At 67.9% G+C, this 86,755-nt stretch carries 86 protein-coding genes and 1 tRNA gene (1 of these 87 running past the window's edge); 32 read left to right on the plus strand and 55 right to left on the minus strand.

Going from position 1 to position 86,755, the window contains the following annotated elements; translation table 11 throughout:
* From B7438_RS10955 to B7438_RS11015, 14 genes are all read right to left on the minus strand, one after another.
* Positions 1–2,484, minus strand: the 5' portion of a protein-coding gene (locus B7438_RS10955; protein ID WP_143465805.1) for an ATP-binding protein. 1,080 nt of this gene lie to the left of the window's left edge; the window shows 2,484 of its 3,564 coding nt (coding positions 1–2,484); the start codon lies at positions 2,482–2,484; its stop codon lies off the left edge, out of view.
* A gap of 148 nt (positions 2,485–2,632) precedes the next feature.
* Positions 2,633–3,067: a single-stranded DNA-binding protein gene (locus B7438_RS10960; protein WP_085369592.1), complete on the minus strand. Its 435-nt coding sequence runs from the start codon at positions 3,065–3,067 to the stop codon at positions 2,633–2,635.
* A 110-nt stretch (positions 3,068–3,177) separates the two neighbouring features.
* Positions 3,178–3,648 carry a hypothetical protein gene (locus B7438_RS10965; RefSeq protein ID WP_143465807.1) on the minus strand — a complete coding sequence of 157 codons (471 nt, stop codon included), beginning with the start codon at positions 3,646–3,648 and terminating at the stop codon, positions 3,178–3,180.
* The gene (locus B7438_RS10970; protein ID WP_143465809.1) at positions 3,645–4,046 is read right to left on the minus strand and encodes a hypothetical protein; all 402 of its coding nucleotides are present in this window, start codon (positions 4,044–4,046) and stop codon (positions 3,645–3,647) included. Before B7438_RS10970 ends, B7438_RS10965 begins: the two co-directional genes overlap by 4 nt.
* Positions 4,046–5,851 carry a type IV secretory system conjugative DNA transfer family protein gene (locus B7438_RS10975; protein WP_256921984.1) on the minus strand — a complete coding sequence of 602 codons (1,806 nt, stop codon included), beginning with the start codon at positions 5,849–5,851 and terminating at the stop codon, positions 4,046–4,048. Before B7438_RS10975 ends, B7438_RS10970 begins: the two co-directional genes overlap by 1 nt.
* On the minus strand, positions 5,848–7,296 hold the full coding sequence (locus B7438_RS10980) for a hypothetical protein (RefSeq protein ID WP_085369596.1): 1,449 nt from the start codon (positions 7,294–7,296) through the stop codon (positions 5,848–5,850). Before B7438_RS10980 ends, B7438_RS10975 begins: the two co-directional genes overlap by 4 nt.
* A 1-nt stretch (position 7,297) precedes the next feature.
* Complete coding sequence (locus B7438_RS10985; RefSeq protein WP_085369598.1) at positions 7,298–8,833, minus strand: SCO6880 family protein; 1,536 nt, start codon at positions 8,831–8,833, stop codon at positions 7,298–7,300.
* Between the two features lie 3 nt (positions 8,834–8,836).
* Positions 8,837–9,883, minus strand: coding sequence for a hypothetical protein (locus B7438_RS10990; protein ID WP_085369599.1), 1,047 nt, complete (start codon positions 9,881–9,883; stop codon positions 8,837–8,839).
* Complete coding sequence (locus B7438_RS10995) at positions 9,880–10,203, minus strand: hypothetical protein (RefSeq protein WP_085369601.1); 324 nt, start codon at positions 10,201–10,203, stop codon at positions 9,880–9,882. Before B7438_RS10995 ends, B7438_RS10990 begins: the two co-directional genes overlap by 4 nt.
* Positions 10,200–10,346, minus strand: a complete 147-nt coding sequence (locus B7438_RS20545; protein WP_179150790.1) for a hypothetical protein — start codon at positions 10,344–10,346, stop codon at positions 10,200–10,202. The genes B7438_RS10995 and B7438_RS20545 overlap by 4 nt, the downstream gene beginning before the upstream one ends.
* A gap of 15 nt (positions 10,347–10,361) precedes the next feature.
* Complete coding sequence (locus tag B7438_RS11000) at positions 10,362–11,006, minus strand: hypothetical protein (protein ID WP_085369602.1); 645 nt, start codon at positions 11,004–11,006, stop codon at positions 10,362–10,364.
* Between the two features lie 87 nt (positions 11,007–11,093).
* On the minus strand, positions 11,094–12,194 hold the full coding sequence (locus tag B7438_RS11005; protein ID WP_085369603.1) for a hypothetical protein: 1,101 nt from the start codon (positions 12,192–12,194) through the stop codon (positions 11,094–11,096).
* Positions 12,191–12,904, minus strand: a complete 714-nt coding sequence (locus tag B7438_RS11010) for a sigma factor (protein ID WP_143465811.1) — start codon at positions 12,902–12,904, stop codon at positions 12,191–12,193. Before B7438_RS11010 ends, B7438_RS11005 begins: the two co-directional genes overlap by 4 nt.
* Before the next feature lie 504 nt (positions 12,905–13,408).
* Entirely contained in the window at positions 13,409–13,576 is a 168-nt protein-coding gene (locus B7438_RS11015; RefSeq protein ID WP_256921985.1) for an AlpA family transcriptional regulator, read from the minus strand.
* A 132-nt stretch (positions 13,577–13,708) separates the two neighbouring features.
* On the opposite strand from B7438_RS11015, the gene B7438_RS11020 reads away from it, so the two are divergent.
* From B7438_RS11020 to B7438_RS11060, 9 genes are all read left to right on the plus strand, one after another.
* Positions 13,709–14,290 carry a helix-turn-helix domain-containing protein gene (locus B7438_RS11020; RefSeq protein WP_085369609.1) on the plus strand — a complete coding sequence of 194 codons (582 nt, stop codon included), beginning with the start codon at positions 13,709–13,711 and terminating at the stop codon, positions 14,288–14,290.
* A 12-nt stretch (positions 14,291–14,302) separates the two neighbouring features.
* Positions 14,303–15,454 (plus strand): tyrosine-type recombinase/integrase, encoded by a 1,152-nt coding sequence (locus tag B7438_RS11025; protein WP_085369610.1) that lies wholly within the window; start codon positions 14,303–14,305, stop codon positions 15,452–15,454.
* A 391-nt stretch (positions 15,455–15,845) separates the two neighbouring features.
* Positions 15,846–16,214, plus strand: a complete 369-nt coding sequence (locus B7438_RS11030) for a metalloregulator ArsR/SmtB family transcription factor (RefSeq protein ID WP_085369612.1) — start codon at positions 15,846–15,848, stop codon at positions 16,212–16,214.
* Positions 16,211–17,269 (plus strand): DMT family transporter, encoded by a 1,059-nt coding sequence (locus B7438_RS11035; protein ID WP_143465813.1) that lies wholly within the window; start codon positions 16,211–16,213, stop codon positions 17,267–17,269. Before B7438_RS11030 ends, B7438_RS11035 begins: the two co-directional genes overlap by 4 nt.
* A 108-nt stretch (positions 17,270–17,377) precedes the next feature.
* Positions 17,378–17,722 (plus strand): helix-turn-helix transcriptional regulator, encoded by a 345-nt coding sequence (locus B7438_RS11040; RefSeq protein WP_085369614.1) that lies wholly within the window; start codon positions 17,378–17,380, stop codon positions 17,720–17,722.
* Entirely contained in the window at positions 17,719–18,381 is a 663-nt protein-coding gene (locus tag B7438_RS11045) for a cation transporter (RefSeq protein WP_085369616.1), read from the plus strand. The genes B7438_RS11040 and B7438_RS11045 overlap by 4 nt, the downstream gene beginning before the upstream one ends.
* Before the next feature lie 27 nt (positions 18,382–18,408).
* Entirely contained in the window at positions 18,409–18,720 is a 312-nt protein-coding gene (locus B7438_RS11050) for a hypothetical protein (RefSeq protein WP_085369618.1), read from the plus strand.
* Between the two features lie 43 nt (positions 18,721–18,763).
* Positions 18,764–19,732, plus strand: a complete 969-nt coding sequence (locus B7438_RS11055) for an arsenic resistance protein (RefSeq protein ID WP_085369620.1) — start codon at positions 18,764–18,766, stop codon at positions 19,730–19,732.
* 70 nt (positions 19,733–19,802) lie between these two features.
* Complete coding sequence (locus B7438_RS11060) at positions 19,803–20,111, plus strand: thioredoxin family protein (RefSeq protein ID WP_085369621.1); 309 nt, start codon at positions 19,803–19,805, stop codon at positions 20,109–20,111.
* A gap of 488 nt (positions 20,112–20,599) precedes the next feature.
* On the opposite strand, the gene B7438_RS11065 is transcribed toward B7438_RS11060, so the two are convergent.
* From B7438_RS11065 to serS, 4 genes are all read right to left on the minus strand, one after another.
* Positions 20,600–20,684, minus strand: a tRNA-Ser gene (locus B7438_RS11065).
* Positions 20,685–20,737: 53 nt separating this feature from the next.
* The gene (locus B7438_RS11070; protein ID WP_085369622.1) at positions 20,738–22,024 is read right to left on the minus strand and encodes an LCP family protein; all 1,287 of its coding nucleotides are present in this window, start codon (positions 22,022–22,024) and stop codon (positions 20,738–20,740) included.
* A 113-nt stretch (positions 22,025–22,137) separates the two neighbouring features.
* The gene (locus B7438_RS11075) at positions 22,138–22,968 is read right to left on the minus strand and encodes an HAD family hydrolase (protein WP_085369624.1); all 831 of its coding nucleotides are present in this window, start codon (positions 22,966–22,968) and stop codon (positions 22,138–22,140) included.
* Complete coding sequence (gene serS / locus B7438_RS11080; protein WP_085369626.1) at positions 22,965–24,230, minus strand: serine--tRNA ligase; 1,266 nt, start codon at positions 24,228–24,230, stop codon at positions 22,965–22,967. Before serS ends, B7438_RS11075 begins: the two co-directional genes overlap by 4 nt.
* Positions 24,231–24,299: 69 nt before the next feature.
* Between serS and B7438_RS11085 the strand changes: the two genes are divergently transcribed.
* On the plus strand, positions 24,300–25,304 hold the full coding sequence (locus B7438_RS11085; protein ID WP_085369712.1) for a diacylglycerol kinase family protein: 1,005 nt from the start codon (positions 24,300–24,302) through the stop codon (positions 25,302–25,304).
* A 34-nt stretch (positions 25,305–25,338) separates the two neighbouring features.
* Here the strand turns inward: B7438_RS11085 and B7438_RS11090 are convergent, their stop codons facing one another.
* The 7 genes from B7438_RS11090 to pheA all read right to left on the minus strand — a co-directional run bounded on the left by B7438_RS11090 (position 25,339) and on the right by pheA (position 30,580).
* Complete coding sequence (locus B7438_RS11090; protein WP_085369627.1) at positions 25,339–26,784, minus strand: hypothetical protein; 1,446 nt, start codon at positions 26,782–26,784, stop codon at positions 25,339–25,341.
* Positions 26,781–27,560, minus strand: coding sequence for an ABC transporter ATP-binding protein (locus tag B7438_RS11095; protein ID WP_085369628.1), 780 nt, complete (start codon positions 27,558–27,560; stop codon positions 26,781–26,783). Before B7438_RS11095 ends, B7438_RS11090 begins: the two co-directional genes overlap by 4 nt.
* Positions 27,557–28,081: a hypothetical protein gene (locus B7438_RS11100; protein ID WP_085369630.1), complete on the minus strand. Its 525-nt coding sequence runs from the start codon at positions 28,079–28,081 to the stop codon at positions 27,557–27,559. Before B7438_RS11100 ends, B7438_RS11095 begins: the two co-directional genes overlap by 4 nt.
* 13 nt (positions 28,082–28,094) lie before the next feature.
* On the minus strand, positions 28,095–28,409 hold the full coding sequence (locus B7438_RS11105) for a hypothetical protein (RefSeq protein WP_085369632.1): 315 nt from the start codon (positions 28,407–28,409) through the stop codon (positions 28,095–28,097).
* A complete protein-coding gene (locus B7438_RS11110; protein ID WP_085369634.1) occupies positions 28,406–28,726 on the minus strand; it encodes a hypothetical protein in 321 nt (106 codons plus the stop codon). Before B7438_RS11110 ends, B7438_RS11105 begins: the two co-directional genes overlap by 4 nt.
* Before the next feature lie 154 nt (positions 28,727–28,880).
* Positions 28,881–29,540: a hypothetical protein gene (locus tag B7438_RS11115; protein ID WP_085369635.1), complete on the minus strand. Its 660-nt coding sequence runs from the start codon at positions 29,538–29,540 to the stop codon at positions 28,881–28,883.
* Between the two features lie 44 nt (positions 29,541–29,584).
* Complete coding sequence (gene pheA / locus B7438_RS11120) at positions 29,585–30,580, minus strand: prephenate dehydratase (RefSeq protein ID WP_179150791.1); 996 nt, start codon at positions 30,578–30,580, stop codon at positions 29,585–29,587.
* Positions 30,581–30,678: 98 nt separating this feature from the next.
* On the opposite strand from pheA, the gene pgm reads away from it, so the two are divergent.
* Both pgm and B7438_RS20265 read left to right on the plus strand, forming a co-directional pair.
* The gene (pgm, locus tag B7438_RS11125; RefSeq protein ID WP_085369637.1) at positions 30,679–32,301 is read left to right on the plus strand and encodes a phosphoglucomutase (alpha-D-glucose-1,6-bisphosphate-dependent); all 1,623 of its coding nucleotides are present in this window, start codon (positions 30,679–30,681) and stop codon (positions 32,299–32,301) included.
* 139 nt (positions 32,302–32,440) lie between these two features.
* On the plus strand, positions 32,441–34,024 hold the full coding sequence (locus B7438_RS20265; protein ID WP_143465815.1) for a DUF5979 domain-containing protein: 1,584 nt from the start codon (positions 32,441–32,443) through the stop codon (positions 34,022–34,024).
* 104 nt (positions 34,025–34,128) lie between these two features.
* On the opposite strand, the gene B7438_RS11135 is transcribed toward B7438_RS20265, so the two are convergent.
* From B7438_RS11135 to B7438_RS11155, 5 genes are all read right to left on the minus strand, one after another.
* Positions 34,129–36,219, minus strand: a complete 2,091-nt coding sequence (locus B7438_RS11135) for a sigma-70 family RNA polymerase sigma factor (RefSeq protein WP_179150792.1) — start codon at positions 36,217–36,219, stop codon at positions 34,129–34,131.
* Between the two features lie 147 nt (positions 36,220–36,366).
* Positions 36,367–36,738 (minus strand): hypothetical protein, encoded by a 372-nt coding sequence (locus B7438_RS11140; RefSeq protein ID WP_143465817.1) that lies wholly within the window; start codon positions 36,736–36,738, stop codon positions 36,367–36,369.
* Between the two features lie 2 nt (positions 36,739–36,740).
* Positions 36,741–36,956: a hypothetical protein gene (locus B7438_RS11145; protein ID WP_085369643.1), complete on the minus strand. Its 216-nt coding sequence runs from the start codon at positions 36,954–36,956 to the stop codon at positions 36,741–36,743.
* 160 nt (positions 36,957–37,116) lie between these two features.
* Positions 37,117–37,953 carry a M15 family metallopeptidase gene (locus B7438_RS11150; protein ID WP_085369645.1) on the minus strand — a complete coding sequence of 279 codons (837 nt, stop codon included), beginning with the start codon at positions 37,951–37,953 and terminating at the stop codon, positions 37,117–37,119.
* A 74-nt stretch (positions 37,954–38,027) separates the two neighbouring features.
* A complete protein-coding gene (locus B7438_RS11155; RefSeq protein WP_085369646.1) occupies positions 38,028–38,930 on the minus strand; it encodes a DUF1287 domain-containing protein in 903 nt (300 codons plus the stop codon).
* Between the two features lie 358 nt (positions 38,931–39,288).
* On the opposite strand from B7438_RS11155, the gene B7438_RS11160 reads away from it, so the two are divergent.
* From B7438_RS11160 to B7438_RS11185, 6 genes are all read left to right on the plus strand, one after another.
* Positions 39,289–41,289, plus strand: a complete 2,001-nt coding sequence (locus B7438_RS11160) for an MDR family MFS transporter (RefSeq protein ID WP_256921986.1) — start codon at positions 39,289–39,291, stop codon at positions 41,287–41,289.
* Between the two features lie 385 nt (positions 41,290–41,674).
* Entirely contained in the window at positions 41,675–43,000 is a 1,326-nt protein-coding gene (locus tag B7438_RS11165) for an ABC transporter substrate-binding protein (protein ID WP_085369650.1), read from the plus strand.
* Positions 43,001–43,067: 67 nt separating this feature from the next.
* Positions 43,068–44,243: a carbohydrate ABC transporter permease gene (locus B7438_RS11170; RefSeq protein ID WP_085369651.1), complete on the plus strand. Its 1,176-nt coding sequence runs from the start codon at positions 43,068–43,070 to the stop codon at positions 44,241–44,243.
* Positions 44,240–45,166, plus strand: a complete 927-nt coding sequence (locus B7438_RS11175) for a carbohydrate ABC transporter permease (protein WP_085369653.1) — start codon at positions 44,240–44,242, stop codon at positions 45,164–45,166. The genes B7438_RS11170 and B7438_RS11175 overlap by 4 nt, the downstream gene beginning before the upstream one ends.
* A 2-nt stretch (positions 45,167–45,168) precedes the next feature.
* Positions 45,169–46,677, plus strand: coding sequence for a GH1 family beta-glucosidase (locus B7438_RS11180; protein WP_085369654.1), 1,509 nt, complete (start codon positions 45,169–45,171; stop codon positions 46,675–46,677).
* A 4-nt stretch (positions 46,678–46,681) separates the two neighbouring features.
* Complete coding sequence (locus B7438_RS11185) at positions 46,682–47,704, plus strand: LacI family DNA-binding transcriptional regulator (RefSeq protein WP_085369656.1); 1,023 nt, start codon at positions 46,682–46,684, stop codon at positions 47,702–47,704.
* Between the two features lie 34 nt (positions 47,705–47,738).
* Here B7438_RS11185 and B7438_RS11190 read toward each other — a convergent pair whose 3' ends face one another.
* From B7438_RS11190 to B7438_RS11205, 4 genes are all read right to left on the minus strand, one after another.
* A complete protein-coding gene (locus tag B7438_RS11190; RefSeq protein WP_085369658.1) occupies positions 47,739–49,049 on the minus strand; it encodes a type II toxin-antitoxin system HipA family toxin in 1,311 nt (436 codons plus the stop codon).
* 3 nt (positions 49,050–49,052) lie between these two features.
* A complete protein-coding gene (locus B7438_RS11195; protein ID WP_085369714.1) occupies positions 49,053–49,364 on the minus strand; it encodes a helix-turn-helix transcriptional regulator in 312 nt (103 codons plus the stop codon).
* A gap of 109 nt (positions 49,365–49,473) precedes the next feature.
* A complete protein-coding gene (locus tag B7438_RS11200) occupies positions 49,474–50,301 on the minus strand; it encodes a phosphatase PAP2 family protein (protein ID WP_085369660.1) in 828 nt (275 codons plus the stop codon).
* Between the two features lie 115 nt (positions 50,302–50,416).
* Positions 50,417–51,319, minus strand: coding sequence for a site-specific DNA-methyltransferase (locus tag B7438_RS11205; RefSeq protein WP_085369662.1), 903 nt, complete (start codon positions 51,317–51,319; stop codon positions 50,417–50,419).
* Positions 51,320–51,385: 66 nt separating this feature from the next.
* Between B7438_RS11205 and B7438_RS11210 the strand changes: the two genes are divergently transcribed.
* Positions 51,386–51,670 (plus strand): GNAT family N-acetyltransferase, encoded by a 285-nt coding sequence (locus tag B7438_RS11210; RefSeq protein WP_085369663.1) that lies wholly within the window; start codon positions 51,386–51,388, stop codon positions 51,668–51,670.
* Here the strand turns inward: B7438_RS11210 and B7438_RS11215 are convergent.
* The 7 genes from B7438_RS11215 to B7438_RS11245 form a co-directional block, all read right to left on the minus strand.
* A complete protein-coding gene (locus B7438_RS11215; RefSeq protein ID WP_143465819.1) occupies positions 51,630–51,944 on the minus strand; it encodes a hypothetical protein in 315 nt (104 codons plus the stop codon). The genes B7438_RS11210 and B7438_RS11215 overlap by 41 nt on opposite strands.
* A 10-nt stretch (positions 51,945–51,954) precedes the next feature.
* Positions 51,955–52,779, minus strand: a complete 825-nt coding sequence (locus B7438_RS11220; RefSeq protein WP_085369667.1) for a heme ABC transporter ATP-binding protein — start codon at positions 52,777–52,779, stop codon at positions 51,955–51,957.
* The gene (locus B7438_RS11225) at positions 52,776–53,891 is read right to left on the minus strand and encodes an iron ABC transporter permease (protein WP_085369669.1); all 1,116 of its coding nucleotides are present in this window, start codon (positions 53,889–53,891) and stop codon (positions 52,776–52,778) included. The genes B7438_RS11220 and B7438_RS11225 overlap by 4 nt, the downstream gene beginning before the upstream one ends.
* Positions 53,888–55,045, minus strand: a complete 1,158-nt coding sequence (locus B7438_RS11230) for a hemin ABC transporter substrate-binding protein (RefSeq protein WP_256921987.1) — start codon at positions 55,043–55,045, stop codon at positions 53,888–53,890. Before B7438_RS11230 ends, B7438_RS11225 begins: the two co-directional genes overlap by 4 nt.
* Complete coding sequence (locus tag B7438_RS11235; RefSeq protein WP_085369670.1) at positions 55,042–57,264, minus strand: HtaA domain-containing protein; 2,223 nt, start codon at positions 57,262–57,264, stop codon at positions 55,042–55,044. Before B7438_RS11235 ends, B7438_RS11230 begins: the two co-directional genes overlap by 4 nt.
* Positions 57,265–57,458: 194 nt before the next feature.
* Complete coding sequence (locus B7438_RS11240) at positions 57,459–58,508, minus strand: biotin/lipoate A/B protein ligase family protein (protein WP_085369671.1); 1,050 nt, start codon at positions 58,506–58,508, stop codon at positions 57,459–57,461.
* 37 nt (positions 58,509–58,545) lie between these two features.
* Positions 58,546–59,391 carry an alpha/beta fold hydrolase gene (locus B7438_RS11245; RefSeq protein ID WP_085369673.1) on the minus strand — a complete coding sequence of 282 codons (846 nt, stop codon included), beginning with the start codon at positions 59,389–59,391 and terminating at the stop codon, positions 58,546–58,548.
* A gap of 72 nt (positions 59,392–59,463) precedes the next feature.
* Between B7438_RS11245 and B7438_RS11250 the strand changes: the two genes are divergently transcribed.
* Together B7438_RS11250 and B7438_RS11255 are read left to right on the plus strand one after the other, a co-directional pair.
* On the plus strand, positions 59,464–59,895 hold the full coding sequence (locus B7438_RS11250; protein WP_085369675.1) for a MarR family winged helix-turn-helix transcriptional regulator: 432 nt from the start codon (positions 59,464–59,466) through the stop codon (positions 59,893–59,895).
* Between the two features lie 5 nt (positions 59,896–59,900).
* The gene (locus tag B7438_RS11255) at positions 59,901–61,199 is read left to right on the plus strand and encodes an MFS transporter (RefSeq protein ID WP_085369676.1); all 1,299 of its coding nucleotides are present in this window, start codon (positions 59,901–59,903) and stop codon (positions 61,197–61,199) included.
* A 60-nt stretch (positions 61,200–61,259) separates the two neighbouring features.
* Here the strand turns inward: B7438_RS11255 and B7438_RS11260 are convergent, their stop codons facing one another.
* The 7 genes from B7438_RS11260 to B7438_RS11290 all read right to left on the minus strand — a co-directional run bounded on the left by B7438_RS11260 (position 61,260) and on the right by B7438_RS11290 (position 71,485).
* Positions 61,260–62,741, minus strand: coding sequence for a rhamnulokinase family protein (locus B7438_RS11260; protein WP_085369678.1), 1,482 nt, complete (start codon positions 62,739–62,741; stop codon positions 61,260–61,262).
* Positions 62,738–64,774 (minus strand): bifunctional aldolase/short-chain dehydrogenase, encoded by a 2,037-nt coding sequence (locus tag B7438_RS11265; protein ID WP_256921988.1) that lies wholly within the window; start codon positions 64,772–64,774, stop codon positions 62,738–62,740. The genes B7438_RS11260 and B7438_RS11265 overlap by 4 nt, the downstream gene beginning before the upstream one ends.
* Positions 64,774–65,937 carry an L-rhamnose isomerase gene (gene rhaI, locus B7438_RS11270; protein WP_085369681.1) on the minus strand — a complete coding sequence of 388 codons (1,164 nt, stop codon included), beginning with the start codon at positions 65,935–65,937 and terminating at the stop codon, positions 64,774–64,776. Before rhaI ends, B7438_RS11265 begins: the two co-directional genes overlap by 1 nt.
* A 9-nt stretch (positions 65,938–65,946) precedes the next feature.
* Positions 65,947–68,265, minus strand: coding sequence for an alpha-L-rhamnosidase (locus B7438_RS11275; RefSeq protein WP_306293894.1), 2,319 nt, complete (start codon positions 68,263–68,265; stop codon positions 65,947–65,949).
* A 40-nt stretch (positions 68,266–68,305) separates the two neighbouring features.
* Positions 68,306–69,139 (minus strand): carbohydrate ABC transporter permease, encoded by an 834-nt coding sequence (locus tag B7438_RS11280; protein WP_085369685.1) that lies wholly within the window; start codon positions 69,137–69,139, stop codon positions 68,306–68,308.
* Positions 69,136–70,074, minus strand: a complete 939-nt coding sequence (locus B7438_RS11285) for a carbohydrate ABC transporter permease (protein WP_085369686.1) — start codon at positions 70,072–70,074, stop codon at positions 69,136–69,138. The genes B7438_RS11280 and B7438_RS11285 overlap by 4 nt, the downstream gene beginning before the upstream one ends.
* A gap of 106 nt (positions 70,075–70,180) precedes the next feature.
* Positions 70,181–71,485, minus strand: coding sequence for an ABC transporter substrate-binding protein (locus tag B7438_RS11290; protein WP_085369688.1), 1,305 nt, complete (start codon positions 71,483–71,485; stop codon positions 70,181–70,183).
* 278 nt (positions 71,486–71,763) lie between these two features.
* Here B7438_RS11290 and B7438_RS11295 point away from each other — a divergent pair, with 278 nt between their 5' ends.
* The 4 genes from B7438_RS11295 (at position 71,764) to B7438_RS11310 (ending at position 74,620) form a co-directional block, all read left to right on the plus strand.
* Positions 71,764–72,771 carry a LacI family DNA-binding transcriptional regulator gene (locus tag B7438_RS11295; RefSeq protein WP_085369689.1) on the plus strand — a complete coding sequence of 336 codons (1,008 nt, stop codon included), beginning with the start codon at positions 71,764–71,766 and terminating at the stop codon, positions 72,769–72,771.
* Positions 72,772–72,848: 77 nt separating this feature from the next.
* Positions 72,849–73,640, plus strand: a complete 792-nt coding sequence (locus B7438_RS11300) for a nucleotidyltransferase domain-containing protein (RefSeq protein WP_085369690.1) — start codon at positions 72,849–72,851, stop codon at positions 73,638–73,640.
* 66 nt (positions 73,641–73,706) lie between these two features.
* Complete coding sequence (locus B7438_RS11305; RefSeq protein ID WP_085369691.1) at positions 73,707–74,369, plus strand: nucleoside/nucleotide kinase family protein; 663 nt, start codon at positions 73,707–73,709, stop codon at positions 74,367–74,369.
* A complete protein-coding gene (locus B7438_RS11310) occupies positions 74,366–74,620 on the plus strand; it encodes a glutaredoxin family protein (protein ID WP_085369692.1) in 255 nt (84 codons plus the stop codon). The genes B7438_RS11305 and B7438_RS11310 overlap by 4 nt, the downstream gene beginning before the upstream one ends.
* Here B7438_RS11310 and B7438_RS11315 read toward each other — a convergent pair.
* Entirely contained in the window at positions 74,617–75,243 is a 627-nt protein-coding gene (locus B7438_RS11315; protein WP_085369693.1) for an MBL fold metallo-hydrolase, read from the minus strand. The two genes, B7438_RS11310 and B7438_RS11315, sit on opposite strands and share 4 nt — an antisense overlap.
* Positions 75,244–75,356: 113 nt before the next feature.
* On the opposite strand from B7438_RS11315, the gene B7438_RS11320 reads away from it, so the two are divergent.
* Together B7438_RS11320 and B7438_RS11325 are read left to right on the plus strand one after the other, a co-directional pair.
* Positions 75,357–76,328, plus strand: coding sequence for an aldo/keto reductase (locus tag B7438_RS11320; protein ID WP_085369694.1), 972 nt, complete (start codon positions 75,357–75,359; stop codon positions 76,326–76,328).
* On the plus strand, positions 76,325–77,185 hold the full coding sequence (locus tag B7438_RS11325; RefSeq protein WP_085369695.1) for an aldo/keto reductase: 861 nt from the start codon (positions 76,325–76,327) through the stop codon (positions 77,183–77,185). The genes B7438_RS11320 and B7438_RS11325 overlap by 4 nt, the downstream gene beginning before the upstream one ends.
* A gap of 95 nt (positions 77,186–77,280) precedes the next feature.
* Here the strand turns inward: B7438_RS11325 and B7438_RS11330 are convergent, their stop codons facing one another.
* A complete protein-coding gene (locus tag B7438_RS11330) occupies positions 77,281–78,162 on the minus strand; it encodes a LysR family transcriptional regulator (RefSeq protein ID WP_085369696.1) in 882 nt (293 codons plus the stop codon).
* 87 nt (positions 78,163–78,249) lie between these two features.
* On the opposite strand from B7438_RS11330, the gene B7438_RS11335 reads away from it, so the two are divergent.
* Positions 78,250–78,786, plus strand: a complete 537-nt coding sequence (locus B7438_RS11335; protein ID WP_085369697.1) for a GNAT family N-acetyltransferase — start codon at positions 78,250–78,252, stop codon at positions 78,784–78,786.
* A 20-nt stretch (positions 78,787–78,806) separates the two neighbouring features.
* On the opposite strand, the gene B7438_RS11340 is transcribed toward B7438_RS11335, so the two are convergent.
* The 5 genes from B7438_RS11340 to ddaH form a co-directional block, all read right to left on the minus strand.
* Positions 78,807–79,127: a hypothetical protein gene (locus tag B7438_RS11340; protein ID WP_085369698.1), complete on the minus strand. Its 321-nt coding sequence runs from the start codon at positions 79,125–79,127 to the stop codon at positions 78,807–78,809.
* Positions 79,124–79,771, minus strand: a complete 648-nt coding sequence (locus B7438_RS11345; RefSeq protein WP_085369699.1) for an MOSC domain-containing protein — start codon at positions 79,769–79,771, stop codon at positions 79,124–79,126. The genes B7438_RS11340 and B7438_RS11345 overlap by 4 nt, the downstream gene beginning before the upstream one ends.
* A 17-nt stretch (positions 79,772–79,788) precedes the next feature.
* Complete coding sequence (locus B7438_RS11350; RefSeq protein WP_143465825.1) at positions 79,789–81,267, minus strand: peptide MFS transporter; 1,479 nt, start codon at positions 81,265–81,267, stop codon at positions 79,789–79,791.
* Between the two features lie 86 nt (positions 81,268–81,353).
* Positions 81,354–82,673 carry an ornithine--oxo-acid transaminase gene (gene rocD / locus B7438_RS11355; protein ID WP_085369701.1) on the minus strand — a complete coding sequence of 440 codons (1,320 nt, stop codon included), beginning with the start codon at positions 82,671–82,673 and terminating at the stop codon, positions 81,354–81,356.
* An 11-nt stretch (positions 82,674–82,684) separates the two neighbouring features.
* Positions 82,685–83,545 carry a dimethylargininase gene (gene ddaH / locus B7438_RS11360; RefSeq protein WP_085369702.1) on the minus strand — a complete coding sequence of 287 codons (861 nt, stop codon included), beginning with the start codon at positions 83,543–83,545 and terminating at the stop codon, positions 82,685–82,687.
* 186 nt (positions 83,546–83,731) lie between these two features.
* Here ddaH and B7438_RS11365 point away from each other — a divergent pair, with 186 nt between their 5' ends.
* From B7438_RS11365 to B7438_RS11380, 4 genes are all read left to right on the plus strand, one after another.
* A complete protein-coding gene (locus B7438_RS11365; RefSeq protein ID WP_055891313.1) occupies positions 83,732–84,169 on the plus strand; it encodes an Lrp/AsnC family transcriptional regulator in 438 nt (145 codons plus the stop codon).
* A 57-nt stretch (positions 84,170–84,226) separates the two neighbouring features.
* Positions 84,227–84,649, plus strand: coding sequence for an SRPBCC family protein (locus B7438_RS11370; protein ID WP_085369703.1), 423 nt, complete (start codon positions 84,227–84,229; stop codon positions 84,647–84,649).
* Between the two features lie 106 nt (positions 84,650–84,755).
* Entirely contained in the window at positions 84,756–85,448 is a 693-nt protein-coding gene (locus tag B7438_RS11375) for a response regulator transcription factor (RefSeq protein WP_085369704.1), read from the plus strand.
* A gap of 72 nt (positions 85,449–85,520) precedes the next feature.
* On the plus strand, positions 85,521–86,755 hold a 1,235-nt coding region (locus B7438_RS11380), incomplete at its 3' end, for a HAMP domain-containing sensor histidine kinase (RefSeq protein WP_085369705.1).

Consider the following 86,755-nt stretch of genomic DNA (forward strand, 5'->3'; position numbering starts at 1 on the left):
TGCGTAGGAGTCTTCCAAACCCCACGATCCAATCACCCGCGCAGCGGCGGCGAAATTGGCAGCGCTCGGCCGATACAGGCCTTCGCGAACGAGATGCTCATGCCAGCCTTGCGCGAAGTCAGCGAGCGAGGATGCTCGCAGCCGCGCTCGTCCCAGTAGTCGAAGAATTAGCGCGCGATTTTCGGACGAGGGTTCAGTTTGGAACGCTGACAATTCGGTTGCCCGCTCGTCCACGAAGGTCGCGAAACTCCCCGGGACAATCTGATCAACCTCCTTGCTCAGGTTGAGGAGAACGGTGTCCACCAAGCTGGCCGCGAGGTCGACGTGGTTCGGCATCGGTGAGAGCGCAATTTGAAGCGCATTTGCCGAGCGGGGAGCCAACTTTTCGAGAAGGAGCGGCTTGTGTCTGCCATCGATTAGGTAGGCGTCAAGGAACGAATCGACGTCATCGCCGCCCGCCGTGAGTTGCCGGAGGATGGGGTCAAATCGTTGGTCAGTGATCAGGGCGTTGACGATGTCGACGTTGAGCGCACTTCGTGTATCCAACATGCGGCTGCCTGCTTCGAGGAGTACCCCCTCGACATCGTGATCTTCCCCTACCGGAGCGTGAATGTCGAGCACACCGGGCTGGACAACATGCAACACGTAGTTCATTGCGCTCGCAGTGACGATCCCGCCATAGAACCGACTCACGTAAAGGCTGAAGTTCCGATCGACCAGCCGGTTCTCTACGAGTTCGCGGGCAAGCGGGCTTGCGTCGTCTAGATGTAACGCGCCCCTAAGGGTCTCGAAAGACGGCGGGAGCTCCACGTCACTCATTGTCAGTAGATCGCTGGCCTCCGCCGTGAGGATGTCGGCTCGACGCTCCTTTAGCAGAACTTCTGAAGCCTTCGAGTCGACCGCGGTCGGGGACCATTCGAGAAGCATCAAGTCACCGAGGAATGCTTCAACATCAGCAGAGTTTAGTGAAGCGGAATAGGAGCCTGTCGCAAATTGAAGATCGAAGTCTGCGGCTTCGAGTGCCTGCCAAAAGTCGAGGTCAAGCGCTCCTTCCTGGGTAAAGGAAGCTCCACCAACTGTAAAGGTCAGCCTGGTGATCGCACGCCCGGCCACCCGCATCGACAGAGCCAGGCCTTCGCGCAGGGCCTCCCCAGCAGACTGCGCCTGATTTTCCAGCTCAGCTCGAGAGAGCTCGCCCCCTATTGCCGACAAGAGCGCAGCATCGAAACGACGCGCATTGAGAGAGATAAGGTCACGACGGCCGCGCTCGATTAGATCAAACTGGCTTTGTCCTCCACGGATTTGCTCGTAGTCCTCAAGGTGAACCGCCTTGTACAGCATCAGAGCAAAGAGGCTGTCCGGCCTGAGGTGCTCCAGCTTGTTCGTTTTGATCCGATTCAGGAAAACGTCGTATTCATTGACGACTGTCTTGATCACCCGCATGTCCTGAACGTGCGTCGCCGCGATAGATAGCGCCTCCTGCGAGATTCCCCGATCACCAACTTCGGTGTCCCAGAGATCGATCGCTGTTCGTCGTGTAGCGAAAGGCACGATCGGGATGACAAGGTCGAAGAACTTCGCTCGTGCAGATGCCGCGTCTAGCCCCGACGTCCGTGAGTCACGTCCGTCGAGAACACCGATATCCTCGAACACGCTGTCCCTGAGGGCGTATACAAACCGAATCGGTCGCCCGATCTGCCGCGAAGAGTTGAGTAAAACGTTGAGCTCGCGAAGCTCTTCGAAAATGGTCAGTGTTTCGAACCGATCAAGGTCTTCGAAGATCGCGACTGAACACCGTGTCGCGCTAAAGAAATAGACGATCTCGTCGAGGTACTGGTCAAAGTAACTCTGATCGCTCTTGTCGGCGACAATGTGGGCCGGGCCGGTACTGAGTGCCGCAACGTGAAACCGGCCGAGAACGAAGCTTTGCCCAAGCGCGATCAAGACAGTAAGAAGTACAAATGCCGACAACCAAAGGATGGTCACGGCTACCGCCGAGCGATCAGTGAGCTGTTCAAATCGATCGCCCGCATGCGTCGCGAATGCGATCAGCAGAATTATGAAGCTGACTGACGCGGCGACGGCCATTGTTGAGCCGAGTCCACGTCGCTGTACTCGTCGAAACCTGGACTCAGACAGCTTGCTCGGCTTCTCGCGGTAGAGGAGCTGTTTGACGATCTCCTTTTGAATCTCATCTGTTTGGCTCGAGTTCGTCACCTTGGTGTCTTGCCTACGGAATGCGGGCAACGATACGGTTACCACTTCCTGATCGCCAAGGTCTTGCGAGAGTTCGCGAAGGACGCTGCTTTTACCAGATCCATATGTGCCTGTAAGCGCAATGTTGAGCGGGGCAGAGCCTGACGTGTCGCTCAGCGCCGACCGAAGATACCCGAGATAGATGCCGTGCTCATCTTCATTGAAGACGGGAGTTAGCGGGCGAAGCGGCTCACTGGGCAATTCGGTCGTCACTGTGGGTTTCGGCACATTTGAATGTCTACAGGGTTAAAGGTGCTAGGCCGGCGATTTACGATCTCCGATTTCGGGGCGCCGTGGAGCGCGCCGATACCCGATGGCTCTGAAACAAAGAGGTAGCGAGGCGGACTAGGTTCGCCCCGCTACCCAGGGTGCGTCGTTAAGAGATGGTCGCGGCAGAGGCAAGGTCGACGCTTTGGTTGGGCCCTGCCACGGCTGGGCCGTCAGCTTTTGGGGCGCGACGAGTCACCTCCGCGGTGGCGTAGCGGAGGGAGGGCCCGACGCTGTCGGCGACGACTTCGGTGGCGGCTCGGGGTTCGCCGGTGGCCTGGTCGGTCCAGTGGCGGAACTCGAGGTTGCCGTTGACGATGACGGTGTCTCCTTTGGCGAGGCTGGCGCGGACGTTTTCGGCGGTGCGGCCGAAGACGGTGGTGCGGTGGTACTGGGTGTCGCCGTCAACCCATTTGCCGTCCTCAAGTTTTCGGTCGGTGACGGCGACGGTGAACTTGGCGAACTTGGTGCCGTTCTGTGATTCGCCGTAGTCGGGGTCGGCGACGAGGTTGCCTTCGATGCTGATCGGGACTCGTGTGCTCATCGTACTTTCCTTTCGATTTGGCGGCCCTTTGTCGGGTCGCTTTCAACTACACGTTCCGATTCGACGGAGGAATATGCGCGCTGGAGGCGCGCAAACCCGGTGTTCTACGGCTACGGTCGCGCATGACTCTGGCTGATCCAATCGGCCCAGTCCGAGAGCACCGCATCGTCGCCGTTCTGCGGGAGTTCGGTGTGGCCGTTGTGGCATTCGCCGTTGTACCAACCCGCGAGCCTCGGGATGGCGACGGCGAGGCGTTCGTGCCAACCGATGGGTCCGTAGCCGGCGTCGAGGCTGTCGTAGGAAACCAGCCAGGCGGTGTGGAGGGCTGAGAGCTCTTCGACGAGCGCGCCGTGCTTGTACCAGCAGGGTGGGATCTTCCGGATCGCGAGGTTGTAGCGGTGGGTGAACCAGGTGACCCAGTCCCGCAGTTCGGTCCAGACCTGTGGGGCGTCGGCGTCTTCGAGGGTGCGCCAGTTGATCACGGTGATGCCGAGCATCCCCGGGGTTCGTCGGGGTGCCTGGTCGTCCCACGTATCGGGGAGTGAGGCCACGAGTTCATCGAGTGGGATGTCGTCTGTCACTGCTGGTCCAGGGCTTCGATGTAGCGGCCGATCTTTGCGCGGAGGCGCGTGATGGCTTGGAGGGATGCGGTGCGGCGGGAGACGAATCCAGAGAGGGCGCGGTCGCGTTCGATGAGTTGGTGAACGTATTCGTGGCAGCGCGGGTGGAGGGCGGTGAGGTCTTCGTGGCGCTCGTGGGCGATCCAGCCGTGCGGGGTATGGGTGACGCCGCGGTAGTCGAGGTGGTGCAGTTCGAGGGTTCGAGCGCTGCCGGCGCCGAGGCACATAGCGCAGCGGATTGTGCTGGCGCGGCGTGCTTCCTCGATGAACCAACGGTCTCGGCGGCCGAACCAGACTGGCGAATGGAGGTAGCGGGTGCGGTAGTTATTGTCCCTGGCGGGACGGCGACGGTTGGACATCAGTGTTCCTCCCGGGCGGATCCTCGGCGGTCCAGAGCAGCTTGATATTGTTCGGCGAACACGACCTGCTGGTCGAGCTCGGTGAGCTGCTTGCCCGTTCTGACCTGGCGGGCGTCGTCTCGGTCTGTCCAACCGCGCAGGTCCAGAAGGATCCCGCGACGCGTCCTGTATGCGAGGAGCCCGACGGTTTCGGGCATTCGCCGAATCTCGTCGATTGTCATGACGGGCACCTTCTCGTTGTTGACGTTTGTGGAGGATCCGGTGTCGTTGTAGGAGTGGCCGGTGTTGCGGATCCGTCGGAGGCCGAGGAGCGATTCGATGTCGCGGAGGTGGTCGACGTCGGACGCGCCGCCGAGGAGGAGCTTGGCGGTTGCAGCGGACCAGATTGTGTCAGCTTCCGATCGTGACCAGGCAGTCTCTGCCTGCGAGAGTGCTTGGAGCACGACGACGGTGGAGATGCCGACACCGCCACCGTCGGCCATGATCCGTGGCAGTGCGGGCCAGGAGAACATGTTCGCGATCTCGTCCAGGACTAGTGCGAGCGGCAGGTCGAGGCGAGAGCCGGGTGAGGCGAGTGCCTTGCGGCGGGCGGTCTCGACGATGTCGTCCAGGATCGCTCCGAGGAAGCCGCCGACGGACCCTGCCCCGGCACCGGTGCCGACGAGATACAGACTGTTGGATCCGGCGAGGAACCGGTCGAGGTCGAACTGCTCTCCTGGTCCGGGCGTCATCGCGTTCCGGATCGCGGGAATCGACAGGGGTCGGAGGGCGCCGAAGACGCCGAACCAGGAGTTGGCGAGGAGTTTCTCGTCGCCGTTGATGATCGCGTCCAGGTCCTCGGACCAGCCCGGCGATCCTTGGTTCGCGAGCACGCCGACTGCTTCCAGTGCGAGGCGTGGATTGGATCCCCACCGAGCCAATGCATCGGTGCCGCGACCGGAAACGGCAGCGGCATGCAGGAGCCGGGAGAGCACGGAGGAGGAAACCTGCGCCCATTCCTGGTTGGACTTCGATGCGCCGAGTGCGGTTCCGGCGACGATCGCCTGGGCTCGCTGATCGGCGACGAGCGGGTCCTCGCATCCGGTGACGGGTGAGATACGCAAGGCGGAGCGGACACCAGAGAGTTCCTGCGGGTCGAACACGGTCACTTCGCCGACGCGGGCGCGTTCCCGCATCGTGGCGGAGAGATTGTCGTTTCGGGTGGAGGTGGTGATCAGTGGGCCGTCCCAGTCGAGGATGGCGTTGATGATGAATCGGTAGCCTTTGCCGGAGCGGGGTGCGCCCTCGACGACGATGGAGTCCTCGATGGACACGTAGACGTCCTGGCCGTGGGCTTGACCGACTTTCCATCCGACTGCCGACGGTGTCGGATTGGTCAGGGACGGGCGGAGGGTCTTGGCGCGGCGGAGGGCGGTTCGGGCGGAGGTGTGCTTGCGGACTTCGCCGGGCTTGGCCAGCCCATCGCGGCCGCGGAGTTCGTGGATGAAGTGTCGGTCGGACTGGCGGTAGCGGAGCCACCAGATGGCCGCGGCGGCGACCGTTCCGAGAATAAGCAGGAGGGCCAGCGCGTCGAGCACGCGAATCAGGTCGACGGGTGCCACGCACGTTGACGGGTACGTGAAACCGGCAAGGCTTCCATTGAGCGCGAGTTGGAGGCCTGCAAAGACGCTCGACGGTTGACCGCCGGTGCCGCAGACCGCGGAGATCGTCCCCGCTGCAATCCCCGTCGCAAGTGCACCGGCGACGACCAGCCCGAAGAGCGAATACAGGGCGATGTGTGTCCAGGACGAGCCGTGAGTTCTCATGCTCGTTCGCCTCCGAGGGCGTCGGTGCGGAAGATGCCGAGTTCGTAGTCGGTGCAGATATTGCGGACCTTCGCCACCCGGTCCTGGCCGATCTGCCAGAGGCCTTCACCTTTGTGGAGTTTGCGGACAAGGTCGGCCTGGGTGTCGTTCCAGCCCAGGATCTCTCGGGACCGGGCGATCTCGCCTGAGTGCTGCGCGTAGGAGATGCGGGTCTCGCAGTCGGCGAGGAGGCCGAGTGCCCGCGAGTGGAGTGCGCTATTGCGATCGCCGAGCGCGTCGAGGTCGGCGACCCGGTGCAGCAGGTACCAGTTGCTGGTGCCGAGGTGGCGCGCCACCTTCTCGTCTTCCACCCGGTCGGCGAGCCCGTCGCCGCCGGAGACATCGTTGAGAAGTTCGACGGCGGCCTCCTCGTGGATGATGACCCGAGCCTGCCGGTTGGCGCCGAGCGAGGAGCGGCGGATCCAGTTCGCTGTCGCGAGGCGGGCGAGAGCCTGCGCTTCCGGGGATGCGCCCTTCAGCGCGGACGTGTCGACGACCATCATCGGGGCGTCTGCGTCGAAGCGAACCGTGGATGGTCCATCGAAGAAGCCGGTGAGGTCGCCGGATACCATCCGTCGGAGTGAGTGTGCGAGCCGATGTCCGGCGTCGGCTACCTCAGCGGGCTGGTCTGGGTCGGGGTCGACGAGGCGGTTGTAGACGTGGGTGATGGTGACCGTCGACTGCCCGCGGAGTGCGTCGAGCGCGACGTCGAGCGCGGTGTGTTCGACCGGTTCTAGGTTTCCGCCTTCGCGGAGGCGGCGGATGATCGTCTTGACCGTGCCGCGGCGATATTGGAGTACGTTCTGGTTCCAGTCCTCATCTGAAAACGTCGCATCTCGCGGACCCTCGTCGAGCAGGTTGATGCGGGCGGCTTTGCCCGGGCCGACACTGATCGAGGTGCCGCCGACGTACTCGGCGACGCGCGCCCATTCGCCGTTGGGGTCGTGCGGGACGGCAACCTTGCGACCCAACCGTGCCAGGCGGGAGGACCAGGACTTGGCGAGCATCGACTTGCCGGTGCCTTTGACGCCGAGGATGGCGACGGAGTGGGAGCGGACGGCCTCGGCTGAGTAGGCGTCCCAGGGGTCGAAGCAGAACGGGGCTCGGGAGAGCTCGTTCTCGCCGATGTACGCACCGGTCAGGATGTCACCCGTCTCCGCCAGGAACGGATACGCACCACCAAGGACCTTGGACGAGCAGTGGTGTGCGGGTGGGTTGGCGCGCAGTGGGCCGCGCAGATTGCGCGGCTGCTTCCACCCCCAGGCTGGCATCTTTGACGCCGGCAACTCCGTCGATTGCAGTTTCCAGCTCGAACCCTTGTCGGCAGATTTCGGCTGGCGGTTGCGCCCGTTGGCTCCAGGTTTCTCGCCAGTTGGGATGCGGCCGATGACGGTGTTGGGCTTCATCTCACTCCCCTTCCATCGGCACTGGGAGGGCTCCGGTGACGAACCCGGCCGCCTGCTGCCCTGACATTGACGCCAGCACCAGCCGAGCCGGGTGTGAGGCCTGCTCGATATCTGTGCGGGCCTTGGACAGGGCATCCTTCGACTCGGCGGAGACGGTCACGAACCCGCGGTACTGCACATCACCGAACCCATCGACCAGATCGTGCTCGCGCACCGCAAGGTCCTCCTCCTCGCGCAGGTGCGTGAGCGGGATCCGGGAGGAGAGTTTCATCCGAATGGTGGCCGAGGTCTCCATGTCGGATTGCGCGCGGTTCAGCTGGGCCAGCGCCTTGTGCGTCGCCACCGGGCGAACCTGCAGCGTGATCACTCGGGTCGCGTCCCCGGCGTAGAGCAGCGGTTCCAGAAATCCGGTGCGGACGTCGGTGCGGGGCCACTCGGCGACCCAAAAGGTCTGATGCCACGACTCGTCTACCCGCATCGTGTCCCAACCCTCGTCGATCCCCATCACCGGGGGTGCAGTCCGCGTGTCGGTCGCGGCGGCTTGCTCGCGTCGGGTCGCCGCCGACACGGGGTCGGCGGAGAGCGCCAGGAGTTCGTCGAGGTCGTCCGAGGTAAGCCACCCGGCTGGCGTCAATCGGGCGTGCTCCATCGAGGTCTCGATGCCGGCGACCCGCTCCTTCAGTACAGCGGCGAGACCGGTCAGGCCCCTACCTGCGTCGCGGATCGCCGCGTTCAGGGTGCCGGTGTCGAAGGTGAGAGTGACGAAATTCGTGAACCCCATCGACCGCTTGGACGCGGTCTGGGTCAGATCCCAATACTGCTGACGCAGTTCGGGGCTGACCTGGGGAGCATGTTCGGTCTCCCGAGCTAGCAGGTAGTCGCGCAATTCGTTCGACGACGCGCGATCAACACGGACACGGATGGTGGTTTCGCGGACGCCAGGCAGACTTTCGAGCGAGCTGAGCCATTCGACGAATCCGTCATAGGCGGCTTCCTGGGTGCCTTTGTCGCGCAGCGCCCACGCTCGGGATCCGACGCGGACGGTGACGGAGGCGAGGCGGCCGCGGGCGTTGTAGATGAACGCGCCGGCACCAGGGATCTGTACGATCTGCACGTCGCCGAGCGCACCCGGCAGGAGGAATTTCGAGGTCACGATCGGCGCGGCGGCGGCGACCTGCGCGTGCCCGACGCTCAGGGACGCCATAGTGACCCGCAGCCAGACGTCGCGGCGGAACACCGTCTGGCCGGCGACGCTGCGGTACGCGTACCGTGCGGCCTGCGCTGCGATCACGAGGACCGGTTCCCGCCGGTAGGTGGCGAGGGCGAAGAAGGCCACGAGGGCGACGATTGGCAGCATCACCCAAATTGCGTTGGCGTTGATGAGCAGCGTCGCAAGCAGAATGGCGATGGCCCCGCCCACGACGACGAGTTGCAGGAACGTCAGCCCGAGGAAGATCCCGCGGCGCTCGCGGGCGGCGAACCGGACACGTGGTGCGCCCTCGTCGCTGATCAATTGGTCGGCGGTGATGGTGGTCATCCGCTATCTCCCAACCTTGATGACTCGTGCGGCAGACCGGACCGGTGCTGCCGCAGTGTTGACGCGCGAGAACTGGTCACGCATCGAGAACCGGTGATGAAGCGCTGTGCCGACCTCGGCTCCCGCGAACGAGACGAGCTTGGTGGCCCAGAGCGGGCTGAACGAGGCGGCGATCACCGCGCCGGCGGCGATCAGGATGACGCTGATGCTCAGGCTGGCCTTGGTCAGCTCCACCGCGAGCAAGACGACGCCTGCAGCGAGCGGTTTGGCGATCAGCAGCCCAACGGTGAGGTTCATCCACCGTTGCGCCCACGCGGTGAGCTTGGGCTGGCCGATCATCATCAACCCGACCGGCGCCATTGCAGCCAGCGCCAACAGACCGAACTCGCGGATGGACATGGCGATGAACAGGAACAGCGACGCGATCATCATGAGTCCGACGACGAGAAGCGCCATCACATATTCGCCCACCGAGGCCGGTCCCTGCGCTCCTTGCGACACCATGGTGAAGATGACGCCACCCTGGGTGAACTGGGAGTTATGCATGACGGCGTTGGGGGCCTGCTTGGAGACATCGAGGATGCCGATCACGCGCAGCAGTCCCTTGCTCAGGTCGCCGCCCTGGACGGTGGTGGTGAGACTGGTCGTTATGGCGTCGGTGACACCGGACGCCTTCTGCATACCCCACACGCAGATCGCGGAGAACGGGATGGCGAGCGCAGCGCCGGCGGCGGTGCGGCCGATCCGGTGCCAGTCCTGGAGGATCATTGCAATCCCGATCTGGACGAGGGCGACGATCAGGATGACGGGTGCGGTGACGGCGACCCAGAACAGGAATTGGGAGTGGGCGATGTTCCAGCTGCCCTGGTCGATGTTGGTGTTGAATGCCCCGCCGATCATGGTGGCGATGAAGTCGCCGAGGTTGCGGATGGTGGACGCCATGAACTGGGCCACTGTTTGTGAGGCTTGGCAGCTGAAGTCGGAGAGGAAGCAGCCGTAGTTCGGCGAGAACGGATCGGGCGGTGCTGAGAGAACGAACATGATGCTCACGCCACCTTTAGCGACTGACCCCAGTTGATCAGTCCGGCGATGCCGCCCGCGACGGCGACGCCGGCGATGCAGCTGACCAGCCCGACCATGCCCATCTTCTGCACCCGTCCATTGCTGGAGATGTGGCCGACCACGATGAATCCGGCGGCGATTAGTCCCCCGATCACGGCGAGGCTCAGCACGATGGCGAACACTACGTTCGCGATCGACTGGAGCGCGGAAACGCCAGGGCCGGAGAAGTCCGGCGACGGGTTGGCCACTGTCAGCACGGTGATCGCGCGCGAGTGCACGGTCACCAGGGCCTCGTTGAGTGCGTTCATGATTCGATGTTCCTTTCCGTGGTGTCCGTATTCGAAGTGGGTTCGTTCGTCTCAGCCATCCGTTTGGCGGTCAGCAGTCCGCTGCCGACGATGCCGAGCAATGCGATGCCGAGAATCAGCAGGAGACCGAGCAGGTTAAGCAAGAGGTCCACCTTGTTTCACTCCCCACTCGCGTTCGCAGCCGAGTTCGGTAGTCGAACGATCAGGTGCAGCGGCTGTCCCTCGGAAGGAACATCCAGGGTGAGCAGGAGGCGGTCGACGCCGGTCGGGAGGTACCAGGCGGCGGCGAAGGAGCGCTCCCTGTCGTTCGGTACCGTCCAGTCGGTCTTGCTACCAAAGAGGCCGGTTGGGAGCCACGGCAGTCCCGCGGCTTTCGCGGCGGCAGGTCCATCTACGGTGTCGAGGACGGCGGGTTCGGGGCGCCCATCGAACTGGGTTCCCTTCAACGTGGTGCCGGTGACGATCTGATAGGTCTGATTGCCCTGCGAGGGCTTCCATTCCCCGGTCATCGTGAGCTTCATGAACACCACGGGCGTTCCGGCAGGGAAAAGCTCCTGAGTCGAATCCGGGAGGGTGCACCGGCAGCCGTGCTTCGACTTGAAGGTGCGGCCTGGGAAGACCTGGACGTAGACGGTATCCACGATGCCGTCCGCGGCCGGCACTGCAGCGCTCGACGGAGTCGGTGTCGGCTTGGCCGGCGCAACGGTCGTGAGTGACGGGTTTCTGGTGGGCCCCGTGGTGACGCAGCCGACCAGCGCCAGGCATGGCAGGAGTGCCGCGATTGCGATCAGCTTCTTGTTCATCTCAAGTCACCTCGGTTTTCGTCTGCGCCTTCACCTACACGTTCCGGTTCGGGGTGGGTTTTGGCGCGCATTGGTGAGTTGGGTTGGTCAGGGCACCTGAATGTGCTGGTGGTTGCAGGTATCGGCGAAGGTGTGGGTGATGTTCATCAGCGGGCCGAGAGTTACGCCCGACTGGGCGCGGCAGTCGCTTTGACCGGCGCTCGACCCGCGCGGGGCGTAGGGATCCAGCACATGGATCAATTGGAGGGAGAGGTCGTCCGCACCGGTGAGCGAGCGACGGTTGAGGGCGTAGAAGTCCACGGCTTTGCCCTTCCAGTGCGCCGACTTGGCCCCGGCGCCAGGTGTTGTGCCGGTGCAGCGACGGTTGAGGTCGCTGATGCCGACCTGCTGGAACGACTGGACGGCGACGACGATCAGCTGAAGGACGTGTCCGTCGATCACGCAGTTCGGACTCGCGGTCCCGTCAGCCATGTTGACGACCTGTTGCTGATACCGGGCCTCGAGGAAGTTCAGCTTCTTTTCCTGGATCGCTTGGACCAGCACTGCCGCGGCAGCGCGGGCGTCCGCCGGGATTTGGCACGCGCCGGCGGTTGCCCCGGTGAGCGCGGCGAGGACGTGTTGGGCGGGAGTCCAGAAGGGTGCGTAGTGATTCGGGTCCGCGTTGATCTGGACGGCGTGGGCGATCAAGGTCGGAGCGGTGGTTTGCCAATCCGGCAGGTGGAGCATCCGCGTGTAGAACGCTGCGGCAGCAGTGGCTGGGTCCATTCGTTGGGCAGGGGTGCCGTAGCCGGCGCCCTGCTGGAAGACCCCGATAGTAGTGTTGTCGACGGCGTCGCCGTGGTCGAGGTTCCGTAGCCCGGACTCCCCTATTGCGACCATTAGCGCGAGCGTTTGACCGTGCGGTGGGATGTTCATTTGTTGGCCGACGGTGATGATCGTCGCGGCGATTCTCAACTGGTCGGGCCCATACCCGTCGACGCTCTGGCTGGCGGCCACGGTGGGCGCGGAGCCACCGCACGCTCCCCCACCGCCAAACCCGTTGGCACCCACCGCGAGCACCATCGTGACCGGCAGAGCTACCAAGCTGGCGGGGACGACGAGGACAAGGACAGCGACAACGATCAGCAGATTCCGCGTTGCCTTCGGATGGGCGACTGCGTGCGCGGCCGCGGCTCCCGCCGTGATCATGCCGAGACCTCCTGCTCCAGAACGGCCCGGGCGATCATCATCAGCCGTTTCGCCGTCGCGATCCGCGCTCGCGCCGAGCCGGCGTGGATATGCAGGGTCGCGGCGATCGTCTCGGCGTCGTCGTCGATCATCTCGGCGACCTCCCGGAAGCCGCCCCGCTCAGGGACGCATCCCACAACGACGGAGCCAGTGAGTGGAAGGCCTGCGTCGGCGGCTGCGAGTGCAGCGCGCACGGTGTGCGCCGCCTGGCTCACGCGCTCGCGAACTGTCCGAAGCCCGCGCGCAGAGAGGTGGTGCGCCTCAGCCACACGATCGCCGTCACCATCGGTGAGCCCCAATTCACCCACCACGACCCAGTCGGATGGGCCGACGAAATCGGCGACAAGGCTCATCCACCGGTTGGCTTCGAACCGACCGATCAAGGCATCCAGCGGGTCGATGTCACCCCCCGACTGAATGTCCGTCGGCAACTCATCGGTCTCGATCGCCTTACGCTGTAGTTCGCGCAGGACGACATGGCGAGTTATCCCGAACACGAACGCGTTCGGTGTCCCTTTCGCCGGGTCATATGCGGAACAGCGGTGCCAGACCGACTCCCGCACGATCTGCAGAACGACGTCCACATCGTTCGGGCGGCCCCACAGACGATATCGGACGAATGAGCGCATGCTGTCGACGGTGCGGAGAAGTTCTCCGAGACGATCGTCCACCACTGCGACTTGATTTCCTCCAGCCACGAGATCACAACCTTCCTTGCATGGAGGTGGCTAATGCGAAGGACCGGGTTCGAGCCGTGAGGCCCGTTAGAACAGCGGTGCGGCCGAGCGCGCGTGGGCGCGCGAAAGCCCACCTGGGCAAGGGAGAGAGGATGAACCGAGCAGCGCCGAAGTCATTGGGTTCGGGGCGGCGCCCTCGGATTTGATGGTGGAGCGGCGACTTCGACTCTGAAGTGCGGGAGTCTCAGCCACGATGCGTCACCGCCGCCCTGACTCGAATCGTGAGTCCGGCGTAACGGCAAGTGGGGTAAGGATCAGCCGCTCCATTTGGTGCCGCACGCTACCCCCGAACAGGGGTCGCGCTGTGGCGGCGCGCCGGGGTGCACCGGCTGTTCTACTGACAGCGCTCACACTGCAGGTCATCCATGGGGTCAACAGGTACGAGATACCCGTCAACGAAGTCCTGAATAACCCCCGGGGTGGACGGGTTCGGCTCGTTTATGCGTACGCCCCGGTTCTCGTCTGGGCGCTCGCCTCCAGCCATGCCAACACCTCCGCTCGTTTGTAGAGAACGGTGCGCGGTGTCGGCTTGTAGAAGCGCGGCCCCTTGCCGTGATACCGCAGCTGGGCGAGTGCTGCGATTGACAGCCCAGTGAGCTCAACCACGTCAGCTGGCTGAATGAATTCCCCTGTCATCTCATCTCCTCCGTTTCGACAACCTAGGAGTTCTTGAATTGTTGGATAGACAATAGCGCGCAGCTTCTAGTTTGACAAGACTAAAGGCGCTATTCTGTCGAAATGGCAGATTTTCGGACCGAGAACGGCATTGGCGCCCGCATCAAGCTGGCTCGAAGGGAACGCGGATTTCGCTCGACCCGGGAGTTGGCCGATGCCATCCCTGGAGGCAATATCACGCAGGCGGTTCTGGAGAACATCGAGTCCGGGAGGAAGGCAGACATCAGCGTGACCCAGCTCCTGAACATCGCACGGGGACTGAACGTGCCGGTCAGCATGCTGCTCGCGCCCATCGGGGCGCCGGAGTCGAACCTCGACCTCCCCAATCTCAGTGACGACTTCGCGGAGATGACCGCAGCGGAATTCGATTGTTGGCTCTCGGCCACTCCGCTGAGCTCATATCAGCCGAGACTCGCCTCCGAGCGATCTGACATCGCCACGTTGAACACGCTCCGTGAGCTCGGGACCCTGCGTCGGGAGATCGACCGCGTTCGCCTTGTTCGCGATGTCCGTAAGAGTTCGGGCGACGCGGACCTCGCGATTGACACTGATCTCGAGAGCCGCCTCGAATTGGTTGAACGCGAGGCCGCACGACTCGCTGCGCTTCTCACGTCGTCCGGCATCGCAGCATCAGGAGCACCTTAGAGGGAGGGCGAAATGGGCAGCGTTCTGTCGTATGAAGCTGCGGGCGGTCGACGCTATCGCGTCATGTACCGAACGCCGGATCACCGCCAGACAACGAAACGCGGATTCAAGACGAAGCGCGAAGCCGAGCTCTACCTCGCCACGGTCGAGACCAACAAGGCACGTGGCGAGTACATCGACGCGAGTGCTGCACGGGTGACTATCGCCTCCCTCGGCACAGAATGGCTCGCGAACCAGACTCACCTCAAACCCTCATCACTCCGACCCCTTGAGATCGCATGGCGCCTCCAAGTCGAGCCCCGCTGGGGAAAGGTCCCCGTCGGGGATGTGAGGCACTCCGATGTTCAGACGTGGGTGACCTCGCTGACCGCCGGCAAGTCGGCGACGACCGTTCTCCGGGCCTTCGGCGTCCTCGCCGGCATTCTCGACGTTGCGGTCAAAGACCGTCGAGTGCCAGTCAACGTCGCACGAGGCTCACGCCTGCCGCGCAAGGTCGCCCGCGCACACCGGTACCTTAGCCACCAGCAAGTCCATGATCTCGCGACCGCCAGCGGCAAGCATGACGTTCTGGTGCTCCTGCTCGCCTATACCGGCCTTCGCTGGGGCGAGGTGATCGCCCTGCGCGTGCGCGACGTCGACTTCACTCGTCGCCGGCTTGCGATCTCGGAAAACGCTGTCGAGGTGGGACCGGAGACCATCGTGGGGACCCCGAAGAACCACAAGCGCAGATCGGTGCCATTTCCGTCGTTCCTCGGTGACGCCCTTGCGGAGGCTGCGATAGGCAAGCAGCCGAACGAGCTGCTGTTCTCGGGTCGATTCGGCGAGCACGTAAAGCGTGCAACGCGCGGCCAGCGAACGTGGTTCAAGAGCGCGCTTGATCGAGCGGGACTCGATCCGATGACCGTCCACGATCTTCGCCATACCGCCGCCAGTTTGGCAGTCAGCGCGGGCGCCAACGTGAAGGCTGTTCAGCGAATGCTCGGGCACGCTTCCGCGGCGATGACGCTCGATGTCTACGCAGACCTTTTTGACGACGACCTCGATGCGGTCGCTGAAGCGCTAGACAGGGCGGCACGACGGTCCGTGGATCGCGGGGCGCACCTCGCAGAGCGTTCGTCCTCAGTGATGACTAGACCAGTACGCACCGCCGACGTATCTCGCTAGTCTGCTCAACCCTTTCGCGCCGGCACTGACGACGAGCGCGGCGACCACAACCGCGAACCACGGGTACGCGATCACGTCCGCGACGATTGCGTTCCAAATCATGACGATCGCCTCCCGCGGGCAGCGCGCCACGTCTCGAGGAGCCAACCGACGTTGATCATGTGCTGATTGAACCAGCAGCCGGGGACAAATGCCGTTTGCCCCGTAGTAGTTCTCAGCAAGCCATCGATGAATAGCCCTTCCGCCAATGGTTTGTCAGCCAGTACCGCCACTTGATTGCCCCTGCGTTCCCGGCCATTACTTCGCTCGAAGCTGTCTCGGCATGCCTGGCCCAACCAGTCGCGGCGCCCCCGAGTCCGCGCACTCAGCGAGAGTATGAAAGAATCTGCGTATGGATGCAGATAAGGCCGTGTGTGGCCGGGAGCCGGACAGCCAGTACGTGGAGCTCGCTGTCGAGGTGTTCGCAATGTTGGCCGACGCGACCAGGGTTCGGATCATCCTCGCCCTCCGCGACGGTGAGCTGTCGGTGAACCACTTGGCCGACATCGTCGACAAGTCGCCGGCGGCCGTGTCGCAGCATCTGGCGAAGCTGCGCCTGGCGCGGATCGTCGCAACCCGCGGCGAGGGCACCCGCGTGTTCTACCGGCTCGAGAACGAGCACGCCCGCCAGCTCGTGACGGATGCGATCTTCCAGGCCGAGCACACGCTCGGCGGCACGCCCGCGCACCACCTCGGCCAGCCTGTACCGGTGACCCCGTGATCCTCCGCAGCCTGCGCAACGTCGGCGTCCAGGCGGCGCTTGTTGCCGCCGTGCTGTTCGGTGCAGGAACCCCGCTCGCCAAGCTCCTGCTCAACGACGATGTGAGCCCGTGGCTGCTCGCCGGTCTGCTCTACACAGGATCCGGAATCGGTCTCGGGCTGTATCGGCTGATCCGGCGGATGCCGCGGGTCCGGATCGCCCGCACGGAGATCCTGCCTCTGGTCGGCGCGATCTTCTTCGGCGGCATCGCCGGTCCGGTTCTCCTCATGGCAGGTCTCGCCAACATGCCCGCATCCGGCGCTTCCCTTTTGCTGAACGCCGAGGGGGTCTTCACCGCGGCCTTGGCGTGGTTCGTGTTCAAGGAGAATTTCGACCGGCGGATCGCACTCGGCATGCTCGCGATCGTCGCCGGCGCCGTGGTGCTCTCGATCCCGTCCGGCGCCAACTTCGGCAGCCCGTGGCCGTCGCTGGCGATCCTCGGCGCGTGCTTCTGCTGGGGGCTGGACAACAACCTCACCCGCAAGGTCGCCCTGAATGACGCCACCTGGCTGGCCGCGATCAAGGGCGGCGTCGCCGGACCGGTGAACCTGATCATCGCGTTCGCGTTCGGCGCTGCCCTTCCCGGCCCCTTCAACATCGCCTCGGCGATGGTCGTCGGGCTCTTCGCCTACGGCGTCAGCCTGGTGCTGTTCATCATCGGGATGCGTCACGTCGGCACCGCCCGCGCCGGCGCGTACTTCTCGATCGCGCCGTTCTTCGGCGCTCTCCTCGCCCTCACCCTGGGCGAACCGCTCACCTGGCCGGTCGTGGTCGCGGCGGTCCTGATGGCGATCGGGGTCTGGCTGCACCTGACGGAGCGTCACGAGCACGGGCACACCCACGAGGCGATCACCCACGACCACTGGCACACGCACGACGAGCACCATCAGCACGAGCACGAAGACGGTCTCCTGGTCGCAGCCGGAGAACGTCACAAGCATGTCCACACGCACGAAGCGATCACCCACACCCACGACCACTACCCCGACGCCCACCACCGGCACGACCACAGCTAGGCAGCCGTCGCCGCCATGAGACTCCAGGGCTCAAGCTGCCACTCCACGACGGAGCCGCACCTTCGGCGAAGAGTGCGATAGTACAGGTTTCGCTGTACTATCGCTGTCATGACGATCATCGCTCCCGCTGCCACCGTCACCCACACCGCTGCGCTGGCGCGGTTCGGTCACGCACTGTCTGACGCCACCCGCGTCGGGATCCTGCTGTCCCTACGCGAAGCCCCCGCATTCCCGGCCGATCTCGCTGACGCGCTCGGGGTGTCCCGTCAGGTGATGTCCAACCAGCTCGCCTGCCTGCGCGGGTGCGGCCTGGTCGAAGCCATCCCCGATGGCCGGCGCACCTGGTATCGCCTAGCCGACGGGCACATCGCACCCGCGCTCGATGAGCTGCTGCGAGTGACCCTGTTCGTCGAACCGGGCTGCTGCGCAGGAGAGGAATGCAACTGCGCATGAGTACCGCCATCGCCATTGACCGCACCGCCATCCTGCAACGTCGCATCCGCTGGATCGTCGCAGCGACGATCGGCTACAACCTGATCGAAGCTGTCGTCGCCATCACTGCCGGTAGCGTCGCATCCTCCGGCGCCCTCATCGGATTCGGACTGGACTCGACGATCGAGGTCCTCTCCGCCGCCGCTGTGGCATGGCAGTTCACGCGACGCGATCCGGAACGCTGGGAGAAGCCCACGCTGCGTGTCATCGCGATCGCGTTCTTCGCGCTGGCCGCCTATGTCACCGTCAGCTCCCTACTGACCCTGATCGGTCGCGTGGACGTTCACCACTCACCGGTCGGAATCGTGCTGACGGCGCTGAGCGTGATCGTCATGCCGTTCCTGTCCTTCGCCGAGCGCCGAGCGGGTCGCGAGCTCGGCTCGGCCACCGCGGTCGCCGACTCGAAGCAGACCCTGATCTGCACGTACCTCTCGGCAGCGGTGCTGATCGGCCTGCTGCTGAACAGCCTCTTCGGCTGGTGGTGGGCTGACCCGATCGCCGGGCTCGTGATCGTGGTCTTCGCCGTCCGTGAGGGCATCGAGGCCTGGAAGGGCGACGCCTGCGCCACCTCGGTCGGCATGCTGCTCGAGGGAGACCAAGACGATGACCACCACGACTGAGCAGTTCAAAGTGCAGGGAGTACAGCCATGACCACCCACGTCGGACCCCTGAATGGGCTGCCGATCGCGTGCACGCTCACCCCGGCCTCCGGGAAGGCGCAGGTTGAGAAGTGGCACGACTTCGACGCCGTTTACGCCCTTCGTGTCGAGCGCACCGACACGCAACTCACAGTCCGCTACAGCAAGGTCGAGGACTCCATCCGCCGGCTGCGCGATCTGGTTGACGACGAGAGCCACTGCTGCTCATTCGTCAACTGGACGATCGACGACCAAGCCGACGACCTCAAGCTCATCGTCACCGGCACTCCCGAAGGTCTCTCGGCACTCAGCATCGGATGATCTACCCGTAAGTTGCCGATCCGGCAGACCCTAGGCTGAGACGATGCGGCGAATCGTGGACTGGTGGGACACCCATCAGGTCGCGCTGTACATCGCGGCCATCCTCGCCGGCGGCGTATTCGGGGTTCTGGCCCCAGCTGCGGCACCTGTGCTCTCGGCCGCGACCAATCCCGTGCTTGCGGTGCTCTTGTTCGCCACCTTCCTCGGTGTTCCGCTGATCGAGGTCGGACGCTCATTCAAGCACGTGCGGTTCCTCGGCGCTGTTCTCGTTGTCAACTTCGTGGTCGTCCCACTGATTGTGTTCGGTCTCTCCCGGTTCGTGGCCGATGACCAGGGACTCCTCGTCGGGGTACTCCTCGTGCTGCTCACGCCGTGCGTCGACTACGTGATCGTGTTCACAGGCCTCGCCGGCGGCGCGAAAGCGCGGCTGCTCGCAGCGACGCCCCTCCTGATGCTGTTGCAGATCGTCTTGCTGCCCGGCTATCTCTGGCTGTTCGCCGGGAGCGACGCCGTGCAGCACATCGAGCTCGCACCGTTCGTCGAGGCATTCCTCATCATCATCGTCATCCCCCTCATCGCAGCAGCAATCGTCCAGGCCATCGCCAGGGGACACCGAGCCGCACGGGCGATCGAGCACTTCATGGCCGGCGCGATGGTGCCGCTCATGATGCTCACCCTCGCCGTCGTCATCGGCTCCCAGATCGCCGCAGTCGGCGGCCAAGCACTCACGCTCCTGCGCGTCGTACCGCTCTACGCGGCCTTCCTCATCATCATGCCGATCATCGGGCTCGCCGCCGGCCGCCTCACACGTCTGGACGTGCCAGAAACTCGAGCGCTCATCTTCAGCGGATCAACCCGCAACTCCCTCGTCGTCCTCCCCCTGGCGCTCGCCCTCCCCGCTCAATTGGCTATCGCGCCCCTGGCGGTCGTGACGCAGACTCTCGTCGAGTTGGTGGGCATGGTCGTCTTCGTCCAGCTGATACCGAGGATCGTCCGTAGCCGCCAGCAATGACGGTGACCGGCGCACTCGGCTACGCCTCCTCGCAGCTACACTCGAGCGCGGTAGGACGGACAATGGTCTCATGAGGATCGAGGTGCTGCACATCGAGGAGTGCCCGAACTGGGAGCACGCCGGCGATCGAGTCCGGGAGGCTCTCGATCGACTCGGTGATACGTCCACGACAGTTGCCTTTCGGCTTCTTCAGACCTCGGAAGACGCCGCGTCCGTCTCGTTCGCGGGCTCACCGACGATCACCGTCGATGGTGAAGATCTCTTCCCTAACGGAGCGCAGACCACCGACCTCGCTTGTCGCATCTACTTCACGCCGAACGGTGTTGCCGGGCTCCCGACCGTCGATCAACTGGAGGAAGCGATCTCCGCTCGTGGATGACGCGGTTTTCGTGTGTTCGTGCTGCGGACGCGAGCTGCCTAGGAGCAAGGTTCATGCGCTCGAGGGCGGCAAAGCTCTGATTTGTAGACGATGCGGCCTCTGGGTCGCTCTATGGTGGCGTGGCGACCGAAGCTCACGATCCCCGCGATAGCGCAGGACTTCACTTCTTGCCGCTCGGCTGAGCTCCTAGCGTTCCCCGCCATCCGGCAAGCCCATGAGACGACGCATCACCGTCACCAAGGTTGTCCCGCACACGACAAGAGACAGTCTGCGTGGCGGAAGACGATCTACGGCGACAGTCGACAGATGGTCGACAATAACCCGGCCGCGCCAGCCGATTCAGCGGGGCTGAAATCACGCGGACACGTTTTGAGCGGCCGACCTTTTGCAGCGTTTGTTGTCATTCTGTTGTCAAACGAGCGGATGACAGCCAAGGAACAAAGCTCCGATCCCAGTGAATCACTGGGATCGGCGCGTGTTTTGCAAAGCGGAGGGCGTGGGATTCGAACCCACGAGACATTTCTGCCCACCAGTTTTCAAGACTGGCTCCATCGGCCGCTCGGACAGCCCTCCTGGCGCCGGGGTGAACCGGCGTCGCCCGATTCTATCGGAACCGGTTGCCGCTCTCAGTCGGTGAAGGGCTTGGAGCAGGTGTACTGGTTCGCCGTCTGGCCGTGGACGTCGGACGGCAGGTCGACGGCGCCGGAGGACGACTGCGTCGGGGCGTCGCTGGTCGGAGCGGTCGGCGTGCCCGTCGCCGGCGGAGGCGTTGCGGCGGTTCCACCGGCCGGGGTGCCCGTCGCCGGGGCGTTCGGGTCGGCCTCGGAGCCGACGCCGGTGTCGCCCGTGAGCGTGATCGGCTGGTCGTTCTTCAGGGCGGTGAGCAGCGCATCCGCCGCGTCGGTGCTCGGGGAGACGCCGTCGCCGTCGTAGTGGTTCGGGTACTGCACGAACACCATCTGGTTGAGGTTGATGTTCTTCAGCGCCGCCGCCATCGAGGCGATGGTGGTCACGTTGTTGAGGCTCTCCGAGAGCTCGATGTTGGTGGTCGCCGCCTTCGCCAGGCCGTAGACCTTCACCGGGTTGGAGAGGGTGTCCGAGCTCTTGATGGTTCGCACGAGCGACGAGAGGAAGACCTGCTGGTTGCTGATGCGGCCGAGGTCGGAGCCGTCGCCGACGCCGTGGCGGGTGCGGAGGAACGCGAGGGCCTGGGAGCCTTCGAGCGTGTTCTGGCCGGCCTTTACATCCAGGCCCGTGTACGGGTCGTTGATGTCGCCGGCGACACAGACGGGCACGCCGCCGACCGCGTTGGACATCTCGATCACGCCGTCGAACTCGATGACGCCCGCGTACGGGATGTCGAGGCCGGTCAGCTTCTGCACGGTGAGCACCGTGCAGGCGAGGCCGCCGTAGCTGAGGGTGTTGTTGATCTTCTGCCTGCTCATCGCGTCGAAGCTGCCGCCCTTGGGGTCCGGGCAGGACGGGATGGAGACGTACATGTCGCGCGGGAAGCTGATGACCGTCGCCGTCTTGTGGTCCGCCGAGACGTGCAGCAGCATCGTCACGTCGTTGAGGACCTCGCCGCGGTCGCCGTATGCTGCATTGCCGCCACCGCTGTCACTACCGGCGAGGAGCACGTTGAACGCGCCGTTCATCGCACCGACCTGCGGCACGACCTCCTTGCCCTTCGCGTCGACCAGCTTGACCGATTGCTTGAGGCCGCTCGCCACATCCCACACCGCGTATGCGGCGACGGATGCGGTGCTCACGCCGACGACGGCGAGCACGGCTGCGAGCATCCCGAGGAGGAAGCGGAACGGGTGACGCTGCTTGAGCCGACCGTGGCGTGCGATGCTCGGACCGGCCGATACTTCTTTCGCACGCGCCTGGGCGCGGGTGGGCAACTCGCTCATTCACTTCCTTCCGGGTTTTCGGGGATTCGCGCACCGAAAAGCCGGTGAGCACTACCCTCCAGAGTTGCAGATCACCCTGGCAAACTTCTGGACAGCCACGCCGGAAATGCTGATCAGAGGCTGTCGAGCACGCGCGCCAGGCCGTCCTCGACGACCGGCTCGGTGACCCGGTTGGCCACCGCTTTGACCTCGTCCGGCGCCTGGCCCATGGCAACGCCGAGCCCCTCGTCCGCCGCCCAGGTGAGCATGTCGATGTCGTTCCTGCCGTCGCCGACCGCCACCACCCGCGCCCGCGGGATGCCCAGCTGCTGCCGGACGCGCTCCAGCGCCGTCGCCTTATTGACGCCGTCTGGCGCGATGTCGAGCCACGCCGTCCAGCCGATGGCGTAGCTGACCTTGTGCAACCCCATCCGCTCCACGATGTCGAGGAACTCGTCCTCGTCGTGCTGCGGAGAGACGACGACGACGCGGGTGGCGGGATGCTCGGTCAGCTCCTCGAAGGAGACCTGCACCGCGTTCACCAGCTCCCAGTCGGTCATGCCCTCGGTGTACCGGCGGAACCCTGCAGCGTCCTCGACCATGAAGCTGCCGCTCGGCAGATACGGCCGGATGGTCTCGAGCACCTCGGTCGGGTCGAACACCTCCACGAACTCGCGGCGGTAACCGTCTTCGTGGGTTTCGTCGCGCTTCATCGTGAGCGCGCCGTTCGCGCATACGACGTATTCGCTGGTCAGCCCAAACTTCTGGTGGATGCCCCTCGCGGTCTCCCAGCTGCGGCCGGTGGCGAGCATGACCTCGTGACCGGCGTCGCGGACGCGGGCGACCGCATCCAGGACGGCGGCGCCGATCGTCTCGTCCTCGTGGATCAGCGTTCCGTCGACGTCGAGCGCGATCAGCAGACGGCCGTCGTCCTGGCGGTCGGTGGCGGTGTCAGCGGCGCTCACCGGGCGATCGGTTCCAGAACCTCGAGGCCGCCCAGGTACGGGCGGAGCGCCTCGGGCACGATCACCGAGCCGTCCTCCTGCTGGTGCGTCTCCAGGATGGCGACGATCCAGCGCGTGGTCGCCAGCGTGCCGTTCAGCGTGGCGACCGGCGTGGTCTTGCCGCTCTCCGTGCGGTAGCGGATGTCGAGGCGACGGGCCTGGAACGTGGTGCAGTTGGAGGTGGAGGTCAGCTCGCGGTACGCATCCTGAGTCGGCACCCACGCCTCGACGTCGTACTTGCGGGCAGCGCTCGAACCCAGGTCGCCCGCCGCGGTGTCGATCACGCGGTAGCTGAGGCCGAGGGCCTGCAGCATCTCCTCCTGGTACTGCAGCAGGCGCGCGTGCTCCGCCTCCGCCTCCTCGGGGAGCGTGTAGACGAACATCTCCAGCTTGTTGAACTGGTGCACCCGGATGATGCCGCGCGTGTCCTTGCCCGCCGAGCCCGCCTCGCGGCGGTAGCAGGTGGACCATCCGGCGTAGCGCAGCGGCTCCGTCACATCCAGGATCTCGTCGGAGTGGTATCCGGCCAGCGCGACCTCGCTGGTGCCGGTGAGGTAGAGGTCGTCGGCCGGCAGGTAATAGATCTCGTCCGCGTGAGCACCGAGGAAGCCGGTGCCCTGCATGATCTCCGGCTTGACCAGCGTCGGGGTGATCATCGGGATGAACCCGGCGGCGAGCGCCTTGTCGAGCGCCATGTTCATGATGGCGAGTTCGAGGCGCGCCCCGATGCCGCGCAGGTAGGTGAATCGCGCGCCGGACACCTTCGCGCCGCGGGCCATGTCGATGGCGCCGAGGAGTTCGCCGAGCTCCAGGTGGTCGCGCGGCTCGAAGTCGAAGGTGGGCTTCTCGCCGACGGTCTTGACGAGCACGTAGTCGTCTTCCCCACCGGACGGGACGCCATCGATGATCGGGTTGCCGATGCGGCGGAGCACCTCATCGAAGCGCTTCTCGGCGTCGTTCGCCGCCGCCTGCGCCTCCTTGACCCTGCCGGCGAGGCTCTGCGCCTGCGCGACCAGTTCCTTCTTCTCCTCCTTGGGAGCAGCGGCCACCTTCTTGCCGAAGACGTTCTGCTCCGCGCGCAGCTCCTCGAAGGCGGAGATGGCCGCGCGGCGCTCCTTGTCGGCCTGCAGCGCCTCGTCGACGACCTCGACGGAGTCGCCCCTGGCCTCCTGCGAACGCTTGATGACGTCGGGGTGCTCACGGAGAAGAACTGGATCGATCACGGGTTCAGCTTATCGAGGCGACGGCGCCCGGTCCGGGCGTTCCCTGTGGAAACAGGTAGCGTGAGCTTCGTGAACGATCGGCGAGCGGGGGCGGCGACGACGGCCGCCGTCGTCTACAACCCGATCAAAGTCGACATCACGCGGCTGAAGGCGGCGGTCGCGACGGCGGCGGCGAGCGCAGGGGTGCGGGACATCCTCTGGTTCGAGACGACGGCCGACGACGGCGCGGGCGCGGGCGGAGCCGGTCAGCAGCAGACCAGGGATGCGCTGGCCGCCGGAGCGACGCTCATCCTGGCCGCGGGCGGAGACGGAACGGTGCGCGCCGTCGCGGAAGCCCTCCGCGACAGGGACGCCGACCTCGCGATCGTCCCCTCCGGCACGGGAAACCTGCTCGCCCGCAACGTCGGCGTGCCGCTCGCGCGGCTCGACGACGCCTGCACCGTCGCCTTCGGCGGGGCCACCCGGCAGATCGACCTGGGCATCGCCTCCATCACGGCGAAGGACGGCGGCATCCACGAGCACGCGTTCCTGGTCATGGCCGGCCTCGGCATCGACGCCACCATGATCGCCAACACCCGCCCCCGGCTGAAACGCCGCCTCGGCTGGCTGGCATACGTGGATGCGGGCTTCCGTGCCCTCCCGAAAGCTCAGAAGGTGCGCGTGCACTACACGCTCGACGCCGGGACGACCCGCACGGCGCAGGTGAGCACGATCCTGGTGGCCAACTGCGGCAGCCTGCCCGGGAACATCGAGCTGATCCCGGATGCGTCGGTCGACGACGGCGTGCTCGACATCGCGGTGCTGCAGCCCCGCTCGCTGTTCGGCTGGCTGCTGATCTGGCGCAAGGTCAGCTGGGAGAACCGGGTGCTGCGCCGCAGCGCCGTCGGCAGGAAGATCATCCGGTTCACCGACCGGGCGATCCGCACCGAGCTGACCTACCTGCGCGGCGAGTCCGTGCGGCTGACGGTCGAGCGGCCCGAGCCGTTCGAACTCGACGGCGACGGCTTCGGCGACGTGGTCGCGGTGGGGCTGACGGTCGACCCCGGCGCGCTGCGCGTGCGGGTGCCCGCCTGAGGGTTCACGTCTCCTCGGGGAACTGCCCGGACCCTTACGGACCCGCCGATCTACTGCGCGCGAACGCCGCCCAGGTCAACGCCCCGCACACGGCCGCCACTGTCAGATCCGCAGCGACGAGCGGGAATCCGGTGAGTTGCAGAATCGTGGTGACCATGACGATGACGACGATCTCCAGAACGATCGAGAGCGCCGAGGTCGCGAACATCCCGAGCGCCGCCCGCTCGTCGAACGGGATCACCGCGCCGGCCAGCGTGGCGATCGCGAAGATCGCGAAGAACAGCGAATACGCCTCCGCGATGCGCATCGGATCGTTGTCGATGAGCCCGGTGGCGAACATGGCCGCCGTGAAGACGGCGGTCAACGCGACACCGACGACACCGACGCGTAACCAGAGGACGGACGCGTCGCGCATCCCGATCGCACGCAGCGTCCAGTTGATGTCGCGTGAGCGCCCGATGATCAGTTCTCCCCCGGTCGCAGAGACCAGGACGAGAAACAGGAGCACGATGCCCGGATCGAGCATGTGACTCCGCGCTGCGACGACCAGCCCGGCATCGATGGCGATCATGGCGCCGAACGAGACACGCGATGTGGAGTCGCGCATCCACGTCGCCAGCTCCGTGGCGACGAGCTGGCCGCCGAACGAACGCAGAACCGGAACCCGCACGGCGACGGTGCCCGCACGCAAATAGCCTCCCGCCGGGTCCGACGAGCTCAGAGCGGCCCCGAGCACCAGCAGCAGTGTGGACAGCCCCGCCAGGGCCAGCACAGCGAGCCAGCTCTGAGGCAGCATCCCACCCCACCAACCGGTGATGGACGCCACCAGGGAGAACCCGCGGGGACGGCCACCGTCGGCCGCCCATCGGACGAGGTCGACAGCGACGAAGGACATCCCGAGCGCTGCGACGATGACCCCCCACAACCGTCGCTCGCGCGGCGGCACCCGGAGAAGTCCGAGAACGCGCTCGACAGCAAGGGTGACGACCTGGCACAGGAAGCCGAAGGCGACAGCGAGAAGCATGAGCGAGAGGAACGTCGCGACGGGAACCGCGCTGATGCCGGCCGGAAACACGAACGATCCGCTCAGCCCGAGGGCGGCGGCGACAGCGACGGCGCCGGCGATGGGGAGGAACTCGGACACGGCGCAGTACCAGCGCGAGGCACCCAGCAGCCTCGCCTGCAAGGCGAGCGGGGACTCGACGGGCAGGAGCATCGTGAGGATCAAAGCAATGCCGTACGCGGGCAGCGTGAGGATGATCGGCAGCACCGGCACGATGGTCGCTGCCGCCGCCGGATCGTCGATCAGGCCGCCCAGCAGGCTGGAACTCCATACGTACACGCCGGTGTTGTAGGCGAGGAGCAGGATCGCGCCCACCGCCAGGACGACGTTGCGCTGAACGACGCCGCCGAGTTGGGCCGTGAGGTGATTGCGCGTCGACGCGACGTGCGCGCGAGCAAGGATCGGGAGAACGGTCATCGGCGCGTCCGGATGCCGTCGAGGGTGCTGAACAGCTGCTCGGATCTCATCGCGTGCCGGTCGTCCGAATTGACGATGCCCGCGAAGGTGTCGGCGAGGTCGGCAGAACCTGTCGCGCTCTCGCTGAACGCGCCCAGGAATCGGATACGTCCTCGGTCGAGAACCAGAACGTTGTCGCTGATCCGCGCCGCGACCGCAAGGTCGTGCGTCGAAATGAGAACGATGCTTCCCCGCTCGGCAGCCGCATTCAGGACGGTGCGCATCACCACCTGCGCTTCCGGGTCGAGGCCCCGGAATGGTTCGTCGAGGATCAGGAGGCTCGGTGAGTGCAGGATGTTGGCGAGCAGCATCAGCTTGCGCTTCATCCCGTGGCTGTACTCGCGGATCAACCGGGTCTCCGAACCGGCCATGTTCGTTGCTTCGAACAGGTTCGCCACATCGCCGTCGGAGAGTTCGACTTCGCGCGCAACGGCTGAGAAGCGCAGGAACTCGCGGCCGGTGAGCAGGCTCGGCAGCGGAAGATCGTCTGCACAGAACCCGACGTGCGTGCGCTGGACCGCCGTGAGCGGCTCACCTCGCAGCCGCACGCTTCCCTGTCGCACGGGAATGAGGCCGAGGAGCGCGTGCAGGAGGGTCGATTTGCCCGAGCCGTTCGGCCCGAGCATGGACACCATCGTGCCCGGCTCGATGTCTGCATCGATGCCGTTCAGCACGGCCGGTCGACGGCCGTAGCCCACGACCAGGTCACGGACGATCAGGCCCGGGTGGCTGCTCATGTGTTTTCCTTCCGTTGGAACGCGTCCAGAAGGGCACGCCCGTCCTTGCTGAATGGGGTGAGCGCCGCAAGGTGGCTGACAAAGGGGACAGAGAAGAGCAGTGCGAGCGGGTTCGGCTCCTCGATGCAGAGCAAGGCAATTCCGATGACGATCACGCCGACGGATGCTCCGGCCGCCGGCCCACACATCGTGATGAGCGCATCCCTGCGCGGGGCGAAACGCGGTCGCCGGATCTCGGCGGAGAACCAGTCGCCGTGTGCTTCGACGCGGTCGGTCCCGCTTCGCGAGTGGAGCAGCCTGATCGACCGTATGGCGGGAAGCGCATGACCGTACTCGTGCACGAGGATCGACAGAGGAAAGAGCACGATCGACGCGAAACCGCTGTACGCCACGGGCGGTCCGAACATCGCGCCGAGGAGCACGATGCCCGGTCCGCCCACGATGGCCAGCGTCGTCAGGCAGAGCAGACTGAACCGCCACGACGCACTGACCGCGAGCCGGAACGCCCGCGGCTGAGCCATCACGGCTGAGCCATCATCGACGACGTCGAAGTACCCAGATCGCGACACCGATCGATGCCCCCACCACGGCACACACCAACGCGGGAACGACGAGACCGTCCCCCGACTCCGCGCGCACGGTGCCATCGACCACGGCGACGTCGATCACCAGCGGCACGTGTGCCGACGCCTGGGACTCGACAGCGTTGAAGATCACCCAGCCGACCGCGATCGCGGTGCCGACGGCACCCACGACGAGCCCGGTCACCAGACCGATCGCACCAGCCACGAGGGCGCCGCGCGTGGTGGACGACGGCGCGGAACTCAGCTGATCACCGAGAACTGTCATTTCTTGCAGGCGACCTTCACTTCGAACCAGCTGGTGTGGACGTACCACTCGAAATTCATGCCCTTCTGCGAGCAGAAGACGAGAACGGCGATGCTGATGGCAGCAGCGAGCAACGCGAGCACGGCGACAAGGACGATGAACGCCACGACCGGCGCCACCCCGTTCGCTACGCCACTGGCGCGCCGTTCAGCGAGCGCTGCCCGCCGCGACGCCAGCGCGCCCAGCGGATCGCTCGTCGCAGCGCGCGAGGCCAGTTCGAAGACCGCCTCTCGCGTTCTGGAGAGGGAGACCTGCTGGCGGTCGAGAGTGATTGACATCGGAACTCCTTTGAATCCAAACGCCAGATGATACATTTTGTATCTGGAACCTGGCCTTTCAAAGAAGGTACGGTCTGCCCGCGTCCGCTGCAATGTTGTTATTGCATCTATAAGGAACGCGCGGGCCGCCTCACCAGGAGGCGACTCGAGCCGATCAGTCCGACTGTTCCGGTCCGTGCGTCGCCTCAGCGACAGGCTCAAGCGCAGGCCGCCCGGAGAGCAGGGTCAGCGCGAGCAACACCACCAGGGTCGCGAGGCCGACCGTGATCAGCGGGCCGGCGAGCATCCACCCCAGCTGGCTGAAGACGAGGCCGGTGACATCGGCGCCCGACGTGGGGTTGGTGTACGAGGTGAAGACCGACATCACGTAGAGCAGGATGCCGAGCGCCACCAGCCCGCCGCCGACCAGCCAGAGGGTGAGGACGGCGCGGTTGCGGCGGGGGGAGAAGTCGACCGTGGCGAGGACGCCGCCGCGGGCGGGATACGCGAGGGCTGGAGCGGCGGTGAGGGCGGGGGCCGCGGCCGGAGTGGGGGCCGCGCCGGTCGCGGGCGCGTAGGGCTCCGCCTCCGCCTCCACGACGTCGTACTCAGCGTCCGCGGAAGGTTCCGCCCGCTCGGCCCGATCCGCCCGCTCCACCGGGTCGACCGCCCGCGGTGCGGGGCGCTGGAACGCTGCGGTCGCAGCCGCATCCCGCATCCTGGTGGCGGGTCGCTCCCCCGGCTTGGGCTGGTACCCGCGCTGGAAGGCCGGGTCGTAGCGCGGGTCGAAATCGCCGCGGTCGGCGGTCTCGCGGTTCGCTTCGTCCACGGCCATCGTGTGCTCCTCGCTCGGGACTCGGAACGGTTCTGGCTCGCAGCCTACCCCTGGTGGCCGGCGCCGGCGTCGGTGTCCCTGGGCGCCGTGAGCGACGCCAGCCAGTCGCGCGCCTCGGTGAACACCTCGTCGCGGTATCGGCGGTCGTAGTCGACGGAGACCTTGTCCGCACGCGGGTACGAGCCGAGGAAGATCACGGCCGGGCTGAACCTGCGCAGACCGAGCAGCGCATCCGCGACCCGCTCGTCGTGGATGTGGCCGTCGGCGTCGATCACGAAGCGGTAGCGGCCGAGGGCGTCGCCGATCGGCCGCGACTCGATGAGGCTCAGGTTGATGCCCCTGGTGGAGAACTGTTCGAGCAGGTCGAGCAGGGAGCCCGGGCGGTCGTCGGGGAGCTCGGCGATGAGGCTGGTCTTGTCCGCGCCGGTCGGCGCCGGGACGCTGCGCTCCGTGCTGACGAGGACGAAGCGGGTGACCGCGTTCGGGTTGTCGCCGATGTTCTCGGCGAGCACCTCGACGTCGTGGTGGTCGACGATGCCCGGAGGCGCAATGGCGGCATCCGCCGTGCTGCCCTCGAAGAGCGAGGCGGCCGCGGCGACGTTGCTGGACGCCGGCAGGTGACCGTGCTCCGGCAGGTGCTCGTCGAGCCACAGGTGGCACTGCGCGTACGCCACGGGATGCGCGTTGATCGTGTTCACGTCGGCGAGCGTCGTTCCCGGGCGGGCCACGAGCACGAAGTTGACCGGGACGAGGTATTCGCCGACGATGCGGAGGCCGGGCACGGTGGCCAGCGCATCCTGAGCGACGGAGACGCCGCCCTCGATCGAGTTCTCGATCGCGATCATCGCTGCGACGCTGCGGCCGGAGACCACGTCCGCGAGCGCCTCCCCCACGTTGTTGACCGAGCGCCAGTGCTTGCCGCGCGCTTCGGGGACCTGCGCGAGCGCCGCCTCGGTGAACGTGCCGGAGGGGCCCAGGAAGCTGTAGACCTCGTCGACGGACGCGGGCAGTTCGGCGGTGGGCTCGGCGGCTTCAGGCATGGCGATCAGCTTAGCCAACCGCCTCTGCACAGGATGAAGTTCTCCACAACCTGACGTAACCCTCTGGCGCGGCGCATCCCGAGTGGAAGTATGGAGCCATGAACGAACGAGCCGGCACCCCAGCCCAAGCCTCCGACCTGGTCGACATCGACGCTCTGCGGCGCGCCTACTACGACCTCAAGCCGGATGTGAGCATCCCGGAGCAGAGGGTGGTGTTCGGCACGTCCGGTCACCGCGGCAGTTCGCTGAACACTGCGTTCAACGAGAACCACATCGCCGCCACCACGCAGGCGATCGTGGAGTACCGGGCATCGCAGGGCATCACCGGGCCGCTGTTCCTCGGCGCGGACACGCACGCGCTGAGCGAGTACGCGATGACCACCGCTCTCGCGGTCCTGGTCGGAAACGAGGTGCGCGTGCTGGTCGACGAGTTCGACGACTGGGTGCCCACGCCCGCCCTGTCGCACGCGATCCTGCGTTACAACCGCGCCGGTCACGACGACCAGGCAGACGGCATCGTGGTCACCCCGAGCCACAACCCGCCGGCCGACGGCGGCTTCAAGTACAACCCGCCGCACGGCGGCCCGGCAGACACAGACGCCACGAGCTGGATCGCCAACCGTGCCAACGAGCTGATCGCCGACGACCTCCGCGGCGTCCGGATGAGCGAGCCGAGCGCGGTGGAGACGTACGACTTCCGCGGAACGTACGTCGACGACCTCGAGAACATCATCGACGTGAAGGCCATCCGCGACAGCGGCATCCACATCGGCGCAGACCCGCTCGGCGGCGCGAGCGTCAACTACTGGGCAGCCATCGCGGAACGGTACGGCCTCGACCTCACGGTCGTGAACCCCACGGTCGACCCCACCTGGAGCTTCATGACGCTCGACTGGGACTCCAAGATCAGGATGGACCCGTCCAGCCCGTCGGCGATGGCGTCGGTGCTCGCGCACAAAGACGACTACGACATCCTCACCGGCAACGACGCCGACGCCGACCGGCACGGCATCGTCACGCCGGACGGCGGCCTGATGAACCCCAACCACTACCTCGCGGTGGCCATCGACTATCTCTATCGCACGCGTACCGAGTGGCGAAAAGACGCAGCGGTCGGAAAGACCCTCGTCTCCTCCTCCATCATCGACAAGGTGGCTGAGTCGCTCGGCCGCCGGCTGTGGGAGGTGCCGGTGGGCTTCAAGTGGTTCGTGCCCGGCCTCATCGACGGCTCGGTCGGCTTCGGCGGAGAGGAGAGCGCGGGAGCGAGCTTCCTCCGCTTCGACGGCTCGGTCTGGACCACGGACAAAGACGGCATCCTCCTCGCGCTGCTCGCCAGCGAGATCCGCGCGGTGACCGGCAAGACCCCCTCCCAGCTCTACGCGGAGCTCACCGAGAAGTTCGGCGACCCCGTCTACGAACGAGTGGATGCTCCGGCCAGCCCCGCCGAGAAGTCCGCCCTCTCCAAGCTCGACGGCGAAGCCATCACGGCTACCGAGCTGGCGGGCGAGCCGATCACGGCCAAGCTCAGCCGCGCCCCCGGCAACGATGCAGCCCTCGGTGGCGTCAAGGTCGAGACGGCGACGGCCTGGTTCGCCGCGCGGCCGAGCGGCACCGAGAACGTCTACAAGATCTACGCCGAGTCGTTCGCCGGCTCCGACAACCTGCGCGAGGTGCAGGAGGAAGCGAAGCGGATCGTCGGCGACGCGCTGGCGGGAGCGTAGCGGCGGGACTGCTTCGCCGGGTGGTGTTTCCGGGCCGTCGCAACGCTGGCGGCGGCCCGTCATAATTGACGATTCTTCAACTCACTGAGGTCGAGAGCCGCGTTCTCCAGGGCTCTCGTACCCGAGTTGGAGTCCCGAAATGCTTCCCTTGCTGTTCCAGCGCGCGAACCGACGGTCGCGCGTTTCCATCGCTCATACCTCCGCGGCGCTCGCGGCCGTCGCCGCCGTCGCCGCCCTCGGTGCGACGGCACTCGCGCTCGCACCCGCGCAGGCCGCTTCGGCGGCGCCGGTGGATGCGGTCACCGCCGTGACCATCCAGGCACCCGATCCCGCGCATCCGGACACCCCGTTGACCGTGGGGCAGCGGTTCCGCGTCGACGCTCAGTGGGCGTTGCCGTCCGGCGCGCAGCCGGGCGACACCTTCACTCTCTCGTTCCCGTCACCGGTGAGGGGCTATTCGTCGCAGTTCGAACTGCGAGACTCGACCGGCGCGGACGTCGGCAGCTGCGTGGTCGTCTCGACGAGCGTCACCTGCACCGTCGGCGCGTACGCCGCCACCCACTCCGGGATCGCCGGTTCGCTCTACTTCTACGCCACCGCTGCGTCGGCCGCGACCGGCGACGTGTTGTTCAGTGCTGGGTCGACGGCGACGATCACGGTCCCGCTGCCGGGCGGCGGCATCCAGCCGGGCACCGGAGGCGGCGGCTGGCCGGCGCCGACGACACTCACCAAGGGCGGCTGGCAGAACACCGACGGCACGCTCGGCTGGAACGTCAACGTGCCGGGCGCTCTCCTCACGAACGGAGGATCGGAGGTCGAGCTGACGGACACCTACGACGGCCGCCTCACGCTGCACCCCGGCTCGCTCGAGGTGTACCGGGTGCCGATCGCCGGCTGGAACAACGGCGACTGGGGCGCATCGGCGACCAGGCTCACCGAGGGAACAGGAGCAGGCACCTTCTCGTTCACGCCCGCAGCCGCGTCGTTCGCCCTGACCGTGCACCAGCCGGACCCGGCCAGCGTCTACGCCGTCTACTACCGGCTCGACGTCCCGGCCGGCATCCCGGACGGCACGACGTTCGCGAACACGGCCAGCGGCCGCAGTCTCGGCGACGCGCAGGCCAGCGTCGACTACGTCACAGCGGGCGGCGCAGCGTCCGGGATCACGCTCCGCGCCATCGCGGTCACCAAGCAGGTCACCGGCGACGGCGTCGCACCCTCCGGCACCTTCCCTGTGACGGTGACCTGCACGTCCGGCGGCTCCCCCGTCAGCGGATACCCGGCGACCGCCGCGATCGCCGCCGGCCAGACGAAGACGTTCCCCGGCATCCCGGTGGGCGCGCAGTGCACGGTCACCGAGACGGACAGCCGCGGCGCCACCTCGGTCGCATACGCCCCCACGGGCGACATCGCGGTGACGCAGGACTCCCCCACGACGATCCCCGTCACGATCACGAACGACTACGCAACCGCGCCGCCGACCTCAACGCCGACACCCACGCCGAAGCCGACGGCGGTCGTGCCGCCGACGACCCCCACGTCCCCGGCGTCCGGTGCGGCGCCCGTGGCAGGGAGCCACGCATCCCCGAGCGGCACCCTCGCGCACACCGGAAGCGACACGACCGGGGCCGGGATGCTCGGGATCACGGCAGCAATGGCCGTCGCCGCCGGACTCGGGATGCTCGTGCTCCGTCGCGTCCGCCGCTCGGCCACCCGCCGCTGACGCCCTGAGCCGCGGGGCGGCTGGTCCCCATCCCAGCCGTCCCGCGCCGCGTGGTGTGGCGCAGCGGGCACTCCGCTGAGGCCGCTCGTTGCGGCGACTGCCGGTCAGTCGGCCGCGTGAGCCTCCGCCGCCGGTCCGACGCGGCCGTCGCCCGCGTACCTCACCTCTCCGAGGAAGTAGCCGTGCAGCGGCAGCCACAGGTGCCGATCCGACCAGCGGCCGTCGGCGTCGAGCGCGGAGGCGGTCCAGCCGGTGCCGCCCCACACTCGCAGTTCGATGTCGGCGCCGGGGATGCCCGTCGCGGTGGCCGTGACGGCAGGACCGTGGTCGGGCCACCAGGAGCAATCGACCGAGAGCGCGGGCGCGACCAGCTGCACATCGACCGTCGACGATGCCGACTGTCGACGGGCCTGGTCCGTCTGCCTGACCGTGAGGGTGCTCGTGCCTGCGGCGAGACCGGTGACCGGTGGTGATGTCCACGCGCCGGTCGCATCGGCGGCGAGGCTGACCGGACCCACCCCACCCGGCCCGGAGATCGCCACGGTTGCTCCCGGCTGGGCCGTGCCGCTGAGGATCGGGAAGTACCGTCCGTCCGCCGTGTCCACTGCGGTGACGACCGGCGCAGCGGGTGTCCGGTCGATCGTGACGTTCAGCGACGCGGCGGCCGACGTGCCCTGCGCCGTCTTCTGCACGAAGGTCAGAGCGTGCCGCCCATCGGCGTATGCCGCGAGAGGAATACGGATCGTCCACGAACCCGTGGCATCCGCCGGGAAGGTGGAGAAGACGCTGCGGTCGACGGCGGCGGTCACCGATGAGCCGGGCACGGCGGTGCCCGAGACCGTGATGACGTCGGCGTCGGTGAGCACCGGAGCGCTGGGGGACGGCGACAGGATCACCGGCGCATCCGGCACGGGAGTGGCAGGCGTCGTCGGCGAGGTCGTCGGGGTGGGGGTTGGGGTCGGCTTCGGCTTTGCGGGCGCGGTCGGAACGCTCGCGGGTCGCGGCTGTCCTCCGGCCTGCGGCGTAGAAGCTTCGACCCCCGGTGTCGCCGCCTGGTCCACCGCGGGCGGGACGACGGGAGCAACCGTAGGCACCGGCGCGACCGGGCGTGCGGGTGGCGCGGGCACCGTCGCCGTCGCGGGCGGCACATCGGGCTGGGAGGGACCGGACGCCGCCGCGACCTCCTGGTCGCTCGGCGTCGAGGAGATCGTCGAAGTGAGCGCGAAGCCTGCCACCGCCACCGCACAGAGCACGAGGCCCGCTCCGACGAGCACGGGAAGACCGGATGCGGCTCCCGCGCTGGCCGCGCCGGCGGTGTTTGCGCTACCAGCACTACTGGCACCCCCCAGCGTCGCCGCCGTCGCCGCGGAGGCGGCACCGACGCCGCCGCCCGTGGAGAGCCACGCCGTGTACGCGATGGCCCCGCCGATCCCGGCGGTCAGGGGCAGCAGGATGAGGCCGACCTGGCGGCTGGCGTCTGTGGCTTCGGCTGCCGCGAGGCTGCACTCGGCGCACGTGTCGAGGTGCGCGTCGATGCGGGTGCGCGTGCGCTTCTGCGCCTTGCCGCGGAGGTATGCACCGAGGTGGTCGATGGTCCAGCGGCACTCGGAGTCGGCGGGGACCGAAGCGAGGTGGGCCTGGATCCAGGCCTGGCGGAGGCCCTCGCGGGCGCGGTATGCGAGCGCGGCGGCCGAGTTCGCGCTCAGGCCGAGAAGCGGGGCGAGTTCTCTCGGCGCCAGCCCCTCGACCTCGGTGTACCAGAGAACCTCTTGCCATTCTGGGGAGAGGGTTCGGAACGCGGACATCGCGAGCGTGCCGTTGAGCGCATCCAATTGGGCTTCCTCGCTGAAGCGGGGGTCCTCGATGAGGTCGGCGTCGTCGACCGCCACCTCGCGGCGCGCGCGTCCCCAACCCGCTGCCGTGTTCCTGATCGTCGTGAACAGGTACGGCCGGAAGCCCGACGTCGGGCCGCCGCCCGCTGCGATCGTCTTGAAGATGCGGGCGAAGGACTCGGAGACGAGATCGTCCGCGTCGAGTGTCGGGCTGTGCGAGCGCGCGACCGCGAGACCCGCCGACGCGTGGCGTCGCCACAGCTCGGCATACGCGTCGCGATTGCCAGAACGGCTGAGCTCGACGAGTTCGCCGTCAGAACGGGTAGAGAGGGCTCGTCGGGCGCTGAAGAGCGCTTTCGGCATGGTTTCGACCTCCGGGAACAGGTGACGACCGACCGGATGCCCCTTCGGGAGGACACCTGGTCTTAACCGAGAGAGAGTCCCCAGCACGCGGAACATGACGCGACTGCTGGGGAATTCTCAGATATTTCTCTCCGGCACTGCGCCGGACTAATCGCCGTGCCCCAGGACCAACTCCTCCACCGCTTCGAACGCGCGCGCGACACCGGAGCAGCGCTGCACGTCTCCCGACATCGCCAGGTCAGCGGCGACCTGTGTGACCGCTGTCCGCGCATCCAGCAGCCCACGATGGTACGCGTCGCGCTCGCCCTGCGTCCGCTCGGCGTCGAAAGAACGGTCGGCGCCGCGCATCCGCCGGCACTCCACAGCGGGGACCAGGATGCTCACCTCGCGCAGCGCGTCGGTGAACAGCAGGATGCTGTCTCTGTCGTCGTCGTAACCGCCCGCGAGCCCGACGAGCACGTTCCCGTCCCTGGACCAGCGGATCAGTTCCCCGATCAGCGGATGGTCGATGGCCGGCACGGTCACACCGAGGTAGCGACGAGGGCCGCCCACATGGCCACGAGGGCGCCGACCGAGATCACCGCGGCAGCGCCGATCACCACCACCGGCGACCGCCAGAACGGACCAGGGCGCGCGGGTGCGCCGGCGGGCACCCGCTCGAGCTCTGCCCGGAGTTCAGCGAGCGTCATGCGCTGCTGGCCGAGCACGTATGGTGCGTCGTCGTCGGCGATAGTCATCGAGTGCCTTCATCGAGTCGGGGGTTTCGGTAACGGGGGCAGCAGGTGCGGCCGCCGTCACCAGAAGAGACGCAGAATGTGCGCCTCGATGACGCCACGCTCGAAGAAATACGTGCGTCAGCTCGTCAGCGAGGTCAGCAGCTCGCGTCCGCGGCGCACCTCACTGATACGTCGTGCCGCCCGGCACTCCGAAGAACTCCTCCAGCGTCGTCACGCCGGTCGCGTGCAGCTGGGCCGCCAGCGGCGCACCGATGTAGCGGAAGTGCCACGGCTCGAACGTGAACCCGGTGACCGGCACCTTGTCGGCCGGATACCGCAGCAGGAAGCCGAACCGCCAGGCGTTCGCCGCGAGCCACTCCCCCTGCGGCGTCTGCGCGAAGCAGGCGGCGAGGGAGCATTTCGCCGGGACGGCGCTGATGTCGACGGCGAGCCCGGTCTGGTGCTCGCTGTGCCCCGGCCTGGCCGTGTCGGTGTCCGCGTACGCCTGGCCGTTGCGTGCCACGTCGTCGTTGTAGACCCGCACCTGCGACTCGTACGACCGGTATGCGCTCTGCACCGAGAACTCGAGGCCGGCCTCCGCCTTGCCTGCGGCGAACATCGCGACCAGCGCCGTCGCCACCTCCTGCCGCATCGGCTGGCGGTTCACGTACGTCACGTCCGGGTAGACCAGGTCGCCCGGGACGTACTCCGGCGGCTTCAGCCCCCGTTGCTTGTTCGCCACGACCCAGGTGCTTGCCGGATCGTCGACCGACTGCGCCGCCTTGTCGAAGCCGACTGCTGTCGGCGTGGGCGTGACCGTCGGCGTCGGGCGCGACGACGCAGACGGGTCCTCCGTCGGGCGCGACGGCTTCGAGTGCGGCGTGCCGGAGCGCCGTGGATGGTCGGCCGCCGTCGCCCCGCCCGTCGCGCATCCGCTGAGTGCCGCGACGACGATCAGCGCACCGCCGAGAAGCGCGGCCGCCGTCGCGCGGGCACGACGCGGTCGAAGCTCCCCCATGTTCACGCGATGAGCATATCTCGGCGCGGTGCAGCGGAGCGGTACTCCCAGCCGCGTCGCGGCGGGCGTGCAGGCTACTTGGAGAGGCTCCAGAAGTGGCCGATGGCGCCGGGGTGGTCGACGGTGATCGTCGTGTCGAGGTCGCGGTAGTCGGTGTCCTCGTTGTGGCCGACCATCTTGATGACGACCTTGCCGTCGACCTTCTGCACGGAGGAGACGATCTGCACGTGGTCGAGGGAGTCGTTGTCGTTCCAGTCGAACATCACGATGTCGCCGACCTTGATGTTGTCGCGCTGGTCGAGCGGATACTCCGTGAGGCCGAGAGCCGCGGCGTTCGCCTGGAAGTACGCATCCATCGACGGCACGTAGCCCCAGGCGGGGCTCCAGTCGGCCGCGGCGTCCTTGTTGTACCAGTCGGCGTTCATCTGCCAGCCGCGGGCGATGAGGGACTGGCTGACGAAGTTGGCGCAGTCGCCGCCCACCGGGTTGAGGTCGCCCCACTCCGCGGTGTTGTAGTTCTTCCAGTAGGTCATCGCGTATGCGAGCTGCTTGTCCACCGGCGTCGCGACCTTGTAGTCGTACGCCTTGTCGCTGCTCGCGATGGCCTTGCCGTTCTTGCCGGTGAGCGCCACATCCACGGCGCCGGCCTGGTAGTTGGCGGCGGGAGGGACGACGGCGACGACCTTGCTGTCGCTGGTGTGCGTGACCGTGGCCTGCTGGCCGCCGATCTGCACGCTCTTCACGTCGTCGAGGTTGTTGCCGGAGATGGTGACCGTTCCTGCACCGGAGACGCTGCCTGCTGCCGGGCGGATCGTGGAGATGCTCGTGCTCTCCGACGACGGGGATGCGCCGGCCACGGCCTTGGTGATGGGCGACGGTTCGCCCGCGCATCCGGTGAGGATGAGCGCGGTGGCTGCGGCGAAGCCTGCTGCCACGATGAGGCGGCGCGAAGAGGTCGTACGGGATTGGCGGAACATGGGACCTTCAGATCGAATGTCGAATGGGGGGCGTCGGATTCGGGTCTCCTTTCACGGTACGCCTGCTTTTTCGGTGACACCTGTGCGGGGGGTGTGGTTCGCGTGGATTCGATCCATACATCCGCATGAATGCGCGGAATCCGGGATGCGCGTTCGCTTGTGGCGAACGTTTACATATGACAACTACTTCACGTTGCTGAAACAGTCGCACCGGGTGTAACTTTGCACTCTCCGCAAATTTTTTTGTGCCCCACACCGGTGTGACTCCCGTGGCTCGGGCGTCCCCATCAGACTCTCGACTCGGAGATTCATGTCAAGCCAAGCATCCGCGGCGCCCGCCGCACCGAGGAACGCGATCATGACGCACCGTCAGATCCTGTTCGTCATTTTCGGCCTCATGGCCGGTATGTTCCTGTCCGCCCTCGACCAGACGGTCGTCGGTACCGCCATCCGCACCATCGGCGACGATCTGCACGGTCTGAGCCAGCAGGCGTGGGTCACCACCGCCTACCTGATCGTCTCCACGATCTCCACGCCGATCTACGGCAAGCTGTCCGACATCTTCGGCCGCCGCCCGCTGTTCATCCTCGCGATCGTCATCTTCGTGGTCGGCTCGATCGCCGCCACGTTCTCGACCTCGATGATCGAGCTCGCGGTGTTCCGCGCCATCCAGGGCCTCGGCGCTGGTGGCCTGATGTCCATGCCGCTCGCCATCATGGGCGACATGCTCGCCCCGCGCGAGCGCGCCAAGTACCAGGGATACTTCCTCGCCGTCTTCGGCATCTCGAGCCTCATCGGCCCGCTGGTCGGCGGCCTGTTCGCCGGCGCCAACGAGATCCTGTGGATCGCCGGATGGCGCTGGGTGTTCCTCATCAACGTGCCGATCGGTGTCATCGCACTCTTCATCGTGATGCGGTTCCTGCACCTGCCGAAGCGAGAACGCGGTTCCGCCCGCATCGACTGGTGGGGCGCGACGGCGGTCGTCGTCGCCCTGGTGCCGCTGCTGCTCGTGGCGGAGGAGGGACGCGACTGGGGCTGGGACAGCGCCGGGGCGATCGCCTGCTACGTGGTCGGCGCCATCGGCATCGTGGCCTTCATCCTCGTCGAGATGGCGATGAAGGACGACGCGCTCATCCCGCTCAAGCTGTTCCGTTCCTCCACCTTCTCGATGGCCACCATCATCGGTGTGTTCGTCGGCTTCGGGATGTTCGGCGCCATGCTGACCCTGCCGCTCTACCTGCAGCTCGTGCTCGGCGCGACGCCGACGGAGTCGGGCCTGCAGATGCTCCCGATGATCCTCGGCCTCATGATCTCCTCGATCGCCTCCGGCCAGATCATCTCGCGCACCGGCCACTACCGGCAGTTCCCGATCATCGGCACGGCGCTGCTGTCCGGCGGGTTCTTCTACCTGACGTTCCTCAAGTTCGACAGCTCGTACTGGTTCATCGCCGGCGCCATGCTGCTCATCGGCCTGGGCCTCGGGCAGCTCATGCAGACGCTCACCATCGCCAGCCAGAACTCGGTGGGGCTGAAGGACATGGGTGTGGCGACCAGCGCATCCACGTTCTTCCGCCAGATCGGTGGAACGCTGGGCACGGCCGTGCTGCTGTCGCTGCTGTTCACGGTGATGCCCGGCAACATCCAGACCTCGCTGAGCGACAAGCCGACGCTGACCAATGCTCTGGATGCGGCACTCACGCCGTCCGTGGCGAGCGCGCCGGAGAACAAGCAGATCATGGACACGATCTACAACAAGATCGTGACCCCGCTCGAGGCGAACGCGCAGAAGGGCGCGCACGACGCGGCCGTCGCACAGCTGGTCGCCCAGGGCGTCCCCGCCGACCTCGCGGCCACGAAGGTGCCCGCTGCCCCGATCGACTTCTCGAACGCCGACCAGCGTTCGCAGGTGGTCGAGAAGGCGGTGCCCACGCTGCAGACCCAGCTGAAGAAGTCCGACTCCGCAGGTGGCGCCAGCCTCGACGACACGTCGTTCCTGAACGGCGCCGACAAGCGGCTCTCCAAGCCGTTCCTGGTCGGCTTCAACCAGTCGGCCATCGAGGTCTACTGGGTGGCGCTGATCGTGGTCCTGATCGCGTTCGTGCTCACCTGGTTCTTCAAGACGCCGCCGCTGCGGGCCAAGTCGGCCCTCCAGGAGGCCGCGGACGACGCGGCCGACGCAGCGGATGCGGCTGCCGACCGCGAGCGCGTGCTCGCCGGCACCGTGGCTGCGGAGAGCGACGAGGAGTACGACACGGGCATCCTCGCCCACCGAGCTGCCGACGACTTCGGCGCACTGATCGAGCCGGGAGCCGACACGGCCTCCCTGCGCGCGCAGCGCCCGAAGCCGGCTGCGGAGTAGGTTTCAGCGCATCCAGCGGCCGTCGCCCTCGCGGGCGGCGGCCGCTGTGCGTTGTGGGTGCGCGAGCCCCGAACCGCGCCCCGCGACGGTAACGATTCGGTCACGACGCGACGACCGCGCAGAGTCGCCATGACAGCCTCACGACGGCCGTCCGTGCGTCCCGAACCCCCGGAATTGTTGGGCAGGACGCAGAATCGCCCACGGCGCGAGCGACAGAATGACACATCCGCGGATTGGCGCCGATGAGAGCGCGACCACGCTCGCGCTTGACACCGCCCGCAATGCCTGCATATTCTCTGTGGCAACGCGTGAGAGCGCTCTCACACCACTGGTTGAGAGCGCTCTCAGCGCCCCACCACCAGACCACGCACACAAGGGAGTGACCGTGAAGTTCTCACGACGCACCAAGGTTGTCGCCGCCGTTGCAGGCGCCGCATCCTTCGCCCTCCTCGCCGCAGGATGTTCATCCAGCGGTGGAGACAGCGGCAGCAGCTCGAACCCGATCACGTTGACCGTCACCACGTTCGGCACGATGGGATTCGACAAGCTCTACTCGCAGTACGAGAAGGAGCACCCGAACATCAAGATCAAGGCGACGAACATCGACACCGGTGACAACGCCCTGACCGACTGGCAGACCAAGGAAGCGGCCGGAAGCGGCCTCCCCGACGTCCAGGCCGTCGAAGAAGGCTGGCTCAGCAAGGTCATGCAGGTCTCCACGGACTTCAACGACCTGAAGGACTACGGGGCCGACAAGATCAAGGACCGCTGGGTCGACTGGAAGCTCAAGCAGGCCACCGACAAGGACGGCCGCATCATCGGCTACGGCACCGACATCGGGCCGGAGGGGCTCTGCTACAACAGCAAGCTCTTCGCCGCCGCCGGTCTGCCGAGCGACCGCGACTCCGTCGCCAAGCTGTTCGGCGGGGACAACGCCACCTGGGAGGACTACTTCAAGGTCGGCCAGCAGTACAAGGCCGCCAGCGGCAAGCCGTTCTACGACCAGTCCGGCTTCCTCTGGAACGCCATGGTGAACCAGCAGCCGGAGGGCTACTACACCAAGGACGGCAAGCTCAACATCGAGGACAACTCCACGCTCAAGGGCCTGTGGAGCCAGCTCGCCGGTGGAGCGGCTGCCGGCCTCTCCTCCAACCAGACCCAGTGGGACTGGGGCAAGGGCAAGGCGTTCACCGACGGCTCGTTCGCCACGTTCGTCTGCCCGGGCTGGATGCTCGGCGTCGTGCAGGGCCAGGTCAAGGCCGGCGGCGGAGACGCAGCGACCGGGTGGGACTTCGCCAATGTCTTCCCCGGCGGCGCAGCCAACTGGGGTGGATCGTTCCTGACCGTCCCGAAGCAGTCGAAGCACCCGAAGGAGGCCGCTGACCTCGCCGCGTGGCTGACCACCGCCAAGTCGCAGGTCGCCACCTTCCAGGCCGCGGGCACCTTCCCGTCCGTGACCGCAGCGCAGTCCGACTCCGGCGTGACCGGCGAGAGCGACCTGACGAAGTTCTTCAACAACGCTCCGATCGGTCAGATCCTCGCCGAGCGTGCGAAGGGCGTCGTCGCCCAGTACAAGGGGCCGGACGACTCGGTCATCCAGTCCCAGGTCTTCGGCCCGTCCGTGCAGGAGCTCGACTCCGGCAAGGCGAACGGCGACCAGGCCTGGGCCAACGCGATGAAGCTGCTCAACCAGCTGGTCGTCAACAAGTAGCATCCAGCACCGACCGGGCCCCCGCCGCGCAGGCGGCGGGGGCCCGCACCCTGGGGAGAACCAGCGCATGACCTCCGTGACAACACCGCCCACCGCGGCCGACGCCGATGGCACAGGCGCCGCCGACCGCACAGACCGCACAGACCGCAGCGACCGCCGCAAGCAGGATCGGGATGCGCGCCGCGCCCTGACCCCGCGTCAGAAGCTGAGCCGCTTCGACGTCAAGGCGTCCCCCTACTTCTACATCGCACCGTTCTTCGTGCTGTTCGGCCTGGTCGGACTGTTCCCGCTCGTCTACACGTTCGTCGTGTCGCTGAACAAGTGGAACCTCCTCACCGGCCCCGGCGAGTGGGTCGGCCTCGGCAACTACGTCGCCGAGCTGAGCGACCCGTTCTTTTGGAACTCGCTGTTCAACACCCTCAGCATCTTCCTGCTGTCCGCGATCCCGCAGCTGATCGGCGCCGTGCTGATCGCCGCGATCCTGGACCAGAACATCCGGGCCAAGACGTTCTGGCGGATGAGCGTCCTCATCCCCTACGTCGTCACGCCCGTCGCTGTCACCCTCATCTTCTCCAGCGCCTTCGACGAGAAGTACGGCCTGATCAACAACCTGCTGCAGTCCGTCCACCTCTCCCCGATCAACTGGAAGACGGAGACGTTCCCCGCGCACGTCGCCATCGCATCCATGGTCAACTGGCGCTGGACCGGCTACAACGCGCTGATCCTGCTCGCCGCGATGCAGGCCGTGCCGCGCGACATCCACGAGTCGGCCGCCCTCGACGGCGCAGGCGCGTTCCGCCGCTTCTTCTCGATCACGCTGCCGAGCATCCGGCCCACGATGATCTTCGTCATCGTCACGGCCACCATCGGCGGCCTGCAGATCTTCACGGAACCGAAGCTGTTCAACCCGTCCAGCGCTGTGCCGGGCGGACCGCAGCGGCAGTACCAGACCACCGTGCTCTACCTCTGGGACATGGCGTTCAACCGCCAGAACTTCGGCAAGGCATCGGCCATCGCCTGGCTGCTGTTCATCATCATCGTCGCGTTCGGGGTGCTGAATTTCCTCATCTCCCGGCGCATCGCATCCACAGAGGCCCGGATGGGCGCCAAACGCACCGCACGTCGGCTGGCGGCTTCGCGCGCCACGGCGGGGGCGGGTGACGCGGGCAGTGGGAACAGTGACGACACGGCCACCGAGGGCGACCTCGCCCTGGTCGCCGCAAGCGAGGAGAAGAGATCATGACCGCCACCGTCGACCGCAACGGCCAGGCAGAGCAGCGCTCGCCCCGGGCGGCAGCGCCGAAGGCCGGCTCGCAGAAGGGCCGGGCGCCGAAGCGCCGCGCGCTCGGCATCGACCGCCGCCCCGGTTTCCTCACCTACGGCCTGCTGATCGTCGTGTTCATCGGCGGCGTCTACCCGCTGTGGTGGTCCGTCGTCGCCGGGTCGAGCCCGAGCAGCGTGCTCACCTCCACATACCCTCCCCTGCTTCCCGGCGGACAGTTCTGGACGAACGTGGCGCAGGTGCTCGACACCGTGCCGTTCTGGCTGGCTCTCGGCAACTCGCTCATCGTCGCGAGCATCATCACCATCTCGGTGGTCGGGTTCTCGACCCTCGCCGGCTACGCGTTCGCGAAGCTGAAGTTCCGCGGCCGTGAGGGGCTGATGGTGTTCGTCATCGCGACCCTCGCCGTGCCGACCCAGCTGGGCATCATCCCGCTGTTCATGGTGATGAAGCAGTTCGGCTGGACGGGCACCCTGGGCGCGGTCATCATCCCGACCCTGGTGACCGCGTTCGGCGTGTTCTTCATGCGGCAGTACCTGGTGGACGTGATCCCGGAGGAGCTGATCGAGGCCGCACGCGTCGACGGCGCAAACATGATCCGCACGTTCTGGCACGTCGGCGTCCCCGCCGCGCGTCCCGCGATGGCGATCCTCGGCCTGTTCACCTTCATGACCGCGTGGACCGACTACCTGTGGCCGCTGCTCGTCGTGCCGCAGAACCCGACCCTGCAGGTCGCGCTGAGCCAGCTGCAGTCGGCCAAGTACGTCGACTACTCGATCGTGCTCGCCGGCGCCGTCATGGCCACCATCCCCCTGCTCATCCTCTTCGTGCTCGCCGGCAAGCAGCTGGTCTCCGGCATCATGGCCGGCGCGGTGAAAGGCTAAGAATGACCTTCCAGACCACCGACTGGCCTGCTGGTTTTCTGTGGGGGTCGGCGACCGCCGCTGCCCAGATCGAGGGCGCAGCGCACGAGGAGGGCAAAGAGGACTCCATCTGGGACCACTTCGCGCGCATCCCGGATGCCGTCGCCGGCGGGGACACCCCCGAGGTCGCCGTCGACCACTACCACCGGATGCCGGCAGACGTCGCGCTGATGAAGCAGCTCGGACTGCAGTCGTACCGGTTCTCGATCTCGTGGGCGCGCGTGAAGCCCGGCGACCGCTTCGTGAATCGCGCGGGGCTCGACTTCTACAGCCGCCTGGTCGACGAGCTGCTGGATGCGGACATCCTGCCGTGGCTCACGCTCTACCACTGGGATCTGCCGCAGACGCTCGAAGACGCAGGCGGCTGGGCGAACCGCGACACGGCGTACCGTTTCCGTGATTACGCTTCTGCGGTCTACGACGCTCTCGGCGACCGGGTGAGCCACTGGACCACCTTCAACGAGCCGCTGTGCTCGTCGCTGATCGCGTACGCAGCCGGTGAGCACGCTCCGGGTCGTCGGGAGCCGCGCGCAGCACTGGCGGCGCTGCATCACCAGCACCTCGCGCACGGACTCGCGGTGCAGACGCTGCGGGATGCGGCGGGCGCGTCCGGCACAGCGTCCTCCGCCGCTTCCGCCGCTGCGCTGCGCGTCGGCATCACGCTCAACCTCACCAACGCCGTGCCCAACGACCCGTCCGACCCGGCAGACCGCGAGGCGGCGCGCCGCATCGACGGCCTGTGGAACAGGATGTTCCTCGAGCCGCTGCTCCTCGGCAGCTACCCGGACGACGTGCTCGACGACCTCCGCGAGCACCGTTTCGAGGAGCTCGTGCACGACGGCGATCTCGCCACCATCGCGCAGCCGATCGACTTCCTCGGCGTGAACCACTACCACGACGACAACGTCTCCGGGCATCCACTGCCGGCGGATGCGGTCCCGGGCCTCACGCCGACGGACCGGCCGAAGTCGTCGCCGTTCGTCGGCAGCGAGTACGTGACGTTCCCGACGCGCCACCTGCCGCAGACGGCGATGGGCTGGGAGGTCAACCCGGACGGGCTGCGCACCCTGCTCGTCCGGCTCGGCCAGGAGTACCCGACCCTTCCGCCGCTGTACATCACCGAGAACGGCGCGGCGTACGACGACACGGTCGCCGACGACGGACGCATCCACGACACGGAACGCGAGGCGTACATCCTCGCCCACGTGGATGCGGTCCGCTCCGCCATCGCGGAGGGTGCAGACGTGCGCGGCTACTTCGTGTGGTCGTTCCTCGACAACTTCGAGTGGGCCTGGGGATACGAGAAGCGCTTCGGGATCGTGCGGGTGGACTACGAGACGCAGGAGCGTACCGTGAAGGAATCCGGCCACGCGTTCGCCCGGCTGATCGCGGAGGCACGGAGCACGGCCGCTACGCCCAGCCGCTCCGCCGAGCCCGTCGGCTCTAGCATGGGTCTTGCGGTAGAAAGGTGACCCGATGACGTCGGAGCAGGTGGACGGTCGCGCCGTTCCCACCCTCGAAGCGGTGGCGGCGCGTGCGGGAGTCTCGCGCGCCACCGTGTCCCGCGTCGTGAACGGTTCCACGAAGGTCACGCCCGAGGTGACGGAGGCGGTCACCAAGGCCATCGCCGACCTCAACTACGTGCCGAACCGCGCCGCCCGCTCCCTCGCATCCCGTCGCACGCAGGTGATCGCCCTGGTGGTGCCGGAGTCGACGGCGAAGGTCTTCGCCGACCCGTTCTTCGCATCCATCGTCCAGGGCGTCGCCCTGCACCTGGCCGACACGGAGTACACGCTCAACATGGTGATCTCGTCGGAGCTGAATCCCGACAAGACCAGGCGGTACCTGATGGGCGGCAACGTCGACGGCGCCCTCGTCGTCTCGCACCACTCCGGCGACCACTCGTACGCGCAACTCGGCTCGACACTGCCGATCGTCTACGGCGGCCGCCCGGTGAGCGAGACCGAGCACAACGCCTCCTTCGTCGACGTCGACAACGTCGCGGGAGCGGCGGGCGCGACCGAGCACCTGATCGAGCGCGGCCGCCGCAACATCGCCCTCATCACGGGCCCCCAGGACATGCCGGCCGGCCTCGACCGTTTCACCGGCTGGCACAGGGCGATGGATGCGCACGGCCTCGACACCTCGCTGGTCGAGTACGGCGACTTCTCCCCCATGTCCGGCATGGAGGCGATGCGCCGCCTCCTCGCCCGCGGCGTGCCCATCGACGGCCTGTTCGCCGCCAACGACCAGATGGCGGCCGGCGCATACTCGGCGATCCTAGAATCCGGCCTGAGCATCCCGGGCGACATCGCGGTCGTGGGCTACGACGACGACTACTTCGGCCTCACGGCGACGCCGCCCCTGACCACCGTGCACCAGCCGTCTGTCGGGCTCGGCGAGACGATGGCGGAGGTGCTGGTGCGCCGCATCGAAGGCGAACCGGTGGACAGGGTGACGCTGCTGCCGACGGAGCTGGTGGTGCGGCAGAGCTCGTAGGGGGCTAGGCGCTCGGCTTGGTGCTGCGCGGCGGCTATAAGTGTTTGGCCATGAACTCGGCGGCGTACTCTCTCTGGGTTTCGTCGAAGGCTGAAGCCATTCTCTCGATCTCCGCAGCGGAGATACCGTTGCCGGCCGCCGTCGCTCCCCACGCTCCGACTGCGCTGACCACTCCGGCCAGCGCCTCCGCTGCCGCGACGGCCGTGAGCCCGTAGACCTCTCTGGTCTCGATGAGCAATCGGATGTCGCGATTCGTCGGGTCGTCCCGGTCACTGATCCGGCGTGAGCGGACCCGGCTGCCGGCCCGGTTCGGATTGACGTCGAAAAGCGGGCTCAGCCTCCAGGTTCCACGCTCGCGGACGAAGCCGTGATTCTTCCAGTGATCGTCGACGTTGCCGACGAGGACGGTGAGCGCGACGCGTCGGAACATCTCTCGGAGGTCCGCTGCGGCAGACACCGACACAAGGCGGTCGATGGTGTCGGCGAAGTCCGCGTATGTCGCCCCCTGGTTCTGCGGCGTCAGCTCCATCGCCGTCATCGCTGAGATGAACCCGACCCGATGCTCGCCTGCACGGTCGAAACGCTCGATCAGCAGCGAGGACTCGTGCTCAGCCAGCCGGATGAGGCGGCGCCGCGGCACGCGAAGGCCGGCCTGCTCGGCGATGTCGAGTGCGGTCGCCTCCCAGGCCTCGAGATCGGAGTGACGGTCGCGGTTCGACGGGAGCTTCAACATCCAGAGAGAGCCGTCACTCTCCTCGATGGTCGCTTTCGGGCGCGCGCCACCGAGGCTGGAGCCGGCGAAACCGAGGATTTCGATGTCTTCGTCTGTTGCCTCGTATTCCTCGAACCGGCTCGCAGCCTCGGCGATACGGTGGACGTCCTGTGCGTTGAGCCCCGTGTGCATCCCCGCCGTCAGCCAGGCACCATCGTCACGGGATGCTCCCTGTGCGGTGAAGCGCAGCGAGCCCATCCGTGTTGCATCGTTTTGCTGCACAAGGTGGTCGAACTCGCCGATCGAGCGAGGCGAGCCGTCTTCGCGCAGACGTGCGTATTCGGTGTCGATCAGCCCGGCCCCCCAGTCGTCCGGCGTGACGTCAGCGAATGCCCCAAAAAGCGTTGCGTCTTCACCGGAGAACTGCTTTCCGCTGACGAGTGGGAGGTCTGGCGAGATCGCATAGCGACGTGGACTGGAAAGATAGGACTGCGCGTATTCGAACGAACTGCCCACGAGCGTTCGCCCACCCAGGTAGGAAGCGCGAAGCGTACCGACGAGAACCGGCTTGCCCGGACCTTCGTCACTATGGACGTCAACGACGTCAAGGAGTCTCATGGGCTCTGCGGCCATGATCTACCTCCCCGACTGTTTCGCTGTGGAGATCCCGACTTCCTCGTCCATGAGTGCACGGCCAGCGTTCGAGTTCCAGGGGTCAGTACTGGCGACGACGGTGTTCGCGATTCCGAGGACATCCAGTACCGCGAGCACCGAGTCGATGCGCGGAGCGCCGGTGCCCTTCTCGAGCGCTCGGAGAGTGTCGCGCGTGACGTGAGCCCGCTCAGCGAGCTGCCCGGCCGTGAGCCCCTGGAGTTTGCGCCAGCGTTCGATGTTGGTGCCGAGCTCACCGAGGATCCGCCGTCGGGCTGGCGACTGCCTGCTGACCATGTCCACCTCCACCCTGACATCTATACACGTCGACTATACAGCTTTTGACGCGTTTAGCTGTCAATAGGTTCACGTAGCTGGGCGGCTCCACATCAGACCCAGCCCACGATCACCCCAGCGCCCGGAACACCCGGTTCCCCAGCACCGCGAGCACGAACCCCGTCGCCACGATCGCCGCAACACCCCCGGCGTACGCCACGAACAAATGCTGGCTCGCGCCGTCCTGCGCGGAGAAGTACGTCACCAGCAGCGCCGCGATCGCTCCGACGGCGCAGACCACCGCGATCCAGAGCAGGGTCCACAGCTTCGTGCGCACCGGGCGTTGCGCGGTGGGCACGCGAAGCCAGGAGTAGAGCAGGCCGGCGATGCAGCCCCAGAATGCCACCACGAGCATCCCGGCGACCACGTCGCTCGGCCGGTGCCACTGCTCCACCAGCGTGGATGCGCCTGCCGCGATCGTGAAGATCGAGCCGATCACCGCGGCCAGCGGGCGGAAGCGCGGGGATGCGACGAGGAAGACGACGAGCGCCGCCGACGCCGCCACGGTGGTGTGCCCGGACGGCAGGGAGTTGGCGAGGCCGACGTCCACGCCTTTCGACGGGCGGCTGAGCACCGTGTACTTGAGCAGCTGGGTGCTGCCGTTGGCGAGTGCCGCTGCTGCGACGGCCACGAAGAAGACCGCCCAGTTGCGGCGGAACGCCACGATCGCGAGGGCGGCGATACAGCCCAGGATGACCGAGGCGGCCGGCAGTGCGTTGAGGAAGGTGTGGGCGAACTCGATCAGGTCGCCCTTCCACGCGTCGGCCCCCGCGAAGGCGCGTTCGTCGATGACCTGGCCCATGTAGCTCTGCACGAACACCAGGTAGATGAGGGCGAACACCACGGCCGTGCCCAGCGCACCCCAGACGAAGGGCAGAGGGCGGAGCGCGGTTCGCATAGTGCCCCAGCCTCCCATACCGTTCTTGGTGTTCTCCGGACGGGTGCTCCGGGGTGTCTGGAATCGTGTCGGGAATCGCGTCAGGAATTCGTCTCCGGACAGTGGATGCGCGCCGCTACCCCTCCACGAACCGCACGGCGGGCTCCGCGGCGGCGAACCGCGCCCGCATCACGCCGACCGCGTCTGGGTTGCTGTCGACCAGCAGGAACCGTCGCCCGAGGGCGGCGGCGACCGCTCCGGTCGTCCCGCTTCCCGCGAAGAAGTCGAGCACCCAGTCGCCTTCGCGGCTCGACGCCTGCACGATGCGGCGGAGGATGCCTTCCGGCTTCTGAGTGGGGTACCCGGTCTTCTCGCGGCCGGTCGGGGAGACGATGGTGTGCCACCACACGTCCGTCGGCAGCTTGCCCAGCTCCGCCTTCTCCGCCGTCACCAGGCCGGGCGCCATGTACGGCTCCCTGTCGACCGCCGACGAGTCGAAGAAGTAGCCTGCGGGGTTCTTCACGTAGACCAGGATCGTGTCGTGCTTGGTCGGCCACTTGTTCTTCGACTTCGCGCCGTAGTCGTAGGCCCAGACGATCTCGTTGAGGAACGATTCGCGGCCGAACAGCGCATCCAGCAGCACCTTGGCGTAGTGCGCTTCGCGGTAGTCGAGGTGCAGGTAGAGCGTGCCGTGGTCGGCGAGGATGCGCCACGCCTCGATGAGGCGCGGCTCGAGGAACGACCAGTAGTCGTCGAAGCGGTCGTCGTAGCGCAGCAGGTCGCCTTTGATGCGCTCGTAGCTGCGCCCTTTGAACCCGGTGACGCTGCCCGCGCCGCCCGCCGACCGCACCGACGTGGTGCTCCGCCTGGTCTGCGACCGGCCGGTGTTGAAGGGCGGGTCGAGGTAGATGAGGGTGAACGACTCGTCCGGCAGGGCGGCCACGATGTCGAGGTTGTCGGCGTGCACGACGGTGCTCGGCGCATCCGGATGCCAGGCCACGGGAGGGAGGGCCGCATCCGCGGTGGCGTCGTCCTGCATTCCACCATTCTCGCAGTGTGTGCGCCGGGTCGCCGCCGCGTCGCCCGTCGGGGTTAGCCTGGCGGCATGAGTCTCACCGTGGTGAAGCAGCCAGAGTCCTCCCGTTACGTGCTCGTCAAGGACGGAGAGCAGATCGGCGTCGCCGAGTACGACCTGCGCGACGACGCGATCGTGTTCACGCACACCGTGATCGACGAGGAGAAGCGGGAGAAGGGGATGGCGTCGACGCTGGTGCAGGAAGCGCTCGACGACGTGCGCGCGAACACCGACCTGCGCGTGGTCGCGACGTGCCCGTACGTGCGGCACTGGCTCAGGGAGCATCCCGAGTATCAGGACCTGCAGTCGCGCTAGACGGCACATCGATCCGGATCGTGCCGCCCTCCCAGATGCCCTTGTCCCCGTCGCCGGGCAGCGGGGCGGGAGCGGGGAGCATGGACTGCCGGTCGAGCTCGACCTGGGCCTCGTGACGGGTCGGCGCGAACACCTCGTCGCCGATGCCGACGATGCTGGTCGACGACCCTCCCGACGTCTTCGTCTTGTCGGAGAAGTCGATCCAGCCGAGCCTCGACGCCACGACAACGAGCACCACTGCGGCCACCACGGCGCCGACGATCCACCAGTTCACGCCGGTCAGGCTACCCGAAAGCACTGAGAATGTCCCCCATCCGGGGGCGAACAGCAGTGGATGCGCGCACCGGCAGCACGAGCAGCGCGCCGGTCACCGGGTGGTCGACGGTCTCGACCGGGTGCCCGTAGACAGCGCTCAGCCGCTCGCCGGTGAGGACGTCGCGCGGGGATCCGTCCGCGACCACACGGCCGCCCGCGAGCAGCACGACCCTGTCCGCGTACGCGGCGGCGAGGTTCAGGTCGTGCAGCACAGCGAGCACGGCGGCGCCGTCCGCCGCCAGCCCTGCGGCGAGCGCGAGCACCTGCTCCTGGTGGCCGATGTCGAGCGCGTCCGTCGGTTCGTCGAGGAGCACGACACGGCAGCGCTGGGCGAGCACCCTGGCGAGGGAGACGCGGGCGAGTTCCCCGCCGGAGAGGGTCGTCACATCCCGGTCGGCGAGGTGGGCCGTGTCTGTGCTGGCGAGCGCGGCGTCGACGATCCCGTCGTCGGTGGCATCTGCGCCGTCCGACGGGAGACGTGACCACGGCATCCGCCCCATTGCGACGACCTCGCGCACCGGGTAGGAGAACGACACCCCCTTCTGCTGCAGCAGCACGCTGCGCAGGCGGCCGAGCTCCTGCACCCGGATGCTCGACAGCAGCCGTCCGTCGATGGTCGCCGTTCCGGCGTCCGGCGTCACGTCGCCCGCCAGCACGGAGAGCGCCGTCGACTTGCCTGCGCCGTTCGGGCCGATGAGGGCGACGAGTTCGCCGGGGCGCACCGCGAGATCCACGTCGGACAGCAGCGCCCTACCGTCGACGGCGAGGCTGACGCCGCGCAGTTCGGCGCTCACGCTGCTCCCTCCTTGGCGGCGATGGTGCGCCGGAGCAGCACGAAGAAGACCGGGCCGCCGACGAGGGCGGTGAACATCCCGATGGGTAGGTCGGCGAACGGCACGACCGTGCGCGCGGCGAGGTCGGCCGCGCTGATCAGCAGGGCGCCGCCGAGGGCGCTGGCCGGGATGAGTGCGGCGTGCGCCGGGCCGATCAGCAGCCGCAGCAGGTGCGGGATGATCAGGCCGACGAACGCGATGATCCCCGCGAACGACACGGCGACGGCGGTGAGCAGCGCCACCAGGAGGATCGCCACCAGCCGCACCCGCTCCACCGGCACGCCGAGGTGCCTGGCGCTGCGTTCGCCGAGCGCGAGCGCATCCAGTCGCCTGGCCAGCAGCCACGCGCAGCCCACGCCGACGACCAGCAGGGGCGCGGTGACGGCGACGGCCGCCCAGGTGGCTCCGTTGAGAGAACCGAGCTGCCAGAACATGATCTGCTCGCGGCTGGCGGTGTCCGCCTGGAAGACCAGGAAGGCGATGATCGCGTTCGCCACGGCGTTGATCGCGATGCCGGTGAGCACGAGCATCAGCACCTGGGTGCGGCCTCGGGCGCGGGAGAGCACGTAGACGAGCACGGTGGTCAGCACGCCCATGATGAAGGCGGCGAGCGGGATGCTCGCCGGGCCGAGCTGCTGCAGGTCGAAGACGATCACGGCGCAGGCTCCGACGGCGCAGCCGGCGGAGACCCCGACGACGGCCGGCTCGGCCAGCGGGTTGGCGAAGACGCCCTGCATCAGCGCGCCGGCCACGCCGAGCGCAGCACCGACGACGATCCCGAGCGCCACCCGCGGGAACCGGATGTTCCAGAGTGCGCCGTCCGCGTAGGTCGCCGTGCCGGTCGCCGCGGGGCCGATGCCGATGCGGCGGCCGATGGATGCGACGATCTCGGCCGGAGAGAGCGCGAACTGGCCGACGGCGGACGAGAGCAGCACGGCGGCGGCGAGCAGCACCACGAGGGCGACGAGCACGGGGACGCGGCGGCGGCGCGCGCGGGTGACGGCACTGAGACGCTGGCCCTGCTCGGCGCGCTGCCGCTGCCGGGGGTGCGTGGCGGCCTCGGCACTCGTCACCTGCCGGCCCCCGGCCGGTACAGCGCGTCGGCGAGCGACAGCAGCACGGCGGGCGTCGTCGGGCCGAACGACAGCAGCTGCCCGTCGTTCATGTCCACGATCCTGCGGTGCTGTCCGGCCGTCGTGTCCGCGACGCCCGGCCGCTGCAGCAGACCGTCGACCCCGCCCGTGGAGGCGAGGCCGTCCGTCATCATGAGGAACACATCCGGGTTCGTCGCCAGCAGCGCCTCGCTGTTGGCGGGCTTCGCGCCCGTGATGCCCGCCTCGGTCGCCACGTCGACGGCACCGAGCGCTCCGATCAGGTCGTCGGCGCCCATCCCCTTCCCGAACAGGAAGAACACTCCAGCGCGGCCGCGCACGTAGAGCATGGCCGCACGCAGCCGGTCGTCGCCGGTCGGCGCCATCTCCGCGATGGTCTTCTTCGCCGCCGCGAGGTCGCCCGCCACGCGAGCGGCGAGCCGCTTGCCGTCCGCGTCGAGCCCGACCGCGTGAGCGACCGTCTCGATCTGCGAGCCGATGGCGCCGATGCTGCGTTCCGCGTCGAAGAAGACGACAGTGACCCCGGATGCGCGGAGCTGGTCCTGCACGTCGCGCGGCCCGAGCGTCGTGTCCGTGAGCACCAGCGTCGGGTGCAGCGCGAGGATCGCCTCACCGTTGAGCTCGTGCCCGTTCTGGGTCACCAGCGGCAGTTTCGACATCACCCCGAGCGTGTTCGATGCTCCCCGGCCGACGAGCGCATCGCCGAGCCCGAGGCCGACGACCGTCTCTGCGAGGGTGCCGTAGACGTCCAGGGCCAGGATGCGGCTGGTGTCAGCGACCGTGACCCTGGTGCCGGAGGCGTCGTCGACCGTCACAGGCAGCTTCGGCTTCGGCGCGGTGGTGATCGGCACGACGTCGGCGACGGGCGCGGCGGTCGACGGACCAGTGATGGTGCACGGGTCGGCGAGGCCGCTCAGCGCATCCGGTGCCGTGGCCGTGCTGCTCGGCGCTGGTGATGCGGCCGACGTCGCCGCCGTCGCGCCGCATCCCGAGAGCGTCGCGACCACGGAGACGACGGCGGCCAGCCGCAGGAGTCGGGCGGACCGCGACGGCCGCCGACGCCCGTGGGCGGAGCCGACGGCCCCGCCCACGGCTGCTTCGGTGCTGGAGGTCACGCCTGCGCCACCGCCTGGGTGGACGCGCGGCGCCGCACGGCGACGACCGCCGCGACCCCGACCAGGACCATCAGGCCGCCGAGCAGCGGCCAACCGCCGGCATCTCCTCCGCCGGTGGTGGCGAGGCTGGACGCTGTCGCGCTGTCGCAGGCGACGGATGCGCCGAGCGGCAGGCTGAACGAGACGGGATCGAGGGCGGTGCCCGCCTCGTAGAACCCGGCGAATGCGGATGCGCCTGCCGCGGTGAGCGTGACGGGAGCGTCCGTCGCGGTCACCCGGGAGCCGGATGCTCCTCCGTTCAGCGCGACGGAGGCGAACGCGATCCCGGAGTGGTCGCTGGCGGCGCCTCCCATGTCGGTCGAGTGCACGTCGGCGACGATGGTGGCCGAGTCCGGCCCCGTCACGCGGAGGGCGATGTTGGAGAGCACGAGGCTGAGGACGCCGCCGTGACCGGAGAATGAGACGCTGCCGGGGAAGCGCGCGATGCCCTTCTCGCCCTCGGTGTTGTAGCTGCCGGAGCCGTTCGACCAGCCGAACCGGCCGTCGGCGTACGTCACGCCGGAGAGGGTCCACGATCCGTTCGCGATCCCGCCGGAGATGTAGGTGCGGAAGCTCGACTTGAGGCCCCAGCTCATGGTCGCGTCGTCGATCGAGCGTGCGACGCAGACCGGCTCTGCGACCGCGGTGGGTGCGGTCACGACGGCGGGGACGGCAGGGTCGACGGGCGGGTTGACCACCGGCGGCGCCGTGACGGTGTGCGAGACGGGAGCGGCCGTCGAGCCGGCGAACGCGGAGGGGTCTGCCGGGGTGAACGTGGCCGACAGCGTGCGCTCGCCCTGGGGAAGGGTGGAGATGCGGGTGGTGGCCTGGCCGTCGCGGAGCACGAGGTTGCGGGCGACCACGGTGCCTCCGTCGAGGATGCTCACGGTGCCGTCGGCCTTCGGCGAGACGGTGACGGTCACATCCACACCGGCGCCCGCAGCCGAGCTGACCGACGAGGTGGTGAGGCTGAGGGTGGTGGCGACGGGCGTCACGGCGGGGACGGCGAACGCGATCGGCGTGTACGTGTCCTGGCTGCGGTCGGCCGAGCCGTGCGCGGCGAAGGTGTACACGCCGCACTCCTCGGTGGAGCAATCGACCTGGCGGCCATTCGAGGTGAAGACCTGCGCGATCCCGCTCAGTGTGGTGGTGAACGCGCCGTCCGCTCCGATCGTGCGCACCCACGCGACGCCCTGGAAGAGCGAAGCGGTGAGGTTCCAGGCCGGCTCGTTCGCGGCCGACTTGGGTCCGACGCCGACGTAGACGCCCGGCACGGCTCCGCCGGTCGCGGCGAAGCCCGCGCCCGTGACAGTGATGGATGCGCCGGCGGGGTCGAGCCCGGTGGCCGGGGCGACGGTGACGGAGGCGGAAGCGGGCGCGCCGACGGCGGTGACCGTCACGCTCACGGCCGAGGCGGTGGATACGGCGAAGGCGGTGGAGTCGGACGGGGCGAACGACGCGGCGATCGCGTGCGAGCCGACCGCGAGACCGCTCGTCGTGAGAGCCGCGGTGGCGCCGGAGACGGTCGCCGTCCCCAGCGTCGTCGCACCATCGGTGAAGGTGACGACGCCCGCGGCGGCCGGGCTGACCGTCGCCGTGACGGTCACGGGCGAGCCGTCCGTGACGCTGGCGGCGCTCGATGCCAGCGCGAGCGTGGTGGAGGCGGGCGGGGCGGGAGCGTAGACCAGCGGGGTAGTCGAGTTCTGGCTGGTGTCGCTCATCCCCTGGCCGTGGCCCTTGGACGTGTAGACCGCGTACGCCGGGATGGATGCGCTGGCGGCGGGGACGGTGACCGTGACGGAGAACGTTCCGTCCGCGTTCATCGGCGCTGTGCGGCCGGACGGGCTGGTGCCGTCGACGTTGCCCGGCGCGATCCAGACCGTCTCACTGCTGATCAGGCTGCTCGCTCCGAGGTAGAAGCCGGGCAGTCCGGCCGGGCCGACGCCCAGGTAGATGCCCTGCGTGCTCGGGGTGAAGCCGCTGCCGCTGAGCGTGATCGTGCCGCCCGCTGCCGGGACCTGCTGGGCGGAGATCGCCGGCCCAGCGGCGTGGGCCGGGGTGGCGACGGCGGTGACGCCGAGCGTCGCCAGGGCGGTCGCGACCAGGGCGGCGAGCAGACGCGTCCCGCGTGCTCTGGCCGATGCCGTGGCGGCTGTGGGCGGGGAACTCATCGATCTCATGGCGCTCCTGTGAGCGGGTCGGCACACCGCCGACCCGCTGGACTCTGAATGGTGTGGTTAGGTAAGGCTTAGCTAACTAAGCTTTGCCTAACCTAACAAGATCGCCGCTCCGAACGCAATCAAGCCCAGGGTTTTTCCTCGCAAGACGACGACGAAAAAGCCTGGGCTCGATGGATGCGCGGGGCGCGAGAGGACTACGGCACGCGGTACAGCCACTCCGGGGTGCCGAACTTCTCGGCGACCAGCTTCTCGGCGGCGGCGTACTCCTCCGGAGTGATGTCGCCGGGGGTGGCGCCGTAGAGCTGCGTGAAGGTCTGCTTCATGCGCTCGATGATCTCGGCGCGGGTCATGCCGGTCTGGCTGCGCAGGGGGTCGACGCGCTTCGCGGCGCTGGTGATGCCCTTGTCGCTGATCTTCTCGCGGCCGATGCGCAGCACCTCGGTCATCTTCTGGCCGTCCATGTCGTAGCTCATGGTCACGTGGTGCAGCACGGCGCCGGAGCCGAGACGCTTCTGCGCCGCCCCGCCGATCTTGCCCTTCGGACTCGTGATGTCGTTGAGCGGCTGATAGAACGCGTCGATGCCGAGCGACTTGAGGGCGACGATCGCCCACTCGTCGAGGAACGCGTAGCTGTCGGCGAAGCTCATCCCCTGCACCAGGTCGGCGGGCGCGTAGATCGAATAGGTGACCACCGAGCCGGCCTCCATGAACATCGCGCCCCCGCCGGAGATGCGGCGCACCACGTCGAAGCCGTACTTCTCGGCGTTCTCCGCATCCACTTCGTTCTTGACGGACTGGAAGCTGCCGATGACCACGGCGGGCTCGTCCCACTCCCAGATACGGAGGGTCGGACCACGGCGGCCCTCCCCCACCTCGGTGGCAAGCACCTCGTCGAGCGCCATCTGCATCACAGGAGGCACGGCCTTGGAGTGCACGATCTGCCAGTCGTAGTCGCGCCAGCTGGTCGCGCGGGCGAGCGAACGGCGCACGGCGACGGCGACACCCTCCGGCGAGAACCCGAGCAGCGTGGCGCCCTCGGGCAGCGCACCGCGGACGGCGGCGGCGATGGTCGCGGCGTCCGCCTCGGCGGGGAGGCCGTTCACCGCGTTGTCGATCGCCTCCAGCGCGGTGTCAGGTTCGAGGAAGAAGTCGCCGGCCAGGCGGAAGTTCGCGAGTCTGCCGTCGATCACATCCAGGTCGACGACGACGAGCTTGCCACCAGGAACCTTGTATTCACCGTGCATGACTACAGCCTAGATCGCCGCAGGGCCGATCGAGCGGCTACACCCGGGACGGGATGCGGGCATCCAGCCAGGCGGTCAGGTCGGCCATGACCTCCGCCTTGTTCGTCTCGTTGTAGATCTCGTGCCGGGCGCCCGGGTAGACGATGGTGGTCACGTCGGTGAGCCCCGACCGCTTCTGGTATGCCTGCTCGAGTCTGCGGGCGCTCGCCTCGCCGCCGAGCGGGTCGTCTCCACCCACCTGGATGAGCAGCGGCAGGTCGCGCGGGAACGAGCGGGCCGGGCGGCCGAGCAGCCGGGAGGCGTCGAGCAGGCCGAACAGCTTGGCCAGCGGGACGGACGTGGTCAGCGGGTCGTCGACGAAGGCCTGGGCGACCGCGGGGTCACGGCTCAGCCACTCGACGCCGGTGGTGCCGAGGTGGGCGTGCCGCTTGTTCAGGTCGCCGCTGTTCATCGAGCCGAGCACCCGGTATGCGGTGCCGGAGAGCACGGCGGCGTCGTAGTCGCTGCTGTGTTTGTTGAGGATCATCTGACCCATCAGCGAGCCCCAGCTGTGGCCGAAGAACACGAGTGGGAGGTCCGGGTTCTGGTCGCGGATGATCCCGGAGAAGGCGTGCAGCGCATCCACGGCGGCCCGCAGACCGCCGACCCCCAGGTGCCCAAGCTTCTCCGGGTCGTTCCACTGGGCCATGCCGGTGCGGCCGTGGCCGCGGTGGTCGTCGGCGTACACGGTGTACCCGTTGGCGTTGAGATGCGCGGCGAGCTCCCGGTATCGACCGGCGTGCTCGCCGACACCGTGGGCGACCTGGACCACCGCACGGGGGGAGTCGACCGGATACACGTCGTAGGTGATCGGGATGCCGGCGGCGTCGTCGTAGGTGGGCACGTCGCCATTCTGGCGCACGCCGCAGGCGAACGGGATTTATTTAGCGAGACTAATTTGTTAGGCTAACGATGTATGGCTCAGCGACTCTCCACCCACGACCTCAGCACCGCCGTCCGCATCGCGGTGGCGCGCCTGTCCCGTCGGCTGCGCGCGGAGAAGGCGGACGACGAGCTGAGCGACACGCAGACCTCGGCGCTCGCGTTCCTGGTGCGCGAAGGTTCGGGCACTATCGGGCAGCTCAGCGACCACGAGCGGGTCAAGCCGCCGTCGATGAACCGCACCATCAACTGCCTCGAAGAGGCGGGCTACGTGCGCCGCACCCCGGACGCCGACGACGGCCGCAAGGTGGTCGTCGTGCCCACGGAGCAGGGCCTCGCCCTCGTGGCGGAGACCAGGCGGCGACGGGATGCGTGGCTGCACAAGCGACTCCGCACCCTCACGCCGGAGCAGCGCGCGACACTGGCGGAAGCCGCATCCATCCTGCGTGAGCTGGCCGATTCGTGAGTGCGATGTTCCGTTCGCTCTCCGGGGTGAACTATCGCATCTGGGCCGGCGGCGCGATCGTCTCCAACGTCGGCACCTGGATGCAGCGCACCGCCCAGGACTGGATCGTCCTCACCCAGCTCACCCACAACAACGCGGCCGCCGTCGGCTTCGTCATGGCGCTGCAATTCGGGCCGCAGCTGCTTCTCCTGCCCGTCACGGGATGGGCGGCCGACCACCTCGACCGCCGCAAGCTGCTCATGGCCACACAGGGGATGATGGGCACGCTCGGCCTCGGGCTGGGCATCCTGACCGTGACCGGGGTGGTGCAGCTGTGGCACGTCTACGTCTTCGCGCTGCTGCTCGGCTGCGTCGCCGCCTTCGATGCGCCGGCCAGGCAGACGTTCGTGTCCGAACTGGTGGCAGGGCCGAACCTGTCCAATGCGGTGGCCCTCAACTCGGCGTCGTTCAACATGGCGCGACTGCTCGGTCCGGCCGTCGCCGGCCTGCTGGTGGCGGTGGTCGGCGCTGGATGGGTGTTCCTCATCAACGCGGCGACGTTCGGAGCCGTGCTGCTGTCGCTGAAGTTCCTGCGGGTGGAGAAGCTGTACCGGTCCGAGCGTGCGAAGAAGCAGCGCGGCGGCCTGGTCGAGGGCTTCCGGTACGTGCGCCGCCGCCCGGACATCATGGTGATCCTGGTGATGGTGTTCCTGATCGGCACTTTCGGCCTCAACTTCCCGATCTTCATCTCGACGATGTCGGTGTCGGTGTTCCACGCCGGAGCGGGCGAGTACGGCCTGCTGTCGTCGATCATGGCGATCGGCTCCGTGGTGGGTGCCCTGCTTTCCGCCCGCCGCGAGCGTCCCCGCGTCGCCCTGCTCTTCGCCGGGGCCGCGTTCTTCGGCTTCGGCTGCGCCCTCGCCGCCGTGATGCCCGACTTCTGGCTGTTCGCTGTGGCGCTCATCGTCATCGGCGTCTCCTCGCAGACCCTGATGACCACGGCCAACGGCGTGGTGCAGATGACCACGGACCCGAAACTCCGCGGCCGCGTGATGGCGATCTACATGGCGATCTTCATGGGCGGCACCCCGGTCGGCGCCCCGATCGTCGGCTGGGTGGCCGACACGCTCGGCCCGCGGTGGGCGATGGGCGTGGGGGCAGCATCCGGTTTCGCGGCGGCGATCGTCGGCGTGTTCTACCTCGTCAAGTACCGCCACCTGCGCCTCCGCTTCGCGGCCTGGCGCCCGCGCTTCACCCTCTCGCCTCGCGAGGTCGCCCGCGAGGACCTCGCCGACACCGAGGCCACCGCCGCCCGCGCCTCCTAACCCACGGCGCCCGCCGCGAGATGCCAGCAAATGTCGCGCATCCCGGGCCTTTCGCGACAGTTAGTGGTGTCTCGCGAAGGCGGGGGCGTACTCGACCGGGGCGTGCGTGCGCAGCACGAGGGCGCGCAGCGCCTCCAGCGAGCCGCTGACCAGGCCGTGCGCCCGCGCCTGCACCAGCACGTTGCCGATGGCGGTCGCCTCGACCGGACCGGCGAGCACCGGCACGCCGCAGCGGTCGGCGACCAGCTGGCAGAGCAGCCGGTTCCGCGCCCCTCCGCCCACGATGTGCACCACGTCCACCCGACGACCGGACAGCTCGGCGGCCGCCCGCACCGCCGCCGCGAACGCCTCGGCCAGGCTCTCCACGATGCTCCGCACGTACTCGACCGGCCCAGCCGGTGCGGCCACCCCGTGCTCGGCGCACCACTCCGCGATCCGCGCCGGCAGGTCTCCCGGCGCCAGGAACCGTGGGTCGTTCGCATCGAAGACCGGCACCGGCACACCGGCACCCAACGCCTCGGCACGCTCCAGCAGCTCCACCAGGTCCACGTCCAGCCCGGCGTCGCGCCAGCTCCGGATGCTTTCGCTCAGCAACCACAGTCCCATCACGTTGTGCAGGAACCTGACGCGCCCATCCACCCCGCCCTCGTTGGTGAAGTTGGCGTCGCGCGCAGCAGCAGTCAGCACCGGATGCTCCAGCTCCACGCCCACGAGCCCCCAGGTCCCGCAGGAGATGTACGCCGCGTTCGAGCTCCGCATCGGAACCGCCACCACCGCGGACGCCGTGTCGTGCGAGCCGACCGCGGTCACCACCGGGCCGCCACCGCCACGACCACCGCCATCACCACCATCCGGGATGCGCACCTCGCCCCGCACACTCGGCAGCAGCGGACCGAGCACGGTCCCCGCATCCACCACCGGCCGGAACACTCCCCGCGGAAGCCCCAGCGTCTCGATCAGCGCCGCGTTCCACGCGCCATCCACCCCCAGCAACCCGGTCGTCGACGCATTCGTGCGCTCGGCGACGCGTTCGCCGCTCAGCCAGTACGCGATCAGGTCCGGGATGAGCAGCATCGTGTCCACCCCGTCGAGCCGCCCGACCGCGCGGTCGACCGCCAGCTGGTACAGCGTGTTGAACGGCAGGTACTGCAGCCCGTTCTGCCGGTACAGCTCGTCGGAGGGCACGCGCGCGTGCACCGCAGCCACTCCCGCCGCCGTCCGCTCGTCGCGGTAGTGGTACGGGATGCCCTGCAGCACTCCGCCGCGCAGCAGTCCGTAGTCGACGGCCCACGCATCCACCCCCACACTGACGATGCCCGGCTCGGCGTGCAGCGCATCCCGCAGCCCGCCGATCACGTTGCGGTACAGCTCGGGGATGTTCCAGTGCAGCGCCGCCCTGTCGCCCTCCCAGAGGGTGACGGGCGTGTTCGGGAACCGTGCGGCCTCGGTCAGGTCGAGCGTGTCCTGCCCGACCCTGCCGATCATGACCCGCCCGCTGGTCGCGCCGAGGTCGACGGCCGCGACGGTCCCCGTTCCGTTCATCGCAGGAACGCCGCCGCCACGCCGGCGTCCACCGGGATGTGCAGTCCGGTCGTGTGATCGAGGTCGGACGAGCACAGCACGAACACCGCGTTCGCGACGTGCTCCGGCAGCACCTCCCGCTTGAGCAGGGTGCGCTGCGCGTAGTACTGCCCGAGCTCCTCCTCCGGAACCCCGTACACCGCGGCGCGTTTGGCGCCCCAGCCGCCCGCGAAGATCCCGGAGCCGCGCACGACGCCGTCCGGGTTGATCCCGTTGACGCGCACCCCGTGCTCGCCGAGCTCGGCCGCGAGCAGCCGCACCTGGTGCGCCTGGTCGGCCTTCGTCGCCGAGTACGCGATGTTGTTCGGTCCGGCGAAGATCGAGTTCTTGGACGAGATGTAGACGATATCGCCGCCGAGCTTCTGGTCGATCAGCACCCGCGCGGCGGCGCGGGACACCAGGAAGGAGCCCTTCGCCATCACGTCGTGCTGCAGCTCCCAGTCGGCCACGGTGGTTTCCAGCAGCGACTTCGACAGCGACAGCCCGGCGTTGTTGACCACCAGGTCGAGCCCGCCGAACGCCAGCAGGGACGCATCCACTGCTGCCTGCACCGCGCGCTCGTCCGTGACGTCCGCCTGCACCCCGACGGCCACATCCGTCCCGCCGATCGACGCGGCGGCATCCTGCGCCTTCGCGAGGTCGAGGTCGGCGATGACGACGCACGCACCCTCCGCCGCGAGCCGGGTGGCGATGGCCTTGCCGATGCCGGATGCCGCACCCGTCACGAGCGCGATCCGTCCGGCGAGCGGTTTCGGCTTCGGCATCCGCGCCAGCTTCGCCTCCTCCAGCGCCCAGTACTCGATGCGGAACTTCTCGGCTTCGTCGATCGGCGCGTAGGTCGACAGCGCCTCCGCTCCGCGCATCACGTTGATGGCGTTCACGTAGAACTCGCCGGCCACCCGCGCCGTCTGCTTGTTCGCGCCGTAGCTGAACATCCCGACGCCGGGGATGAGCACGATCGCCGGGTCAGCGCCGCGGATCGCGGGCGACTCGGCGGTGGCGTGCCGGTCGTAGTAGGCCTGGTAGTCGGCCCGGTACGCCTGGTGCAGTTCTTCGAGCCGCGCCACCGAGTCCTCCACGGACGCGTCGGCGGGCAGGTCGAGCACCAGCGGCTTGACCTTCGTGCGCAGGAAGTGGTCAGGGCAGGAGGTGCCGAGCGCCGCCAGCCGTGGATGCTCGGAGCGCGCCAGGAAGTCGAGCACCGTCTCCGAGTCGGTGAAGTGCCCGACCTGCACCCTGTCCGTCGACGCCAGCGCCCGCAGGTGCGGGGCGAGCGCCGCCGCCTTCGCGCGCCGTTCCGCCTCCGGCAGGGCGCTGTAACCGTCCAGGACGGTTCCGAACGGCTCGTCCCTCCCGTACTCCGCGATGTACGCGGCGGCGGTCTCGATGATCCACAGTGAGTTCGCCTCCGCCTCCTCCGAGGTCGCGCCCCACGCGGTGATGCCGTGACCGCCCAGGATGCAGCCGATCGCCTCCGGATGCGCTGCCTTCAGCTCCGCGATGTCGAGCCCGAGCTGGAAGCCGGGACGCCGCCACGGCACCCACAGCACCCGTCCTCCGAACGCCTCAGCGGTCAGCCGCTCACCGTCTGCGGCCGTCGCGAACGCGATCCCGGAGTCGGGATGCAGGTGGTCGACGTGCGCGGCATCCACCAGCCCGTGCATGGCCGTGTCGATCGACGGCGCTGCGCCGCCCTTTCCGTGGAGCGTGTAATCGAACGCGGCGACCATCTCGTCCTCGCGCTCGACACCGGGGTACACGCCCACCAGCGCGCGCAGCCGGTCGAGCCGCAGCACGGCCAGCCCCGCCTCGGTCAGTGTGCCCAGGTCTCCGCCCGAGCCTTTCACCCAGAGCAACTCGACAGGCTCTCCGGTGACGGGATCGGTGTCCGTGCCCTTCGCGGACGTGTTGCCGCCCGCGTAGTTGGTGTTGCGCGGGTCGGCGCCCAGCCGGTTCGACCGGGCGATCAGCGCCTCCGCCGCCTCGCTGGCCATCAGGCGCCCCATCCCGCCTGCACGCCGCCGACCCTGTCCGCCTCGATCCGCTCCTGGTACCCGGATGCCGCATACGCCCTCATCGGATCGGCGGGCAGCCCGCGGGACTCGCGCCACTCGGCGAGCGCCGGGCGCACATCCGTGTAGAACGCGTCCATCAGGATGCCGTTGGCGCCGAGCACGTCGCCGGCGGCTTGGGCGGCGGAGAGCGCCTCCCTGTCGATCAGCAGCGCGCGGGCGGTCATCTCCTGCACGTTGAGCACCGACCGGATCTGGCCCGGGATCTTCTTCTCGATGTTGTGGCACTGGTCGAGCATGAACGCCACATCCGGGTTGTTGAGCCCGCCGCCGCGCACCACCTCGGCGATGATGCGGAACAGCTGGAACGGGTCGGCGGCGCCCACGATCAGGTCGTCGTCGGCGTAGAACCGCGAGTTGAAGTCGAACGAGCCGAGCTTCCCGAGCCGCAGCAGCTGCGCCACGATGAACTCGATGTTCGTGCCGGGCGCGTGGTGCCCGGTGTCCAGGCAGACGTACGCCTTGTCGCCGAGCGCGACGGTGTGCGCGTAGCTGGTTCCCCAGTCCGGAACGTCGGTGTGATAGAACGCCGGCTCGAAGAACTTGTACTCGAGCACGAGCCTCTGGTCATCGCCGAGCCGCTCGTAGATCGCGGCCAGCGACTCGACGAGACGGTCCTGCCTGGCCCGGATGTCGTCCTGGCCCGGATAGTTCGTGCCGTCCGCGAGCCAGATCTTCAGATCGCGACTGCCGGTCTGGTCCATCACGTCGATGCAGCGGAAGTGGTGGTCGATCGCCTTCTGCCTGATCGCCGGATCGCTGTGGGTCACCGAGCCGAGCTTGTACGCGTCGTCCTGGAACGTGTTCGAGTTCACCGTGCCGAGCGACACCCCGTTGTCCTCCGCGTGCTTGCGCAGGTCGGAGTACGAATCGACCACATCCCACGGGATGTGCAGCGCCACCTTCGGGGCGAGCCCGGTGTGCTTGTGCACCTGCGCGGCGTCCGAGATCTTCTCGAACGGGTCGCGCGGGGTGCCTGGCGACCCGAACACCTTGAACCGGGTGCCCGAGTTGCCGAACGCCCAGGATGGGAGCTCGATCGCCTGGTCGGCGAGGTCCGCTGCGATGGCGGTGAGGTCAGTCATGGTGCCTGGTCATTTCTCTGAAGCGGTGGCTGCGGTGAGCGCAGGAGCAGCGAAGGGGACGGTCACGGAGACGGGGCCTCCGCTGAGCTGCCGGTCGTCCTGGCCGGGCAGGCGGAGCACGCCGTCCACTCCGGCCGGGAGCTCGGCGTCGACGGTGAGCTCGTCGCCGTCGACGGTCCAGTGCACGGCAACGCGGCCGTGTGGGGTGTCGAGCGTCGTCTCCGCCTCGGTGATGCCGCCTCCGGGCTGCGGGGCGACGAGCACCTTCGCGTATCCGGGGGCGAGCGGGGCGAGACCGCCGACGACCCTGTGCATCCAGTCGGCGACCGCGCCGAGCGCGTAGTGGTTGAACGAGGTCATCTCGCCCGGGTTGATGGTGCCGTCCGGCAGCATCGAGTCCCAGCGCTCCCAGATCGTGGTCGCGCCCATCGTCACCGGGTAGAGCCACGACGGGCACTCGCGTTCGAGCAGGAGCCGGTACGCCGCATCCAGGTGCCCGGTCTTCGTGAGCGCGTCGGTGATGAACGGGGTGCCGGCGAACCCGGTGGAGATGCGGTAGCCGGCCTCGGCGCTGAGCTCGGCGAGCCGGGCGCCGGCGGCGGCCTCGTCGGAGGCGTCGAGCAGGCCGAACACGATGGCCAGCGCGTACACCGTGGTGCAGTCGCTCTTCACGACGCCGTCGTTCACGTATTCACGGTTGAACGCCTCGCGCAGGCCGGTCGCGATCCGCTCGAACTCCGCCTGCTCCTCCGTGCGGCCGAGCAGCGCCGCCGTCTCTGCGACGATCCGCGCAGAGTGGTACGCGCACGCGGTGGCCACCACACCCTTGTCCGCCTTGGCCTTCGCGGGGTCCTCCGGCGGAGCATCCGGGTCGAGCCAGTCGCCGAACTGGAAGTTGCCGTCCCAGACGCCTGCGGGAGACAGGAGCGATTTCACCCGGCGCACGTGACTGGCCATCGAGTCGAACTGGCGGCCGAGCACATCCTGGTCGCCGTATGCCTGGTAGAGCGTCCAGGGCACCCAGACGGCCGCGTCGCTCCAGATCGCCGTGGAGTCGGCAGGGCCGAACTCGGTCGGGATCTCGCCGTCGGTGTACTTGAGCACATCCGGGATGACGAACCCGACGATGCCGTCGTGGTGCCGCTGCTCCGCATCGAGGTCGATCAGCCAGTCCGAGAGGAAGGAGTCGACGTCGAAGAGGAAGGCGGCCGTCGGCGCGAACGCGGCGATGTCGCCTGTCCAGCCGAGTCGTTCGTCGCGCTGCGGGCAGTCGGTCGGCACGTCGACGAAGTTGCCGCGCATCCCCCAGACCACGTTCTCGTGGAACTGGTTCAGCATCGGGTCGGAGCTGCGGAAGGTGCCGATGCGCTCCAGGTCGGAGCCGATGGCGACGGCGGTCAGGTCGTCCGCCGTCAGCTCGCCCGGCCATCCGGAGACCTCCGCGTAGCGGAAGCCGTGGAAGGTGAACGTCGGTTCGAACACGTCGTCGCCGCCGCTCAGGATGTAGCGGTCGGTGGCGAGCGCGGAGCGCAGCGGCCGGGTGCCCAGCTCGCCGTGCTCGAGCACCTCCGCGTGCCGGATGGTGACCTCGGCGCCCTCGGCGCCCCGGACGGAGACGCGCACCCAGCCGACGAGGTTCTGCCCGAAGTCCACCAGCGTCTTGCCCGACGGCGATGTGCTGATCTCCACGACCGGCAGCTCGTTCCAGCGGTGGACGCGCGGCCCGACGTACGGGGTCAGGATGGCCGTGTCGAAGTCCAGCGCGTGAACGCCCACCCAACCGTCGCCCGCGAAGCCGGCGGAAAGCCAGGAGTCGTCTCTGCGGCGGGCGTCGATGGTCTCCCCGTCGTAGAGGTCGTTGGCGAGCACCGGGCTCGGTCCTGCGGTCCATGCGCCGTCGGCGTCCGTCACGACCGTCTGCGTCGAGCCGTCGGCGAAGGTGACCTCCAGCTGCGCGAACGCGCCGAGCTCCGAGCCGTAGAAGCCGGAGCGTCCCGTCCAGCCGAGCCTGCCGCGGTACCAGCCGTTTCCGAGGGCGATGCCGAGCACGCCGACACCCTCCGCGCTCCCCGCGTCGCCGGCCAGCAGGTCTGTCACGTCGTACTCCGCATAGCGCAGGCGCCACTCGTAGCTGCTCCATCCGGGAGTCAGCAGGTCGTCGGAGACGGGGCGGCCGTTCAGCCACGCCTCCACCACGCCGAGCGCGCTCAGGGTGAGGGTCGCGGTCGTCACGGCGCCGTGGCTGCCGTCGATGTCGAACTCGCGGCGGAGCAGCGGTGCCCCGTCGAAGTCGTCGTCTGCGGCGATCATGCGAGCTTGCCAGTTCATTGATGTCACTCCAGTGTTCTCGTTCGTGGTCACGGTGATGTCAGCCCTTGACGGCGCCGCTGGTGATACCGGCGACGATCTGCCTGTTGAAGAAGATGTATGCGATGAGCGGCGGGATGGTGATGAGGAAGATGGCCATGAAGAGCAGGTTGTAGAAGCTCAGGTTCTGGCCGGAGAAGGTGTACAGCGCGAGCTGTACCGTCACGTTCTGGTCGCCGGGGAGGAAGTAGAGCGGTCCGGCGAAGTCGTTGAAGACGAACACCGACTGCACGACGATCACGGTCACCACGACCGGGCGCAGCAGCGGGAGCACCACCCGGAAGAAGAGCCGGATCGGGCCGGAACCGTCGAGCACCGCCGCCTCGTCCAGCTCCCTCGGGATGTTCCCGACGAACGCCCGGAACAGCAGGATGCAGAACGAGAGCCCGAAGGTCGCCTCGACCAGGATCATCCCGGGCATCGTGCCGAAGAGCTGCAGCCCCTGCAGTACCCAGATGGTCGGGACCACGGCGGGAGGCACGATCAGCCCGGCGAGCACGAAGAAGTTGACGACGGGGCCCCACTTGCTCTTCTTGCGGGCGAGAACGTACCCGGCCATCGCCGACAGCACCACCATGATCGCGACAGCGCCGATGGTGAGGATCGCGCTGTTGATGATGGCGCGCCAGATGACGCCGTCGTTGGAGTTCAGCGTCTCCCAGAAGTTCTGGAAGAACAGGAACTCCTTCGGCCAGGAGAACGCGAGGTTCGATGCCTCCGCAGGGGACTTCGCCGCCTGCAGCAGCACGAAGACGAACGGGACGAGGAAGACGACGACGGAGACGACGATCGCGATGATGCCGACGATCCAGGCCCTGGTGCGCTCGCGGCTCACAGCTCCACCTGCTTTCTGTTGAGGAAGTACGAGAGCGGCACCATGATCACCGTGACGACGAGGAACAGGACGACGTTGCCGGCGGTCGACAGACCGTAGAAGCCCGCCTGGTACTGCTTGTAGATCACGGAGGCGATCACGTCGCTGGTGAAGCCCGGGCCGCCTCCCGTGGTGGCCCAGATGATGTCGAACGACCGCAGGCCGCCGATCAGCGACAGGATGATGACGGTCGCCGTCGCGCCGCGGGTCAGCGGCATCGTGATCTGGCGCAGGATCTTCCAGGAGCTCGCCCCGTCGATCTTGGCCGCCTCGAAGTACTCGTTCGGGATGGCGACGATGCCCGCCATGAAGATCAGGGTCGCGATGCCGACACCCTTCCAGATGTCGACGCCGGCGATGGAGTAGAGCGCGAGGTTCGGGTCGGTGAACCAGCCGGGCTGCGGGAGCCCGAAGAATCCGAGGACGGCGTTGACCATCCCGTGGAAGGGGTCGAGCAGCGATTTCCACATGATGCCGACGCCGATGGTGGAGAGCAGCACGGGGAAGAAGACGACGGCCCTGAGGTAGCCGCGGCCGACGATCGGCCCGGTGAGCAGGATCGCGAGGAAGAAGCCGATGATGACCTTCGCACCCGACGTGATCACCGCGTAGATCAGGGTGTGGATGAAGCTCGTGTAGAGCTGAGGGTCACGGAAGAACTGGACGAAATTGTCGAAGCCGATGAACTGCGAGTCGAACAGCGACCAGCGGGTCAGCGAGAAATAGAACGACGAGAACGTCGGGATGGCGAAGAACACGACGTAGAGCGCGACCGCCGGGATGAAGAACCAGGTCGGGTAGTACGACTTGATCGGTCGCCGCTTCTTCGGTGGCGGCGCGATGTCCGCGATGATGTCGGCCGCTTGGATGGCGGTCGCTGGGTTGGCCGTCGACATGTTTTACTCCTCGTCGAGTTCAGTGCGATGGTGCTGTGGTGCTGTGCGGGGCCGACGGCCGTGGCCATCGGCCCCGCGGTGCTGCGCAGTGCTGCGTCGTCCCGGGTTACCAGCCCTTGAGGCCGAGCTGCTGCGCCTGCGCCTTCACATCGTTGTCGTAGAGCGCAGCGCCCGCCTTGGCATCCGTGATGCCGGAGCCGACCTGGATGAGGATCTTCTCCAGGTTCGGTCCCTTGATCGGGGAGAGGAACTCGAGCGCCAGCCCGGTCTGCTTGGCCTCCTGGTACTTCAGCTCGTCCGCGACGAGGGCGGGAGCGTCATCCGGGAGCTTGCAGCTGCTGATCGCGAACGGCCCGGCGGGGACACCGGCCGAGTTCTGCACGTCGCAGCCCTTCGGCGAGTTGATGAACGCCACCAGCTTCTTGGCCGCGGTCAGCTTGTCGCCCGTCGTCGACTTCGGGATGTACGCGCCGTTCGCCTCCCAGACCGTCGCCTGGCCTTCGCCGGAGTCGGCGGGCATCGCGAAGTAGCCGATGTCGTTGACCTGGTCGGGGTTGCTCTGCACCACGTTGCTGATCACCGCGGTGATCATCGGGTACTGCGCCGCTTCGCCGGTGGCGAGCAGCTTGAGCGCGTTCACGTTGGTCAGGGACGCGTAGTCCTTGTTCATCAGACCCTTGTCGAAGACCTCCTGCGTGTGCGTGAAGCCGGCGAGCGCGGGCGGGTCGACGTACTTGGCCTTGTTCTCGGTGTACTTCGTCGCCCACTCGGGATCCTGCTTGCTGATGTTGGCGAAGTCGGCGAGGACGAAGAGCTGGCTGGTCCAGGTGTCCCCGTACGACTGGAGCACCGGGATGATGCCCGCCGCCTTGATCTTCTCGCTGTTGCTGATGAACTCGGCCCAGGTCTTCGGCACGGTCAGACCGAGCTTCTCGTAGACCTTCTTGTTGTACATGATGCCGCCGTTGAAGGTCGTGCCCCACGGTGCGCCGTATGTCGCCTTCGACGTGCTGACGGTCTTCTTGAAGTCGGGGGTCAGTTCCTTCACCCATGCCTCGTCGGTGAGGGGCTGAAGCTGCGTGTCCGGGTTGAGCGCCTGGAACAGCGATCCGGAGTTGTAGAGGAAGACGTCGTCCATCGTGCGGGTGGAGAGCCTGGTCTTGATCAGGTTGTCGCCGTCCGTGCCGCCTGGCCGCGTGTTCACCTTGACCTTGATCGACGGGTTCTCCTTCATGAATCCGTCGGCGATCGACTTGGCGAACTTGGTCGCAGCTGGGTCGTTTCCGCCGGCCATGAGGGTGATGGACGATCCGCCGCCGCCGCTCGATGAGCAGGCGACGAGGGTGGCGGCCAGCACGGCTGTGCTGGCGACTGTGGCGGCAACGCGAGCTGCCGTCCTTCGAGAGAACATGAATACCTCCTTGTATTGGCGCTGCAGGTCCCAGAGTGCGCGCTGGGGTTCGCATTGAAACGCTTCATTTGAAGATAGGGGGCCGGTCGAGGGAGGTCAACACGCGATTGTAACGATTCAGTAACGAGCCGACGTTTGTTGTCTTTCCCGGCAATTCACACGGGATGCGGGGAAGGACTATGGTTCAACCCATCGGCAGCCAGCGCCGCCAGCGATTCGTCGCAGGGGCGACGCGCGTTAACGATTCAATGTCCTAAACTGCGATCGGGAGGGCGATCATGGCATCGGCGAGCGTGAAGGATGTGGCCGCACTGGCCCGCGTCTCCATCGGCACCGTCTCGAACGTGCTGAACCGCCCGGAGATCGTCTCCCCGGAGACGGTGGAGCGGGTCACCCTGGCGATGGAGAAGCTGTCATACGTGCGCAACGAGGCGGCCAGGCAGCTCCGCGTCGGCCACAGCAACGCGCTCGGCCTGATCACCCTGAGCGGCAGCAACCCGTTCTTCACCGAGCTGACCACCGCCGCAGAAGACGGCGCAGCCCTGGCCGGATACTCGGTCATCGCGGGCAACAGCGACGAGAAGAAGGAACGCGAGTCCGGCTACCTCACCCTGTTCGAGGAGCTGCGCGTCCGCGGCGTGCTCATCTCCCCGGTGGGCAACGTGGCGCCCAGGCTGCGCCGGATGCGCGACCGCGGCATCCCGTCGGTGCTCGTCGACCGGGTGAGCAAGGACGTGTCGATCAGCTCGGTTTCGGTGGACGACATCGCCGGCGGAGCGCTGGCCGCCCAGCACCTGATCGACACGGGCAGGCGACGGATCGCGTTCGTCGGAGGCCCGCTCGAGATCCGGCAGGTGAGTGACCGTCTGCAGGGCGCGCGGCAGGCCGTCGCCGCGCATCCGGGTGTCACCATCGAGGCGATCACACTCCCCGCGCTGACCGTGCAGGAGGGCCGCCGGGCGGGCGACGCCATCGTGGACCGCTCCCCCGCCGAGCGCCCGGACGCCGTCTTCGCCGCGAACGACCTCCTCGCGATCGGGCTGCTGCAGGCCCTGTTCATGCAGGGCAAGATCGCCATCCCAGATGAGATCGCGCTGGTCGGTTACGACGACATCCTGTTCGCGAGCGCATCGGTGGTCCCGCTCACCTCGATCCGTCAGCCGAGCCGCCTCATCGGCGAGACCGCCGTCGACATCCTGCTCGAAGAGGCGGACGACCCCGACCTCGAACCCCGTCAGATCCTGTACCAGCCGGAGCTGGTCGTCCGGGCGAGCAGCTCGGACTGACCCCGGCCGCCGTCGCCCCAGGCGCCATCACCGTCGTCCGCGCATTGAAGCGATTCACCCCGAATGGAGACCCACCGTTGCTGCACCATGACCAGGCCATCGAACGCTACCTCGCCCGCGAGACGGCACGGCCGGACACCGTCGCCGTCATCCTCACCGGCTCCGTCGCGCGCGGCACGGAGCGCGTCGACTCGGACGTCGACCTCTACCTCGTCGTGACCGAGGAGCGCTGGGCGGACGCCGACGCCGCCGACCTCCTGATGTACACCGAGGATGACGACATCGGCTACGACGGCGGCTACTTCGACGTCAAGCTCGCCACCCTGTCCTACCTCGACGATGCCGCCGACCGCGGCGACGACCCGGTGCGCGACTCCTTCGCCGCATCCCGGGTCGTCTTCAGCCGCGTCGACGACCTGGATGCACGCATCGCCCGCATCCACCCGTCGTCCCTCCCTGAGGCCGAGTGGGACGCCAAGGTGGCGTCGTTCCTCGCGCAGGCCAGGCTGTACGGAGGGTATTTCCTGCAGCAGGCGGCCGCGAGCGGCGATCAGCTGCTGTTGCGGCACGCGTCCGTGCACCTCGTCACCTCGGCCGCGCGGGCGCTGCTCGCGGCCAACCGCGTCGCGTTCCCCGGCCCCAAATACCTGACGAAGCTCGTCGCCGGGCTGGACAGCAAGCCCGACGGTTTCGACGCCCTGCTCACGGCCGTACTCGCCGATCCGACCCCCGCCACCGCCGACGCGCTCCTCGCCTCGCTGGAAGCCTTCACCGGAGACCTGCTCCCGCCCGCGCACACGCTCTCCCGTTTCGCCCGGGACAACGAGCTCGCCTGGCGCTACCGCACCGCGCCGCCCGAGTACTCCTGACGTTCACCGCGCACGCGCTCGCGCACCGCGCACCGCGCACCGGCCTCGATGCCCGAGAATAAGGGGATGAGCGAAGCCGGAGCAGCACGGGCGGAAGAGCTGCTGCTGGCAGCACAGGGCGGCCGCGTGCTGCTCGGGATCGCCGGCAGCCCCGGCTCAGGCAAGACGACGCTGGCCCGCACCATCGTCGAGCGGGTGAACGAGCGCGCGGGCGGCCGCCCGCTCGCCGCGCACCTCCCGATGGACGGCTTCCACCTGGCCAACACGACCCTGGATGCGCTGGGCCGCCACGACCGCAAGGGCGCGATCGACACGTTCGACGCCTGGGGTTTCGTCGCCACCCTCCACCGGGTCGCCGCCGAGCAGACGCACACCGTCTACGTGCCGGCGTTCGAGCGCGCCGTGGACGAGCCGGTCGCCGCCTCCATCGCCATCGAGCCGGAGACGCGGCTGGTGGTTGTGGAGGGCAACTACCTGCTGGCCGACGCCGAGCCGTGGTCGCGCATCCCGAGCCTGCTGGCGGAGAGCTGGTTCGTGTCGACGCCGGAGGACGTGCGGCTCGCGAGACTGATCGACCGGCACACCCGCCACGGCCGCACCCCGGAGGCGGCGGAGGCGTGGGCCCGCGAGGTCGACGGCGCCAACGCCGCCATCATCGAGCCCAGCCGGATGCGCGCGACCCGCCTCGTGGACGGCTCCCAGCCGGAAGCGCTTAGGCTCGATGAATGACTTCCGCTGAAACCTACGAAAAAGTGACCATGTTCGGCGCCGACTGGTGCCGCGACTGCATCCGCTCGAAGGCCCTCCTCGACCGCCTCGGCGCCGACTACGACTACGTCGACCTGGTCGCGACCCCGGAGAAGGCCGACGTTGCCCTCTCGATCAGCGGCCGCACGAACATCCCGGTCATCGTCTTCCCCGACGGTTCCCACCTGGTGGAGCCGACGGACCCGGAGCTGGAGGCGGCGCTCAGCCGCTAGGCCAACCGGTCCGGGGCTCCGTGCCCCGGGCACACCAGCCGCGGGCGACGGGATGCGATCAGCTCGGTCGTCGCCAGCGCCTGCGCTTTGTCGCTGATCAGCAGCCGCGGCATCTGCACGAGCCTGCCCTTCGAGACGCGCACGGCATCCCCGGCGAAGATCACGCCCCGCCACTCCACGACGACGTGGCCGTCGGTGTGCCCGGGAGCGGGGATGGCGACGAGGCCGGGCAGGATCTCCGTCTCGGCAGCATCCGGGAGTTCGTGCAGGTCGGCCGGCACCTCGGTCTTCGGGTAGACGCGGCCGAGGAACCTCCGGAAGCCGGTCGACGGCGGCGTCTCTCCGCGCAGCACGGCGGCGTCGGCGCGGCCGATCCAGACCCGGGCGCCCGTCTCGCGCTGCAGCGCGGCGGCCGATCCGGCGTGGTCGGGGTCGTAGTGCGTGAGGACGATGTCCGTCACCGGCGGCAGGCCGCGCGCCTCGCGGAGCTCGGCGGCCAGTTTCGCCGCACCGCCCGGGGTTCCGGTGTCGATGACGACAGCGGCGTCTCCGGTGTCGACGAGGTACGCGTTGGCGCCGGTGGCCTTCTGCAGGCGGTAGACGCCGTCGGTGAGGAGCTGCATGCGCTCAGCTTCGCACCGTCGCCCGGGAGGCGCATCCATTCAGTTGCCACCCTGCACAATGTCATCCACATCTCCTGTTGGACAGCTGACTCGGGCGGGCGGATGCTGACGGTATGGAGTACACACATCTGGGCCGGTCCGGCCTGAAAGTCTCTCGACTCGCACTCGGCACGATGAACTTCGGTCCGCAGACCAGCGAGGACGACTCGTTCGCCATCATGGATGCTGCGCACGGGTACGGCATCAACTATTTCGACACGGCCAACGTCTACGGGCAGCACCGCGGCAAGGGCGCGACGGAGTCGATCATCGGCGACTGGTTCGCGAAGGGTGACGGCCGCCGTGAGCGCACGGTGCTGGCCACCAAGCTCTACGGCGACATGGGCGACTGGCCCAACGACGGCAAGCTGTCCGCCCTGAACATCCGGCGCGCGCTGGACGCCAGCCTCAGCAGGCTGAAGACGGACTACATCGACATCTACCAGTTCCACCACGTCGACAGGGACACCCCGTGGGACGAGATCTGGCAGGCGATGGAGGTCGCCGTCGCGCAGGGCAAGATCCTGTACGCGGGTTCGAGCAACTTCGCCGGCTGGCACATCGCCACCGCGCAGGCGGAGGCCCGCAAGCGCAACTACACCGGCCTGGTCAGCGAGCAGTCGATCTACAACCTCCTGACCCGTCAGGTGGAGCTCGAAGTGCTGCCGGCCGCTCAGGCGAACGGTGTGGGCGTCATCGCCTGGTCGCCGCTTCACGGTGGCCTCCTCGGCGGGGTCGTGCGCAAGCAGAACGAGGGCAAGCGCCGCCTGGAAGGGCGCGCCGCGGAGACCCTCGAGAAGCACCGGGATGCTGTGGAGGCGTACGAGGCGTTCGCCGACGAGCTCGGCCACGAGCCGGGAGACATCGCGCTCGCCTGGCTGCTCGCGCAGCCGGCCGTGACGGCGCCGATCATCGGGCCGCGCACGATGGAGCAACTGGATGCGGCGGTCCGTGCCGTCGACGTCACCCTCGACGAGGCCGCACTTGCGCGCCTCGACGAGATCTTCCCTGGCCACAAGACAGCACCGGAGGACTACGCCTGGTGAGAACACGCAGAATCGCCGACGTCGAGGTGAGCGCGATCGGCCTGGGCGGCATGCCCATGTCGATCGAGGGCCGCCCGGACGAGGACCGCTCCATCGCCACCATCCACGCCGCGCTCGACGCGGGCGTCACCTTCATCGACACGGCGGACGCATACCATCTGCACGCCGACGAGGTCGGTCACAACGAGTCGCTGATCGCCGGTGCCGTGCGCAGCTGGGGCGGGGACGCATCCACTGTTCTGATCGCCACCAAGGGCGGCCACCTCCGTCCCGGCGACGGCAGCTGGTACGTCGACGGCCGCCCGGAGTACATCAAGGAGGCCGCGAAGGCGTCGCTCGCGCGGCTCGGCGGCGACGCGATCGGGCTGTACCAGTTCCACCGTCCGGACCCCGAGGTGCCGTACGAGGACTCGGTCGGCGCGATCCGCGACCTGCTCGACGACGGCGTGATCCGCCTCGCCGGGATCTCGAACGCGAACCCCGAGCAGATCCGTCAGGCGCAGGAGATCCTCGGCGGCCGTCTCGCGTCGGTGCAGAACCAGTTCTCGCCGGCCTTCCGGTCGAGCGAGCCCGAACTGGAGTTGGCCGACGAGCTGGGCATCGCGTTCCTGCCGTGGAGCCCGCTCGGCGGCATCACGTCCGCCGCGGCGCTCGGCGACCGGTTCGCGCCGTTCCAGCAGGTGGCGGATGCGCGTGGCGTCAGCCCGCAGGTCGTCGCGCTCGCCTGGCATCTCGCCAAGAGCCCGCACGTCATCCCGATCCCCGGAGCATCCCGCCCGGAGTCGATCCGTGACTCGGCGACGGCGGCCGACCTGACCCTCACACCCGAGGAGCTGGCGGCGCTCGACGTCGCCTGACCCGCGCCGCGTGACCCGCGCGGCACATTCGGGTCCGGCGTCATTCGCGACACCTCGGTGTCACCGGCGAGTGGCGTCGGGCTCGAGTGCTGCGTTTACGCGGCGGCTCCGACCGGCTGCAACTGCCGCAGGAAAGCGCCGGCCGCCGGGCTGGGCTCTTCGGCCACCGCCACCGCCACGTTCCAGGCCGGAACGTCGCCGCGCAGCCCGACCGCCTTCAGCTGCTCCGGACGTTTGCGAGCGAAGCTCGCGGGCACGATCGCGACGCCGAGGTTGTAGCCCACCAGGTCGAGCAGCGGATGCACGTCGTTGACCTCCATCGCCGCCCGGTAGTCGAACCCGGCAGCAGCGAACGCCCGCCGCGCGAGCGCCTGCGCACCCCAGCCTTCCTGGAAACCGATCAGCGCCTCTCCGCGCAGACTCTCCAACGGGATGCTCGACTCGGCCGCGAACCGGTGGTCGGGGTGGCAGAGCACCAGCATCTCCTGAGTGCTCAGCTGTCGCAGCTGCACACCGGCGGGCGTGTGGCCGGTGTCGACGACCAGGGCGACGTCGACGCGGCCCCCGGCGACCGCATCCACCAGCTCGACGGATCCGGAGTAGCGCAGCCGCACCTCCACGCCGGGGTTGGCCGTGCGGAACGACGCGAGCTCGGCGGGGAGGTCGACCGAGCCGAGGCACGGCTCAGCTCCGATGGTGAGACGGCCGCGCACCAGGCCGCGCACGGCGGCGACGGCGTTGCGGGCCGCTGCCGCGCTGGCGAGCGTGCGTACGGAGTCGGCGAGCAGCGCTTGTCCTGCGGTGGTCAGCTCCACGCGACGCGTGCTGCGGATGAACAGGGAGGTGCCGAGCTCCTGCTCAAGCGACCGGATGGACGCGGACAGTCCGGACTGCGAGATCTGCAGCAGTTCCGCCGCGCGTGTGAAGTGTCGTTCCTCCGCCACCGTGACGAAGTGCTCGAGCTGCCGGAGTTCCATTCAGCAATGGTACGACTGAATCGGGGGCGGCTTGACCGCATCCACTGATGGTTGCCGCCGCGCGGGACGATCGGCTAGGAATGACCCATGCTTACTGGCAGCACGGTGGGACTGAGGGCCCGGCACGAAGAGGACATCCCGATCTTGCTGAAGGAGATGTGGGACGACGTCGTCGTCGGCTCCCACGCGGAGGGCAGCCCGTGGCGTCCGATCTCTCCCGGTTCGGACGACCCCCGACTGAAGGCGGGCACGTCCGACGACGATGTGGTGCGGTTCTCGATCGTCGAATTGGCCGGAGGAACGCTGATCGGCGCTGCCACCCTCTGGGGCATCGACACGCACAACCGCTTCGCCCACATCGGGCTGGGCCTGACCCCCGCGGCGCGCGGGCACGGCTACGGCACAGACGTGGTGGCGGTGCTCACGCACTACGGTTTCGTGGTGCGCGGACTGCACCGGCTGCAGATCGAGACGCTGGCGGACAACACGGCCATGCTGCGGGCGGCGGAGAGCAACGGCTACGTCCGTGAGGGAACGACCCGCGCGTCTGCGTGGGTGCTCGGCGAGTTCATCGACGAGGTCATCCTGGGCCTGCTCGCCGCGGAATACGCGCCGCGGGCCTGAGCACCGTCAGCCCATGCCGATCACGCGTGCGCTGCGTGCGCCGCGTGCACGTGCACCGCGAAGGCGGCGATCTCGTCGGCGCGCGCCGCATCGTAGAAGAAGCTGAGCTTGCCGCCCTGGGTCGGTGCGATGGACACCATCTTCGTGCCGACCGTGATCGTCGGACGGAACGCGATGTGCATCCTCTGAACGTCCGGGAAGCCGAACACCTCCAGGATGCGCCCGTCGAACGCCAGCAGCGTCGACTCGCTCGCCCACGCCTCGACAATCTCAGTCACTCCGGTCGCCCCTTCCGCCTGCGGCACCTCGACCACCTCGGCCGCCTCTCCCTCGTCGCTCACACCCTCACCCGCGCAGCGATCTTCCGCATCGCCACCACCATCTCAGGCACGAGCGTCACGCTCCCCGCGCGCTCTGCCGCTTCGAGCGCATCCACCTGGTCGGCGTCGGCGGAGGTGAACCAGGAGGCGACGGTCACTCCGTGTCCCGGCCGCGACACGACCTCGATGCTGTCGCCCGCGCCGATGCTCCCGGACTTGACGATGCCCAGGTATGCGCCGGGCAGCCCCACCTCGGTGAAGCGTTTGACCCACTGCCGCTCCCCCATGCGCCGCTGGAACGTCGCGCAGGGCTCGCGCGGACAGGTCACCTCGACCACCAGCTCGTCGCCGATCCTCCACCGCTCGCCGATCTCGGCGCCGTTGACGTCGAGGCCCGCCGTTCGGAGGTTCTCGCCGAACAGCCCGGCAGGGATGTCGCGCCCGAGCGCATCCGCCCAGTACTCCGCGTCCTCCTGCGCATACGCGTAAAGCGCCTTGCTGAGGCCGCCGTGATGCTTGCGGTCGGCCTGCACGTCTCCGTAGAGCCCATACGGTCGCACCCGCAGCGAACCGGCGACGGGTCGCTTGTCGATCGCGGTCACCCCGATGCTGCCCGAATCCGGGATCAGCTTGTCCACCCTGCACAGTTCGAGCAACTCGGCCATGCGACCAGTCTGCTGCCTCACCGCACGCCGCGCATCATCTTCAGCACCCACGGGCTCATCACGGCCAGCACTACGCCGATCGCGATGGCCACCGCCCCGATGATCCCGAAGTAGACGCCCTCCGTCGCCGGCGAGTACAGCTTCGCGAGCTGGCCGGCCATCGCGGTGCCGAGCGCGACGGACAGGAAGTAGAGCGCCACCATCTGCGCACCGAACGCGTGCGGCGCCAGCTTCGTGGAGGCGGACAGCCCGACCGGCGAGATCAGCAACTCCGCGACCGTGAACACGAGCAGGATGCCCACCACGGCCAGCAGCGGCGTGCTGTTCTCTCCGCCGCCCGCCCAGAACAGGAACAGCCAGAACGCCAGCCCCATCACCACCGTGCCCGCCGCGAACTTGAGCGGCGTCGACGGCTGCTTGTCTCCCCACTTCGTCCAGATCGCCGCGAAGACACCGGACAGGACGATGACGAAGATCGGGTTGATCGACTGCACCCAGGAGACCGGGAAGTCCCAGCCGAACAGGTTGCGGTCGAGTCGCTTGTCCGAGTAGATCGTAATCACCGTGAACTGCTGCTGGTACAGAGACCAGAACGCCGCGTTCGTGATGAACAGCGGGATGAACGCGACGATCCTGCTGCGCTCCTCCGCGTTCACCAGCTTCGACGTGAGCAGCAGCGTGAAGTACGCGATGGCGGCGACGATCACCACGCCGATCACGATGAGCGCCAGGTTCTGCGCCGTGATCACGCCGAGGAGCACCAGCGCGACCACCACGATCACCCCGGCCACCGCGATCCCGATGACGAGCGGGCGACGGGATGCCGGCAGCGGGTTGGGCACGTCGTGCGCCTCCTCCGGCAGCCGCTTGCGCCCGAAGGAGTACTGGATGAGCCCGATCGCCATGCCGACCGCCGCCAGCCCGAAACCCCAGTGGAAGCCTAGCTCGGTCTGCAGCAGCCCGGTGAGGAGCGGCCCGAAGAACGCGCCGAGGTTGATGCCGAGGTAGAAGATCGAGAACCCGGCGTCCCTGCGCGAGTCGTGCTCCGAGTAGAGCGTGCCGACGATGCGGGTGGCGTTCGCCTTCAGCCCGCCACTGCCGAGCGCCACCAGCAGAAGGCCCACGATCACGCCGGACACACCCGGCAGCAGGGCGAGCGAGATGTGCCCGGCCATGATGACCACGGCGCTCCAGAACAGCACGCGTTCCGACCCGAACATCCGGTCGGCGAGCCACGCGCCGAGGATCGTCGAGAGGTACACCGCCCCTCCGTACGCGCCGACGATGCCGGCGGCCGTGGCCTGGTCGATGCCGAGGCCGCCGTCGGCGACGGAGTGATAGAGGTAGATGAGCAGGATGCCCTGCATCCCGTAGAACGAGAAGCGCTCCCACATCTCGACGCCGAAGATGTTCGCGAGCGAGCGGGGTTGCCCGAAGAACGTCTTGCCGCCGTCTGGCCGTTCAGGCGCCGTCGCCTGTGTGCTCGGATCACTCATGGCGCCCATGCTTCCACTCGGGAGCACACTGCGCGACGAAAAAACCTGAAGCTGTGGATAACTCCTGCGCTCACAGGCGAAAGCCGTCAGCGGGTGGACAACTCCTGCAGCACCGCCTCGAGCTGGTCGACCGCCCAGTCCAGGTCGGCGGGATCCACCACGATCGGGGGCGCCAACCGGATGGTCGACCCGTGCGTGTCCTTCGCCAGCAGCCCGCGCTCCATCAGCAGTTCGCAGACCTCCCTGCCCGTCGCGAGCGCCGGATCGATGTCGATCCCGGCCCACAACCCAGCCCCGCGCACCGCGAGCACGCCGTGCCCGACCAGCCGCGAGAGCCCGGCGTGCAGGCGCTTGCCGAGCAGCGCGGCGCGCTCCTGCGGTTCGCCGGTCGCGAGCATCCCGACCACGGCCCGCCCGACGGCGGCAGCGAGCGGGTTCCCACCGAACGTCGACCCGTGCTCCCCGGGGTTCAGCACCCCGAGCACATCACGGTTGCCGACGACAGCGGAGACCGGCACGATACCGCCGCCGAGCGCCTTGCCCAGGAGGTAGAGGTCGGGTACCACTCCCACCAGGTCGCACGCGAACGTCGCACCGGTGCGGCCGAGGCCGGACTGGATCTCGTCCGCGATCAGGAGCACGCGTCGTTCGTCGCAGAGCGCGCGCAGTTCGGGAAGGAAGGAGGCGGGCGGCACGACGATGCCGGCCTCGCCCTGGATCGGTTCGACGAGCACGGCGACGGTGTCGTCGTCGATGGCCTCCGCGACCGCGGCGGCGTCGCCGTACGGTACCGTGCGGAATCCTGGCGTGTACGGGCCGAACCCGTCACGCGCATCCGGATCGTCGGAGAAGCTGATGATCGTGGTCGTGCGCCCGTGGAAGTTGCCGGCCATCACGATGATGTTCGCCCGTCCGTCCTGCACACCCTTCACGCGGTACCCCCACGCGCGCGCCACCTTGATGCCGGACTCGACGGCCTCGGCTCCCGTGTTCATCGGCAGCACCATGTCTTTGCCCGCGAGCGCGGCGAGCGCCTCCACGAACGGGCCGAGCTGGTCGTTGTGGAACGCGCGGCTCGTCAGCGTGATGCGGTCGAGCTGGGCCCGCGCCGCATCCAGCAGCACGGGGTTGGAGTGGCCGAAGTTCACGGCCGAGTATGCGGCGAGGCAGTCCAGGTAGCGCCGGCCGTCCACGTCCGTGACCCAGGCGCCGTCCCCCTCCGCGACCACGACGGGCAGTGGATGGTAGTTGTGCGCCGTGTGCTCCTCTTCCCGCTCGATCGCCTCGGCCTGGCGCTCGGTCGGGGCGACGGTGCTGGGGTGGATGCGGTGGGCGACGGTGTCCGCCTGGGCGACGGTGTCGGCGCCGGTCGTGTCCGCGGGTGCGACCGTGTCTGTGTCGTTCATGCGCTGTCCTTTCAGCGTCGCAGTTCGAGGGTGCAGCACTTGACGCCGCCGCCGCCGAGCAGCAGCTCGGAGAGGTCGACGCCGATCGGGTTGTATCCGTGCTCGCGCAGCTGCCGCTCGAAATCGACGGCCCTGGATGCGATCACCACGTTGTATCCGTCGGAGAACGAGTTGAGTCCGAGCACGGCGGCGTCCTCGTCGTTGACGACGATCGCGTCGGGGAACCGCTCGGCGATGACGGCCCTGCTGGCGTCGTCGAACGCGGACGGCAGATAGGCGATGTGCTCCTGTCCCGGCGTGCCGTCGAGCACGGAGAGCGCCGTGTCCAGGTGGTAGAAGTTCGGGTCGATCAGCCGCAGCGAGACCACCTCGCGCCCGTACAGCTCGGCGAGCTCGCCGTGACTGGCGTCGGTGCTGCGGAAGCCGGTGCCCGCGAGGATCGTGTCGCCGACGAGGAGGAAGTCGCCTTCCCCCTCGTTGACGCTGCGCGGCTCAGCGACCTCGAACCCGTGGCTGCGGAACCAATCCATGTATGCCGGGCCTTCCGGCTGCCGCTCCGGGTATGTGAAGCTCGCGCCGTACGCCACGTTGTCGACCACGAACCCGCCGTTGGCCGCGTAGACCATGTCCGGCAGCCCTTCGATCGGCTCGATCAGCTGCACGTCGTAGCCGAGGTCGACGTAGGTGCGGTAGAGCACATCCCACTGCTGCACGGCCAGCGACGTATCGGTCGGCAGGGCGGGGTCCATCCACGGGTTGATCCGGTAGACGACCACGAAATGCTCGGGACGGCACATCAGCACCGACCGCCGCGTCGGGATCCGCGCCGGCCGGTCCGTCCGCGGCTCAGCGTCTTCGTGGGTGATCGACATGGGGATAGTGTCACACACGATTGTCGGCGAATGGATGCGTTCGGACGCACGTAATCGCCAGGATCGGGCCTCGCCGCGCAGAATGTTTGCGTGCCTGTTCGGCGAGAGCAGATCGTTATACAGCCCGCGCAACGATTCCGCGTAACACCAGGCGCTCACGCAACGATCCACCGTATGCTAGCGCTCGTGGACAACCTCGATCGCAGCATCCTCGACCTGCTCCGCCAGAATGCCCGCGCCGGATACGGAGATATCGGCTCCGTGGTCGGACTGTCCGCGTCCGCGGTGAAGCGCAGGGTCGACCGTCTGGTCTCCGACGGCGTGATCCGCGGTTTCACCATCCAGGTCGACCCGGCGATCGACGGGATGAGCACCGAGGCGTACGTCGAACTGTTCTGCCGGGGGACGGTCGCGCCCGACGAGCTGCTGCGCATCCTCTCCGCCGTGCCGGAGGTGGTGGATGCGGGAACCGTCACGGGCAGCGCGGACGCCATCGTGCACATCCGGTCGCGGGACATCCCGAGCCTGGAAGCGGCGCTCGAGAAGGTGCGGCTCGCGCCGAACGTGGACCACACGCGCTCCGCGATCGTGCTCTCCCGTCTGATCAGCCGCGGCAACGCCTGACCGGCACGCGTCGCATTTCTTCAAGCCATCCGCGCCTCCGAAGCGCACGATGGTGAGATGAGCGAGACAGCAGAGGCCACCGCCCTCATCCACGCCGACCGGGATGCGGTCTGGCACGCCATCACCGACCCCGACCTCATCGCGCAGTACCTCTACGGCACGCGCGTCGAGTCCGAGTGGACGGTCGGCAGCCCCATCGTCTACCGCGGGGAGTGGGAAGGGAAACCATACGAGGATCACGGCACCATCCTGGAATTCGTGCCGGGCGAACGCCTGGTGAGCAGCTATTACAGTCCGCTCAGCGGCAAGCCGGACGTGCCGGAGAGCTACCAGGACGTCGCGTACACCCTGGGCTCCGACGGCGACGACACCCGCGTCACCATCACCCAGAGTGGATGCGCCGACCGCGCGGAAGCCGACCGCATGAGCACCAACTGGGCCTCCACCCTGGAAGGGCTTCGCGCCGTCGTCGAGCGCTGATGCGCATCCGGATTTCCGTGACGACCTGCGAGAACCTACAGGAAACGCCACACCCGATCCGCCGCCATCGGAGCACGACCACGGGAATCGGTGGCACGATGTCAGCATGAAGCTGCTCGTTGTCGAAGACGATCCCGACATGGGAGGCCTCGTCGAACGCGGTCTCACGGCCGAAGGCTACGACGTGACCCTGGTCACGAACGGCGTCGACGCGCTCATCGCCCTGCGCGCCGAAGGCTATTCCGCCGCCGCGATCGACGTGATGCTGCCGGGGATGAGCGGCTTCGAGCTGTGCCGCCACATTCGCGAGGCCGCCAACCCGATGCCGATCCTGCTGCTCACCGCACGGGACGCCATCGAGGACCGCGTTCACGGCCTGGATTCGGGAGCGGACGACTACCTCACCAAGCCGTTCGCGTTCGCCGAGCTCGCCGCGCGGGTGCGCGCCCTGCTGCGGCGCGAGCCGTCCGGGATGCGCCCCCAGGTGACGGTCGGACGCCTCACCATCGACTCGCACGAGCACCGCGCCCTGGTGTCCGGCCACGAGATGCCGCTCAGCCGCCGCGAGTTCACGCTGCTGCGCCTGTTCGCCACGAACCCGGACAAGACGCTCGCCCGCTCCGACATCCTCGAGACAGTGTGGGGCACCACGGAGAACATCGGCACGAACGTCATCGACCAGTACGTGTCCTACCTGCGCAAGAAGCTGGAACTGGCCGGCGCCGGGCTCGCCATCGTCACCGAGCGCGGCCGCGGATACCGGCTGGACGCCAAGAACGCCGAGGTCCCGACCCCGTGACGCGCGCGGCGGTCGGCGCTGTTCCGGGTTCCGGCTCCGGCTTCGGATGCGCGGATCGCGCGTGACCAGCCCATGAACCGTCTCAGACGCCTCTCGATCACTGCCCGCATCACCATCGGCAGTCTCATCGTGGCGACCCTGTTCGGCCTGGTCGCTGTCGAGGTGGTGCGCTTCGGCGTCGCCTCCATCCTGCACAACGCCACGGTCACCCTCCTCGACAACGACGTCGCCGCGCCCGCCGCGGCTCTCGGCAACAACCCGTCCGGCCCGTTCGATCTGCCGGGAGGCGGCCAGGAGCTCGCGATCGTCGACGCGTCGGGCGCGGTGCTCGCATCCACTCTCCCCGGCTCGCTGGAGGCCGACATCGGCGGGCTGCTGCGGCTGGGCGAGCAGGCGACGAGCGTCAAAGTCGGCGACGACCAGTATCTGGTGCTGGTGCGCGCGGTCTCCACCAGGAACGGCGTGATGCACGTGGTCGCCGCCCGCAACAACGAGACCACCGACCTCATCCTGGACAGGCTCACCGGCGCCCTCGCGATCGGCGCCGTGCTGCTGGTGATCGGCTTCGGCGCGGCATCCTGGCTGCTGACGCGTGCAGCACTGCGCCCGGTGAGCCGGATGCGGGAGCAGGCGGAACGCATCGCCGATGTGCAGTCGACGGGCCTGCTGACGGTGAACCCGGCTCGCGACGAGCTGGCCGAACTCGCCGGGACGCTGAACGAACTCATCCGCAGGCTGCGCGCGTCGGCGGAACGCGAACGCCAGATGGTGTCCGACGCCAGCCACGAGCTGCGAACGCCACTTGCTGTCCTCCGCGGCCAGCTGGAACTCGCGGAGCTGGATGCCGGAGACGCGGAGGCACTGCTCGCGGACATCCGCTCCTCCCGCAGCACCGCCCTCCGCCTCGGCCAGCTGGCGAACAACCTGCTCGAACTGTCGCGCATCGAGGCGGGCCCGGCGAGCGGCCGCACCGACTGGCGCACCCTCACGGATGAACTGGCCGACGCCATCGACCGCGCCCGCCTCCTGGCCGCGAGCCCGGAAGAGAACACCCCGCCGATCTCGATCGACTTCGACTACAACCCGCGCAAGACCCCACCGGGCGACGGCCTGGTCGGCCTCTCCCCCACCGACTTCGGCCGCATCCTGGACAACCTGATCGGCAACGCGATCACCGCGATCGCGGGCGCGAGTGGGGGCGCGGGTGACGCGCCAGCGGGCGCGGGTGACGCGCCAGCGGACGCGGGTGACGCGGCGGCCGACGCGGCGACGGAAGCCGAGACAGGCGCCACCACCCCACCCGACCC

It is taken from the genome of Leifsonia sp. NCR5 (assembly GCF_002105485.1).
In the GTDB taxonomy this organism is placed as follows: domain Bacteria; phylum Actinomycetota; class Actinomycetes; order Actinomycetales; family Microbacteriaceae; genus Leifsonia.

Coding starts and splice junctions, on each gene's coding strand:
- B7438_RS10960 (WP_085369592.1), bottom strand. CDS start 3,067: ATGAGCACACGAGTCCCGATCAGCATCGAAGGCAACCTCGTCGCCGAC.
- B7438_RS10970 (WP_143465809.1), bottom strand. CDS start 4,046: ATGTCCAACCGTCGCCGTCCCGCCAGGGACAATAACTACCGCACCCGC.
- B7438_RS10975 (WP_256921984.1), bottom strand. CDS start 5,851: ATGAGAACTCACGGCTCGTCCTGGACACACATCGCCCTGTATTCGCTC.
- B7438_RS10980 (WP_085369596.1), bottom strand. CDS start 7,296: ATGAAGCCCAACACCGTCATCGGCCGCATCCCAACTGGCGAGAAACCT.
- B7438_RS10985 (WP_085369598.1), bottom strand. CDS start 8,833: ATGACCACCATCACCGCCGACCAATTGATCAGCGACGAGGGCGCACCA.
- B7438_RS10995 (WP_085369601.1), bottom strand. CDS start 10,203: ATGAACGCACTCAACGAGGCCCTGGTGACCGTGCACTCGCGCGCGATC.
- B7438_RS11000 (WP_085369602.1), bottom strand. CDS start 11,006: ATGAACAAGAAGCTGATCGCAATCGCGGCACTCCTGCCATGCCTGGCG.
- B7438_RS11005 (WP_085369603.1), bottom strand. CDS start 12,194: ATGATCACGGCGGGAGCCGCGGCCGCGCACGCAGTCGCCCATCCGAAG.
- B7438_RS11020 (WP_085369609.1), top strand. CDS start 13,709: ATGGCAGATTTTCGGACCGAGAACGGCATTGGCGCCCGCATCAAGCTG.
- B7438_RS11025 (WP_085369610.1), top strand. CDS start 14,303: ATGGGCAGCGTTCTGTCGTATGAAGCTGCGGGCGGTCGACGCTATCGC.
- B7438_RS11030 (WP_085369612.1), top strand. CDS start 15,846: ATGGATGCAGATAAGGCCGTGTGTGGCCGGGAGCCGGACAGCCAGTAC.
- B7438_RS11040 (WP_085369614.1), top strand. CDS start 17,378: ATGACGATCATCGCTCCCGCTGCCACCGTCACCCACACCGCTGCGCTG.
- B7438_RS11045 (WP_085369616.1), top strand. CDS start 17,719: ATGAGTACCGCCATCGCCATTGACCGCACCGCCATCCTGCAACGTCGC.
- B7438_RS11050 (WP_085369618.1), top strand. CDS start 18,409: ATGACCACCCACGTCGGACCCCTGAATGGGCTGCCGATCGCGTGCACG.
- B7438_RS11055 (WP_085369620.1), top strand. CDS start 18,764: ATGCGGCGAATCGTGGACTGGTGGGACACCCATCAGGTCGCGCTGTAC.
- B7438_RS11060 (WP_085369621.1), top strand. CDS start 19,803: ATGAGGATCGAGGTGCTGCACATCGAGGAGTGCCCGAACTGGGAGCAC.
- B7438_RS11070 (WP_085369622.1), bottom strand. CDS start 22,024: ATGAGCGAGTTGCCCACCCGCGCCCAGGCGCGTGCGAAAGAAGTATCG.
- B7438_RS11090 (WP_085369627.1), bottom strand. CDS start 26,784: ATGACCGTTCTCCCGATCCTTGCTCGCGCGCACGTCGCGTCGACGCGC.
- B7438_RS11095 (WP_085369628.1), bottom strand. CDS start 27,560: ATGAGCAGCCACCCGGGCCTGATCGTCCGTGACCTGGTCGTGGGCTAC.
- B7438_RS11100 (WP_085369630.1), bottom strand. CDS start 28,081: ATGGCTCAGCCGCGGGCGTTCCGGCTCGCGGTCAGTGCGTCGTGGCGG.
- B7438_RS11105 (WP_085369632.1), bottom strand. CDS start 28,409: ATGACAGTTCTCGGTGATCAGCTGAGTTCCGCGCCGTCGTCCACCACG.
- B7438_RS11110 (WP_085369634.1), bottom strand. CDS start 28,726: ATGTCAATCACTCTCGACCGCCAGCAGGTCTCCCTCTCCAGAACGCGA.
- B7438_RS11115 (WP_085369635.1), bottom strand. CDS start 29,540: ATGGCCGTGGACGAAGCGAACCGCGAGACCGCCGACCGCGGCGATTTC.
- pheA (WP_179150791.1), bottom strand. CDS start 30,580: ATGCCTGAAGCCGCCGAGCCCACCGCCGAACTGCCCGCGTCCGTCGAC.
- pgm (WP_085369637.1), top strand. CDS start 30,679: ATGAACGAACGAGCCGGCACCCCAGCCCAAGCCTCCGACCTGGTCGAC.
- B7438_RS20265 (WP_143465815.1), top strand. CDS start 32,441: ATGCTTCCCTTGCTGTTCCAGCGCGCGAACCGACGGTCGCGCGTTTCC.
- B7438_RS11135 (WP_179150792.1), bottom strand. CDS start 36,219: ATGCCGAAAGCGCTCTTCAGCGCCCGACGAGCCCTCTCTACCCGTTCT.
- B7438_RS11145 (WP_085369643.1), bottom strand. CDS start 36,956: ATGACTATCGCCGACGACGACGCACCATACGTGCTCGGCCAGCAGCGC.
- B7438_RS11150 (WP_085369645.1), bottom strand. CDS start 37,953: ATGGGGGAGCTTCGACCGCGTCGTGCCCGCGCGACGGCGGCCGCGCTT.
- B7438_RS11155 (WP_085369646.1), bottom strand. CDS start 38,930: ATGTTCCGCCAATCCCGTACGACCTCTTCGCGCCGCCTCATCGTGGCA.
- B7438_RS11160 (WP_256921986.1), top strand. CDS start 39,289: ATGACGCACCGTCAGATCCTGTTCGTCATTTTCGGCCTCATGGCCGGT.
- B7438_RS11170 (WP_085369651.1), top strand. CDS start 43,068: ATGACCTCCGTGACAACACCGCCCACCGCGGCCGACGCCGATGGCACA.
- B7438_RS11175 (WP_085369653.1), top strand. CDS start 44,240: ATGACCGCCACCGTCGACCGCAACGGCCAGGCAGAGCAGCGCTCGCCC.
- B7438_RS11180 (WP_085369654.1), top strand. CDS start 45,169: ATGACCTTCCAGACCACCGACTGGCCTGCTGGTTTTCTGTGGGGGTCG.
- B7438_RS11185 (WP_085369656.1), top strand. CDS start 46,682: ATGACGTCGGAGCAGGTGGACGGTCGCGCCGTTCCCACCCTCGAAGCG.
- B7438_RS11190 (WP_085369658.1), bottom strand. CDS start 49,049: ATGGCCGCAGAGCCCATGAGACTCCTTGACGTCGTTGACGTCCATAGT.
- B7438_RS11195 (WP_085369714.1), bottom strand. CDS start 49,364: ATGGTCAGCAGGCAGTCGCCAGCCCGACGGCGGATCCTCGGTGAGCTC.
- B7438_RS11200 (WP_085369660.1), bottom strand. CDS start 50,301: ATGCGAACCGCGCTCCGCCCTCTGCCCTTCGTCTGGGGTGCGCTGGGC.
- B7438_RS11205 (WP_085369662.1), bottom strand. CDS start 51,319: ATGCAGGACGACGCCACCGCGGATGCGGCCCTCCCTCCCGTGGCCTGG.
- B7438_RS11210 (WP_085369663.1), top strand. CDS start 51,386: ATGAGTCTCACCGTGGTGAAGCAGCCAGAGTCCTCCCGTTACGTGCTC.
- B7438_RS11235 (WP_085369670.1), bottom strand. CDS start 57,264: ATGAGATCGATGAGTTCCCCGCCCACAGCCGCCACGGCATCGGCCAGA.
- B7438_RS11240 (WP_085369671.1), bottom strand. CDS start 58,508: ATGCACGGTGAATACAAGGTTCCTGGTGGCAAGCTCGTCGTCGTCGAC.
- B7438_RS11250 (WP_085369675.1), top strand. CDS start 59,464: ATGGCTCAGCGACTCTCCACCCACGACCTCAGCACCGCCGTCCGCATC.
- B7438_RS11255 (WP_085369676.1), top strand. CDS start 59,901: ATGTTCCGTTCGCTCTCCGGGGTGAACTATCGCATCTGGGCCGGCGGC.
- B7438_RS11260 (WP_085369678.1), bottom strand. CDS start 62,741: ATGAACGGAACGGGGACCGTCGCGGCCGTCGACCTCGGCGCGACCAGC.
- B7438_RS11265 (WP_256921988.1), bottom strand. CDS start 64,774: ATGGCCAGCGAGGCGGCGGAGGCGCTGATCGCCCGGTCGAACCGGCTG.
- rhaI (WP_085369681.1), bottom strand. CDS start 65,937: ATGACTGACCTCACCGCCATCGCAGCGGACCTCGCCGACCAGGCGATC.
- B7438_RS11275 (WP_306293894.1), bottom strand. CDS start 68,265: ATGAACTGGCAAGCTCGCATGATCGCCGCAGACGACGACTTCGACGGG.
- B7438_RS11285 (WP_085369686.1), bottom strand. CDS start 70,074: ATGTCGACGGCCAACCCAGCGACCGCCATCCAAGCGGCCGACATCATC.
- B7438_RS11290 (WP_085369688.1), bottom strand. CDS start 71,485: ATGTTCTCTCGAAGGACGGCAGCTCGCGTTGCCGCCACAGTCGCCAGC.
- B7438_RS11295 (WP_085369689.1), top strand. CDS start 71,764: ATGGCATCGGCGAGCGTGAAGGATGTGGCCGCACTGGCCCGCGTCTCC.
- B7438_RS11305 (WP_085369691.1), top strand. CDS start 73,707: ATGAGCGAAGCCGGAGCAGCACGGGCGGAAGAGCTGCTGCTGGCAGCA.
- B7438_RS11310 (WP_085369692.1), top strand. CDS start 74,366: ATGACTTCCGCTGAAACCTACGAAAAAGTGACCATGTTCGGCGCCGAC.
- B7438_RS11315 (WP_085369693.1), bottom strand. CDS start 75,243: ATGCAGCTCCTCACCGACGGCGTCTACCGCCTGCAGAAGGCCACCGGC.
- B7438_RS11320 (WP_085369694.1), top strand. CDS start 75,357: ATGGAGTACACACATCTGGGCCGGTCCGGCCTGAAAGTCTCTCGACTC.
- B7438_RS11330 (WP_085369696.1), bottom strand. CDS start 78,162: ATGGAACTCCGGCAGCTCGAGCACTTCGTCACGGTGGCGGAGGAACGA.
- B7438_RS11335 (WP_085369697.1), top strand. CDS start 78,250: ATGCTTACTGGCAGCACGGTGGGACTGAGGGCCCGGCACGAAGAGGAC.
- B7438_RS11345 (WP_085369699.1), bottom strand. CDS start 79,771: ATGGCCGAGTTGCTCGAACTGTGCAGGGTGGACAAGCTGATCCCGGAT.
- B7438_RS11350 (WP_143465825.1), bottom strand. CDS start 81,267: ATGAGTGATCCGAGCACACAGGCGACGGCGCCTGAACGGCCAGACGGC.
- rocD (WP_085369701.1), bottom strand. CDS start 82,673: ATGAACGACACAGACACGGTCGCACCCGCGGACACGACCGGCGCCGAC.
- ddaH (WP_085369702.1), bottom strand. CDS start 83,545: ATGTCGATCACCCACGAAGACGCTGAGCCGCGGACGGACCGGCCGGCG.
- B7438_RS11370 (WP_085369703.1), top strand. CDS start 84,227: ATGAGCGAGACAGCAGAGGCCACCGCCCTCATCCACGCCGACCGGGAT.
- B7438_RS11375 (WP_085369704.1), top strand. CDS start 84,756: ATGAAGCTGCTCGTTGTCGAAGACGATCCCGACATGGGAGGCCTCGTC.